This is a genomic window from Cellulosimicrobium sp. MI9406, assembly GCF_040595865.1.
In the GTDB taxonomy this organism is placed as follows: Bacteria; Actinomycetota; Actinomycetes; order Actinomycetales; family Cellulomonadaceae; genus Cellulosimicrobium; species Cellulosimicrobium funkei.
This window is the reverse complement of record NZ_JALIZI010000007.1, coordinates 1-115,077: the sequence shown is the minus strand read 5'-3', so window position 1 is coordinate 115,077 and position 115,077 is coordinate 1. Positions and strand designations below refer to the sequence as shown.

Genomic DNA, 115,077 nt, shown 5'->3' with positions numbered 1-115,077 from the left:
CCCTCAACGCGCTGCGGCCCGGGCAGCCGGACGCGCAGGCGGGTCGCATGCTCGTGGGCCCGGACCGCTCCGAGCGCCGCGCCGACGCCGCACCCGCCGTGCCCGAGCTGCCCGAGGTCGCGGTCGTCGGGTCGGGCAACCTCGGGATGGTGTGGTTCCCGCGCGAGCCGCGGCGCCTCTCGGGCGACGAGGTCCGCGCCCGGTGGCCCGCGCTGCTCCCGGGGCTCGTCGCGAACCCCGCGGTCGGCGTCGTCGTCGAGCGCGGTCCGCACGGGGAGGTCCGGGCGCACGGCCGGGGTGGCTCGCGCGACCTGCTGACGGGCGAGGTCGTGGGCGCCGACCCGCTCGCGTCGTTCGGGTCGCGCGCGGCGGCGGACCTCGTGCGCGTCGCCGGGCTGGAGGACGCCGGGGACCTCGTGCTCGTGTCCAGCGTCGACGAGGTCGGGATGGTGCACGCGTTCGAGGGCCTGGTCGGGTCGCACGGCGGCCTCGGCGGGGCGCAGAACCAGGCGGTGCTGGTGCACCCCGCGCACCTCGCGGTGCCCGACGACGAGCTCGAGGACGTCGACGGCACGCCGATGCTCGTCGGGGCGGAGGCGGTGCACCGCCGGCTCGTCGCGTGGCTCACCGACCTGGGGGTACGGCGGCCGGTGGCCGAGGACGCGCCGGGCCGGGGGAGCGGCGCGTGAGCGTCACCGTGACGTGGCTCGGCCACTCGAGCGCGGTCCTCGACCTCGCCGCGACCCCCGGCGGGCCGACGGCGCGGCTCGTGACCGACCCGCTCCTGCACCGGCACGCGGGGATGCTCCGCCGGCGCGGCGAGCAGCCGGCCCCGGTGTGGCGGGGCGGCGACGCCGTCCTGCTGTCCCACCTCCACCACGACCACGCCGAGCTGCGGTCGCTGCGGCTCCTCGGCGACGTGCCGGTCCTCACGGCACCCGCCAACGCGCGGTGGCTGCGCGGCAAGGGGCTGCGCGGCGTCGGGCTGGGCGACGAGTGGCACGCGGTGGGCCCGCCGGGGGCCGGGGTCGAGACGCGGCTCGTCACCGCGGTGCACGGGCACCGGCCGATGCCGCACCGGCCCAACGCCGCGAACGGTCACCTCGTGCGGACCACCGGTCCCGACGATCTGCGCGTGTGGGTGGCGGGCGACACCGAGCACCACCCCGGCATGGCGCACCTCCCGGCGCTCGCGGGCGGCCCGGTGGACGTGGCCCTCGTGCCGGTCGGCGGGTGGGGGCCGCGGCTCTCGGGCGGGCACCTGGGCCCGGTGCAGGCCGCGCGGGTGTGCGCCGAGGTCGGGGTGCGGGTCGCGGTCCCGGTGCACTGGGGGACGCTGCACGCGCCGGGCGGCCAGCACCTGCCGCGCGGCTGGATGGACCACGCGGGCGCGGCGTTCAAGGCGGCCGCGCAGCGCGAGGCGCCCGGGACGCGGGTCGTCGTGCTGCGGCCCGGGGAGTCGTGGTCCGCGGACGACGACGGGTGAGCCCGCGAGTCGCGGACACGCCGGGGCGGGTTCCGTGATCGAACACGTGTTCGACTAGAGTTGTGCACAGGGCGCGCTCCGGCGGGCCCGGGACGCCGGTCCGGCACGACGGTCCCCAGGTCTGGGGCTCGTCGGCACCGCGTGTCGGTGGCTGCCCGTAACGTCGGGCCACAACGAACAGATGGACGTCGAACCGAAGGTGGACTGACATGCCCGCACCCGCAGACCGCGAGAAGGCGCTCGAGGCAGCCCTCGCCCAGATCGACCGGAGCTTCGGCAAGGGCTCCGTCATGCGCCTCGGCGAGGAGGGCCGTGCCCCCGTCGAGGTCATCCCCACGGGCTCCATCGCGCTGGACATCGCGCTCGGCATCGGCGGCCTGCCCCGCGGGCGCGTCATCGAGGTGTACGGCCCGGAGTCCTCCGGAAAGACGACCGTGGCGCTGCACGCCGTGGCCAGCGCCCAGCGCGCCGGCGGCATCGCGGCGTTCATCGACGCCGAGCACGCCCTCGACCCGGAGTACGCCAAGAAGCTCGGCGTCGACACCGACGCCCTGCTCGTCTCCCAGCCGGACACGGGGGAGCAGGCGCTCGAGATCACGGACATGCTGATCCGCTCGGGCGCGCTCGACATCATCGTCATCGACTCCGTCGCGGCCCTCGTGCCGAAGGCGGAGATCGAGGGCGAGATGGGCGACAGCCACGTCGGTCTCCAGGCCCGCCTCATGTCGCAGGCGCTGCGCAAGATCACCGGTGCGCTCAGCGCGTCCGGCACGACCGCGATCTTCATCAACCAGCTCCGCGAGAAGATCGGCGTGTTCTTCGGCTCTCCCGAGACGACGACCGGTGGCAAGGCGCTGAAGTTCTACGCCTCGGTCCGTCTCGACATCCGCCGCATCGAGACCCTCAAGGAGGGCACCGACGCGGTCGGCAACCGGACCCGCGTGAAGGTCGTCAAGAACAAGATGGCGCCGCCGTTCAAGCAGGCCGAGTTCGACATCCTCTACGGGGTCGGCATCTCTCGCGAGGGTGGTCTCATCGACATGGGCGTGGAGCACGGGTTCGTGCGCAAGTCCGGGTCGTGGTTCACCTACGGCGGCGACCAGCTCGGGCAGGGCAAGGAGAACGCGCGCTCGTTCCTGCGCGACAACCCCGACCTCGCGAACGAGCTCGAGAAGAAGATCAAGGAGAAGCTCGGCGTCGGGGCCAAGGTCGACGCACCGGCCGACCCGGCCGCCGGCGTGACCGTCGCGGCCGACACCGCCGTGGCCGCTCCGGCCAAGGCGACCGCCGCGGCCGGCAAGGGGAAGAAGTCGCCGTTCTGATCGGCGAGCAGGACGGGGTCGAGGGCGCCGAGCCTGTCGACCCGTCCGCGGGGGACGACGGGCGCCGCTCCGGCCGCAAGGCCGGGCGGCGCCCGCGCCCGTCGCTGCACGAGCTCGTGGAGCGCGGCGAGATCAGCGACGCCGACCTCGCCGAGCGCGCCCGCGAGACCGTCCTGCGCATCCTCACCGCGGCACCGAAGAGTCGCGCGGAGCTCACGCAGTCGCTCGCGCGCAAGGGCTACCCGGAGCACGTCGTGCTGCCCATCCTCGACCGCTTCGAGGAGGTCGGGCTCGTCGACGACGCGCAGTACGCGGAGATGATCGTCCGCACGCGGCACGCCGAGCGGGGGCTGTCCCGCCGCGCGATCTCGACCGAGCTGCGCCGGCGGGGGATCGACGGCGAGGTCGGCGCGGCCGCGCTCGAGCAGGTCGACGACGACTCCGAGGCGGACGCCGCCCTGGCCCTCGCGCGGGCACGTCTCGCCAGGACCCGCGGTCTCGACCGCGACGTGCGCGTGCGTCGGACGGTCGGCGCGCTCGCCCGCAAGGGCTACAGCCCCGGGCTGGCGTTCGAGATCGTGCAGCGCGAGCTCGACGCGGAGGAGTGACGCTCGACCGGCCCGGACGAGCGCGGGCGGCCCCCCGCGGCAGAGCGGGCCGTCGCCCGCCCGAGCACGGGCGGGCGACGGGTGCGTCAGCGCACAGTAGAGGTGGCCGGGGCGTCCTCCGTGGGGCCGCCCGCGACCGCCGTCGGGTTGCCGATGCCCGGTCCCGCAGCCGTGGCGCCCGCGGTGCGCCCGCTGAGGAAGCGTGAGAGCCACTGGGCCAGGGCGGTCAGGGCGTAGTTGATGACGATAAAGATGACCGCGGCGACCGTGAGGGTCTGCAGGGTGTTGCCGAAGGCCGTGCCGAGGATCTGCGCGGCCCGCAGCAGCTCGGGGTACGTGATGATCTGCCCGAGCGCGGTGTCCTTGAGCACGACGACGAGCTGGGACACGAGCGCGGGCAGCATCGCGATGAGCGCCTGCGGGAGCTGGATCGACCGCAGGGTCTGCCCGCGCGTCAGGCCGATCGCCACGCCGGCCTCTCCCTGGCCCTTCGGCAGGTTGCCGACGCCGGACCGGACGAGCTCGGCGATCACCGAGCCGTTGTAGAGCACGAGGGAGATCACGACCGCGAGGAACGGGGCGTCCGGGACCTTCTGCAGCCCCAGCAGGAGCCAGAAGAAGATCATCATGAGGAGCACCGGCACGGCGCGGAAGAACTCGACGACGACACCGCACGCCCAGCGCAGCGCGCGCACGTGCGAGAGCCGGCCGGAGCCGAAGACCAGCCCGAAGATCACGGCACCGACGATCGCGAACCCGGCGGCGCGCAGCGTGTTCTGGAGGCCCGGCAGGAAGAAGTTCTCCCACGCGTTGGCGGTGAAGACGGGACCCCACTGCTCCCACGAGAGCTGGCCCTTGCGTCCGAGCTCCAGCAGCACGAGCACGGCGATCCCGATCACGATCACGGCGCCGATCACGTTGCCGACGGCGATCGCGCGCCGGGCCCGGGGCCCGGGGGCGTCGAAGAGGACGGACTGACGCGGGGCGCTCATCGGCGGACCGCCAATCGGGTCGAGAGCGAGGTGGTGAGCAGGCCGATCGGGATGACGAGGATCACGTAGCCGATCGCGAAGGTGAGGAAGATCGCGTAGATGTAGTTCGAGTTGAACTCGATCATCGTGCGCATGAGGCTCGACGTCTCCGTCGTGACGCTCGCGGCGGCCGCGACGGTGGAGTTCTTCAGCAGCGCGATGAGGGTGTTGCCGAGGGGGGCGATCGCGCCGCGGAACGCCTGCGGGAGGATGACGAGGCGCGCGGCGGGAGCGAAGGAGAGGCCGATCGCCCGCGCCGCCTCGGCCTGGCCGATCGGCACCGTGTTGACGCCCGAGCGGATCGCCTCGCACACGAAGGCGGCGTGGTAGACGGTCAGGCCGATGACCGCGAACCGGAAGAAGTTCGTCGGGAAGTCGGGGGAGAGGCTGATCTGCAGCTGGGTCCACACCGCGAGGACCATGAACGTCATGATGATCGTCAGCGGCGTGTTGCGCAGGAGGTTCACGTAGGTCGAGCCGGCCCACCGCAGGCTCGAGACGGGGGAGATCCGCATGAGCGCGAGCGCCGTGCCGAGGATCAGGGAGAAGATCGCAGCCCAGAACGTCAGCTGGATGTTCACCCAGAACGCGCCGAGCACGTCGTAGGTGCTGAGGAGCTCGGTGAACTGGGAGAGGTAGTCACCCACGGTTGGTCATCCTCCGGGAGGGTGTGGTCGTGGACCGACCGGACGAGGCCGGGGAGCGGAGCGCGGCACGCCGCGCTCCGCTCCCCGGCAGAGAGGTCAGGCGCAGGGGTCGACCGTCGGCGGGTTCTCGCTCGCGTTCGGCGTGTACCCGGTGCCCTCGGTGTTCTTGCTGACGAACTCCTCCCAGGAGCCGTCCTCGATCATCTTCTCGATCGCGGCGTTGACGTCCTCGCAGACGTCGTTGTCCTGGGGCAGGCCGACGCCGTAGCGCTCGGTCGAGAACGGCGCCCCGACCACCTTCACCTTGCCCTGGTTCTGCGGCTGCGCCGCGAGGCCCGCGAGGATGATGTCGTCGGTCGTGACGGCGTCGACCTGGCCCGCCGTGAGCGCGGTGACGCACTCGGCGTACCCGGGGCGCTCGAGGAGCTGCACGCCTGCGGCGTACTCGTCCTTGATGCGCTGCGCCGACGTCGAGCCCGTGACGGAGCAGAGGTTCTTGCCCTCGAGCGACTCCGGGCCGGTGATGTCGGTGTTGTCCTCGGCGACGAGCAGGTCCTGCCCGGCGACGAAGTACGGCCCGGCGAACGCGACGGTCTCCTTGCGCGTGTCCGTGATGGAGTACGTCGCGAAGATCATGTCGACCTGCCCGGTCTGCAGCATCGTCTCGCGCTGGGCGGACGGCGCCTCGACCCACTCGATCTGGTCCTCGGAGAAGCCGAGCTCGCCCGCCACGTAGGTGGCGACGTCGACGTCGAACCCCGTGTACGACGACCCGTCCTGGAACCCCAGGCCGGGCTGGTCGAACTTGATGCCGATCTTGACCGTCTCGCCGCCGCCGTCGCCGCTGCCTCCGGCGGACTGCTCGGGGTCCGTGGTCGTGCTGTCGTCGCCGACGTCGCCGCTGCTGCACGCTGCGAGCGTGAGCGCGGTGAGAGCGGCCAGCACGGCAGCACCTGCGTGTCGTGTGCGCATCGTTCCTACCCTTCGTGAGTGGTGGTCGTCCGACGACGGTGTGCCTCGTCGGTCGGCCGGGTGTGGGGGGCCTGGCGGCCCGGTCCGTGGTGGTCGGTGCGTGGTGAGGGCGGGGGACCTCAGTGCGTGAGGATCTTGGAGAGGAAGTCCTTGGCCCGCTCGCTCTTCGGCGCGGTGAAGAACTCCTCGGGGTGCGCCTCCTCGACGATCTGGCCGTCCGCCATGAAGACCACGCGGTTCGCGGCCTTCCGGGCGAAGCCCATCTCGTGGGTGACGACGATCATGGTCATGCCCTCCTTGGCGAGCGAGACCATGACGTCCAGGACCTCGTTGATCATCTCGGGGTCGAGCGCCGACGTGGGCTCGTCGAACAGCATGACCTTGGGCTTCATCGCGAGGGCCCGGGCGATGGCGACGCGCTGCTGCTGGCCGCCCGAGAGCTGGGCCGGCATCTTCTGCGCCTGGTTCTTCACGCCGACCCGGTCGAGGAGGGCGAGGGCGCGCTCCTTCGCGTCCTTGCTCCGCTCGCGCCGCACCTTGACGGGCCCGAGCGTCACGTTGTCGAGGATCGTCTTGTGCGCGAAGAGGTTGAAGGACTGGAAGACCATGCCGACGTCGGAGCGCAGCCGCGCGAGCGCCTTGCCCTCCTGGGGGAGCGGTTCGCCGTCGACGAGGATCTCGCCCGAGTCGATCGTCTCGAGCCGGTTGATCGCCCGGCACAGGGTCGACTTGCCCGAGCCGGAGGGCCCGATGACGACGAGCACCTCGCCGCGCCGGACCGTGAGGTTGATGTCGCGCAGCACGTGGAGCTCGCCGAAGTGCTTGTTCACGTCGCGCAGCTCGACGAGCGGCTCACCGAGGACCTGCTCGGCGGGGAGGGGCTGAGCGTCCTGAGCGCTGCGCTGCGCGTCGGACGGCGAAGGGGTTTCGTCGGCCATTCCTGGACACTATGTCCCTTCTGTTGCACGGTGCCACCTCACCCGGCAACAACCGGGCAACAGTTCAGTAACACGGCACCCGGAGCCGTACCCTGGACGGTGATGTCCACGATCGCCCCCGCCCCCGTCCCGGCCGCCCCCGCGCCGCACGCCACCGCCGCTGCGCCGGCCGACGGCGCGCACCCCCGCACCTACGTCGTGCGCACCCTCGGGTGCCAGATGAACGTCCACGACTCCGAGCACATGGCGGGGATGCTCGAGCAGGCGGGCTACACGCGTGCGAGCGCGCAGGACGAGGCCGCGAACCGCGCCGACGTCGTCGTCATCAACACGTGCGCCGTGCGCGAGAACGCCGCGACGCGCCTGTACGGCAACCTCGGCCAGCTCGCCTCGGTGAAGGCCGCGCGACCCGGCATGCAGATCGCCGTCGGCGGCTGCCTCGCGCAGAAGGACCGCGGCACCATCGTCGAGAAGGCCCCCTGGGTCGACGTCGTGTTCGGCACCCACAACCTCGACGCCCTGCCCGTCCTGCTCGAGCGTGCGCGCCACAACGAGGCGGCGCAGGTCGAGATCGCCGAGTCTCTGCAGGTGTTCCCCTCGACGCTGCCGACGAAGCGCGAGTCGGTCTACGCGGGGTGGGTGTCCATCAGCGTCGGCTGCAACAACACGTGCACGTTCTGCATCGTGCCGCACCTGCGCGGCAAGGAGCGCGACCGCCGTCCGGGCGAGGTCCTCGCCGAGGTGGGCGCGCTCGTCGAGGCCGGTGCCATCGAGGTGACGCTGCTCGGTCAGAACGTCAACAGCTACGGCGTCGAGTTCGGCGACCGGGGCGCGTTCGCCAAGCTCCTGCGCGCGTGCGGGACGATCGACGGGCTCGAGCGCGTGCGGTTCACGTCGCCGCACCCGGCCGCGTTCACCGACGACGTCATCGCGGCCATGGCCGAGACGCCGAACGTCATGCCCCAGCTCCACATGCCGCTCCAGTCGGGCTCCGACCGCGTGCTGCGTGCGATGCGCCGCTCCTACCGCTCCGAGCGGTTCCTCGGGATCCTCGACCGCGTCCGGGCCGTCATGCCCGACGCCGCGATCACCACCGACATCATCGTGGGCTTCCCGGGCGAGACCGAGGAGGACTTCGCGGAGACGATGCGGGTCGTCGAGGCGTCGCGGTTCTCCTCCGCGTTCATCTTCCAGTACTCGCCGCGCCCCGGGACGCCCGCCGCGACGATGGACGGCCAGCTCCCCAAGGAGGTCGTCCAGGAGCGCTTCGAGCGACTCCAGGCGCTCCAGGAGCGCATCGCCGGCGAGGAGTCCGCACGCCAGGTGGGCCGGACGATCGACGTCCTCGTCGGCGAGGGCGCAGGGCGCAAGGACGGCGCGACGCACCGCGTGACGGGCCGCGCCCCCGACAACCGCCTCGTGCACCTCGCGCTCCCCGCGGCCGTCGTGGCCGGGGCGCCCGACGACGCCTCCTCCGACGGGACCGGCACGCCCGGGTCCGTCGACCCGCGCCTCGCGGACGACCTCGACGTCCGCCTGCCGCGTCCCGGCGACGTCGTCACCGTCGAGGTCACCCGCTCCGCGCCGCACCACCTCATCGCGGACTCGGCGCTCGCGGGCGGCGCGTTCGCCGTCCGCCGGACCCGCTCCGGCGACGCGTGGGCGCGGCGTGAGCGCGCCCGTCTGGGCGGGGGCGACGACGACCACGGCCACGGGCGCGGCGGCGGCGCGCCGTCCGGCCCGGTCGTCCTGGGGCTCCCGACGCTCCGCGCCTGAGCGGCGGGGTCCAGGACCCCGACGGCGGGCGCGCACGACGGCGCCAGGACGTCAGTCGTCCAGGGTCCCCGGCGGGAGCTGGGCGCCGATGGCGTGGAAGAGCTGCACGGCCGTGCCGAGCCCGCACGAGACGGTCTGGGCGAGCTGGTCATCGGTCGCGCCGTGCTCGAGGTCGACGGAGACCTCGGCGTAGAGCGCGAGCCGGCCGCCCTCCTCCCGCACGTAGACCTTGGGCCAGATGCGCTCGCGGTTCCAGTCGTTGACGGTCTGGAGCGTGACGAGGCGCGACTCGACGGGGAGCGTCGTCGACCAGCGGCCGCGGACCTGGAGGATCTCCGACCGGTCGCCGAGCAGCAGGAACCAGAAGCGGTGCCCGTCCCACGTACCCGTGATGTCGCCGTCGTCGTCGACGCGGAAGTGGTAGCCGCGGCGCGTCAGGTGGTCGCCGATGCGCGCCATCGACAGCGCGCGCGGCAGTTCCTCCTCGCGGGGCAGCGAGTCCGGCGCCTTGGGCCGGCGGTTGCCGAACAGGCGCGTGAACCAGTTGGTGCGGGCCTGCGTCATGGCGCCTGCCTCGCGGGGTCCGGGTAGAACTCGTCGAGCGCGTCGAAGAACATCGACCCCGTGCTCAGACCGCACTGGAGGAGCTGGTCGAGCTGGTCGTCCGTCACGCCGTGCTCGAGGTCGACCGTGACCTCGGTGAAGACCTGGATCATCCCGTTGTCGCGGACGCGCGTGTAGGTCTTGGGCCAGATCCGGTCGGCGTTCCACTCGTTGCAGAACTCGAGGATCTCCTCGAGGCGCTCGAGCGCGAGGTCGCGGTTCCACTGGCCGCGCACCTGGAGGATCTCGTCGTCGTTGCCGAAGAGCAGGAAGTAGAACAGGCGGCCGTGCCACAGCCCGCCGACGTCGCCGTCGGAGTCGACGAAGTAGCTGTACCCGCTGTCGGTGATCCACTCGACGACCCGCGAGAGCGTGAGCGGTGTGGGAGGCCGCAGGACGTCGGTCGCGACCTGACCCAGCTCGCGTGCCAGCAGGTCCTCGACCTGCGACTGCAGGTCGTCCGCCGGCCGGGCCGCGCCGGACCGGCCCCCGTCCTGCGCTCCGCCGGGATTCCCGTCCCGCCGGTCGTCGTCGTCCCGCGCCCCGAAGAACCTCACCTCCCTACCGTACTCGCGCGCGCCCGCGGACGCCGCATCGCGGGCCGTCCGGGGAGGCGCGGCGAGGGTGGTGGAGCGGGCACCACTACGGTGGGACGGTGACCGTCCGCGCCGTCGTGCTCCCCGGAACCGCCCTGCTAGTCCCGGGGGCGGCCGGTGCCGCCTCGGTCCTCGGGCCGGTGCGCGACGCCGCGCTCGCGGCGCTCGCCGACCTCGTGGCGGGCCCACCCGATGAGGCGGGTGCGACGGCCGTCGTCGTGGTCGCCCCGGGCGTGGAAGGAACGCGTGGCCCTGCGCGGGCCTCGCTCGCCGCGGCGGGCGTCGCCGACCGGTGGATCGACCCCGCATGGGCCGCCGCCACGCGACCGTTCGACCGGCCGGTCGCCGGGACGGCCGCCTCCGTGGCGCTCCTCGCGCTCGCCGGTGCGGGCTGGACCGGTCCCGTCGACGTCGTCGAGCTCGGTGGCGCGGCGACGCGGACGGCAGCAGGAATGAGCGCGGAAACAAGCTTGGAGACGAGCTCGGGGACGAGTTCGGAGGCGGACACGGAGACGAGCACGGAGGCGGGTGCGGCGACGGAGACCGTCCTGGACGCCGCTCGAGAGCTCGGTGCGGAGCTCGCCCGGGAGGGGGCGCGGCTCGTCGTCGTGCACGACCCGCGTGCGCCCCTGCCGGAGGCCGTGCTCGACGGGTTCGTCGCCGCGGCGGGCGCCGAGGTCGCGCCGGTCGCGCCGGCCGACGAGCCGGACCCCGCCGTGGCGGTCCGGCGGTACGAGGTCCGCGCCCCCGCAGCCGCCGCCCGCCCGGCGGGGCCCGTCGTCAGCCGCTGAGGCCCGTCCCGACGGCGGCCGCCTCGTCGTCGCGCCCGAGGCGGCGCAGCGCCGCGACCATCTCGTTGCCGACCATCGCGCGCGACTCCGCGTCGTGGACGATCGCGAAGCCCTCCATGGCCGACTCGAGCAGCTCCACCGCGTCCGTGTCCTTCCCCGCCGCGCAGCGCGAGCGCCCCGCGAGCCAGAAGGCGTGCGCCGCGTCGCGGACGTCCCCCGCACGGGCGAACTCCTCGGCGACCGACTCCGCGAGCGTCGCCGCCGCGTCGAGGTCGCCCGCGGTCGCGAGGAGGCGGGCGCGCGTGTCGTCGAGGTCGCGACGCTCGCGCGCGTCGGCCGCCGCGTCGCGCTCGACGAGCTCGACGGCCCGCGGCGCCGGCGCGACGTCGCTGCCGTCACCGGCTGCGGCCAGGTCGTCGAGCGTGCGCTCGACCTGGGCCAGGGCGGCGGTCACGTCGCCCCGTCCGGCCTCGAGCCGCGCGTAGGCGCGCACGACCTGCCCGACGAACCGGGGCGCGACACCACCCGCCCGCAGGAGCGCGAGCGCGTGCAGGAACGCGGGCGCGGCGCCCTCGTCGTCGCCCTCGAGCGCGGCGAGCTGCGCCGCCTCGGCGAGCGCGAAGCCGGCGCGGTCGAGGTGGCCGGAGCTCTCCAGCTGCGACGACGCGCGACGCAGGAGGCGTGCCGCGCGGGCCGGGTCGTCACCCGCGACGTCGTCGGCGAGCGCGAGCAGGCCGTCTGCGTCGGTGGGCTCGTCGGTGCCCTCCGCCGGGGCTCCGCCGGTGACCGCGGACTCCTCCGGCGCGAGCCCGGCGGGGAGGTCCGACGGACCGCTCGGCGCGCCCTCGGCCCCGGCGACGGGCCGTGGCGACGCAGGCGGGGCGTCCAGGGAGAGCACCGCCAGGTCGACGGGGAGCGTGCGCGCGCCGCGCTCCCACGCGGCGCGCAGCCGCTCGGACGCCGCCGTCGTGCCGTTGCGCGCGTCGAAGGACTGCGCGAGCGCGGCCGCCTCGCCGCGCACCCACGCGTCGAGCTCGGCGAGCGTCGTGGCGGGTACGTCCCGCAGGGCGAGCGCGGTGTCGCCGTGATCGGCCCGCAGGACCCCCGTCGCGACGCTCACGCTCGTGAGGAAGCCGAGCCGGTCGCCCGGCGAGTCCGCCTCCGTGAGGAACGCCTGGTGCTCCACGAGGAGGCGCAGCGCGCGCGACGCGTTGCCCGTCCGGGCGAGGAACTCCACGTGACGACCCTTCGGGCCCGTCATCGTCACCCCGGTGTCGAGGTGGCGCAGCCCGCGGCGGTGCGTCCGAGCCGCCGCCTCGGCGTCGCCGACCTCCACGTACGCGAGCTGGAGGTGGGACAGCATGTCGCCGGGCTCGGTGGCGCACGACGGCGATCCCTGGAGCACGCCCTCGAGCAGCCGGATGCCCTCGTCGTGCCGGCCCGTCTCGAAGAGGTACGCCGCGCGGTCGCCCGGCTCGCACGCCTCGCACTGCGAGTAGTCGTCGCGCGGGGTCGCGACCCACGCGCGGTACGCGTCCTCGACGTCCGCGCCGCCGCGCTCGCGCGCCCACTCGAAGCGCTCCAGGGCGACCGCGTTCGTGCCGTTGCCCGCGAGCGCGTACCGGCGCGCCATGTCGTCGAGCGTGCGCTCGATCTGCGCGGCGGGGACGTCGGGGAACTCCATGAGGTGCCCGACCATCCACTTGAACGACCAGAACAGCGAGTGCGTGTCCTCGGCGTCGAACTGCTCGGGGTGCTCGTCCCACCAGCGCAGCATCTTGGTGAACGGCAGGTACGCCTTGGTCACCTCGCCGCCCCACACGTACGACTCGACGAGGACGAACTGCGCGTAGGCGCGCGCGGCGTCGGGGCCCTCGGCCTCGACGCGCTCGAGCTCGGCCGCGGCGGCCGTGGAGCGCGCGAGGCCGTAGGGCATGCGGCGGACGTCGTACAGGGCGGCGTTCACCTGGTCCACGGACCGGGTCATCGGTTCTCCTCGTCGGCAGGGGGGTCGGGTTCCGTGGCGGGGTCCTGCCCGGCCGCGAGGGCGCGGGCGAGCAGGAGCGACAGGGAGTCGTTCATGAGGGTCGCCTCGACGGGCTGGAGCGCCTTGCCGGACGCGAGCACCGCCGTGACGTAGAGGGAGCGGGCACCCGCGGCGCGCACCTGCGCGTCGGGGCTCGCGAGCAGGTCGCGCACCGTGGCGTTGGCGTCGTTGAGGACCAGGCGGCGGGGGCGGGCCGGGGCGCTGAGGCCCGCGAGGATCTCGCCCCAGAGGTCGTCCGTCTCCGCGGCGCGTGCGGCCTCGCGCGCGTGGTCGCCCTCGCGGTCGTGCAGGAGCATGGCCGGGAGGGCGTCCGGCTCGTACCGGCGCAGCACGACGTCGCAGTCCTGCTCGGCGAGCGCGGCGTCGAGCGACGCGAGCGCGTCGGCGACCTCGAGCTCGCGCAGCGGCTCGACCTCCGTGAGGACGTGCGCGACGTCCGCGGCCGAGACGGGCGACAGCCGCCACTGCGGGAACCGCGCCGCGACGCGCTCGAGCAGGTCGGCGTCGTAGACGTAGCCGCCGTTGACGACCGCGAGCCCCTGCGCCGCCGCGACGGGCGCGATGCGCCGGAACTCCTCGATGCTCGCCGTGTACAGCAGGCGCCCGTCGGGGTGGTCCGTCGCGAGGTCCGCCAGGGTCGTGGACCCGGCCGTCGTCTCGAAGGGCAGCACGCGCGCGGCGACGTCGAGCATCTCGTCGTCGGTGAGCGCGAGCGCGCGCACGGCGAGGTGGTGGGTCTCGAGGAAGCGCCGCGCGAGGACCGAGTCCGTCGCGAGCGTCTCCAGCAGCCACCGGCGCACCTGCGCCCCGAGCGCGTCGCGGGTCGCGAGCAGGACCTCGTCCTCGTACAGCCCCTCGCGCGACGCCGTCGGGCGCAGCACGGACGCGTCGAGGACGCACCGCACGAAGAACGCCCACGGGGGCAGCAGGTCGTCGACCGCGCTGCCCAGGAGCATGCGCTTGAGGTAGACCCGGTGCCGCGACGTCGTGGTCGGCGCGACCGCGGCCGGGAGCACGTACGCGACGCCTGTCAGGCCGGCGAGCGGCAGGTCGAGGTCGATCCGTGCGAGCGGGGTGAAGCCGAGCGTGCGCTCGGCGTAGCCGGCGAGCGCGGCGTCGCGGGCCGCGGGCGCCGGGTGCGCAGCGCGCCACGGCAGGTCCTCCCCGCTGAGCCGGCGCACCGCGACCGGGGCGTCGCCGCCCGCTCCGCCGTCACGGTCCTCGCCGGGGCCGCCGTCGAGACGCGTCTCGACGAGCAGCTCGACCGGCAGGAGCGAGCCGAAGTCCTGGGCGAGCGCGACCACCGACTCCGGGGCGAGCCAGTGCTCGGTGTCCCGCCGCGGGTGCAGCCGGACGACGCTCCCGGGCTCGGCGGGTGCCGCCGGGTCGTCCGGCGCGAGCTCGACGAGCTCGTACCGGCCGTCGGCACGGCCGCGCCAGCGCACGGGGACGGGCGCTCCGCCCGCCGCCGTGCGGCGAGCGGAGCGCGAGACGAGCTCGATCTCGTCGGCGACCATGAACGCGGACAGGAGCCCGATGCCGAACTGGCCGAGGAACTCCTCGCGACCGGTCCCGAGCTCGACGTCGCGCTTGGAGCTGCGCCCGATGGTCGCGAGCAGCTCCTGCGCCTCGTCCCGCGTCAGGCCGACGCCCGAGTCGTGCACCTCCAGGCCGCCGCCGGGCAGCGGGCGGAGCAGGATCCGCGCCGGGGCCTGCGGTCCCTCGAGCCCGGCGCGCGCGGTGATCGCGTCGACGCCGTTCTGCAGCAGCTCGCGCAGGTAGACGCGCGGGCTCGAGTACAGGTGCCGGGCCAGGAGGTCGACGACGCCCCGCAGGTCGACCTGGAAGGCCGTCGTCGCCTCCTCGCCCGGGGCGCCGTCCGGAGCGGTGCGGCCCGCGGTGGTCTCGTGCGTGCCGGTCACCGCGCGTCGACGTCGGCGCCGCCCTCGGCCACGGTCTGCGCGGCCGTGTCGGGGAAGCGGGCGTCGAGCGCGTCGAAGAACTGCAGGCCCGTGAACAGGCCGCACTCGATGAGCTGGCCGAGCTGGTCGTCCGCGACGCCGAACTCCAGGTCCGTCGCGACCTCGGTGTAGACCGCGAGCTGGTCGTCCTCGACGCGCGCGTAGACCTTCGGCCAGATCTTGTCGCGGTTGAACTCGTTGGCGACGAGCGCGACCTGCGCCTCGGCCGACGCCGGGAGCGTCCGGTTCCACCGGCCGCGGACCTGCAGGATCTCCTGCTTCTCACCCATGAGGAAGAAGAAGAACACCTTGCCGTCCCAGTTGCCGCCCAGGTCCCCGTCCGAGTCGACGAAGTACCGCCACTCGCGGCTCGTGAGGAACGCCTCGACGCGCTCGCGCGTCAGCGGCGCGTTCTGGCTCGTCGGTGCGGCGTCCGGCTTGGTGAAGAAACCCATGTTCTCGAGTCCTTGTCGTCTGAGAGGTCGTGCGAGGTCGTCGTGCTCAGGTGATACGCGGCGGTGCGCGCGAGGGCGGACCGACCACGGACACACTACGCATCCCCGCCCACACCCCTCGGGCCGCCGGCCGCCCGGACGGTACCGTTGCGCGGGTGAAAACCCAGCACGACCCCGCCGGCACGCCCCCGCCCGGCCCGGGCGTCGTCGTCGCCGTCGTCGGCCCGACGGCCACGGGGAAGTCCGACCTCGCCCTCGACCTCGCCGAGCGCCTGTCCGTCCCCGGGGCGCCCGCGGAGATCGTCAACGCCGACGCCTACCAGCTCTACCGCGGCATGGACGTCGGGACCGCGAAGGTCCCCGTCGCCGAGCGCCGCGGCGTGCGCCACCACCTCCTGGACGTGCTCGACCCCGCCGAGGACGCGTCCGTGGCCCGCTACCAGAGCGAGGCCCGCCGCGTGCTCGACGAGATCGCCGCCCGGGGGGCGCGCGCCGTCGTCGTGGGCGGCAGCGGGCTGTACGTCCGCGCCCTCCTCGACGACATGCGGTTCCCGGGCACGGACCCCGCCGTGCGGGCGGCGCTCGAGGCGCGCGCCGAGGAGCAGGGCCCGCGCGCGCTGCACGACGAGCTCCTCCGGCGCGACCCCGCGGCCGCCGCGAGCATCGGCCCGGCCAACACCCGCCGGCTCGTCCGGGCGCTCGAGGTCATGGAGCTCACCGGCGAGCCGTTCACGGCGAACCTCCCGCGTCAGGTCTACGTCCGCCCGACCGTGCAGATCGGCCTCGACTGCGACCGGGGCGTGCTCGACGCGCGGGTCGCCGGCCGCGTCGAGCGGATGTGGGAGCAGGGCCTCGTGGCCGAGGTGCGCCGCGTCGAGGCGCACGGCATGGGCCGCACGGCCCGGCGCGCCGTCGGCTACGCGGAGGTGCTCGCCGCGCTCCACGGCGAGACCACGCAGGACGCCGCGCGCGAGGCCGTCACCGCGAACACGCGGCGCCTCGCGCGCAAGCAGATGGGCTGGTTCGGCCGGGACCCGCGCGTCGGGTGGCTCGACGCGCAGTCGCCGGCGCGCGTCGAGGACGCTCTCGCGCTCGTCGCCGCGGCGGACGCGCGCGCTGCCGCGCAGGGCACGGACGGGCACGAGCCCGCGACCGTGCCGGGCACCGCCGTCGGGCCGGACGAGGCGGACAGCGGCGCGCCCGTGCGCCGTAGTCTGGGCTCATGACGCGCACCCGCTTCACCAAGGGCCACGGGACCCGCAACGACTTCGTGCTCCTCGCCGACACGAAGGGCGAGCTCGACCTCACGCCCGAGCTCGTGCGTGCGCTCGCCGACCGCCGCGGCGGCGTCGGGGGGGACGGCGTCATCCGCCTCGTGCCGACCGCGCTCGTCCCGGAGTCGCGCGACGTGCTCGCGGAGGACCCGCACGCCATCTGGTTCATGGACTACCGCAACGCCGACGGCTCGGTCGCCGAGATGTGCGGCAACGGGGTCCGCGTCTTCGCGGCCTTCGCCGAGCGCCTCGGGCTCGTGAGCTTCGCGGGCGGCACCGAGGTCCCGGTCGGCACGCGCGCGGGCGTCAAGCGCGTGCGCAAGGAGGACGACGGCTGGTTCGCCGTCGACATGGGCCCGTGGTTCCTCCCCGGCGGGCGCCCCGCGCTCCAGGACGGCTACGACGCGACAGTCGTCGTGCGGGGCTGGGAGGTCCCGCGCCCGGCGCTCAGCGTCGACCTCGGCAACCCTCACACCGTCCTCGCCGTCGCGCGCGAGGACGTGCTCGAGCGCGCCGACCTCACCGAGGCGCCCGTCGTCGAGCCGCACCCGTCCCACGGGACGAACGTCGAGCTCGTGGTGCCCCTCGGCGAGACGACCGCGGACGACGGCACCGTCGTCGGGCACGTGCGCATGCGCGTGCACGAGCGCGGCGTCGGGGAGACGCCGTCGTGCGGCACGGGCGCGTGCGCGGCGGCGCTCGCGGTCCGCGTGTGGGGCGGTCCCGACGCGCCGGACACCTACCTCGTCGACGTCCCGGGCGGCACGGTGCGCGTGCGGGCGCTCCCGGGCGGCCGCGTCGAGCTCGCCGGTCCCGCGGTGCTCGTCCACGCGGGGGAGATCGACCTCGCCGCGCTCGTCCCGGGGACGCCGGTCCCGCCGGAGGACGACGCGCACCAGGGCGCGGACGGCCTCGTGACCGCCCAGCCCGCCGAGCCGGTCGCGGCGGCGTCCGAGGGCGACCGCGCGCCGGTCTGACCGCCGGCTCAGCGGGGCGCGACGACCTCGAGGACGCGGAACCCCTTCGCGCTCGCGGCGCGCTCGACGACCGCGCCCGGCAGGAGCGGGGGCAGCGCCTCGGCGAGCCAGCGCTGGAGCGAGTCCGAGCCCAGGTTGCGCTGCACCACGAGGTGCGCGCTCGCGCCCGGCGCGAGCCGGGGCAGCCAGTGCAGGAGCATCCCGTGCAGGACGTCCTTGCCGACCCGGATCGGCGGGTTCGACCACAGCGCGGCGAGCGCGACGTCGTCGGGCACGTCGTCCGGGAGGACGGCCCGGACGTTGTCCAGCCCGAGACGCTGCGCGTTGCGGCGCACGAGGTCGAGCGCGCGCTCGTTGACGTCGACGGCCCACACGGTCGCCTCCGGCGCCTCCAGGGCCATCGTCAGGGCGACCGGGCCCCAGCCGCAGCCGAGGTCGAGGACGTGGGCGGGGCCGTCGTCGGGCCGGGCCGCGAGGACGTCGTCGAGCGGCGGGGTGGTGCGCAGGAGCACCTGCGTGCCGAGGTCCAGCCGGCCGGGGGAGAAGACGCCCGAGGCGACCTCGACCTCGACGTCGCGGCCCGCGAGCCGCACGGAGATCGTGCGGCGCTCGGCGGCGGACGCGGGCCGGGCGGTGAAGTAGTGGTCCGCCGCGCCGTCGGGCGCGGGGTCGACGGCGGGGTCCTGGTCCTCGGTCACGTCGGCCGATCCTACGCGGGCGCGCCCACGTCAGGAGGCGGTACGGCGCACCGGGCCGCTCGTCGGGGGCTTAACCACTGGCCTCGGGACGATTTCGCGTGCCACGCTTGTTGTCACACCCGGACGCACGAGCGCCCACCACCGACGGAAGGCGGCACATGAGCCCAACCCCTGCGAACACTCCGAACCCCACCTCGGCTCAGGACGAGCCGACCGGCGCGACGCGGGACATCGCGAGCGACGTCGTGGCGCGGGTGCTCGCTCGGGCCGGGACGGCACGCGCTGAGGGCGGCACGGTCCACACGGAGCACGACGGCGAGCAGCTCGAGCTCGAGGAGCGCAGCGCGCTGCGCCGCGTCGTCGGCCTGTCGACCGAGCTCGAGGACGTCACCGAGGTCGAGTACCGGCAGCTGCGCCTCGAGAAGGTCGTGCTCGTCGGGCTCTGGAGCCCCGGCTCCGACCCGCGCGAGGACGGCGCGCCCACGTCCGCCGAGGAGGCCGAGATCTCGCTGCGCGAGCTCGCCGCCCTCGCGGAGACCGCGGGCTCGCAGGTGCTCGACGGCGTGATCCAGCGCCGCGCGAAGCCTGACCCCGGCACGTACCTGGGCTCCGGCAAGGCCGCGCAGCTCGCCGACGTCGTCGCCGCCAGCGGCGCGGACACGGTCGTGATCGACGGCGAGCTCGCGCCCTCCCAGCGGCGCGTGCTCGAGGACATCGTCAAGGTCAAGGTCATCGACCGGACCGCGCTGATCCTCGACATCTTCGCCCAGCACGCCAAGTCGCGGGAGGGCAAGGCCCAGGTCGAGCTCGCCCAGCTCGAGTACCTCCTCCCGCGCCTGCGCGGCTGGGGCGAGTCGATGTCCCGCCAGGCCGGTGGCCAGGTCGGCGGCGCCGGCGCGGGCATGGGGTCGCGCGGTCCCGGTGAGACGAAGATCGAGCTGGACCGCCGGCGCATCCGCAACCGCATGGCCAAGCTGCGCCGCGAGATCCAGGCGATGGCCCCGGGGCGCGAGACGAAGCGCGCGTCGCGCAAGCGGCACGCCGTGCCGTCCGTCGCGATCGCGGGCTACACGAACGCGGGCAAGTCGAGCCTGCTCAACGCCATCACCGGCGCGGGCGTGCTCGTCGAGAACGCGCTGTTCGCGACGCTCGACCCCACGGTGCGCCGCACGCGCACCGAGGACGGCCGGGTCTACACGCTCGCCGACACCGTCGGGTTCGTGCGCGCGCTGCCGCACCAGCTCGTCGAGGCGTTCCGCTCGACGCTCGAGGAGGTCGGCGACGCCGACCTGCTGCTGCACGTGGTGGACGCCTCGCACCCGGACCCGGAGGGCCAGATCGCGGCGGTGCGCCACGTCCTGGCCGACATCCCGGGCGTGGAGGACGTGCCCGAGGTGATCGTGCTCAACAAGGCGGACCTCGCCGACCCGGAGACGATCGCGCGCATCCGGCTGCGCGAGCGCCACACGGTCGTCGTGTCGGCGCACACGGGCGAGGGGATCGAGCACCTGCGCGAGCTCATCGCGCACGAGCTCCCGCGCCCGGACGTCGAGATCGACGTCGTCGTGCCGTACCACCGGGGCGACCTCGTGCACCGCGTGCACACCGAGGGCGAGATCGACCACGAGGAGCACACGCCCGAGGGCACGCTCCTGCGCGGCCGTGTCGCCCAGGCCCTCGCGACGGAGCTCGTGGGCGCCTCCGCCGGGAGCTGATCCGCCCCCGAGCCTCCCGGCGGCGCGGCGGGCCAGCCCCGCGCCGGACCCGGCGTCGGCCCCACGCACGACCCCGCGCAGCCACGGCTGCGCGGGGTCGCGTGCGTCCCGGGCCGGTCCACAGGGCCCCCGCCGCGTGGGTGCCCGACCGTAGAATCGGCAGGTGCCCCCCTCCACCCGTACCGCTCCCGTGCCCGACCGTCCGGACACGGAGGCGCCCGGGCAGGCGGCCGGTGACGTGCCTGCCGTCGAGGAGCTCCTCGACCTCGCGGTCACGCGCCTGGGCGGCGCGCGGCGCGACGGCCAGCGGACCATGGCGCGTGCCGTCACGGACGCCATCGAGGGTTCCGAGCACCTCGTGGTCCAGGCCGGGACCGGGACGGGGAAGTCGCTCGGGTACCTCGTGCCGGCCGTGCGCCACGCGGTCGCGACCGACGAGCGCGTCGTCGTCTCGACGGCGACCCTCGCCCTCCAGCGCCAGGTCATCACGCGGGACCTCCCGCTCGTGGCCGACGCCGTCGCGGACCGCCTCCCGCGGCCCGCGTCGATCGCGCTCCTCAAGGGCTGGCACAACTACCTGTGCGTGCACAAGATCGCGGGCGGCTACCCCGCGGACGAGCCCACGCTCTTCGACCTCCCCGGCGAGGCGGCGGGCGCCGCCGACCACCCCGCCGCGCGCGGAGGGACGAGCATGGCGGCCCTCGGCGAGCAGGTCGTGCGCCTGCGGGAGTGGGCCGACGAGACGCCCACGGGCGACCGGGACGACCTCGTCCCCGGCGTGAGCGACAAGGCGTGGCGGCAGGTCTCCGTCACGGCGCTCGAGTGCCTGGGCCAGCGCTGCCCGCTGCTCGCCGAGTGCTTCCCCGAGCGGGCGCGCGCCGCGGCACGCGAGGCCGACGTCGTCGTGACGAACCACGCGATGCTCGGCATCGCGGCCATGGGGTCGCCCGGGGTGCTGCCCGAGCACGACGTCCTCGTCGTCGACGAGGCGCACGAGCTCGCGGACCGCGTCACGGCCGCCGCGACGGTGGACCTGTCGGTCCCGGCGATCGAGAGCGCGGCGCGCCTCGCGCGCCGCCACGGCGGGGTCACGACGGACGCGCTCGACGCCGCGTCCGCTGCGTTCGGCACGGTCGTCGGGTCGCTGCCCGCCGAGCGCTTCCCCGACGGCCTGCCCGACGCCGCGCGCTCGGCCGTCGCGGCGGTGCGGGACGCCGCGCGCGAGGTGCTCTCCACGCTCAAGCCCGAGACCGGCGTGACCAAGCCGGCCCAGCCGGACACGGGCCTGAAGATGGCGCAGTCGACGATGCTGCAGCTCTTCGAGGTCGCCGAGCGCATGGCGGCCGACCCCACGGGCCACGACGTGCTGTGGTGCTCGCGGCCCGGGGAGGGCGGCTGGTCCGGCGACCGCTTCGGCGACGGCGCGAGCCGCCTGCACGCCGCCCCGCTCGGCGTGGCGGGCCTCATCCGCACCCACCTGCTCGCGGAGCGCACGGGCGTCTTCACGTCCGCGACGCTCGCGCTCGGCGGGAGCTTCGACGCCGTCGCGCGCACCTTCGGGCTCGGCCCCGCGGCGACGGGCGGAGCCGCGGACGCGGGCGACGGCGACGCGCCGCGCTGGCTCGGGCTCGACGTCGGGAGCCCGTTCGACTACCCGCGCCAGGGCATCCTCTACGTCGCGAAGCGCCTGCCGACGCCCGGCCGCGAGGCGTCGACCGAGCACCAGCTCGACGAGATCGCGGCGCTCGTCGAGGCCGCCGGCGGTCGGACCCTCGGCCTGTTCTCCTCGCGGCGCGCCGCGGTGGCCGCGGCGGAGGCGATGCGCGAGCGGCTGGACGTGCCGGTCCTGTGTCAGGGCGACGACCAGCTGCCGACGCTCGTGCGGGAGTTCGCCGAGGACCCGGCGACGTGCCTGTTCGGCACGCTGTCGCTGTGGCAGGGCGTGGACGTGCCCGGGCCGTCGTGCCAGCTCGTGCTCATCGACCGCATCCCGTTCCCGCGCCCCGACGACCCGGTGAAGTCGGCGCGGGCTCGCGCCGTCGAGGCCGCGGGCGGCAACGGGTTCATGCAGGTCTCCGCGACGCACGCGGCCCTCCTGCTCGCCCAGGGTGCCGGGCGGCTCGTGCGGTCCACGGCCGACCGCGGGGTCGTCGCGGTCCTGGACCCGCGGCTCGTGACGGCGCGCTACGGGTCGTTCCTCACGCGGTCCATGCCGGGGTTCTGGCAGACGACCGACCGCGACGTGGCCACCGCTGCGCTCCGCCGCCTCGCCGCCCTAGGCTGAGCCCTTTCCAGCGACTTCACGGAGGCGACATGACGAGCACGTCACCGCAGGGCACCGGCGACGCGACCACGGGCGGTCCGGGAGGGGGAGCGCGGACGACGAAGCTCGCGATCGTCGGCGCCGGTGCCGTCGGCTCGACGCTGGCCTACGCCGCGCTCATGCGGGGCGCGGCGCGCACGGTGGCGCTCCTCGACGTCAACCGCGCGAAGGTCGAGGCCGAGGTCCTCGACCTCCAGCACGGCATCCAGTTCATGCCCATGGCGCGCGTCGAGGGGTCCGACGACGTCGCGGTGTGCGCGGGGGCCGACGTCGTCGTGATCACGGCCGGCGCCAAGCAGAAGCCGGGCCAGACGCGCCTCGACCTCGCCGAGGGCACGATCGGGCTCATGCGCACGATCCTGCCGGGCCTCGTGGAGGTGGCCCCGGACGCCGTCTACGTCATGGTGACCAACCCCGTCGACATCGTCACGTACGCGGCGCTCAAATTCTCGGGGCTGCCCCCGACGCAGCTCTTCGGCAGCGGCACCGTGCTCGACTCCTCGCGGCTGCGGTTCCTCGTGGCGCAGCACTGCGGCGTCGCGGTGCAGAACGTGCACGCGTACATCGCGGGGGAGCACGGCGACAGCGAGATCCCGCTCTGGAGCTCCGCGACGATCGGCGGCGCGCCGCTGCTCGAGTGGCAGGGCATCGGCGGTCGGGGACCGCTCACGGGCGACGTGCGCGACGAGATCGCGCGCGAGGTCGTGCAGTCGGCCTACCGGATCATCGAGGGCAAGGGCGCGACCAACTACGCGGTCGGGCTCGCGGGCACCCGGATCATCGAGGCGGTGCTCGCCGACGAGCACCGGGTGCTGCCCGTGTCGACGCTCCTCGACGGCATCTACGGGCTCGAGGACGTGTGCCTGTCGCTCCCGACGCTCGTCGACCGCCGGGGCGCGACGGAGCGTGTCGAGGTCCCGCTGGCGGACGACGAGCTCGCGGGCCTGCGCTCGTCCGCGGAGTCGCTGCGCGCGGTCGCGCGACGCTTCGGGCTCTGAGCCCACGGGCCCGTCGGGCCCGGCACGACGAGAGCCGGGCGGTCGAGGGACCGCCCGGCTCTCGTGCTGTCCCGAGCCTGCCCGCAGGGGCGCCCGGAGACGCTCGGGGACCGTTCAGAGGCTGCGCAGGACGGAGACGACGCGCCCCAGCACCTGGGCATCGTCGCCGGGGATCGGGTCGTACGCGGCGTTGTGCGGCATGAGCCACACGTGGCCGTCGGCGCGCCGCAGGCTCTTCACGGTGGCCTCGCCGTCGATCATGGCGGCCACGATCTCGCCGTTCTCCGCGACCGGCTGGCGCCGCACGACGACCCAGTCGCCGTCGCAGATCGCGGCGTCGATCATCGAGTCGCCCTGCACGCGCAGGAGGAAGAGCTCTCCCTCGCCGACGAGCTGGCGCGGCAGCGGGAAGACGTCCTCCACGACCTGCTCCGCGAGGATGGGGCCACCGGCGGCGATGCGGCCGACGACGGGGACGTACGACGGCGCGGGGTGGGCCTCGTCGTACGCGGGCTCGGGGGCCGTTCCTGCCGGCGCGAGCGGGGTGGCACGGCGGGCGTCGTCGGGCTGGACCACCTCGATGGCGCGCGGACGGTTCGGGTCGCGCCGCAGGAACCCCTTGCGCTCCAGCGTGGTGAGCTGGTGCTTGACGGAGGACGGGCTCGTGAGCCCGACGGCCTCGCCGATCTCGCGCATGCTCGGCGGGTAGCCGCGCTGCTCGACGCACGCGCGGATGGTCTCGAGCACGAGCCGCTGGCGCGGGGTGAGCCCGTCACCCCCTGCCGACCCGTCCGGCAGCTCGCGCACCTCGGCGAGCCCCCGTGCCCTGTCCGTGCCTCGTCCCGCCATGGTCGCTCCGCCCTCGTCCGTCGCGTGCCGCCGGCGCCAGCCGGGCCTGCGGCCTCCCCTCCCCGGGGGCGTGCGCCCCGGGACCTCGGTCGCTCCTCCGGGTCCGAGCGGACATGTCCGGCGAACCGACCTGACCCCAGGCTAGGGGAGGATGCGACACGAATCAAACACCTGTTCGAGCATGTCTCGACTCTGTGGGTCGTTCGTGATAGACCTTCGTACAGATGTTCTACGTACAGGTGTTCGACCGCAACGGGTCGGCGCGGAGATGAGACGGGCGCGCGGGTCCGATCGACCGGGGAAGGCGATCGGGCTCGCGGGCCGGGACGGAGGGGACATGGACACGGTGGCGATGGCGACGGCAGCGCCGGCCGCGCTCGGGCGGGGCGGCGCAGCGGAGCGAGGTGCGCGCCCGGAGGCGCCGCTGCGGCTCACGCGACGCGGCCGTGCGGTCCTCGTGCTCCTCGTGGCCGTCGTGCTCGTCCTCGCGGCGCGGGTCGGGCTGGCCGTCGCGAGCGGGCCCGGGGAGCCGGTCGAGGTCCGCGTCCACGTCGTGAGCGCGGGGGAGACGCTGTGGGAGCTCGCCCAGGGCGTCGCGACCCCGGGGGAGGACCTTCGTGAGGTGGTCAGCGGGCTCGTGGAGCTGAACGGCCTGTCGTCGTCCGGCGTGCAGGCCGGCCAGACCATCCTGCTCCCGGTCGCCGAACGGTGACGCCGCGCGCGAGCGCACTCCTGGTCCTGTGACGCAGCACACGGCGCCGACGCGCGACAGGTTGCGGCCGAGGGTTGCGCCGGCGCCTTAGGTCCGCCTAAGTTAGTGTCACCTCACGCGCCGGCTGGGGGGCTGGGCGGACGAGGCGAGGAGTGTGCGGACCACCGCGACTCCTGTGCACGTCGCCGCGCGCGAGGCGAGTCGCGCGCGAGATGGGGACGGGGGCGTCCCGACGGGGGCGGTCGACTTCGACCGCCCCCGTTCTGCTGCCTGGGGCCGGGCGCGTCGTCGGCGTGTTGCACCGCGCGCCCGCGACGACATACGTTCGTCGCGCCGACCTGTCGGCGCGACCCGCGGAGGAGCCCGCCATGCACTGCCCGTTCTGCCGTCACGCGGACTCCCGCGTCGTCGACTCCCGCACGTCCGACGACGGTGCCTCCATCCGCCGGCGACGCCAGTGCCCGGAGTGCAACCGCCGCTTCACCACGATCGAGACCGCCAGCCTGTCCGTGGTCAAGCGGTCCGGGGTGACCGAGCCCTTCTCGCGCGAGAAGATCGTCAACGGCGTCCGCAAGGCCTGCCAGGGGCGCCCGGTGAACGAGGACGACCTCGCCGTCCTCGCGCAGCGCGTCGAGGAGACCATCCGCGCGAGCGGGAGCGCCGAGCTCGACGCCTACGAGATCGGCCTCGCGATCCTCGGGCCGCTGCGCGAGCTCGACGAGGTCGCCTACCTGCGCTTCGCGAGCGTCTACCAGGCGTTCGACTCGCTCGAGGACTTCGAGAGCGCCATCACGTCGCTGCGCGTCGACCGGGAGGAGCGCGAGGCGGCGGCGGGCCGTGCGGCGCCCGAGGCCGCCGACGACGCCGCGACCGACCGCGAAGCGGCACCCCAGGCCTGACGCTCACGAGATTTCGCGCCTCGTGACTCCGGTCCCAGGATGCGGGGCCCCGCAGCCGGAGGCGGCTACAGGTCGCTGGACCGCGACGCCCAGATGTTGATGCCCGTGTCCACGGGGAGGTCGTCGACGGCCGCGATCTCCTCGGGGGAGAGGTCGGGGGCGTCGAGGGCCGCGAGGTTGTCGTCGAGCTGGCGCGTCGAGCTCGCGCCGAGCAGGACCGACGTGACGCGCTCGTCGCGCAGCGCCCAGCGGATCGCCGTGGACGCGAGCGTCCGCCCGTGGGCGCGCGCGAGCTCGTCGAGGTGGCGCACGCGGTCGAGGTTCTCCTCCGAGAGGAACGTCGGGCGCAGCGGCCCGCCGCGCGCCGCGCGCGACCCGTCCGGGACCCCGTGGAGGTAGCGGTCCGTGAGCATGCCCTGGGCGAGCGGGGAGAACGCGACGACGCCGAGCCCTTCGTCGCCCGCGACGTCGAGCACGGTGGCTCCCGCCGCGTCGTGCGGGTCAGGCGCCTCGATCCACCGGTTGAGCATGGAGTAGGAGACCTGCGTGACGACGAGCTCGACCCCGACGTCGGCCGCGACCCGCAGGGCCTCGCGCGTGCGCCGGGCGGAGTACGAGGAGATTCCGGCGTAGCGGGCGCGTCCCGACCGGACCGCCGTCGCCAGCGCACCGATGGTCTCCTCGAGCGGGGTGGACGGGTCGTAGCGGTGCGAGTAGAAGATGTCGACGTGGTCGAGCCCGAGCCGGCGCAGCGACGCGTCGAGGGACGAGAGCAGGTACTTCCGGGACCCGCCCTCGCCGTAGGGGCCGGGTCCCATGCGGTAGCCCGCCTTGGTGGTCACGACCAGCTCGTCACGCACGGGTCGGAGCTCGCGCGCGAGCAGCCGGCCCAGCGACTCCTCCGCAGCACCCCCGGGCGGTCCGTAGTTGTTCGCGAGGTCGAGGTGCGTCACGCCACGGTCGACGGCGTGCAGCACGATCTCGCGCTGCGTCGAGAAGGGGTCGGCGACGCCGAAGTTCTGCCAGAGCCCGAGCGCGACCTCCGGCAGGTGCAGGCCGCTCCGGCCGAGCGCACGGTGCGGGAGGTCGGCACGCGCCGGCGCGGGACCGCCTGTGGCGTGGGGAGGAGCGGGGGAGGCCTGCGGCGTGGGATCGGGCGACACGTCCCGACGCTACCCGACGGCGTTCGCCGCGCGGTCGAGGGCGCTCGCAGCGCGTTCGCCTGCGCCACCGCTCGCAGGGCCGGGACGGCCGGGCCGAGCGGACAAATCAGGTGGCGTCGGGCCGCCCGGTGGGGGAGGCTGGCGGGGTGCCCGCAGCGTCGGGCCGACCGCAGTGCCCCCACCGAGTTCCCCGTCGACGAGGAGACCGCCATGGCGTCCGACCAGCAGCGACCCGCTGCAGAGACCGCACCGACCGAGGAGGCCAAGGCGAAGTTCCGGGAGGCGCTCGACCGGAAGAACGCCGCGCGCCACCGCACGGCGGACGGCGAGTCGAACACGGGCTCCGTGCACGGCTCGGAGACCGTCGGCCCGGTCCAGCGCACCTTCCGCCGCAAGTCCGGCTGAGCAGCACCCCCGACGTCCGGTCGTCCCCTGCGGGGCGGCCGGACGTCGCGCGTCCGGGGGTCTACGGCTCCGCGCGCGCGAAGCGTCGTCCGGTGAGCTCGTGGGCCTCGACCACGACCCACTCCTCGGTCGGGACGTCGACGGTCGGGATGAGCGGGTCCGCACCCTCCCGGACGGGATCCACCTCGTGCTCGGTGCGCAGACGGTGGGCGGTGCCGCGCGCGACGACGCTCCACGCCCCGTCGTCGTCGACGTGGTCCCACTCCAGGGCGACCCGCTCGTTGATCGCGAGCGTCGCGAGCTTCGTGCCGGGGACCGTGCGGAACGCGAGCGTGCGCTCGTGCGCCCGCACAGTGACGGGGTAGATGTCCGGCTCGCCCCGCACGCTCACGGCGAGGCGTGCGACGTGGGTCCCCTCCACGAGGTCCCACGACGCGTCGGCGTCGAGGATCTGCGGCGCGTCGTGCAAGTATCCGGTCATGCCTCATCGTGGCACCGGCGCGCGAGAGGCGCTCAGCGGCGAAGGTCACGGCCGCCGAGGACCTTCGCCGCGTGCGGACGGGCCGCGCGCGGCGAAGGGTCCCGGGGTGCGGGGCTGCGTCAGTCGAGGATGCGCAGGGCGATCGTCTGCTCCATCGCGGCCAGCGCCTCGATCACGGCGGGCTCCACGCGCGAGCCGACGTCGGTGACGACGTAGCCGATCTCGCCGCGGGTGGCGAGGAGCTGGCCCTCGATGTTCGTCCCGTGCTCGGCGAGGGTCGCGTTGACGGCGGCGAGGACACCGGGAGTGTTGCGGTGCAGGTGCGTGATGCGCGTGATGCCCGTCGTCTGCTCGAGCGCGAGGTTCGGCACGTTGACGCTGAGCGTCGTAGAGCCGGTGGTGAGGTAGTCGCGCAGCTTCGCGGACACGAACTGCCCGATCGCCTCCTGCGCCTCCTCCGTCGAGCCGCCGATGTGCGGCGTGAGGATGACGTTCGGCAGGCCGCGCAGCTCGGAGTCGAACGCGTCGCCCTTGCGCTTGGGCTCGTGCGGGAAGACGTCGACCGCGGCGCCGGCCACGCGGCCCTCGACGATCGCCTCGCGCAGCGCGCCGTAGTCCACCACGAAGCCGCGCGACAGGTTGAGGAAGATCGAGCCCGGGCGCATGCGGGCGAACTGCTTGGCGCCGAAGAGCCCGGCGTTGCCCTGGCGCCCGTCGACGTGGAGCGTGACGACGTCGGCCTGCTCGAGCAGCTCGTCGAGCGTGTCCATGCGGCGCGCGTTGCCGAGCGCGAGCTTCTCCGCCGTGTCGTAGAAGACGACCGACATGCCGAGGTTCTCGGCGACGACCGAGAGCTGCGTGCCGATGTTGCCGTAGCCGACGATGCCGAGCGTGCGGCCACGGACCTCGTGCGCGCCCTCCGCCGACTTGTCCCAGCGGCCCTCGTGCAGCGCGCGGTCGCGCTCGGTGAGGCGGCGCGTGAGCGCGATGATCTCGGCGAGCGCGAGCTCGACGACGGAGCGCGTGTTCTGGAACGGCGCGTTGAACACGGCGACGCCCTGCGTCGCGGCCGAGCGCAGGTCGATCTGGTTCGTGCCGATGCAGAACGCGCCGAGCGCCACCAGGTCGGGGGCGTTCTCGAGCACGTTCGCCGTGACGTTCGTCTTGGACCGGATGCCGAGCAGGTGGACGCCGTCGAGCGCCTCGATCAGCTCGGACTCGTCGAGTGCCCCGGTGCGGACGGTGACGTCGATGCCCGCGGCCTCGAGGTTCGAGGCGGCGAGGGGGTGCAGGTTTTCGAGGAGGAGGGCGCGTAGCACGCCCCCATGGTGCGCCCGTCCCGCGGTCCGGACCAAACGGGTCTTGACCCTCGGGACGAGGTGAACCCGCGCCCGGACACCACCGCTGTCAGGCTCCGGCGCCCCGTGCGTCGTCCGACGGCGCGGGGGCGACCCCGGCGGGCAGCGGGCGCGCGTGCACGACGACGAGGCGCTGGGTCGGCCGCGTCATGGCGACGTACAGGTCGGACGGGCCCGAGGGCCCGGTCGCGACGTCGGCGGGCTCGACCAGCACGACGGCGTCGAACTCCAGCCCCTTGACCTGCACCGGGTCGAGCACGACGACCGGGTCCTCGCCGGCCGCGTCGGCGAGCCCGAGCGCGGCCCGCAGCGCAGGGACCGCGGGCGCGGCCGCGACGACGGCGACGCGGCCGGACTCCGCGGCGACGAACTCGGCGCGCGCGGCCTCGGCCTCGGCCCGGACGCGTGCCTCCAGCGCACCCGGTGCCACCTCGACCACGCGCAGGGCGTCCTCGACGTCGCGCGCGGACGTGAGCGGCGAGACCGGGAGGCCGGCCGCGACGGCCGCGCGTCGGGCCGCGTCCGCGACGGAGGCCGGGGTGCGGTAGTTGACCGTGAGCTCGGCGAGCCGCCACGCGTCGCGGAAGACCGGCTCGAGCATGCCCTTCCACGACCGGGCACCCGCGAGCGAAGACGTCTGGGCGACGTCGCCGACCACCGTGAACGACCGCGTCGGGCACCGGCGCACGAGCATGCGCCACGCCATGGCGGACAGCTCCTGCGCCTCGTCGACCACGACGTGGCCGTAGGTCCACGTGCGGTCCTGCGCGGCGCGCTCGGCGGTGGTCAGGCGCGGGCCGCTCGCGGCGAACCGCTCGGCGAGCACGTCGGCGCCGACGATCCCGCCGCCCGCACCGGACGACTCGAGCACCTGCCGCGCGTACTCGAGGTCCTGCGCGCGCTGCGCCGCGCGCGCGGCTGCCTCGGCCCGCTCCGCCTGGTCGTCCTCGCCGAGGAGCTCCGCCGCCTCGTCGAGGAGCGGCACGTCCGCGGGGGTCCACGGCGCACCCTTCGCCCGCTCGAGGAGCCGGCGGTCCTCGGGGGAGAGCTCGGGCGCGGCCTCGGCGAGCCGGTGCGGCTTGGTCCACAGGTCCTCGACGAGGCGCTCGGGCGTGAGCGGCAGCCACGCCAGGTTGAGCGCGACCCGCACGTCGCGGTGGGAGCGCAGGTCCTCCAGCGCGAGCGCGCGGTCCTCGCCGACGAGCGGCTCGCCGAGCTGACGCCCGTACTGCTCGACGAGGCGCGAGAGCATCTCGCGGACGAACGTGACCCGCGCGAGGTTGTGCGGCTTGTGGGTGCGCCGCGCCTTCGCGATGGCGTCGCGCACGTCGCGGCGGCGGATGACGAGGTCGTGGCCGTCGAGCCGGACCGGCACGTCGGCCGCGGGCACGCGCTCGCGTGCGCGCACGGCCCGGCGCACCGCACGGGCCATGACCGCCCGACCCTTGACGCGCGCGACGCGCGGGTCCTCCTCGCCGTCGGCGACGACGCCGGGCAGGAGGTCGGCGATGGTCGTGCTCACGACGCCGGTCTCGCCGAGCGACGGCAGCACCTGGTCGATGTAGCGCAGGAACGAGAGGCTGGGGCCGACGAGCAGCACGCCCGAGCGCTCCAGCAGCCGCCGGTGCGCGTACAGCAGGTAGGCCGCGCGGTGCAGCGCGACCGCCGTCTTCCCCGTGCCGGGCCCGCCCTGGACGACGAGCGCCCCCGCGAGCTCGGAGCGGATGATCGCGTCCTGCTCCGACTGGATCGTGGCGACGATGTCGCCCATGCGTCCTGTGCGGCCCGCGGCCATCGCGGCGAGCAGCGCGCCCTCGCCCGAGAGCGTCGTGCCGGTCACGGCCTCCGGGGCGTCGAGGTCGAGGAGCTCGTCCTCGAGCCCCGTCACGGCACGACCGCGCGTCACGAGGTGCCGACGGCGCACGACGCCGTCCGGGTGGGCCGCTGTCGCGCGGTAGAACGCCTGGGCGGCGGGCGCGCGCCAGTCCGTGAGGAGGCTCGAGTGCTCTTCGTCGGTGAGGCCGATGCGCCCGACGTAGCGCAGGGTGCCGTCGTCGAGGTCGAGGCGGCCGAACGCGAGGCGGTCCTCGACCGCGTCGAGCTGCGCGACACGGTCCTCGTACAGCGTCGCGAACGCGTCGCGCTCGCTGCGGTTCTGCGGCGAGCCCGACGGGCCGGACCGTCGGACCTCGTCGAGGCGTGCCCGGGCGGCCGCCCGCAGCTCGTCGAGGCGCGCGTAGAGGGTGTCCACGACCTCCTGCTCGAGCCGGAGCTCGTCGTTGCGTCCCACGCTGTCCCTTCCTCGACCGGCGCCGCGCCGCCCGCGCGGCCGTCCATTATGGCGTACGACGGCCGTCCCGGGGACCGACGACCGGCGCGTCCTGGCGCCGTGACCGGGCCGGACGCGCGCCTGAGGCTAGGATCGTGGCCCATGGCGACCAGAGGGGAGCGGGCGTCGTGACCGGGAGCGAGCGTCGGGCCCCGGGCCGACCCTCCGCGCGCGGCGACGACGCCGCCGGACCGGACCAGGCGCACCCGGGGCGCGCCGTGCTGGCCCCGACGGACGAGCTCCGGATCCTGCTCGTGGAGGACGACGACGGGGACGCGATCCTCGTCGAGGAGCTGCTGGCCGACGGCAACCTCAAGGTCGAGCTGCACCGCGCGACGACCCTGGACGCTGCCCTCGAGATGGTCGTCTCCCACGACGTCGACTGCGTGCTGCTGGACCTGGGCCTGCCCGACTCGGTGGGCCTGTCCGCCGTCGAGCGCGTGCGCGCGGGGTCGCGGCCGCCGGCGCTCGTCGTCCTGACCGGCCACTCGGGCATCGACCTCGGCGTGCAGGCGGTCGCCGCGGGTGCCGACGACTACCTCGTCAAGGGGGAGGTCGACGGCGACCTGCTCGGGCGGTCCGTGCGCTACGCGGTCCAGCGCCGCATGTCCGTCGAGCAGCAGCGCGCGCTGTACCGCAGCGAGGTCCGCGCGGCCGAGACCGCTCGCCTCGAGCGCGCGCTCCTGCCGACCCCGCTCGTGCAGGACGACCGCCTCGACGTCATGGTCGGCTACGTGCCGGGCGGCAACGGCCTGCTGGGCGGCGACTTCTTCGACGCGGTCGAGCGCCCGGACGGGACGGTCCTGTGCGTCATCGGGGACGTCGCGGGGCACGGCCCGGACGAGGCGGCGCTCGGCGCGACGCTGCGCACGGCCTGGCGCACCATCGTCCTCAGCGAGACCCAGCCGGAGGCCATCCTGCCGCTGCTCGAGCGCGTGCTCGTCCCCGAGCGCGCGCGCCCGGAGGTGTTCGTCACGCTCTGCCAGGTCGTCGTCTCCGCGGACCGCCGCAGCGCCGAGGTCTACCTCGCGGGCCACCTCGCGCCGCTGCTGCTGCGCGACACGGCGTCGGAGATCACGCCGACGTCGCGCGGCCGCGCCCTGGGCATCCCGGTCGCGGGCGGCTGGACGTCGCAGCCGGTCGAGCTCGGCGAGCGCTGGGCCCTCATGCTCTACACCGACGGCCTCGTCGAGGCGACCGTCGCGGGAGCCGGGGCGGGCGACGCGCGGACCCGCCCCGAGCGCGTCGGGGTCGACGGCCTGCGCCGCGCCGTCGACAGCGCCCTGGAGCAAGGCGTCGAGGGCGTCGTCGAGCGGGTCTTCCGTCGCGTGCGCGACCTCCACGGCGGCCCCCTCGCGGACGACGCGGCCCTCCTCGTGCTCGGGTGGGACGGCAAGGGCACCTCCCCGGGCGAGCGGTCGGCCACCCTCGCGGACTCGGACGAGTGGGCCCGGTGAGCGCCGCCGGCGACCGCAGGCGCGCGGGCGAGCGTCGTGCCCCGACGCTGCGTCGGCGGCTCGGCTGGGCGCTCGTCGTCGCCGGGGTGATCCTGCTCGGCGTGCTCGCGACCTCCGCGATCGCGCTGTCGCGCGTCCTCACCCTCCAGACCGACGTGACCGGGCCGTTCTTCGACGCCGTGAGCGAGGCGGACGGCGCGTACGTCGGCCTGCTCGACGCCGAGGTCGCGGTGCGCGCGTACGTCGCCACGGGCGACGCGACGGCGCTCGAGGCCTACACGCGCGCGGTGGGCGTCGACGCCGAGGGCGTCGTCCCCGACGCCGCGCTCGTCGACCGTCTCGGCCTCGACGACGAGCTCGCCGGGACGCTCACCCAGGCCGAGTCCTCGGTGCGCGCCTGGGTCTCCGACGCGGCCGAGCCCGCCATCGCGACCACCGAGGCGCAGGGCCCTGGGCGCGTGCGCGCCGTCGACCAGGCGCGCGGCGCCGAGCTCTTCGCGGCGGCGCGCGCCGACACCGCGCAGTACGTCGACCAGCTGCGCGACGAGCGCGTCGAACGCCTCGACGCGCTCGACCGGTGGAGCCGCGCCCTGTTCGGGAGCGTCCTCGTCCTCGTCGGCTCGGCGCTCGCGGTCGGCATCATCCTGTGGGTCTGCCTCAAGCGCTGGGTCACCGAACCCATGGCCGAGCTCGCGCACCGCGTGCGGCGCGTGAGCTCCGGGAGCCTCGACGAGCCGGTCGTCACGTCCGGGCCCGCCGAGATCGCGGACCTCGCGCAGGACGTCGAGCACATGCGCGTCGAGCTCGTCAGCCAGGTCGCGGAGATCAAGGCGTCGCACGAGGACGCGGCGCGCTCGCACGAGCTGCTCGCCGAGCAGGCGCGCGAGCTGGAGCGCTCGAACCGCGACCTGGAGCAGTTCGCGTACGTCGCCTCGCACGACCTCCAGGAGCCGCTGCGCAAGGTCGCGAGCTTCACGCAGCTCCTCAAGAAGCGCTACGGGGGCGAGCTCGACGACCGCGCCGACCAGTACATCGACTTCGCGGTCGACGGCGCGAAGCGCATGCAGCGCCTCATCCAGGACCTGCTCGGGTTCTCCCGCGTCGGCCGGACGGGCACCGAGCGTGTCGACGTCGACCTCGAGGTCGAGCTCCGGGGCGTGCTCGAGGACTTCTCCGACAAGATCGCGGAGTCCGGGGCGCGCGTCACGCACGACCCGCTCCCCGTCGTCGTGGGCGAGCAGGCGCTCCTCCACCAGCTCCTCGCGAACCTCGTCGGCAACGCGCTGAAGTTCCGCCACCCCGACCGGGCGCCCGCCGTGCACGTGGGCGTCCTCGCGCGCGACACCCACTGGGAGCTGTCGGTCGAGGACAACGGGATCGGCATCGACGCGCAGTACGCCGACCGCGTGTTCGTCATCTTTCAGCGCCTGCACGCCAAGGACGTGTACGAGGGCACGGGCATCGGCCTCGCGCTGTGCAAGCGCATCGTCGAGTACCACGGCGGGCGCATCTGGATCGAGCCGCGCGAGGGTGGGACGACCATCCGCTTCACGCTCGCCCACGCCTACGTCCAGGCCCAGGTCGGCTACGCTCGCTCCGACCCCGGCGGCGCCGGTCCGGACGCTCCGGCCCCCGCGCGCCCCGACGACGAGGAGAGCACCGCATGAGCCACGGCAGCAAGCCGATCGACGTCCTCCTGGTGGAGGACGACCCGGGCGACGTGCTCATGACCCGCGAGGCGTTCGAGGACCACAAGGTCACCAACCGCCTCTCGGTGGTGTCCGACGGCGTGAGCGCGCTGCAGTTCCTGCGCAAGGAGGGCGAGCACGCGGGCGCCCCGACGCCCGACCTCATCCTTCTCGACCTCAACCTGCCACGGATGGACGGGCGCGAAGTCCTGGCCGAGCTCAAGGCCGACGACGCGCTGCGCAAGATCCCCGTCGTCGTGCTCACGACGTCGGAGGCCGAGGAGGACGTGGTGCGCAGCTACTCGCTGCACGCCAACGCCTACGTCACCAAGCCGGTCGACTTCGACCGCTTCATCGACGTCGTGCGGCAGATCGACGACTTCTTCGTCTCCGTGGTGCGCCTCCCCGGTCGCTGACCGCCGCCACCGCCCGGCCGGGAATGATCCCCGGCCCGGGGCGCGTTACCTCGTCAGGCCCGCAGCGCGCCACCGGCGGCGCACGGGCGAAGGACGTGACGAGGAGGATGCATGCTGGACCCTCGCGGGATCTACGAGCTCGACGAGCAGGCCGTGGCGCGCCTGTGGCCCACGCCGCCCGAGGCGGGCTCCGGGCCGGTGCTGCTGCACGCGGTCGCGGGGTTCGTCGACGCGGGCAGCGCGGGAGAGGTGGCCGTCGACCACCTGCTGGAGATCGGCGAGGTCACCCGCCTGGTGACCTTCGACGCCGACCAGCTCATCGACTACCGCTCGAAGCGGGCCACGATGACCTTCAGCACGGACCGCTGGTCCGACTACGACGAGCCGTACCTCGTCGTCGACCACGTGCGCGACGCCGAGGGCACCGGCTTCCTGCTGCTGCACGGCGCCGAGCCGGACGTCCAGTGGGAGCGCGTGGTCGCCGCGGTGCGCGACGTCGTCGAGCGCCTGGGCGTCTCGCTCGTCGTGGGCTTCCACGGCATCCCGATGGGCATCCCGCACACGCGGCCGCTCTCGGTGACGGCGCACGCCACGCGCCCCGAGCTGCTCGGCGAGCACACGTCGTGGTTCGGGACCGTCAAGGTGCCGGCGAGCCTCGCCGCGCTGCTCGAGCTGCGGCTCGGGCGCGCCGGCCACGACGCCGTCGGCTACACGGTGCACGTGCCGCACTACCTCGCCCAGTCGTCGTACCCGCCCGCGGCGGTCGTCGCGCTCGAGCACGTCCAGCGCGTGACGGGGCTCGACCTCGCCACCGGCGGCCTCGCGGACGCGGTCCAGGACGCGAAGACCGAGGTCGAGCGCCAGGTGCGCGACTCCGAGGAGGTCGCGGCGGTGGTCCGGGCGCTCGAGGAGCAGTACGACGCCTTCGCCCGCTCGGTCGGACGCACGAGCCTGCTCGCCGAGTCGGCGCCGATCCCCACGGCCGACGAGCTCGGCGCGGAGTTCGAGCGCTTCCTCGCGCAGCAGTCGGGGGAGTGACGGCGCCCTCCGCCACTCCGGGGAGTATGTGCCGAAAAATCAGCACGAGAGGGCCCGTTCTCCGTGGCGGACCTGACGTGGTCCATGCCACACTGTGGCCTGTTGCAGTGACGTACTTGCGCACGACCCGGTGCACGGCCGGTACGTGGGTCCGCCCGGCGGGGCGGTCCGGCGTCGGGCCTGCCGGCCGCACACGGCCGGGGCGCCGGCGAAGGACGTGGGACATGGCATTGCGGCGCACGGGGGTGGACGAAGGGTCCGCCTGCTGATGTCCCCGGATGGACAGAAGGTCAGAGGAACAGCATGGCGCAGGGTTCTGTGAAGTGGTTCAACGCCGAGAAGGGCTTCGGCTTCATCGCGCAGGACGGCGGCGGTGCCGACGTCTTCGTGCACTACTCGGCGATCGAGACGAACGGGTACCGCACGCTCGACGAGGCGCAGCGGGTCGAGTTCGAGATCACCCAGGGGCCGAAGGGCCCGCAGGCGGAGAAGGTCCGCCCGCTCTGACGTCCACGACGTCCTGCGGTCGGGTCACCCGGTCGTAGCAGCAGCGCAGGAGCCGCGTCCCCTCCGGGGCGCGGCTCCTGGCGTGTCAGCCCTCGCCCGTCGCCCCTGCGTGCTCGTCGGGCGCCGGCCGCGCGGGCGTGGTGACCCCGGGAGCGGGCCCCTCGGAGGCGGGGTCCGCGGACCCGGGGTCCGCGGGCGTGGGGTCCGGGAGGGGCGCCGCCGGGCCGACGAAGGTCCGCAGCTCGCTCCCCACGAGGACGCGCGCGGGCACGGCCAGCGAGCGCACGGTGCGCGCGAGGCCCGGGGCGGTCAGGGCAGGCCCGGCACCGCCCGGCGCGACCGCGGCGAGCACCACGTTCCCGTACCGGCGGCCCTTGAGCTGTGCGGGCTCGGCGATCGCCGCGACGCGCCCCTCCTCCACGGCGCCGTCGCCCGTGCCGCCCCCGAACGCGGCGGCGAGCGTCGCGAGCTCGCGCCGCACCGACGCGAGGGGCGGTCGGTCCGCGCAGTTGACCAGGTAGACGCCGCCCGGTCGCAGGACGCGCCGCACCTCCTCGGCCATGCCGAGGGTCACGAGGTGGTCGGGCGTGCGGTCGCCGTGGAAGACGTCCCGGACAACGACGTCGAACGACGCGTCGGCGAGCCCCTCCACGGCGTGCCGGGCGTCGTCGGGCCGCAGCCGCAGCCGCGGGGAGCGCGGCAGGTCGAACCAGGCGCGCACGAGCTCCAGGAGGCGCGCGTCGAGGTCGACCCCGAGCTGCGTCGAGCCGGGGCGGGTGTGCTCGACCCAGCGCGGCAGGCTGCACCCGGCAGCGCCGAGGTGCAGCGCACGCACGGGCCCGGGGTGCAGCTCGTCGACCACCGCGGCCATCTGCTGCATGTACTCGAACGCGAGCATCCCGGGGTCGGCCAGGTCGAGGTACGAGCTCGGCACCCCGTTGACGTAGAGGGTGACCGCGGACGGGCGGTCGGGGTCGCGCTCGACGCGCGCGGTGCCCGTCGTGGTCGCGACGGGCTCGTCCGGGAGGTCGGACGCCGCGGGCCCGCCACGCGCGGGGCCCCGACGCCGGGGCGGTGTGGGTGGTGCGGAGGACCCTGGAGGGCGTCGGGAGGTGGGGCGAGCCATGTGCCCACCGTACGGGCTGCCGGGACCCGGCACGTTGACAGAATCGAACAGGTGTTCGATAGTGGAGCAGGAGGTGCGCGATGTCGAACGAAGCAGGCGCGAGGGCGCAGGTCGTGGTTCCCGCCGAGGTCCGGCGGCTGCTCGCCCGCGCGGACGCGGAGCTCGTCGCGGCGGCGCTCGCGCAGGACGCGGGGGAGCGGTTCGTCCACGCCCACCTCGGCGCGCTGCGGGCAGCCGCCGCGGTCGTCGCGCTCCGTGCGCGCCCCGTGCGCCGTGGGCGCGCCCGCTCGGTGTGGGAGCAGCTCGCGGACGCCGAGCCCGCGCTCGCCGCGTGGTCGGTGTACTTCGCGAGCGGCGCGCGCGTCCGTGCCGCCGTGGACGCCGGGCGGTTCGACGAGGTCGACCCGCGTCGCGCCGACGAGCTCGTCGCGTGCGCCGAGGACTTCCGCGACGAGGTCGCGATGCTCGTCGACCCGGACGCCGGCTTCGTCAGGCTGCCCGGGCTGCGCACGGTGGCGTCGTGACGACCCGGCCGGTCGGCCCGCGGGCACGGTGAGCACCCGATGAGCCGGGGTCCTCGTGCCGTCGTCCGCCGGGACTGGGGGGACGACGAGAGCGGCTGCTCGATCCTGCACGTCGACATGGACGCGTTCTTCGCCTCGGTCGAGCTCGCGCGGCGCCCCCAGCTCGTCGGGCGACCGGTCATCGTCGGCGGTGCCGAGCGGGGCGTCGTCCTGGCCGCCACCTACGAGGCGCGCGCGTTCGGCGTCCACTCGGCGATGCCCATGACGACCGCGCGCCGGCTGTGCCCGCAGGCGGTCGTCGTGCCGCCGGACCACGCGCGGTACCACGAGGTCTCGCGGTCGGTCATGGCCGCGCTCGGCGAGATCACCGCGCTCGTGGAGCAGGTGAGCGTCGACGAGGCTTTCCTGGACGTCAGCGGCGCGCGGCGCCGTCTCGGGCCGCCCACGCGGATCGCGGCCGCGCTGCGGCGTCGGGTCCAGGCGGACCACGGGATCACGTGCTCGGTCGGGATCGCGACCACGAAGTTCGTCGCGAAGCTCGCGTCCACGCACGCCAAGCCCGACGGCATGCTGCTCGTGCCCGCCGCGGCGACGGTGCCGTTCCTGCGCACTCTGCCGGTCGGGGCGCTGTGGGGCGTGGGCGAGCGCACGGAGGCGGTCCTCGCGCAGTGGGGCATCCGGACGGTCGCCGAGCTCGCCGACACCGACGTGGCGTCCCTGCAGACGGCGGTCGGCAAGGTGTCCGGGGCGCACCTGCACGACCTCGCGTGGGGTCGCGACCCGCGTCCCGTCCAGCCGGAGCGCTCGGAGCGGAGCATCGGCGCGGAGACGACGTTCGAGCACGACCTGCGCGACCTCGCCGCCGTGCAGGCGCGCGTGCTCGAGCTCGCCGACCGGTGCGCCGGGCGGCTCCGGCACCAGGGCCTCGTCGCCCGCACGGTGAGCGTGAAGGTCCGCACGAGCGACTTCCGGACCGTCACGCGCGCCCGCACGCTCGGCGCCCCGACGGACGTCGCGCGCGAGATCTACCTCGTCGCGCGCGAACTCGTCGCGGGGGTGGACCTGCGAGGGCTCGCGGTCCGGCTCGTGGGGGTGCGTGCGGAAGGTCTCGAGCCGCGCGCGGAGGCCGTCGTCCAGCCCACGCTCGAGGAGGCCGTGGTGGAGACGAACGCCGTCCGACGGCGCGCGGAGGAGGCCGTCGACGCCGTCCGCGGCCGTTTCGGGGTGAGATCCATCGCGATGGGGCCCGCCCGGGCCCGCTCGACTACCACCCCCGCGGATGTCGATCTATCCTGAGGGTGTCACACGACCACCGTGGAGAATCGGGGTGCTCATGCCTCTGTCTGAGTACGAGCAGCGGGTCTTGGAGCAGATGGAGCGCGCGCTCACCTCGGACGATCCGCGGTTGGCGAACACGCTCCAGGCCCCTCGACGTCGCTCTGCGCTGCGCTACGTCCTGGCCGGTGTCGGCGTCGTGGGAGGGCTGCTCCTGCTGGTGCTGGGCGCCGCGCTCTCGCAGACCTGGCTCGGCGTCATCGGCTTCGTCCTCATGTTCGCCGGCGTCGTGCTGGTCTTCCAGGCACCGCGCGCCTCCCGCAAGGGACCGGTCGGCACCGTCGAGGCCGACGGCACCGTCCGGCCGGCCGCAGCGAGCAGGACCTCGCGGAAGCCGTTCCTCAGCCGACTCGAAGAGCGCTGGGACCGTCGGCGCGAGCAGGACGGTCGCTGAGCGACCTCGCGATCCCCTCGACGGCAGCGTCGACGAGCGCCTGGAGACGCTCCGGGCTGACCGTCTCGCGCGGACGCGGGGCGTAGCGCTCCGCCTCGAGCGCCGACGCGAGGGCCGTGAGCGTCTCAGCCAGGTCCTCGTCCCCGGCATCCGCCCCGCGTCGCGCCTGCAGGGTCGCGACGACGACGGCGGGCACGCGGCGCGGCGTCGTGGACGACGGCCACCGCACGTCCAGCGCACCCAGCCGTGCCACGAGCTCGGCCCAGGCGTCCTCGGCATCCCGCAGGCTCTCCGCCTCGGTGCGTCGGCGCAGCACGAACCACAGCCCTGCGGCGAGCACCGCCGCGACGAGCAGCGCCACGCCCACGACGAGCGGCCACGAGGTGGAGTCCTCCTGCGTGCCGTCCGTCGTGCCGGCGGCCCCCGGGGCGGTGGGGGTCGGGGTCGCCGGCGCTGACGGCGCGGCCGTGGTGGCGCCCGGCGTCGGGACGTTCCCCGGGTCGGCCGGGCCGCCGGGCGTGACGGCGACCGGGGTGGCCCACGTCGGCGTCGGACCGGTCTGCTGGGCGGGCGTCGGCTCGAAGCGCACCCAGCCCTGGCCCGGGAAGTACAGCTCGGGCCACGCGTGGGAGTCGCGACCCGTGACCTGGTAGCTCGACTCGTCGACCCGCTCGCCCGGCAGGAACCCGACGCCCAGCCGCGCGGGGATGCCGAGCGTGCGGGCCATCATCGTCATCGACGTCGCGAACTGGACGCAGTAGCCCGTCCGGTCCTGGAGGAAGTCCCAGACGGCGTCGCCCGAGGTCCCCGGGGGCACCTCGGTGGAGTACGTGAACTGCGAGATGTCGCGGAAGTAGGTCTGCAGCGCGAGCGCCTGGTCGTAGCGCGTCGTCGCGCCGTCGACGACGGACGTCGCGAGGTCGCGGATGTCCTGCTCGTGCTCCGTCGCGGGCACGTCGAGGTAGTTGGGGTCGTCCGGGTCCGCGCCGCTGGCGCCGCGCAACGCGTCGGCGTCGAGCGGCCGCGGGAAGACCGTGACCTCGTAGGACGTGCCCGCGTCCGTCGGCTGCTCGCCGAGCACCTCGTCGCGCACGTCGTCGTACGCCCAGTCGCCGTCGATGCCGACGGCGCGCGGCTCGGTCGGGACGGGCAGCTTGGTGTCGCGCAGCGACTCGAGCGTGACGCGCAGCGACGTGGGGTCCCCGGTCGCGCCCGGGTCGTCGGGCCACAGGAGCTGCTCGCCGCCGTCGATGGGCGTGCCGTCGCGGTCGGCGCCGCGGCGCCAGTTGGTGCCGTCGAAGCCGGTGAGCGTGAAGACCCGCAGGGGGCCGACGCCCTCGCCGTCGGTCCGATAGCGCAGGACGACCTCGCCGGACCGCTCGGCGAGGTCGCGCCGCATGTCCAGGTCGTCGGAGAGCCGGACGGTCTGGCCGGTCGAGGAGAAGAGGCGCGACCACGACGCCGACGCCACCTCGGGGAGCGAGGCGCTCGCCGACCCGAGGCCGAGCGCGGTGACCGCCACGGCGACCGCCACGACGAGCGCGCCCGCGGCACGCAGGCCTCCGGCGGCGCGGTCCTCCGGGCGTCGCGCGGACGCCCCGCGGCGGACCGCGCGGTGCGGGTTGTCCACGGCGAGGAGGAGCACGAGGGCGGTGACCGTCACGACGAACGCGAGCGGCGGGACCTCGCCGACGATGACGAGCCCGGGCACCCACAGGGCGAGGAGCGGCAGCGCGACTCCCGCGCCGAGCTGTAACCCGCCGGCCATGAGGTCGGCGACGACGAACACCACGACCGCGCCGCCGACCGCCAGGAGCGCGATGGGCAGGCTGGGGTCGATCGGGGCGACCTCCGCGAGCGTGAGGTCGCGCGCGGTGCCCAGGCGGGACAGGACGCGGTCCACGTTGGACAGGCCGATGAGGAGCGAGAACCGGTCCGTCGGCCCGCCGTACAGCCCGAGCAGGGCCCACAGCCCGACGACGAGCCCCGCGAGCGACGGCAGGAGCGCCGCCGGCGGTGCGAGCACCTCGCCGCGCGCCGCGTGGCTCCGCTCGAGCGCCCAGCGGCTGAGGCCGGTGACGAGCGCGAGGACGACGACGACGCGCACGACCGTGCCCGTCCACCCGCCCGGCCCGACGACGCTCCCCAGCGCGTACGCCGACGCGACGACCGCGGTGGCGACGAGTGCGCTCGTCGCGAGCACGCGCAGGCCCGCGGAGTCCGAGGTTCCCGGTCGGGGTGCGGTCATCGTGAGCCTTCCGCGAGCAGGGTCCAGGCGTGCTCGAGCGACGCGGACGGGTCGACGAGCGCGGCGTGCCACCCTGTCGAGCGCAGCGCGGTGACGGTCTCGACGGCGTCGGCGTGCTCGGGGGCCCACGGGCGGGTGCTCACCACGAGCGCGCGGTGGACGCCGTCCCCGGCCATCGCGGCGACGGTGTGCCGCGCGACGGAGCCGAGCGGGCCGAGCACGGCGACGGTGATCTCGCCCGGGCGGCGGTCGCGTCGCAGCGCCTCGCAGGTCGTGACGACGGAGCGGTCGGCGTCCGCCACGACCTGGTGCCCGTGCAGGTCGACCGTGGCGTCGAGCAGGTCGGCCGGGCCCTCGCCGGACCGGTTGACGCGGAAGCCGGTGCCGGGGACCACCGCGGCGAGCGACGTTGGGACGAGGCGGACGGGGTGCCCCGCCTGGAGCAGCGACACCCCGATCGACGCCGCGCACTCGACGGCCCACTCGCCGTCGGCCAGCGCCCGCGGGCTCGACGCGGCGAGCTCCGGGTGGGGCAGGAGGCCGCGGTCGAGGAGCACCGTCACGGGCGGCAGGCCCGCGCTCTCGTCGGAGCGCACCATGAGCTGGCCGCGGCGCGCGGCGCTGACCCAGTGCACGCGGCGGGGGTCGTCACCGGCGACGTAGTCGCGCAGGACCGAGTCGTCGCTCGACGCGAGCCGGGCGCCGGAGGCCGAGCGCTCGTGCTCGCCGAACGCGCGGCTCCCGCGCACGGGCAGCTCGACGGTGCGCGGCCAGACGGCCACGGCCGTCGGGTCGCCGAGCTCCTGCGTCGCGCTGACGAGGCCGAACAGGTCGGTCCGCGTCGTGAGGAGCGGGCCGAGCGGCCACCGGCCGCGGCGCAGCGGTCGCAGGCGGTACCGCACGGCGATGTGGTCGCCGACCGTCGCGACCTGCGCGCGCAACGAGCCCTGGTCGGACAGCTCGTGCGCGGCCTGCTCGCTGATGCGCAGGCGCGCGAGCGTGGAGGCCGTCGACGACGTCGTGCGCGCCGCCGCGACGGTCAGGCGCGCGGTCGTGAGCTGGCCGCGCACGGCGGGGTTGGGCTGCACCCGGCGCGTCACGTGGAGCGCGCCGCGCCCCCGGTCGATGCGCCGGGCCGCCATCCAGCACCACGCGGCGCCCACGGCGAGGAGGCCCGCCGCGCCGAGCCCGACGAGGTCCGGCAGGCCGAGCGTGACGCCGAGCACCACGAGCGCGGCGCCCGCACCGAGGACCACGGTGCCGCGGCGGGTCGGGCGCGCGCTGGCGAGGCTCCTGGTCCTGCGCCGGAGCCGCGCGAGGAACGACGGGCCGCGCACGTCAGCGTCGCTCGGTCGCGTCCAGCGCGGGGATCGGCGTCTGCGCCACGAGGGACGCGACGACGGCCTCGGCGTCCTGGCCCGAGAGCCGTGCCTCGGTGGTGACGACGAGCCGGTGCGCGAGCACGGGCACCGCGAGGTACTGCACGTCGTCGGGGAGGACGTGGTCGCGCCCCGCCATCGCGGCCAGGGCCTTCGCCGCGCGCAGGAGCTGGAGCGTCGTGCGGGGGGAGGCGCCGAGGCGCAGGCCCGGGTGCTCGCGCGTCCCGGTGACGAGCGCCAGGACGTAGCGCTTGACGGCCGTGGACGCGTGGACCGAGCGCGCGACCTCGGCGAACCGCAGCACGTCCGCCCCGGTGGTCACCGGCCGCAGGTGCGCGAGGGGGTTGTCCGTCTCCTGGCGGTCGAGCATCCGCAGCTCGGCGTCGACGTCGGGGTACCCCACGGTCAGCCGCGCCATGAAGCGGTCGCGCTGGGCCTCGGGGAGCGGGTAGGTGCCCTCCATCTCGACCGGGTTCTGGGTCGCGACGACGAGGAACGGGCTCGGGAGCATGTGGGTCGTGCCGTCGACCGTCGTCTGGCCCTCCTCCATGCACTCCAGGAGCGCCGACTGCGTCTTGGGGGAGGCGCGGTTGATCTCGTCACCGATGACGATGTTGGAGAAGACGGGGCCGGGCCGGAACTCGAACTCGTGGTTCGCGGCGCGGTAGATGTTGACGCCGGTGAGGTCGCTCGGCAGGAGGTCGGGCGTGAACTGGATGCGGCCGACCTTGCAGTCGATCGTGCGCGCCAGCGCCTTGGCGAGCGTCGTCTTGCCGACGCCGGGGACGTCCTCGACGAGGAGGTGACCCTGTGCCAGGAGGACGGCGACGGTGACGGTCACGAGGTCCGGCCGCCCGGTGACCACGGACTCGATGCCGGAGCGGATCCGTCCGGTGGTCTCGACCAGCTCGTCGAGACCGGCGAGGCGACCTGACCCGGGCTCGTCGGAGGGCGCGACAGGGGCGATGTCGGGGAGCACGGGGACCTCCGTCGTCGGTGGCGCAGGGCCGCGGACCGGCGAGACCGCGGGTGGGAAGAGCCTAGTAGACGGGGGGAGGTCCGCCGACCCCGGCCCGTGGGCCGCCCCGACCGGCCCGTGCCCCTCCCTCTCCCTCCACGGGCACCGGGCGCCGCCGCCCAGGACCCGCCGAACGGCTCCCGGAAGCGGTCGCCGCCCGACGGCGGCCCTCGGGAGGCGGGCACGACGCGCCCTGGGGAGTCCTCCCCTCCACCGCGCTCCAGCCCGTCTGACCTGCGGAGATCCTGCGAAGACGGGTGAAACCTGGAACTTTCGCCGAGAGCGGTGGAGGGAAGTGGAGTACCGTGGAGCAGAAGGGAGCAGGAGGGGAGGTGCCAGGTGCATGTCCGGCTTCGTGGACGACGTGCTCGGCGGTTCCTCCGGCCTGCTCCTGGGCACCTTCACGCCGCGTCTGGACGACAAGGGGAGGCTCATCCTCCCCGCGAAGTTCCGGTCGCGGCTCGCACCGGGTCTCGTCATGACGCGGGGGCAGGAGCGCTGTCTGTTCCTGCTGCCGATGGACGAGTTCCGGCGCATGTACGACCAGATCCGGCAGGCGCCGGTGACGAGCAAGCAGGCCCGGGACTACCTGCGCGTCTTCCTCTCGGGGGCGAGCGACGAGATCCCGGACAAGCAGGGACGTGTCTCGATCCCCGCGCCCCTGCGGGCGTACGCGGGGCTCGACCGCGACGTCGCCGTGATCGGCGCCGGCACGCGCGTCGAGATCTGGGACGCGCAGGCGTGGGAGACGTACCTCGCGGAGCAGGAGTCGGCGTACTCCGACACCGCGGAGGAGGTGTTCCCGGACCTGCGCTTCTAGGGCCGAGCACCCCCGGCTCCGCACGGTGAGGCCTCCTCCCGCCCGGTCTGGCGCACTTCCCCGGCGCCAGAAAGGACGCGGAGGGAGACCTGACCGTACGGGGCCCGCAGCACAGCACGACCAGCAGCAGCACCGGAGCACGACGACCAGCACGGAGAGGAGGAGGACGTGACGAGCACCCCCGACGACGCCGCCGAGCGGCACGTCCCGGTCCTCCTCCAGCGCTGCGTCGACCTGCTCGCGCCCGCGCTCGGCGAGCCGGGCTCCGTGCTCGTCGACTGCACGCTCGGCATGGGCGGCCACACGGAGGCCGTCCTGGAGCAGGTGCCGACGGCGCGCGTGGTCGGCATCGACCGCGACCCCGAGGCGATCGACCGCGCGTCGCGCCGGCTCGCCCGGTTCGGCGACCGCTTCCGCGCCGTGCACGCCGTGTACGACGAGATCGAGGACGTCGTCGCGGACGTGGTCGGCGCACCGGTCCAGGGCGTGCTCATGGACCTCGGCGTCTCCTCGCTCCAGATCGACGAGACGGAGCGTGGGTTCTCCTACGCGCACGACGCCCCGCTCGACATGCGCATGGACCCGACCGTGGGCCTCACGGCCGCGGACGTGCTCAACACGTACGACGAGCGCGCGCTCACCCGGATCCTGCGCGACTACGGCGAGGAGCGGTTCGCCCAGCGGATCGCGCGGGCCGTGGTGCGCCGGCGCGAGCAGCAGCCGTGGGAGCGCAGCGCGGACCTCGTCGACCTCGTCCGCGCGTCGATCCCGGCGGCCACCCGCACGACGGGCGGCAACCCCGCCAAGCGCACGTTCCAGGCGCTGCGCATCGAGGTGAACGGCGAGCTCGAGGTCCTCGAGCGCGCGGTCCCCGCCGCGGTGGACGTGCTCGCCGTGGGCGGGCGCATCGTCGTCGAGTCGTACCACTCGCTCGAGGACCGCATCGTCAAGCGCGTGCTCGCCGCCGGCGCGACGATCAGCGCGCCCGCCGGCCTGCCGGTCGTGCCCGAGCAGGACGAGCCGTACCTGCGCCTGCTGACCCGGGGGGCCGAGGAGGCGCCGGCCGGGGAGCGCGAGACGAACCCGCGGTCCGCGTCCGTGCGCCTGCGTGCCGCCGAGCGCACCCGCCCGACACCGCCGCACCGCCGCCCGTCCGCCGCTCGCCGCTCGCCGGCGCCCGGCCACCGACCGACCGACCGACCGCACGACCCGGGGGAGACGACACGATGAGCGCACAGAGGTCGACCGCCGCCCGCCCGCTCCCGCGCCCGGCTCGGCCGGCGCCCGCACCGCGCCCGTCGCTGACCGCCCTGCCGGGCGGCGCGTCCGAGCGGGCGCTGCGCTCGCGTCTCGAGCTCGTCCGGGCGCCGCTGCAGGCGCGCTCCAAGGTCCCGTTCCTCGTCGTCTGCATGTCGATCCTCGGCGCCGCGCTCCTGTGTGCTCTCCTGGTGAACACGACGATGGCGCGCAACTCCTACGAGATGTCGGAGCTGCGCCGGGAGGTGAGCCGCGTGGCCCAGGACACGCAGAGCCTGCAGCTGCAGGTCGCCGAGCGGAAGACGGCGCTGCCGGAGACCGCACGCGGTCTCGGCATGGTCGAGGCGCAGGACCCGGCGATGGTCCGGCTGTCCGACGGCACGGTGCTCGGCGTGGCGCAGGAGGGGGCGGGGGAGTGACGCAGGGCACGGGCGCCGGGCGCACCGGCCGGTCACGACCGGCGGCGGGCACCCCGCGTCCCCGTCCCGCCACCGCGGCCTCCCGGGCCTCCTCGGGGGGCCGTCCTGCGTCCGCCGGGCGGGCCGCGGGTGCGCGCTCCGGTGGTCCTGCGCCCGCGCGCGCCGCCTCGACGGGCACCGCCGCGGGGCGCGGCACGTCCGGTCGTGCCTCGACGGCGCGCACCACGTCCGGTCGCACGTCGTCCACGCGCAGCACGTCGGGGCGCGCCCCGGTGTCGCGCGCTCCGCGCGGCGCCGGCCGCCCGCCGGCCCGTCCGGCCCGGGGGACCCGCGAGCCGGGCCGGCCCGAGCGTCGGCAGCGCTGGCTCATCGTCGTCGCGGGCGTGATCACCGCGGTGTTCATCGCGCAGCTCGTCAACGTCCAGGTGCTCCGCGGGCCCGCGCTCGCGGCCGAGGCCCAGAACGACCGCACGCGCAGCTCGACGACGATCGCGCACCGCGGCGACATCACGGACGCCGACGGCGTGGTGCTCGCGACCTCGGTGGACCGGTACACCGTCGCGGCCGACCTCCAGGCGATCGCGCGCTTCGAGCCCCGGACCGGCGACCTGGTCAACGGCGAGCCGCTCGAGGAGGGCGGCGCGGTGGGCGTCGCGAAGCTGCTCGCCCCGATCCTCGACCGGTCCGCGGTCGAGCTGGCGGCCGACCTCGTCGGCACGTCGCGGTACCTCGTCCTCGAGAAGGACGTCACCCCCGAGGTGCAGCGCCAGATCGCCGACCTGCGGCTGTCCGCGTTCGTCAGCACGACGATGACGAGCGAGCGCACCTACCCGGCGGGCACGGTCGCCGGCAACCTCGTGGGCTTCGTCAACGACGAGCAGACGGGCGGGGGCGGCATCGAGGCGTCGTACGACGACGTCCTGGCCGGGACGCCGGGCTCGCGCCGGTGCGAGGCAGGGCTCGGCGGACAGCTCATCCCGACGGGTCGGTGCGACGTCGTCGAGGCGGTGCCCGGCCTGAACGTGCGCCTCACGACCGTGCGCGACGTGCAGTGGAAGGCTCAGGACGCGATCGACCGGGCGGTGAGCGAGACCGGGGCGGAGTACGCGATCGCCGTCGTGCAGGACGTCCGCACGGGCGAGGTGCTCGCGCTCGCGGACTCGGGCACGGTGAACCCGAACGACCGCTCGACGGACGCCGTCGCCCGCCCGAGCCGCGCCGTCGCGAACGTGTTCGACCCCGGGTCGACGGGCAAGGTCATCACGATGGCCGCGGCCATCGAGGGCGGCCACGCGGACGCCGGGTCGCGGTTCGAGGTGCCCGACCGCTACACCACCCCGAACGGTCAGACGTTCAAGGACTCGCACGACCACCCCGTCGAGCGCCTGACGCTCGCGGGCATCCTCGCGGAGTCGTCGAACACGGGCACGGTCCAGGTCGGCGAGAAGATCCCCAAGCAGGTCCGCTACGACTACCTGCGGAAGTTCGGCTTCGGCCAGAAGTCCGGCCTCGGGCTGCCCGGCGAGTCGGCGGGCATCCTGCACCCGGCGGACTCGTGGGACGGCCGCACCGAGTACGCCGTGCTCTTCGGCCAGAGCGTGTCGGTCAACGCGATCCAGGCGACGAGCGTCTTCTCGACGATCGCGAACGGCGGGGTCCGCGCGACGCCGAGCATCGTCGCCGGGACGACGGACGAGCGCGGCGAGCTCGTGCCCGCGGAGCGTCCGGCGCCGGAGCGCGTCGTGTCCCAGGAGACGGCGGACACGGTGCTGCACATGATGGAGTCCGTCGTGGAGGAGGGCACCGGCTCGAGCGCCTCGGTGCCCGGCTACCGCGTCGCGGGCAAGACCGGCACCGCGGAGGCGGCGGGCGACGACGGGCGGCTGTCCGGGATCATGGCGTCGTTCATCGGCGTCGCGCCCGCGGACGACCCCCGGTTCACCGTGTCGGTCTTCCTCAAGAACCCGCACTCGTCGATCTTCGGCGGCGTCGTCGCGGCCCCGGTGTTCAGCGAGATCATGGGCTTCACCCTCGAGCACGAGGGCGTCCAGCCGAGCACCGAGCCCTACGTGCCGCTCCCGACGACGTGGTGAACCTCACCGCCCCTCTCCCGGTCCCCGGTGAAGGTCCCGTGAAGCGCGCTCCCGCCCGGGTGCAGCGCCCCGCGGGCTTGCGGGGCGGCCCGTCCCGGCACGGTAGGTTCTACACGTGACATCCCCGATCGACCGTCTTCGCCCGGCCACGACCACCCGTCGGTCGGTGGCGGACCTGGCAGCACGGTTCGGGCTCGACGTCCGTGCGGGTGGCGCGGCCGCCGCACCGGCCTCCGCCGAGGTGTGGTCGGTGGCGTCGGACGACCGCGCCGCCGACGCGGGCGACCTCTTCGTGGCGCTGCCCGGCGCCCGGGCGCACGGGGCGCGGTTCGCGCCCGCCGCCGTGGGCCGCGGCGCCCGTGCCGTCCTCACGGACGCCGAGGGCGCCGACCTGCTCGCGGACGCCGGCCTCGACGTGCCGGTGCTCGTCGCCCCCGACCCCCGCGCGCTCCTCGGCCCCGTCGCGGCCTGGGTGTACGGCGCCCCCGCGCAGGACCTCACGACGTTCGGCGTGACGGGCACGAACGGCAAGACCACGACGACGTACCTCGTCGACCACGCGCTGCGCGCGCTCGGCTGGACGGGCGGCCTCATCGGCACCGTGGAGATGCGCTCCGGCGACCGGGTGCTGCCGAGCCGCCTGACGACCCCGGAGGCGGCCGACCTCCAGGCGCTGCTCGCTGCGATGCGCGAGGACGGGGTGCGCACGCTCGCGATGGAGGTCTCGTCCCACGCGCTCGCGCTCCACCGCGTCGACGGGCTCGTCTACGACGTCGTGGGCTTCACGAACCTCAGCCAGGACCACCTCGACTTCCACGGCGACCTCCAGGAGTACTTCGAGGCCAAGGCGCTGCTGTTCACGCCCGAGCACGCGCGCCGCGGCGTCGTGGTGGTCGACGACGCGTGGGGCGAGCGCATGGTCTCGGCCGCGCGCGTCCCGGTCGCGACGCTGCGCGTGAGCTCGACCACGGGCGACGAGCAGCCCGCGGCGGACTGGACCGTGCACGACGTCGAGCCGTCGGAGGCGGGTGGCTCGGCGTTCACGCTGCGGCACCGCGACGGCCGGAGCGTGCGCACGACGACGTCGCTGCCCGGGCACTTCAACGTCGCCAACGCCGCCCTCGCCCTGGCCCTCGTGCTCGAGGCGGGCACGGACGCGCGCGACCTCGAGACGGCGCTCGCGGCGTCCGGCGGGCTCGACCCGGCGGTCCCGGGCCGTATGGAGGTCGTCTCGGAGCCACCCCACCGGCCGCGCGTCGTCGTCGACTTCGCCCACAACCCGGACGCCCTCGCCCTCGCGCTCGACGCGCTGCGGCCCACCACGCCGGGCAAGCTCGTGGTCGTGTTCGGCGCGACCGGCGACCGGGACCGCGGCAAGCGGCCCACGATGGGCGGCGTCGCGGTCGAGGGCGCCGACGTCGTGGTCGTGACCGACGACGACCCGCACGGCGAGGACCCGGCCGCGATCCGCGCGGAGGTGCTGCCCGGCGCCCACGCGGCGCGCGAGGCCACGGCCGCCGCACCCGAGCCGCGCGACGTCGTCGTGCTCGAGGTCGCGCCCCGCGCCCGGGCGATCCGCGAGGCGATCCTCGCCGCGGGCCCGGACGACACGGTGCTCGTCGCGGGCCGCGGCCACGAGGTGTGGCAGGAGATCGCCGGCGTCGACCACCCCCTGGACGACCGCGTCGAGGCGCGGGCCGCGCTCGAGGAGCGCCCCGCGACGACGCCGCCCCACGACACCCCCGACCTGAAGGAGCACCACGCATGATCGAGCTCACTGCGGCGCAGGTGGCCGCAGCGACCGGCGGACGCCTGTCCGCCGACCCGGAGGTCCGGGTCGGGGGGCCCGTCGTCGTCGACTCGCGCCGGGTCGCGCCGGGGTCGCTCTTCGTGGCGCTGCCGGGCGAGCACGTCGACGGTCACGACTACGCCGCCGGTGCCGTCGAGGCGGGCGCGACGCTCGTCCTCGCCGCGCGCGAGCTCGACGTGCCGTGCGTCGTCGTGGACGACGTCCAGGCCGCGCTCGGCGAGCTGGCCCGCCACGTGCTCGCGACGCTGCGCGAGCGCGGAGACCTGCGCGTGGTCGGCGTCACGGGTTCCGTGGGCAAGACCACGACGAAGGACCTGCTCGGCCAGCTCCTGCGCCCCGAGGGCCCCACCGTGGTGCCGCGCGGGTCGTTCAACAACGAGATCGGCCTGCCGCTCACGGTGCTGGAGGCCGACGAGTCCACGCGCTTCCTCGTGCTCGAGATGGGCGCGAGCGGCGTGGGCCACCTCACCTACCTCACGCGCATCGCGCCCCCGGACGTCTCGGTCGTGCTCGTCGTGGGCAGCGCCCACCTCGGCGAGTTCGGCGGGATCGAGGCCGTGGCGCGCGCCAAGTCCGAGATCGTCACGGGCCTCGCGCCCGGCGGCGTCGCCGTGCTCAACGCCGACGACCTGCGGGTCGCGGCGATGGCCGACGTCGCGCCGGGGGAGGTCGTCACGTTCGGGACGATCCCCGCGGCGGACGTGCGCGCGGAGGACCTGGGCATCGACCGCACGGGCCGGGCGTCCTTCACGCTGCGCGTGCGCCCCGGCGCGTCGGGCGACGCGACGCGCGGCGAGGGCACGAGCGCGCGCGTGACCCTCGGCCTCGTCGGCGAGCACCACGTGACGAACGCGCTCGCGGCCGCGACGGCCGCGCTGCGCCTCGGCGTCGCGCTGCCCGACGTCGTGGCCCGGCTGTCCGACGCGCGTGCCCTGAGCCCGCACCGGATGCAGGTCACCGAGCGTCCCGACGGCATCACGGTGATCGACGACTCCTACAACGCCAACCCGGACTCGATGCGCGCCGCGCTCAAGGCGCTCGCCGTCATGGCGGGGCGCGACCGGCGGTCCGTCGCGGTGCTCGGCGAGATGCTGGAGCTCGGCGAGGACTCGCGCGTCGCGCACGACGACATCGGCCGGCTCGTGGTCCGATTGAACGTCAAGCTGCTCGTCGTGGTCGGCGAGGGTGCCGGCGGGATCCACGACGGTGCGACCCAGGAGGGGTCGTGGGGCGACGAGACGCGCTTCGTCCCCGACGTCGAGGCGGCGTCCGCGCTGCTGCGCGACGAGCTGCAGGAGGGGGACGTCGTGCTCGTGAAGGCCTCGAACGGGTCCGGGCTGTGGCGGCTCGGCGACGAGCTGGCGGCCGCGGGCGCCGGTGCGGCAGGAGGTGAACGCGCGTGATCGCGATCATCGTCGCGGCGGGCGTCTCCCTGCTCGTCGCGCTCTTCGGGACGCCGCTGTTCATCCGGTTCCTCGTGCACCGCAACTACGGGCAGTTCGTCCGCCAGGACGGCCCGACGGCGCACTTCACCAAGCGCGGGACGCCCACGATGGGCGGGGTCGTCATCATCGGCGCCACGCTGCTCGGCTGGGCGATGTCGTACGTCGTCTCGGGGCGGTTCCCGAGCGTGTCCGCCCTGCTCGTCCTGTTCCTCATGACGGGGCTCGGGATCGTCGGCTTCCTCGACGACTTCACGAAGATCCGCAAGCAGCGCAGCCTCGGGCTCACGGCCCGCGCGAAGATCATCGGCCAGGGCGCGGTCGGGATCGCGTTCGCGGTGCTCGCGCTGCAGTTCCCCAACGAGCACGGCCGCACGCCGGCGTCGACGCGCATCTCCTTCCTGCGCGACACGAACCTCGACCTCGCGTTCGCGGGCGTCACGGTCGGGCTGATCCTGTTCGTGCTCTGGGCCAACTTCCTCATCACCGCGTGGTCGAACGCGGTCAACCTCACCGACGGTCTCGACGGGCTCGCGACGGGCGTCTCGCTCATCGTGTTCGGCTCGTACGTGCTCGTGGGCATCTGGCAGCTCAACCAGACCTGCCAGCGCCTCGCGTCGGCCGGGCCGAGCTGCTACGAGACGCGCGACCCGCAGGACCTCGCGATCGTGGCCGCCGCGATCGTGGGCGCGTGCTTCGGGTTCCTGTGGTGGAACGCGAGCCCCGCGAAGATCTTCATGGGCGACACGGGCTCGCTCGCGCTCGGCGGCGCGCTCGCCGGCCTGTCGATCCTCACGCGCACCGAGTTCCTCGCGCTCATCATCGGCGGCCTCTTCGTCATCATCGTGCTCTCCGACGTCATCCAGATCGGGTTCTTCAAGATGACCGGGCGGCGCGTGTTCAAGATGGCGCCGCTGCACCACCACTTCGAGCTGTCCGGGTGGGGCGAGGTCACGATCGTCATCCGCTTCTGGCTCATCGCCGGGCTGTTCGCGGCGCTGGGCATCGGGATCTTCTACGCCGAGTGGGTGGTCGGCTAGTGGCACGCGACCCCCACGACCTCGCCGTCCCGCTCGAGCGTGCGCGCGTCGTCGTCGCCGGCCTCGGGGTGTCCGGGCGCGCCGCCGCGGCGGCGCTCCGCCCGCGCGCGGCGTCGGTCGTCACGCTCGACGACGGCGCCGCCGATGCCGACCTGCACGACGCGGCGGACGTGGACCTCGGGGCGACGGACCTCGTCGTCGTCTCGCCGGGCTGGCGCCCGAGCCACCCGCTGCTCGTGGCCGCCGCGGAGCGCGGCGTGCCGGTGTGGAGCGAGGTCGAGCTCGCGTGGCGCCTGCGCGTCGCCGGACCGTCGGGGCGGCCCGCGCCCTGGCTCGCCGTCACCGGGACGAACGGCAAGACGACGACGGTCGAGATGCTCGAGACGATCCTGCGGACCGCGGGCCTGCGGACGGCGGCGGTCGGCAACGTCGGGACGCCCGTCGTCGAGGCCGCGCTCGACCCGACGCTCGAGGTGCTCGCGGTCGAGCTGTCGAGCTTCCAGCTCCACTTCACGCACACCACGTCCCCCGAGGCGGGCGCCGTCCTCAACGTCGCCCCCGACCACCTCGACTGGCACGGCGGGATCGACGCCTACGCGGCCGACAAGGGCCGCGTCTTCGAGGACGCCCGGGTCGCGTGCGTCTACAACGTCGCGGACCCCCGCACCGAGGCGCTCGTGCGCGAGGCGGACGTCGTCGAGGGGGCCCGGGCCGTCGGCTTCACGCTCGGCGCCCCGGCGCGCGGCCAGCTCGGCGTCATCGAGGACGTGCTCGTCGACCGCGCGTTCCACGCGCCCGCGGACGCGCCGGACCGGCACACGCACGCCGCCGAGCTCGCGACGCTCGGCGACCTGGCGCACCTCGCGGGCGCCGACGGCGTCGTGCCCGCCCACGTCGTGGCGAACGCGCTCGCCGCGGCCGCCCTCGCACGGGCGCACGGCGTCCCGGCCGTCGCCGTCCGCGACGGGCTGCGCGCGTTCCGCACGGGGTCGCACCGCATCGAGCAGGTCGCCTCGGTCGACGGCGTCGCCTACGTCGACGACTCCAAGGCGACCAACGCGCACGCCGCGTCCGCGTCCCTCGCCGCGTTCGCGCCCGGGACCGTCGTGTGGGTCGCGGGCGGCCTCGCGAAGGGAGCGTCGTTCGACGAGCTCGTCGCGGCGCGCGCCGACCGGCTGCGCGCCGTCGTGCTCATCGGCGTCGACGCCGAGCCGTTCGCCGGTGCGCTCGCCCGACACGCGCCCGATATCCCCGTCGTGCGCGTGGATCCTGGCGACACTGGGACCGTGATGCCCCGCGCCGTCGACTCCGCCCGCCGCCTCGCCCAGGCCGGCGACACGGTGCTGCTCGCGCCCGCCGGCGCGTCGATGGACCAGTTCCGCTCGTACGCCGCCCGCGGCGACGCGTTCGCCGAGGCGGCGCGCGCCCTGCGCCCCGACCACGGGTAGGCCGGGAAGCCCATGACCCAGACCGCGAACGGGCGAGGCGCGCCCTCGACGCGCACCGTCCCCCGGGCCGGCACGAGCCGGACGGTGCCGCGGGGCCGGGCGACGACCCGCGAGCCGCGACGCCCGCGGCCCGAGCCCGCCGAGCGCCCGTGGCTCGGCCAGTGGAACAGCACGGTGACGAGCTACTACCTGCTCGTCGGCGCGACGGCGCTGCTCGCGATCATCGGTCTCGTCATGGTGTTCTCCAGCTCGGCGGTCACGCAGATCGCCGCGGGCAAGTCGCCGTTCGGGGCGTTCCTCGACCAGGCGAAGTTCGCCCTCATGGGCCTGCCCGTCCTGCTCGTCGCCACGCGCGTGCCGGTCGACTGGTACAAGCGGCTCGCATGGCCCGCGCTCTTCGTGGCTCTCGGGCTGCAGATGCTCGTGTTCACGCCGCTCGCGAAGAACGTCAACGGCAACACGGGCTGGATCGACCTCGGGCTCTTCACGTTCCAGCCGGCCGAGGTCGCGAAGCTCGCGCTCGCGCTGTGGCTCGGTGTCGTGCTCGGGCGCAAGCAGCGGATGCTCGGGCAGTGGCGGCACGTGCTGATCCCCGCGGTCCCCGTCGCGGTCGCGGTCGTGGGCCTCGTGCTCGCGGGTCACGACCTCGGCACGGCGCTCGTCGTCATGGCGATCATCGCGGGTGCGTTCTTCGTCTCGGGGGCCGACGGGCGCCTGCTCGCCCTCGGGGCGGGCGGTGCCGCGTTCGTCGTCGGGTACGTCTTCATCCTCAACCAGTCGGGCGGCGACCGGCTCTCGCGCATCATGGCGACGTACCGCGAGTGCACCGACACCCTCGGCGAGTGCTACCAGTCGATGCACGGCCTCTACGCGCTCGGCACGGGCGGGCTCACGGGCGTCGGTCTCGGGGCGAGCCGCGAGAAGTGGTCGTACCTGCCGGAGGCGCACAACGACTTCATCTTCGCCGTGATCGGCGAGGAGCTCGGGCTGCTCGGCACGCTCCTGGTGCTGGGGCTGTTCGTCATCGTCGGCGTCGCCACGAGCCGGATCGTGCGCCGCCACCCCGACCCCTTCGTGAAGATCACGACGGCCGGGATCGCGTGCTGGATCGTCGGCCAGGCGTTCATCAACATCGGCGTCGTCATCGGGCTCCTGCCCGTGATCGGCGTCCCGCTGCCGCTCGTCTCGGCGGGCGGCTCCGCGCTCATCATGACGATGGCCGCGCTCGGCGTGCTCATCTCGTTCGCGCGCTCGGAACCGGGCGCGGCCGAGGCGCTCGCCGCGCGGGGGAGCGTCGTGCGGCGCTCGCTCGCCGTCGTCGGCCGGGCGGCGCGCCCCCGGCGCCGGACCGCGCGATGACCTTCCCGGCCGTCGCAGCCGCTCCGGGCGCGACGCCGGACCCGTGGGGCGCCCCGCGCCCCGCACGACAGACCTCCGCACGACGGACAGGACGCGGCACCTGCCGCAGGGAAGGACGACGAGGTACGTGACGACGATCGGTTCGGTGGTGCTCGCAGGCGGCGGGACGGCGGGGCACGTGAACCCGCTCCTCGCGGTGGCGGACGAGCTCCGGGCGCGTGAGCCCGGCGTGGTGGTGACCGCGCTCGGGGTCGCGGGCGGCCTCGAGGACGACCTGGTCCCCGCCCGGGGCTACCCGCTGCGGCACGTGCCGCGCGTCCCGCTCCCGCGCCGCCCCAGCGCGGAGTGGGTCAACCTCCCGGGACGCCTCAAGTCCGCCGTGGACGCGGCGGGCGCCGTCATCGACGAGACCGGCGCGCGCGTCGTCGTCGGCTTCGGGGGCTACGTCTCCACGCCCGCGTACCTCGCCGCGCGCCGTCGCGACGTCCCGGTCGTGATCCACGAGCAGAACGCGCGCCCCGGCCTGGCGAACCGCCTCGGTGCCCGGTGGGCCGCGCGCGTCGGCGTGACGTTCGAGGGCACGCCGCTCAAGGGCGGCGTCGTCACCGGGCTGCCGCTGCGCCGCGAGATCCAGGACCTCGTGGCCGCGCGGGCGTCGGACGCCGCCGGGGTGCGCGCGGACGCCGCGGCGCGCCTCGGCCTCGACCCCCGCGCGCGCACGCTCGTGGTCACGGGCGGCTCGCTGGGGGCGCAGAGCCTCAACGAGGCGGTCTCCGGTGCCGCCGGCGCGCTCCTGGGGGCGGGCACGCAGATCCTCCACCTGACCGGCAAGGGCAAGGACGGCGCGGTGCGCGAGGCGGCGGCCGGCGCCGTCGCGGGCCACCCCGGCGCGCGCTACGACGTGCGCGAGTACCTCGCCGAGATGCAGCTCGCGCTCGCGGTCGCGGACCTCGTCGTGTGCCGCGCGGGCGCGGGCACGGTGGGCGAGCTCGCGGCGCTGGGCATCCCGGCCGTCTATGTGCCGCTGCCCATCGGCAACGGGGAGCAGCGGCTCAACGCCGGCCCCGTCGTCGCCGCGGGTGGCGGCCTGCTCGTCGACGACGCGCAGCTCGACGCGGCGTGGGTCGCGCGCGAGGTCCCGGCGCTGCTCGGTGACCCGGGCCGGCTCGACGCGATGGCGGCGGCCGCCGCGGGCGCGGGCGTGCGCGACGGCGCCGCGCGGGTCGCGGACCTCGTCGCCGAGGCCGTCGCCGGTGCGTCGGGGGCACGGGCGTGACGGCGGCGTCGGGCGAGGGCCCGCTCGCGCTCGAGGCGCTCGGCACGGTCCACCTCGTCGGCGTCGGCGGCGCGGGGATGTCCGTCGTCGCCCGTCTCCTCGCCGCGCACGGCGTGCCCGTCCAGGGCTCCGACGCGCGCGAGGGCGACGCGCTCGCCGCCCTGCGCTCCGACGGCGTCCGGGTGTGGGTGGGGCACGACGCCGCGCACGTCGCCGGCGCGGACACCGTCGTGGTGTCGAGCGCGGTGCGCGAGACGAACCCCGAGCTCGCGGCGGCGCGCGCGGCGGGGCTGCGCGTGCTGCACCGTTCGCAGGCGCTGGCCTCGCTCATGGCGCGCGGCCGGTCCGTCGCCGTGGCGGGCGCGCACGGCAAGACCACGACGTCCGCGATGATCGCGACCGTCCTGCGCGGCGCGGGCCTCGACCCGTCGTTCGCGATCGGCGGCACGGTGCTCACCGAGGACGGCCCCGTCGCGGGCGGCCACCTCGGGTCGGACGTCCTCGTCGCCGAGGCCGACGAGTCGGACGGGTCGTTCCTCAACTACGCCCCCGACGTCGCCGTCGTCACCAACGTGGAGCCGGACCACCTCGACCACTACGGGTCCCGTGCCGCGTTCGAGCAGGCGTTCGTCGACTTCGCCGCGCGGATCGTCCCGGGCGGGACGCTCGTCGCGTGCGCCGACGACGCGGGGGCGCGCGCGCTCGCGTCGTCGCACGCCCGGGCCGGGGGAGCGGTGGTCACGTACGGCACGTCCGCGGACGCCGACGTGCGCGTCGCGGACGTGGCCCCCACCGACGAGGTGGGCCGACCCGGGGTGCGGGCGTCGCTCACGGGCACGGTCGGTGCGGCGCGCCTCGACGGGCTCGAGCTGCTGCTGCGCGTGCCGGGGCACCACAACGCGCTCAACGCGACCGCGGCCGTCGTGACGGCGGTCGTGCTCGGCGTCGACCCGGCGGCGGCGGTCGCGGCCGCACACGGCTTCCTCGGCACCGGCCGTCGTTTCGAGGCCCGCGGCCAGGCGGGCGGCGTGCGCGTCGTCGACGACTACGCGCACCACCCGACCGAGGTGGCCGCGCTGCTCGCCGCCGCCCGGCCCGTCGCGGCCGGCGGCCGGGTGCTCGTGCTGTTCCAGCCGCATCTGTACTCGCGCACCGCGACCTTCGCGCGCGAGTTCGCGGACGCGCTCGCCGGCGCGGACGAGGTCGTGGTCACGGGCGTCTACGCGGCGCGCGAGGAGCCGGACCCGGCCGTGAGCGCGCGCACGATCACCGACCTGGTCGACGCTCCCGGCGTGGTCGTCGCCGCGGTCGAGGACCGCGTCGAGGCGGCCCACCGCGTCGCGGACGCCGCCCGCCCGGGCGACCTCGTGCTCACCGTCGGGGCGGGGGACGTCACGGAGCTGGGCGCCGTCGTCCTCGAGCGCCTCGGCGCGCGTCGCGACGGTGCCCCGGCGCCCGGAGGAGGCGAGGCCTGATGCGTCCGCCGCCCCAGCCTCGTCCCGCCGCGCCGCGGCCGGGCCGGTCGGGCGCGGGCGAGCGGGCCGGACGGTCTGCGGCCCCGGGCCCCGCGAAGCCGGCCTCGAGCTCCGCGAAGCCGGCCCCGCCCGCCAGCGCGCGCCGTGCGCCGGTCGAGGACACGCCGACGCGACCGGTGCGCCGCGTCGCGGCGCCGGGCTCCGAGCTCGTGCGCTCGTCGGGCGACCGACCCGGCACCGGTCGTCCTGCGGCCGCGCGCGGTGGCGGCGGCCGGGCCACGGGCACGACGACGTCCGTACCGCGCGGCGCGTCGGCCGCCCCGATCGGGGTCGTCTCGCACGGCATGGCCGAGCGGCTCGCGGAGCGCGACGCGATGCGCCGCCACCGGGTCCGCACGCGCGTCCTCGGCTGGGTCGCGGCGCTCCTCGTCGTCGCCGGTCTCGCGTGGGTGGCGTTCTTCTCGCCCGTGCTCGGCCTCGACCTCGACAAGGTCACGGTCTCCGGCGAGGGCACGGTGATCGACCCGCAGCAGGTCCGCGACGTGGTCGCCGCCGCGGACGGCGTGCCGCTGCCGCGGCTCGACACGGTCGCGCTGCGCGAGCAGGTGCTCGACCTCAACGGCGTGCGCGACGTCGAGATCCGGCGTGCATGGCCCTCGGGGCTCGCCGTGCTCCTCGAGTCGCGCGAGCCCGTCGTGGCGGTGCCCGTGGACGACGGCTTCGCGCTGCTCGACGCCGACGGCGTCCACGTGCGCACGGACCCGGTCGTGCCCGAGGGGCTGCCGGAGATCGACGCGCCGCTCGACGACCAGGGGGCGCGGGCGCTCGACGCCGCGCTCGTGCTGCTCAACGCGCTCCCGGCGGACCTCCACGCGCAGGTCGCGGAGGTCTCGGCGCCGACGCGCGACGCGGTCCGCATGACGCTGCGGGACGGCGTCGTCGTCGAGTGGGGGAGCTCCGAGGAGGCGGCGCTGAAGGTGCGCGTCCTGCAGACGCTCCGGGCCGTCCCGGAGAACGCGGGGGTCACCGTGTACGACGTCTCGGCCCCCCGGCTCCCGGTGACGCGGTGAATGCGCGCGTGGCGATCCCCGACACGCGCGAGACGGTCGTTGATGATGGGCACGTCGACACCTACGGTCGACCCATGAACGACCTGACATAACTATAACCCTCTACTTGAGGGTGAAGGTTCAGGGCTGACCGATCGAGAGGCATTGACGTGGCAACTCCGCAGAACTACCTAGCAGTGATCAAGGTGGTCGGCATCGGCGGTGGGGGCGTGAACGCCGTCAACCGGATGATCGAGGTCGGCCTCAAGGGTGTCGAGTTCATCGCCATCAACACGGACGCCCAGGCGCTCCTCATGTCCGACGCGGACGTCAAGCTCGACGTCGGCCGCGAGCTCACGCGCGGTCTCGGCGCCGGCGCCGACCCGGAGGTCGGCAAGAAGGCGGCCGAGGACCACGCCGAGGAGATCGAGGACGTGCTGCGCGGCGCGGACATGGTCTTCGTCACGGCAGGCGAGGGCGGCGGCACCGGCACGGGCGGCGCACCGGTCGTCGCCCGCATCGCGCGCTCGCTCGGCGCGCTGACCGTCGGCGTCGTGACGCGGCCCTTCACGTTCGAGGGCCGCCGCCGCTCGGTCCAGGCGGACCAGGGCATCGAGAACCTGCGCAACGAGGTCGACACCCTTATCGTCATCCCGAACGACCGCCTCCTGTCGATGTCGGACCGCAACGTCAGCGCGCTGCAGGCGTTCCACCAGGCCGACCAGGTGCTGCTGTCCGGTGTCCAGGGCATCACCGACCTCATCACGACCCCCGGTCTCATCAACCTCGACTTCGCGGACGTCAAGTCCGTCATGCAGGGCGCGGGCAGCGCCCTCATGGGCATCGGCAACGCGCGGGGCGACGACCGCGCGGTCCAGGCCGCCGAGATGGCGATCTCGTCGCCGCTCCTCGAGGCGAGCATCGACGGCGCCCACGGCGTGCTGCTCTCCATCCAGGGTGGTTCCGACCTCGGCCTGTTCGAGATCAACGAGGCGGCGCGCCTGGTCCACGAGGCAGCGCACACCGAGGCGAACATCATCTTCGGCGCCGTGATCGACGACGCGCTGGGCGACGAGGTCCGTGTCACCGTCATCGCGGCCGGCTTCGACGGCGGCGCCCCGCAGGTGCGGGGCGACGCGCGGGCGCTCGGCCAGGTGGCCGGAGCGCAGCGTCCCGCGACGAGCGCGATCCCGGTCGTGCCCGCCGCGCGGGCCGTGCCGCCGGCACCGACGACGGGCGCGCACACGCTGCCGCGGCCGGTCGTGCCGATCCAGCCGGAGGCCGACGACGTCCCCGTCACGCTCGACGGCGGTCACGGCCCGGTGCCGGTGCAGCCGGTCGCCCCCGCGCCGTTCACCGTGGTCGGTTCCGGCGACGCCGGGAACCACAACGCGGAGGCCGTGCCGGGCGGTCAGAACGAGGGCGTCGACGTGCCCCCGCGGATCTTCGACGAGGAGCCCCCGCGCCGCAAGGTCGAGGAGCTCGACGTGCCCGACTTCCTCAAGTGACGGTGCGCGACCGCGTGGCGCGGTGCGGGGCCGTGTGAGCGCCGGGACCGTGCAGGACGGGAGGGGTGGTGCCGACGGCGCCGCCCCTCCCGTCGTGCTCGAGGTGGACCTCGGGCCGGGGGCGCGCGCCGGCTTCACGACGCGCGACGGCGGGCTCTCGCCGGCGCCGTGGGACACGCTCAACCTCGGCCTGAACGTGACCGACGACGCCGACCGGGTGCGCGCCAACCGTGCACGCGCGGCCGCGTGGCTCGGCGTCCCGGCGTCCTTCGCGACGCAGGTGCACGGCACCCGCGTCGCGACGGTGGAGCCGGTCGCGCGCGGTGCGGACCCCGTCGACACGGTGGGGGAGGCGGACGCCCTCGTCGCCCCGTCCCGCGGCACGGGCCTGGGCGTCCTCGTGGCCGACTGCGTGCCCGTCCTCCTCGCGGACGCCGAGGCGGGCGTCGTCGGCGTCGCGCACGCCGGGCGCCGCGGCCTCGCGCACGGGGTGGTCGACGCGGCGCTGGCCGCCCTCGTCGCCGCCGGCGCGCGGGTCGACCGGGTGCGGGCCGCCGTCGGGCCGAGCGCGTGCGGGCGGTGCTACGAGGTGCCCGCGTGGATGCGCGACGACGTCGCGCTCGCGCGTCCGGCCACGTGGTCGACGACGTCCTGGGGGACGCCGGCGCTCGACCTGCCCGCCGGGGTCGTCGCCGACCTCGTCGCGGCGGGCGTGGCGGACGTCGTGCGCGTCCCGGCGTGCACGATCGAGGACGAGCGGTTCTTCTCGCACCGTCGGGCGGCGCGCCGCGGCACGACGACCGGCCGGTTCGCCGGGCTCGTGGCGCTCACCGGCACCTGAGCGGGCTCGGTCCGACCTCCGCACGAGGTTGCGCACGCCGGGCGTGTCGTCCGGGGCTCGCCGCGCACCCTCGGTTAGCGTGAACGCACCGGTCCGACGGCCGGTGGACCGAGGATCGATCGAGGACGGAGCAAGGCCCATGGCGGGAGCGCTGCGCAAGACCATGCTGTATCTGGGCCTCGCTGATGATCGCGGCGAGGACGAGCAGGACGAGTACGTCGACGAGCTCGACGAGACGGGGGCGGACGTGGCGCACGACTACCAGGCACCGGTGACGCCGCTGCACCGCGCGCTCGGGCCGCGCGAGGTGCCGCAGACGAGCATGTCGGCGGCCGAGCTGCGGCGGATCACGACCGTGCACCCGCGGTCGTACAACGACGCGCGCGTGATCGGCGAGGCGTTCCGCGGCGGCACCCCCGTGATCATGAACCTCTCGGACATGGACGACGCGGACGCGAAGCGCCTCGTCGACTTCTCCGCGGGCCTCATCTTCGGGCTGCACGGGGCCATCGAGCGCGTCACCAACAAGGTGTTCCTGCTCTCGCCCGAGCACGTCGAGATCACCGGCGAGGAGCAGGCCGCCGCGCCGGCCCCCGGTCGCGCGGGCTTCTACAACCAGAGCTGAGCGTGCGCGCGGCGCGGTGCACCCGCCGAGCACGCGCCGCACGCACGGAGGGACGGGCGCGGTGACGCGCCCGTCCCTCCTGCGCGTCCGCCCTGGGCGTAGCGCGTGTCCCCGGCGGGGCCGGGGGCGGTGCGTCTGGCACAGTTGACCCGTGATCTGGGACCTCATCACAGGCATCGTCGGATTCCTGCTCTGGCTCTACCTGCTGCTGCTCATCGGTCGGCTCGTGTTCGACTGGGTGCAGTTCTTCGCGCGCGACTGGAGGCCCCGGGGGGTCCTGCTGGTGCTCGCCGAGGTGATCTACTCGGCGACGGACCCGCCCCTGCGCGCGCTGCGCCGACTCATCCCGCCGCTCTCGCTGGGTCAGGTGCGCCTCGACCTCGCGTTCATCATCCTGTTCTTCGCGGTGACGATCGCGGCGCAGATCGTGTCCTCGCTCTGAGACGCACGTCACCCGATCGGGGTATCCGGACGGCCCGGACCAGGCCGCTACGTCCGGTTCGCCCCGACCCCCACCGCACGCCCGCGCACGCTGCACGCCGTCGGCACGGTTCCGACGGCGCGCGACGGCGCGGCTGCACCCGCCCCTGAGGGCAATGTCCGCTACTTTGGAGTCTGGTGATCGCGAGGTCGCCCGGACCGACACGCAAACGCTATGAGGTGAACCGATGGCACTGCTCACTGCAGAGGACATCCTGAACAAGAAGTTCTCGGCGACGAAGTTCCGCGAGGGCTACGACGTCGAAGAGGTCGACGACTTCTTGGACGAGGTGGTGAGGACCCTCAACTCCGTGCAGGAGGAGAACGAGGACCTCAAGGCGAAGCTCGCTGCGGCGGAGCGTCGTCTCGCCGAGCTCAGCCGGGCCGACGCGTCCAGCGCTGCGGTGCAGCCCCCCGTCGTCGAGACGCCGAAGGCGCCCGAGCCGGAGCCGGAGCCCGTGCGCCCCGCCCCGATCTCGCAGGCCGTCGTCACGAAGAACGCGGCGGAGCCCGAGTCGGCGACGGGCATGCTCCAGCTGGCCCAGAAGCTGCACGACGACTACGTGCGCTCCGGCCAGGAGGAGGGCGACCGCCTCATCGCGGAGGCCAAGGAGGAGGGCTCGCGCATCGTGCGCGAGGCCGAGGAGACCTCGCACCGTACGCTCTCGCAGCTCGAGCAGGAGCGTTCGCTCCTCGAGCGCAAGATCGACGAGCTGCGGATCTTCGAGCGCGACTACCGCACGCGTCTCAAGAGCTACCTGCAGAACCTGCTGGGCGACCTGGACAACCGGGGCAGCGCCCTCCCGCCGCGCAGCAACGTCGGCGGGGCGAGCCGCACGAGCGACCTGGCTCCCGGCATCTAGCACCTGCGTCGACCGTCCGGCAGCGGCCGGTACGCCACGCACCTGCGCCTTCTCTCCCGCCTCGGCGGACCGGCGTGGTGTGTTGTGCGTACCGGCCGCTGCGTCTACTCTCGCGTGACTCGAACTTGGAGGGGCGACATGACCAAGCTCACCACCGCGGCCCGTTCGGCCGTGCGCGACCGTTTCCCGAACCTCGCGAAGGACGTCAAGTCCTTCCCCGTGCGCGACGGGGAGGAGCCCTGGACCCTGCGGGAGGCCGAGGAGCTCGCCGCGGAGCTGCTGGCCGAGAAGGAGCGGCTGGAGGGGGAGCTCGCCGTCGCGGACGAGGAGCTGTCGAACCTCCTGCGACACTCCGGTGACGGTGCCGGCGACGACCAGGCCGACTCCGGGTCCAGCGCCCTCGAGCGAGAGCAGGAGCTGACGCTCGTCAACAACGTGCGCGACCTCCTCGCGCAGACGTCGCACGCGCTCGACCGCATCGCGGCCGGCACGTACGCGACGTGCGAGGAGACCGGGCTGCCGATCGGCAAGGCGCGCCTGCAGGCGTTCCCGCGCGCGAACCTCTCCGTCGAGGCCAAGCAGCGCGCCGAGCGGCGCTGAGCACCGGGCCGTCGCGGGGCCGCGTCGACCGGGGCGACGACGTGGCAGACTTGCCGCCGATGTCCACCTCTGCGCGCCCCGAGCCCACCGACCCCGCCGACGCCTCCCCGCAGGCGCCCGCCGACCCCTCCGCAGGAGCCGTCCGGCGCGGTCCGCGGCGCGTCCTCGTCGTGTGGACCGTCGTCCTCGCCGTCCTCGTCCTCGTGCTCGACCAGCTCACCAAGTGGTGGGCGGAGTCGAGCCTCACGCTGGGCGACGACACGATCCCGCTCGTGGGGTCGCTGCTCGGCCTGCGGCTCATCTACAACCCGGGCGCGGCGCTCTCCATCGCGACGGGCATGACGTGGCTCCTGACCATCGTCGTGGTCGCGGTCGTGGTCGTCATCGTGCGCATGGTGAGCCGCATCGGCTCGCGCGCGTGGGCCGTCGCGCTGGGCCTCCTGCTGGGCGGCGCGCTCGGGAACCTCGTCGACCGCTTCTTCCGGGAGCCCGGCTTCGCGCGCGGGCACGTCGTCGACTTCATCGCCTACGCGAACTGGTTCGTGGGCAACGTCGCGGACATCGCGATCGTGGCCGCGGCCGTGATGATCGCCGTCCTGTCGGTGCTCGGCATCGGGCTGGACGGGACGCGCCACGGCGGCGACGAGGCGGACCCCGGGACGAGCGCCGACGACGCCGTCGAGCCGACGTCCGGGCCCGCACCCGAGCCGACCGCCACGCGGACCGACGACGAGGGGGCGCGGTGAGCCTCCGGTCGCTCCCGGTGCCCGACGGCCTCGCGGGCGAGCGGGTCGACGCCGGGCTGTCCCGGCTCCTCGGCCTCTCGCGGACGCGGGCCGCCGAGCTCGCCGCGGGCGGTGCCGTCCGCCTCGACGGGCGCGAGGTCGGCAAGTCCGACCGGCTCGTCCCGGGAGGGTGGCTCGAGGTCGACGTGCCCGACGCCGCGCCCGCCGTCGAGGTCGTCGCGGAACCCGTGCCGGGCATGGGCATCGTGCACGACGACGACGACCTGGTGGTCGTCGACAAGCCCGTCGGGGTCGCGGCCCACCCGTCGCCGGGCTGGACGGGCCCGACCGTCGTCGGCGCCCTCGCGGCCGCGGGGTACCGGATCTCGACGTCGGGCGCCGCGGAGCGGCAGGGCATCGTGCACCGCCTCGACGCCGGGACCTCGGGACTCATGGTCGTCGCGAAGAGCGAGGTCGCGTACACCGCGCTCAAGCGCGCCTTCAAGGAGCGCACGGTCGAGAAGGTCTACCACGCGCTCGTCCAGGGCCACCCCGAGCCCACGACCGGGACGATCGACGCGCCGATCGGGCGGCACCCCAGCGCGGACTGGAAGTTCGCCGTCACGGCGGAGGGCAAGCCCTCGGTCACGCACTACGAGGTCCTCGAGATGCTGCCCGCCGCGTCCCTCGTCGAGGTGCACCTCGAGACGGGACGCACGCACCAGATCCGGGTGCACTTCTCCGCGCTGCGGCACCCGTGCGTCGGCGACCTCACGTACGGTGCCGACCCGGTGCTGGCCTCGCGCGTGTCCCTGACGCGCCAGTGGCTGCACGCGATGCGCCTCGGGTTCGAGCACCCCACGACCGGGCAGTGGCTCGAGCTGACGAGCGAGTACCCGGACGACCTCGCGCACGCGCTCGAGGTGCTGCGCGGGGCGTACGCGTGACCGTCGCCGCCTCGGGGCCGGGCGACGCCCGGCTCGCCGTGGAGCGCGTGTCCGACGACGCCGGGCTGGCCGCGGCGCACGCGCTGCGGCTCGCGGTGTTCGTCGACGAGCAGGGCGTCCCGGTCGAGGAGGAGATCGACGACCTGGACACCGCGGAGACGACCACGCACGTGCTCGTGCGGGACCGCGAGCGGGGCGGGGAGGTCGTCGGCACGGGCCGGCTCCTCACGGACCCCGCGCACCCGGGCGAGGTGCACGTCGGCCGGGTCGCGGTCGCCGCGGTCGCGCGCGGCACCGGCGCGGGAGCCGCGGTGATGCGCGCGCTGGAGCGGATCGCGCTCGCCGAGCACGCGGTCCCGGGACCGGACGGACGCCGCGCCGTGCGCGTCCTCCTCTCCGCCCAGGTCCAGGCGATCGGCTTCTACGAGCGGCTCGGGTACGCCGTGTCCGGGCCCGTCTACCTCGACGCGGGCATCGACCACCGCGACGCCGCGAAGACCCTCACGACCGACGTCTGACGTGCCGTACGACGCGCCGCGGCCACGCCGGGGTGTGGGTGGGGCACGCCTAAGATCGGTGCATGCCCACCGCGACTGAGGACTTCGTCCACCTCCACGTCCACACCGAGTACTCGATGCTGGACGGCGCGGCCCGGATCGGGGACCTGTTCGACGAGGTCGAGCGCCTGGGGCAGAAGGCCATCGCGACGACGGACCACGGCTACGTGTTCGGGGCGTTCGAGTTCTGGTCGCGGGCGCAGGCGAAGGGCATCAAGCCGATCATCGGCGTGGAGGCGTACGTCACGCCGGGCACGAGCCGGTTCGACCAGACCCGCGTGCGGTTCGGGCAGCAGGGGCAGGAGTCCGACGACGTCTCGGCGCGCGGTGCGTACACGCACATGACGCTGCTCGCGAAGGACAACGAGGGTCTGCACAATCTGTTCCGGGCGTCGTCGCTCGCGTCGCTCGAAGGGCAGATGGGCAAGTGGCCGCGCATGGACCGCGACCTCCTCCAGCGCTACGGCAAGGGCCTCGTCGCGACGAGCGGGTGCCCGTCGGGCGAGATCCAGACGCGCCTGCGCCTCGGCCAGTGGGACGAGGCGGTGCGGACGGCGGGCGAGCTCCAGGACATCTTCGGCCGCGAGAACTTCTTCGTCGAGCTCATGGACCACGGGATCGACATCGAGACGCGAGTCACGAAGGACCTCCTGCGCCTCGCGGAGACCATCGGCGCGCGCCTCGTCGCGACGAACGACCTCCACTACGTGCGCGAGGAGGACGCCTCCAGCCAGGAGGCGCTGCTCGCGATCAACTCCGGCTCGACGCTCGACGACCCGGACCGGTTCAAGTTCGACGGCACCGGCTACTACGTGAAGTCGGCGGCCGAGATGCGCCGGGTCTTCGCGGAGCTCCCCGAGGCGTGCGACAACACGCTGCTCATCGCCGAGCAGTGCGAGGTGTCGTTCAACACGAAGGCGAACTACATGCCGCGGTTCCCCGTCCCCGAGGGCGAGGACGAGACGAGCTGGTTCGTCAAGGAGGTGGAGCGCGGGCTGCACCGCCGGTACCCGAACGGCATCCCGGACGCGGCGCGCAAGCAGGCGCAGTACGAGACCGAGGTCATCATCCAGATGGGCTTCCCGGGGTACTTCCTCGTGGTCGCCGACTTCATCAACTGGGCCAAGGACCAGGGCATCCGCGTCGGGCCGGGCCGTGGCTCGGCGGCGGGCTCCATGGCCTCCTACCTCATGGGCATCACCGAGCTCGACCCGCTGGAGCACGGGCTGATCTTCGAGCGGTTCCTCAACCCCGAGCGTGTGTCGATGCCCGACGTCGACGTCGACTTCGACGAGCGTCGGCGCGGGGAGGTCATCCGGTACGTCACGGAGAAGTACGGCGACGACCGCGTCGCCCAGATCGTCACCTACGGCACCATCAAGGCCAAGCAGGCGCTCAAGGACTCGGCGCGGCTCCTCGGCTTCCCCTTCGCGATGGGGGAGAAGCTCACCAAGGCGATGCCGCCGGCCGTGATGGGCAAGGACATCCCCCTGTCGGGGATCTTCGACCCCAAGCACGAGCGGTACTCCGAGGCGGCGGAGTTCCGCCAGCTCCACGACACCGACCCGGAGGCGCAGCGCGTCGTCGAGCTCGCGCGGGGTATCGAGGGGCTGAAGCGGCAGTGGGGCGTGCACGCGGCGGGCGTCATCATGTCGAGCGACCCGCTCATCGACATCATCCCGATCATGCGCCGTCCTCAGGACGGCGCGGTCATCACGCAGTTCGACTACCCGACGTCCGAGGGCCTCGGCCTCATCAAGATGGACTTCCTCGGGCTGCGGAACCTCACGATCCTCGACGACGCGCTCGAGAACATCGAGATGAACGGCAAGGAGCCGATCGAGATCGAGTCGCTCACGCTCGACGACAAGGCGTCGTACGAGCTGCTCGCGCGCGGTGACACGCTGGGCGTGTTCCAGCTCGACGGCGGCCCCATGCGTGCGCTCCTGCGCCAGATGAAGCCGGACAAGTTCGACGACCTCTCGGCCGTCATCGCGCTGTACCGCCCGGGCCCGATGGGCATGAACTCGCACACGAACTACGCGCTGCGCAAGAACGGGCTGCAGAAGATCGAGCCCATCCACCCGGAGCTCGAGCAGCCCCTCGCGGAGATCCTCGACGAGACCTACGGCCTCATCGTCTATCAGGAGCAGGTCCAGAGGGCCGCGCAGATCCTCGCCGGCTACTCGCTCGGACAGGCCGACCTGCTGCGGCGCGCGATGGGCAAGAAGAAGAAGGAGATCCTCGACAAGGAGTTCGTGCCGTTCCAGGCGGGCTGCCGGGAGCGCGGGTACTCCGACGCCGCGATCCAGGCGGTCTGGGACACGCTGGTCCCGTTCGCGGGCTACGCCTTCAACAAGGCGCACTCCGCCGGGTACGGCCTCGTGGCGTACTGGACGGCGTTCCTCAAGGCGAACTACCCGACGGAGTACATGGCGGCGCTCCTGCAGAGCGTGCGCGACGACAAGGACAAGCTGGCCCTCTACCTCAACGAGTGCCGGCGCATGCACATCACCGTGCTCCCGCCGGACGTGAACGACTCGGCGGCGAAGTTCACCGCGGTGGGCGGCGACATCCGCTTCGGTCTCACGGGCGTGCGCAACGTCGGCGCGAACGTCGTCGACGCGATCATCCGCACGCGCGAGGAGAAGGGCGCGTTCACGTCGTTCACCGACTTCCTCGACAAGGTACCGGCCGTGGTGTGCAACAAGCGCACCATCGAGTCGCTCATCAAGGCAGGCGCGTTCGACTCGCTCGGCCACGCGCGGCGCGCCCTGCTCGTCGTGCACGAGCAGGCCGTCGACTCGGTCATCAGCGTCAAGCGCAAGGAGGCCGAGGGGCAGTTCGACCTCTTCGCCGACTTCGGGGGCGCGGACGCCGAGGACGGCATGTCGTTCTCCGTCGACGTGCCGGACCTCCCGGACTGGGACAAGAAGCAGCGCCTCGCGTTCGAGCGCGAGATGCTCGGCCTGTACGTGTCCGACCACCCGCTGTCCGGTCTCGAGCACGTGCTGACGCGTGCGGCGGACACCGGGATCGCGAACCTCCTCGCCGACGAGGGCCGGCCCGACGGCTCCACCGTGACGATCGCCGGCCTCGTGACGTCGCTCCAGCGCAAGATGAGCAAGAACGGCAACCCGTGGGCCGCGGTGACCATCGAGGACCTCGAGGGCGCCGTCGAGGTCATGTTCTTCGGCGAGACGTATCTCGCGTACTCGACCGTCCTCGCCGAGGACCAGGTCGTGGTCCTGCGCGGGCGCGTGCGTCGGCGCGACGACACGATGCAGCTCCAGGCGATGGAGGTCTCGCTCCCGGACATCACCGTGGGCGCCGAGTCGCCGCTCGCCGTGAAGGTCTCGCACACGCGCTGCGTCGAGCCGATCATCCTGCGCCTGCGCGAGGTCCTCGCGACGCACCCCGGCTCGGCCGAGGTGCATGTCCAGGTCCTCGAGCCCGGCAAGACCACGGTCGTCCGCGCGGGCGACGGGTTGCGGGTCGAGAAGTCGCCGGCGCTGTTCGGCGACCTCAAGGCGCTGCTCGGGCCGTCCTGCCTGCTCTGACACGCCGACGCCGTCGGTCCGGCACTGCGCACGGTCCCGCCGTGCAGACGGTGCCACCGCCCGGGCGGTGCCGTCCTGCCCACGCTGCGACGCACCCAGGACGGCGCACCCACGGCGGCTCGTCGGCGGCGTCGTGTGACGACCGGCACGAGACGGCTCCGGCCGGTGCCGGGCGGGCCGCGCCTAGACTCGCGAGCGTGATCCGACTCAACCCCGAGCAGCGCGTCTTCGTCACCGAGCGGCACCTGGCCACGCTCACGACCCTGCGCGAGGACGGGAGCCCGCACGTCGTCCCGGTGGCGTTCACCTGGGACCCGGACGCGGGCGTCGTGCGGATCACGACGAACCGCGGGTCGGTGAAGGCGCGCAACGCCCGCCGGGCCGGCCCGGACGGGGCGCACCCGCGCGCCGCGGTGTGCCAGGTCGACGGCGGACGGTGGCTCACGCTCGAGGGGACGATCGAGGTCGTCGAGGACGCGGAGGAGGTGGCGGACGCCGTCGCGCGCTACGCCCGCCGCTACCGCCCGCTGACGCCCAAGCCGGAGCGCGTGGTGCTGCGCCTCACGCCGGACAAGGTGATGGCCTCGACGTACATGGCCTGACCTCGCCCGACGAGTCGTACCCGCCGCTCAGGCGACGGTCGCGCTCTCCCCGCCCTGCGGCCGGTCCACCGTGACGACGTCGCCCCGGTGCAGCTGGCGTCCCCGGCGCGTGTCCGCCTCGCCGTTCACGCGCACCTCGCCCTCGGTGACGAGCTCGCGCGCCTCCGCGCCGGACTCGGCGAGCCCGGCGAGCTTGAGGAACTGGCCGAGGCGGATGACGTCGTCGGAGATCTCGACCGGGCGGGCGTCGTCGGAGGCGTTCATGACGCCATTCTCCCCGGCGCCGCGTGCCGCGACGACACGACTCCCGACGAGAACGCGCCGGCGCGAGCCGCCAGGACGACCGGTGGGCGAAACGCGCTCGTCGCGGACCTCCCGGGCTCCTAGACTCGTCGCATGATCTCCCGCATCGATCTCCGAGGGCGTTCCCTGTCCGCACGCGAGCTCGCCGAGGCCCTGCCGCGCGCAGAGGTCGGCGTGGAGGACGCGGCGCATCGGGTCGCGCCGATCCTCGAGGCGGTGCGGACGCGCGGGGCCGAGGCCCTGCGCGAGTACGCCGAGCGCTTCGACGGCGTGCGGCCGGAGCACCTGCGGGTCCCGGACGACGAGATCGCCGCGGCGCTCGCGGCGCTCGACCCGCAGGTCCGGGCAGGGCTCGAGGAGTCGATCCGCCGGGTCCGGCTCGTGCACGCGGCGCAGCGCCCGCAGGACTTCACGGTCCAGGTCGCGCCGGGCGCCCAGGTCCGCCAGCGGTGGGTGCCCGTGCGCCGCGTCGGGCTCTACGCGCCCGGCGGCCTGGCCGTCTACCCGTCGTCCGTCGTGATGAACGTCGTCGCGGCGCAGGAGGCGGGCGTGCCGAGCCTCGCCGTCGCGTCGCCGCCGCAGCGGGACAGCGGCGGCCTGCCGCACCCGACGATCCTCGCCGCGTGCGCGCTGCTCGGCGTCGACGAGGTGTACGCCGTCGGCGGGGCGCAGGCGGTCGCGATGTTCGCGTACGGCGCGGCCGGCAGCGAGCCGCAGGACGGCGACGTGCTGTGCGAGCCGGTCGACGTGGTGACGGGCCCCGGCAACGTCTTCGTCGCGGCGGCCAAGCGGCTCGTGCGAGGCGTCGTGGGTATCGACGCGGAGGCGGGCCCCACCGAGATCGCAGTCCTCGCCGACGCCTCGGCGGACCCGGGGCACGTCGCGGCCGACCTCATCAGCCAGGCGGAGCACGACCCGCTGGCCGCCGCGGTGCTCGTCACCCCGTCGGTCGAGCTCGCCACCGCGGTCGAGGCGCGCCTCGCGGACCTCGTGACCGCGACGAAGCACGCGCAGCGCGTCGCCCAGTCGCTCGCGGGCCCGCAGTCCGCGATCGTGCTCGTCGACGACCTCGAGCACGGGCTGCAGGTGGTGGACGCCTACGGCGCGGAGCACCTGGAGATCCAGGCCGCGGGGGCGGCCGAGCTCGCCGAGCGCGTCACGAGCGCGGGGGCGATCTTCGTCGGGCCCTGGTCGCCGGTCTCGCTCGGCGACTACATGGCCGGCTCGAACCACGTCCTGCCGACGGGCGGCTGCGCGCACTTCTCCAGCGGGCTCGGCGTGCACAGCTACGTCAAGGCCGTCCAGGTGGTCGAGTACGACCGCGACGCCCTCGAGGACCTCGCGGACCGGATCGTCGCCGTGGCGAACGACGAGGACCTCCCGGCGCACGGCGAGGCGGTGCGGGCGCGGTTCCTGTGACCGCCGGTCGGTCCGGCGCGTCGCACGACGGCGGCCCGCACGGCGTCTCCGCGCGGGACGCCGTCGTGCGGGTGCGGCGTGCCGTCCCGCGCGACGCGGCCGACCTCGTGTCGTTGCGTGTGCACCTCATGCGCGCGATGGGCGAGCCCGGCGCGGAGGACCCGACGTGGCAGGGCCGGGCGCGCGCGTGGTTCGCCGCGGGTCTGGGGACTCCCGACGTCGTCGCGTTCGTCGTCGACGCACCGGGACGCCTCGCGGCGTGCGCGCTCGTCGAGCTGCACCGGTCCGCGCCGTCGGCGCGCAACCCGCGCGGCACGACGGCGCACCTGTCGAACGTCTGCACGCACCCGGCCGACCGCGGCCGGGGATTCGGGCGCGCGTGCGTCGGAGCAGCGCTCGACTGGGCTCGCACGGCGGGCGCGGACTCGGTGTCCCTCCACGCGACGCCGGAGGGCGAGCCGCTCTACCGGTCGCTCGGCTTCGTGGACACGACGTACACCGAGCTGCGCCTGCGCTGGTGACGCGCCCGGTCGCCGGGCCGAGCCCGCGTCAGCGCACCCCGAGCACGAACGGGTGCACCGCCGCCGCCCCGGCGCGGCGCAGCAGGCGTGCCGCGACCGTGAGGGTCCAGCCCGACTCGGTGTAGTCGTCGACGAGCAGCACGCGGCGCCCGGCGAGCCCCGCGCGCGCGGCGTCCGACAGCTCGAGCTGGAGGCGGCCCGCGACGCCCGCGAGGCGCGTCGCGGAGTTCACGTCGTGCCGGCCCGGCTCCTCGCGGCCCGGGACCGGCCCGACCGCGCCGATGAGCGGCTTGCCGAGGTAGCTCGCGAGCCCGTTCGCCAGGTGGAACGTGAGCCGCGGACGCGTCGCGGAGCGGACCGCGACGACGCCGTCCACGAGGAGCCGCCGCTCGGCCGGGGCCGTGCCGTCACGGGTGTCGTCGTCGGCCCCGGTCTCCGGGTCCGGCTGCGGGGCGGACTCGTAGAGCTCCGCCCAGTCGTCGAGGACGCGCGCGGCGGCGCGCCGGAGCGCGACGGGGGTGTCGCCGTCGGGCGTCGTGGCTGCGAAGAGCTCGCGCAGCGGCGCGGACCAGCCGAGCCCGTCGAGGCGCGCGACCGCGCGCCCGGTCTCCGCGAGCTCGTCCGCACCCAGGCGCCCGCGCAGGTCGAGCCCCAGGCGGTCCATACCGCTCGGCCACTGCCGACGGGCCACGACCTCGACGCCGGGGCGGTCCATGTCGGCGCGCGCGGCGGCGACGGCCTCCGCGTCGGGGAGCGCGGGCAGCGTCACGCCGCCGCACGTGTCGCAGCGGCCGCACCGCCACCCGTCCTCGAGCTCCGGGTCGTCGAGCGCGGCGCGCAGGAACGCCATGCGGCACCCGTCGGTGGCCTCGTAGTCGAGCATCGCCTGCTGCTCGGCCGAGCGCGTGGCGTCGACGCGCGCATAGCGCTCGGCGTCGTATGTCCAGGGCTCGCCCGTCGCCTCCCAGCCGCCCTTGACGCGCCGGACCGCGCCGTCGACGTCGAGCACCTTGAGCATGCCCTCGAGGCGTGACCGCTTGAGGTCGACCTGCGTCTCGAGCTGCGCGACGGACTGCGTGCCGCCCGCGCCGAGGGCGTCGAGGGTCGCGCGCACCTGGTCCTGCGGCGGGAACGCGGTGGACGCGAACCACTCCCAGATGCGGCGGTCCTCCTCGCCCGGCAGGAGCACCACGACGGCCGAGTCCACGCCACGGCCCGCGCGCCCGACCTGCTGGTAGTACGCGATCGGCGAGCTCGGCGCCCCGAGGTGGACGACGAAGGCCAGGTCCGGCTTGTCGAAGCCCATCCCGAGCGCGGAGGTCGCGACGAGCGCCTTGACGCGGTTCTCCTTGAGGTCCTCCTCGAGCCGCTCGCGCTCGGCGGGGTCCGTCTGGCCCGTGTACGACGCCACGGCGAGACCGGCGGCGCGGAGCTGGCTCGCGACCTGCTCAGCGGCGGAGACGGTGAGGCAGTACACGATCCCCGAGCCGTCGACGTCCTGGAGCGCCTCGACGAGCCACGCGACGCGCGTCGGCTGGTCGGGCAGGCGCAGCACGGCGAGGTGCAGCGACTCGCGGTCGAGGCCGCCGCGCAGGACGAGCACGTCCTCGTGGGCCGCCCCGCCCGCGACGTCGCCGACGGCCCGGCCCGCGGCGTGCGCCGCCGTGACGCCGAGCTGCTCCGCGACGTCGGCGGTCACGCGCTCGTTCGCCGTCGCGGTCGTCGCGAGCACCGGGATGCCGGGCGGCAGGTCGGCGAGCAGGGTGCGGATGCGCCGGTAGTCCGGCCGGAAGTCGTGGCCCCAGTCCGAGATGCAGTGCGCCTCGTCGATGACGACGAGGCCCGCGTCGGCCGCGAGCCGGGGGAGGACCTCGTCGCGGAAGCCGGGGTTGTTGAGCCGCTCCGGCGAGCACAGGAGGACGTCCACCTCGCCGTCCGCGATCGCGCGGTGGACGTCGTCCCACTCGGTGACGTTCGCAGAGTTGATCGTCACCGCCTTGATCCCGGCGCGTGCGGCGGCCGAGATCTGGTCGCGCATGAGCGCGAGGAGCGGGGACACGATCACCGTCGGGCCGGCGCCGCGGTCCCGCAGCAGCCGGGTCGCCACGAAGTACACGGCCGACTTGCCCCACCCGGTGCGCTGCACGACGAGCGCACGACGGCGGAACGCCACGAGCGCCTCGATCGCGCGCCACTGGTCCTCGCGCAGCGTCGCGTCGTCGCGCCCCACGAGGGCGCGCAGCGCGGTCTCGGCGTCCTCGCGCAGCGACTGCCCGTCGAGGAGGCCGCGCAGCATGGCGAGCTTGGCGCGCTTGGCGGCCTCGCCGCCGTCGGCCGCAGGAACGGGCGTGGGGTCGGGCGTGGGGTCGCCGCCCCGAGCGCCCGTGCCCGGGACCTCGCCGCCGGCCGTGCGCGCGGCGGGAGCCGCGCCGGCCGGTGCCTGCGGCGCCGCGCCCGCCCACGGGTCGCCGAACGGGTCGGCGGGCTCGTCGAGCGGCGGCTCGTCGGCCGGGTCGAAGGGCAGGTCGGCGTACGGGTCGGTGGGGCTCACCCGCACGATCGTAGGCGCACCCGCCGACCCTCGGGCCGTCGTGCACAGCCCCGGCCCGCGACCCGGTCGGGGTCACGGGCCGGGACGACGCGAGCGGCAGCGGCGCGACGTCAGGAGCGCATGTCCATGACGACGCGCCCGTCGATCCGGCCCTCCTCCATCTCGGCGAAGATCGCGTTGATGTCGTCGAGCGGACGCACGGTGTACGTCGGGCTGATCTTGCCGCGCGCGAAGAAGTCGAGCGCCTCCGCCATGTCCTTGCGCGTCCCGACGATCGACCCGCGCACGGTCAGGCCGAAGAGGACGGTCGTGAAGATGTCGAGCGGGAACTTCTCCGGCGGCAGGCCGACGAGCGAGACCGTGCCACCGCGGCGCAGCGCCCCCACGGCCTGCGGGAACGCGTGCGCGTTGACGGCGGTGACGAGCGCGCCGTGGACGCCGCCGCCCGTCTTCTCGCGGATCTCGGCCGCCGCGTCGGGCGACGTCGCCGCGTTCACCGTCACCTCCGCGCCGTGCTTGCGCGCGAGCGCGAGCTTCTCGTCGTCGACGTCCACCGCGGCGACGCGGCGGCCCATCGCGACCGCGTACTGCACCGCGATGTGCCCGAGGCCGCCGATCCCGGAGACCAGCACCCACTCGCCGGGCTGGGTGTCCGTGACCTTGAGCCCCTTGTAGACGGTGACGCCGGCGCACAGGATCGGCCCGACGGCGGAGAGGTCGACCCCGTCGGGGATCACCGGGCAGTACCGCGAGTCGACGAGCATGTACTGGCCGAACGAGCCGTCGACCGAGTAGCCGCCGTTCTTCTGCTGCGGGCACAGCGTCTCCCAGCCCGTCTCGCAGTACTCGCACTCGCCGCACGCGCTCCACAGCCAGGCGTTGCCGACCGTGTCGCCCACGCGCACGCGCGTGACCTGGTCGCCGACCGCGACGACCGTGCCGACGCCCTCGTGGCCCGGCACGAACGGGGGAGCGGGCTTGACCGGCCAGTCGCCGTGCGCGGCGTGCAGGTCCGTGTGGCACACGCCGGTGTAGTCGACCTTGACCAGGGCCTCGTGGGGCCCGGGCGACGGGACGTCGAGCTCCTCGACGACCAGCGGGTCGGTGAACGAGCGGACGACGGCGGCACGCATGGCGGACACGGGGATCACCTCGTTTTCTCGGGGAGAGGGCCAGGAGGACCCTGCCGACGGTCCTCCCTTCCCTCTCGACGCTACGCGCGCGACGCCGCTCCGGCGCCCCGGACGGCCGGACCGGCGACCGACGTCCGCCCAGGTCGGGACCTCCGCCTCTCGCCGGCGAGGCCGACCGTCCCGGCCGACCGCGCGCCGACCGGCCTGGGGGACCGCCGCGTGCCGGTCGTCCCGGGTGCCCGCGTGCCGGACGTCACGGGCGGCCGCGCGCCCACGCTTCGTAGACTGGGGGAGTGACCCCACCCTCCGTCGCGGGACGACCCCTGCTCCCGCTGCGCCCCGAGCTCGCCGGCGTCGAGCCGTACGGCGCGCCGCAGCTCGACGTCCCGGTCCTGCTCAACGTCAACGAGAACCCGCACGCGCCGAGCGAGGCCGTCGTCGCGACCATCACGCGCGCGGTGCACGACGCCGCCACCGGGCTGAACCGGTACCCCGACCGCGACTTCCTCGGCCTGCGCACCGACCTCGCCGCCTACCTCGGGACGGAGGCGGGCGTCGCGCTGGGGGCGGAGCAGCTCTGGGCGGCGAACGGCTCGAACGAGATCATGCTCCACGTGCTGCAGGCCTTCGGCGGCCCGGGGCGCACGGCCGTCTCCTTCGCCCCGACGTACTCGATGTACCCGGAGTACGCGCGCGACACCCACACGGACTGGGTCGTCGGGCGCCGCGCGGAGGACTTCACGCTCGACCCGGAGCACGCCCGCGAGGTGATCGCGCGCGAGCAGCCGTCCGTCGTCCTGCTCGCGAGCCCGAACAACCCGACCGGCACGGCGCTGCCCGCCGCGACCGTCGAGGCGGTGTGCGAGGCGGCGCTCGCGGTGCGCGTCCCGCTCCCCGGGGGGCAGGAGGCGCCCGCCGTCGTCGTCGTCGACGAGGCGTACGGCGAGTTCCGGCGCGCGGGGACGCCGTCGGCGCTCGAGCTGCTCGAGCGCTACCCGAACCTCGCGGTGACGCGCACGATGTCCAAGGCGTTCGCGCTCGCGGGCGCTCGCGTCGGGTACCTCGCGGCGTCGCGCGAGCTCGTCGACGCGCTGCGCGTCGTGCGCCTGCCGTACCACCTGTCGGCCGTGACGCAGGCGGTCGCGCGCGCGGCGCTCGCGCACTCGGGCGAGCTGCTCGCGCAGGTCTCCGCGCTGCGCGAGCGCCGCGACGAGACCGTCGCGTGGCTGCGCTCGCTGCGGCACCCGGACGGTCGTCCGTTCGAGGTCGCGGAGTCCGACGCCAACTTCGTCCTGTTCGGCACGTTCGCGGACCGGCACGCGGTCTGGGCGGCGTTGTTGGAGCGGGGCGTGCTCATCCGGGAGACTGGTCCCGACGGCTGGCTGCGGGTGTCGATCGGCACCGGCGACGAGATGAGGGCCTTCCGACAGGCCCTCGTGGAGGTGGCAGGACTGTGAAGCGCACCGCGCGCATCGAGCGCGCGACGTCCGAGTCGAGCGTGCTCGTCGAGCTCGACCTCGACGGGACCGGACGGACCGAGATCTCGACGACCGTCCCGTTCTACGACCACATGCTCACGGCGCTGGGCAAGCACTCGCTCATCGACCTCAAGGTCGTCGCGACGGGGGACACCCACATCGACGCGCACCACACGGTGGAGGACGTCGCGATCACGATCGGCGAGTCGCTGCGCGTCGCGCTCGGCGACAAGGTGGGCATCGGGCGCTTCGGCGACGCGACGGTCCCGCTGGACGAGGCCCTCGCGCTCGCCGTCGTCGACGTGTCCGGACGGCCGTACCTCGTGCACTCGGGCGAGCCGGAGGGGCAGGAGTACCACCTCATCGGCGGGCACTTCACGGGGTCGCTCACGCGGCACGTGCTCGAGTCGATCGCCCACCACGCGGGCATCTGCATCCACGTGCGCGTCCTCGCGGGCCGCGACCCGCACCACATCGTCGAGGCGCAGTTCAAGGCGCTCGCCCGGGCGCTGCGCGCCGCCGTCGCGCCGGACCCGCGCGTCGAGGGCGTCCCGTCCACGAAGGGAGCCCTGTGAGCACGCACGACGACGACGCCCTGGACGGCGTCGAGATCCCCGACGACCTCTCGTCGCTGACGGCCTCGGCGGTCCCCGACCTCGTGGCGCTCATCACGCAGATCGCGGGCGCGGAGCCGCTCGCGGCGGCGTGCTCGCTCGCGCAGGTCGAGGCGGACGTCGTCCCGACCGACGTCGGTGCCGTGGCGGTGCTGCGCGACCCCGCGGGCGACGCACCCGCGCACGCGGCCGCCGCCCTGACGACCCTCGTGAAGGGCGTGCCGCTCGTGCTCGTCGAGCGCAGCGGCGAGCAGCTCACGATGACGCGCTGGGCGGACGGCGTGCAGGGCGACACCCTCGCGCCGGGCCTCGTGCTCGGCGGGGCGCCCGAGTCGCTCGAGGACCTGCTCACCGGCACGACGACGCTCGCCGACCAGGACGGCGTCGTGGCGAGCTCGTCGATCTCCCGCTGGAAGGCGATGCGCCTGCTCACGTCGGCGGCGCGGCGCGCACGGAAGGACGGCGCATGACCGAGCCCGCCGCGGCGACGCCCGCCGCCCGCCGCCCGTCCGTCGTCGTGCTCGACTACGGGTTCGGCAACGTCCGCTCGGCCGTGCGCGCGCTCGAGCGCGTCGGCGCGGACGTCGAGCTGACGGCGGACCGGGCGCGCGCGCAGGACGCGGACGGGCTCGTCGTCCCGGGCGTCGGCGCGTTCGCCGCGGTCATGACCGGTCTGCGCGGCGTGCGGGGCGACGAGATCGTCGGCCGGCGGCTCGCCGGCGGGCGGCCCGTCCTCGGGATCTGCGTGGGCATGCAGGTCATGTTCGAGCAGGGCGACGAGCACGGGACGCTCACCGACGGGCTCGGGGAGTGGGCGGGCCTCGTCGACCGTCTCGAGGCCGACGTCGTGCCGCACATGGGCTGGGACACCGTCGACGTGCCCGAGGGCAGCGTGCTGTTCCGCGGGGTCGAGCACGAGCGCTTCTACTTCGTGCACTCCTACGCGGCCCGGTCGTTCACGACCGGCCAGGACCTCCCGGCGGACTCGCCCGTCCGCCGACCGCTCGTCACGTGGTCCGAGCACGGTGGCCGCTTCGTCGCGGCCGTCGAGAACGGCCCGCTGTCCGCGACGCAGTTCCACCCCGAGAAGTCGGGCGACGCCGGCGCGACCCTGCTCGAGAACTGGGTCCGCTCGCTCTGACCGTCCGCGCGCCGGGGCACACGCCCGGCGCGCACCACCCGGCGCGAGCGACGCGCCACCGCCTACACCGATGGAGACCCTCGTGACCGACCGCCTCGTGCTGCTCCCCGCCGTCGACGTCGCCGACGGCCAGGCCGTCCGCCTCGTCCAGGGCGAGGCGGGCTCCGAGACCTCGTACGGCGACCCGCTCGCCGCCGCGCTCGACTGGCAGTCCGGCGGCGCGGAGTGGATCCACCTCGTGGACCTCGACGCCGCGTTCGGCCGCGGCTCCAACGCGGAGCTGCTCGCCGACGTCGTCGCGCGCCTCGACGTGCAGGTCGAGCTGTCCGGGGGCATCCGCGACGACGCGTCGCTCGAGCGCGCGCTCGCCACCGGCGCGCGCCGCGTCAACCTCGGCACCGCGGCGCTCGAGAACCCCGAGTGGACGGCGAAGGTCATCGCGGAGCACGGCGACGCGATCGCCGTCGGGCTCGACGTGCGCGGCACCACGCTCGCCGCGCGCGGGTGGACGCAGGAGGGCGGCGACCTGTGGGAGGTCCTCGACCGCCTGGAGGCCGCCGGGTGCGCGCGGTACGTCGTCACGGACGTGACCAAGGACGGGACGCTGCGCGGCCCGAACCTCGACCTGCTGCGCGACGTCGCGGCGCGCACCGACGCGCCCGTCGTCGCGTCCGGCGGCATCTCCAGCCTCGAGGACCTCGAGGCGCTGCGCTCGCTCGTGCCGGCCGGCGTCGAGGGCGCGATCGTGGGCAAGGCCCTCTACGCGGGCGCGTTCACGCTCCCGCAGGCGCTCGACGTCGCGGGCCGGCCGTGACGACCGACCACGAGCCCGCGGGCCCGGGCAAGGCGCTCCCGCCGTCGTCCGGCTTCGCGGGCGACGACGGGTCGGCGGACCCGGCGCTCGCGGGGCTCCTCGACGCGTACGCCGTGGGCTCCGCCTTGCTGTCCGACGTCGTCGCGCGCCTCGGCGAGACGCGCGTGCTCGTGCCGATCCTCGCCGAGCTGGAGAGCGCGGGCGAGGGCGAGCACGGGCACACGGTCGACAAGGAGGCGTCGGCGGGGGTCGTCGCCATCGAGGCGCCGGACGGGCGCCGCGCGCTGCCCGTGTTCACGTCCGTCGCGGCGATGGCGGCCTGGCGCGCCAGCGCGCGGCCGGTGCCGGTGGACGCGCGCCGCGCGGCGCTGTCCGCCGTGAGCGAGGACTGGTCGCTGCTCGTGCTCGACCCGGCAGGACCGGTCACGGCGCTCGTGCCGCGCCCGGCCGTGTGGGCGCTCGCGCAGGGCAAGGAGTGGTCACCTGCGGTCGTCGACGGAGTCGTGGTGCCGGAGGTGCTCGCCGCCGTGCAGGGGTCGCTCGCGGGCGTGCCGCACGTCGCGCGCGTCTGGGCCGAGCCGGGCCGCCGGGCCGAGGTCGCGGTGGTCCTGCGCATCGACGCCGGTCTCGACCGCGCCGGTCTCGATGCCGTGCTCGGGCAGGTCAACGCCGCGCTCGCCACGGACGCCGTGGTGTCCGAGCGCGTCGACGGGCTCGAGCTCCGCGTCGGCCGGGCCGACTGAGGCGGTCGTCCGCCCGGTCCGGCCCGCGCGGACGCGTCGGCCGTACCGGTCGGCGGGCAGCGCGGTCCGGGGTCAGCGCCGGCGCAGGCGGCTGAGGCCCCACGCGAGCGCGGCCGAGAACGCCACGACCGCGCCCAGGGCCTGGCCGCCCAGGATCACGCGGTTGAGGTCGAGGGCGGGCTGCCAGCGCACGCCCGCGTCGTCGACGACGTAGACGCCCTTCGCGACGACGCGCACCCCGAACCCGCCGCCACCGCCCGAGCCCTCGCCGCCCGCCTCGCCCCCGGCGTTGCCGGAGCCCGGGTCGGACGCCGAGCCGCCGTCCGCGGTGCCGTCGTCGGGACCGGCGTCTGCCCCGCGCGCCGCCGCACCGACGCGACGCCGCCAGTCCGCTGCGCCCTTGCCGGAGAGCTCGCCGGTGCCGGACCCCCAGCCCGAACCCGTGCCGCCCCAGACCGTCGCGACGGGGATGACGAGCGTGCCGTCCCGCTCGTACGACTCCCCGAAGACGCGACGCACGGTGAGCGTGTCGCGTGCCGCGTGGGTGATGTGCGCCGGGTCGACGGGGGGCGTGTCCGAGCTCGCGTGTGTGCTCATGGCACGAAGGGTAGACCTGGGGCCCCCGGTGCGCGCGCGAACCGCGCGCACCGCCTCGCCGTCGAGGTCGTCGGTGCGCGGACGCCGGGACGGGTCAGGCGTCGCACTCCGGGAGGGCCGTGAACGCGGACTCGTCGCCGAGCATCGTCTGGAGGGTGCTCACGGGCACGAGGAGCGACTTCTCCGTCGACGTCTTCGCGTAGACCACGCCGATCACCTCGCCCGCCTCGTTGAGCGCGGCGGACCCGGAGCTGCCCGGCTCGACGGGGGCGTCGGTGACGAGCACCTCGCCGAGGTTCTCGTGCAGCGGGTCCGTCGTCGTGCCGATGACCGACCCCTGCGTCACGGTGAGCCGCCCGCCCTCGGGGTACCCGACGACCGTCACCGCGTCGCCGGGCGCCGGGTCGGCGGCGGCGAGGGTCGGGGCGGACGGGAGGTCCTCCGCGGTCCGGACGATCGCGAGGTCCGCCAGACCGGCCACGCTCGCTGTCTGGGCGGCGATGTCACGCCCGTCGTAGGTGAGGAGCTGGAGCGAGCGCGACGAGTCGACCACGTGCTTGTTGGTGATGAGGGTCCGGGAGTCGACGGCGAACCCCGACCCGGTGGACAGGCCGTCGCACCGCACGTTGCGGATGCGCACGGCCATGCGCTGGACGGCGTCGAACCCGTCGGGGGAGAGGTTCTCCGAGCCGGCCGGGTCGTCGGGCGCCACGAGCGACGGCACGACCGAGCCCGGCACCGGCTCGGGGAGCTCCGGGAGGACGCCGCACGCGCCGAGCGAGCCGCCCGCGAGCGACAGCCCGAGCAGCGCGCCGAGGCCGCGCACCGCCGCGCGCCGGGACGGGCGGCGCGTCATCCGGCGAGCTCCTGCTGGAGCTGGGCGTTCGCGTCGGTGGCCTCCTGGCAGAGCACCCCGACCTGGTCCGCGAACCGGTCGATGTCGGCGGGGTCGTAGGCGTCCCGGTTGTTGAGGTACCCGATGAGCTGCGTCTGCGCCGTCGTGCACTGCCCGAGCGCGGCCGCGACCTTGCCCGCGGCGTCCGAGACCCGGCTCTGGTAGTCGAGGTACTGCTGGGACGCCTCGTTCTCGTCGCCCAGCTGGGCCTTCTCGTTGGCGAGGTCGCTGATGCGGTCCTGGGCGGCGGTGAGCTGGGTGCGCGCGGACTCGAGCTCCGCGTTCGCGCCGTCGAGCTCGGTGCGCAGCTGCGCGACGTCCTGCCCGAGCCCGCGCGCCTGCGCCTCCCACCCGGCGCTCGTCTCCTGCCAGCGCGTCGTGGTGAGCCACAGGTACGCGCCGACGCCCAGCGCCGCGGCGAGGGCCAGCGCGAGCACGACGATCGCGACCACGGCCCCGCGACGCCGTCGAGCCCGGGCCGCCGCGGCGTCGTCGCTCGACGGCGCGCCGTGGCCCGGCACGGTCGCCGTGGCGGGCGCCGCCCCGGGTGCGGCACCCCCGGGGCCGGCCGCCGCGGGCGCGAACGACGGCGGCCCGACGGCGCCCGGTCGGGCCGTCGGCACAGCGTCGGCCGGGGTGCCCCGCGGCACGCTCTCGGGCGGGTGCCGCGGGCCCGCGGGACCGCCGTGCGGGGGCGGGACCGGGGGCGTGCTCAACTCACGGCGCCCGTGTACTTCTCGCCCGGCCCCTCGCCCGGGGCGTCCGGGTAGACCGACGCCTCGCGGAAGGCCAGCTGGAGCGAGCGCAGCCCGTCGCGGAGCGAGCGGGCGTGCTGGTTGCCGATGTCGGGGGCGCTCGCCGTGACGAGCGCGGCGAGCGCGTTGATGAGCTTGCGCGCCTCGTCCAGGTCGAGGTGGCCCTGCTCCTGCGCGTCCTCCGCGAGGCCGCACTTGACGGCGGCGGCGCTCATGAGGTGGACGGCCGCGGACGTGATGACCTCCACGGCGGCCACGTCGGCGATGTCGCGCACCGCGTCGGTGGTGGGGTCGGGCACGGCGGCGTTCTCGGTACTCATGGCGACCATCTTTCCATCCGGCGGGGGGAGCGGTGGCCCGGTGCGCGGGAAGGACGGCCGACGCGCCCCGGGCCGGGGACGACGTCGGCCGCCGCCCCGGCGAGGGGCGACGGCCGACGGGTGCGACCGCCCCGCAGGGCGACCACGACGGGTCAGACGCGGACCGGCTCCGCGGCCGTCCCGGGCTGGCCACCCTCGAGCGGGGCGTCCGCGGCGGCGAGGGCCGCGCGCAGGTCGCGACCGAGGTTCGCGTCGACGTACGTCCAGTACTGCACGGCGCGCTCGCGGATGTCCTCGCTGCGCACGGCGCCGACGTGGCCCGTGATCGTCTCGAGGAAGCGCGCGCGGGCGGCGTCGTCGAAGACCTCGCGGTAGAGCGTGCCCGCCTGGCCGAAGTCGTCGTCCTCCGGGTGCAGCGTCGCGGCGCTGCGCGTCAGCTCGCCGTCGGCCTCCCAGCCGGCGGACTCCGCCGCGCGGGTCGGGTCGGCGTGCGCGCCGCCCCGGCTGTTCGGCGCGTACACCGGCGTGGTCGCCGACGAGAACGAGTAGCGCATCGACCCGTCCTTCGCGTACGAGTGACCGGCCTCGGCCGCGGCGTGCGGCGCGTTCACCGGGAGCTGGGCGTGGTTCGTGCCCACGCGGTACCGGTGGGCGTCGGCGTAGGAGAAGATGCGCGCGAGGAGCATCTTGTCCGGGCTCGTCGCGATGCCCGGGACGAAGTTGCTCGGCGCGAACGTCGCCTGCTCGATCTGCGCGAAGTAGTTCTCCGGGTTGCGGTTCAGCTCCATGACGCCCACCTCGATCAGCGGGTAGTCGGCGTGCGGCCACACCTTCGTGAGGTCGAACGGGTTGAACCGGTAGGTCTTGGCGTCCTCGTACGGCATGACCTGGACCGAGAGCGTCCAGCGCGGGAAGTCGCCCCCCTCGATGTGCTCGTACAGGTCGCGGATGTGGTGGTCCGAGTCCGACCCGGCGAGCTGCGAGGCCTCGTCCGCGGTGAGGTTCTTGATGCCCTGCTGCGTCTTGAAGTGGTACTTGACCCAGAACCGCTCGCCCGCCGCGTTGATCCACTGGTAGGTGTGCGAGCCGAACCCGTCCATGTGGCGCCAGCTCGACGGGAGGCCGCGGTCACCCATGAGCCAGGTCACCTGGTGCGCCGACTCGGGGGAGAGGGACCAGAAGTCCCACTGCATGTCGTTGTCGCGCAGGTTCGAGCCCGGCAGGCGCTTCTGCGACCGGATGAAGTCGGGGAACTTGATGCCGTCGCGCAGGAAGAACACGGGCGTGTTGTTGCCGACGAGGTCGTAGTTGCCCTCGGTCGTGTAGAACTTCAGCGCGAAGCCGCGAGGGTCGCGCCAGGTGTCGGGCGAGCCCTGCTCGCCGGCGACGGAGGAGAAGCGCGCGAGCATCTCGGTCGTCGTGCCGGGCTGGAACAGCGCCGCGCGGGTGTACGCGCTGACGTCCTGGGTCACGGTGAACGTGCCGAACGCACCGCCGCCCTTGGCGTGCACGACGCGCTCCGGGACGCGCTCGCGGTTGAACTGGGCGAGCTTCTCGACGAGGTAGTGGTCGTGCAGGACGATCGGGCCGTCGGCGCCGACGGACTGCGAGTGGGCGTCCGAGGCGACGGGCGCGCCGGCGTTCGTCGTGGTGAAGGGGGCGGTCATGGGTCTCCTTCCGTGAGCCGCGGGTACGGCTCGTGTGGCGTTCTCAAACAGTGCATCCGTGAGGAAACGGACGCGCTCCGGGTGCACGAGGCTCCGGAGCGGGTGGTGCGGGGTCAGTCGGCGCAGTCGGGGCAGAGTCCCCAGAACGTCACCTCGGCGGTGTCGATCCGGAACCCCGCGGTGCTGCTGGGGGTGAGGCACGGGGCGTGGCCCACGGTGCAGTCCACGTCGGCGACGGCGCCGCAGCCCCGGCACACCACGTGGTGGTGGTTGTCACCGAGCCGGCGCTCGTAGCGGGCCGGGTGCCCGGCCGGCTCGATGCGGCGCACGAGCCCCTTGTCGGTGAGCGTGTGCAGGACGTCGTAGACGGCCTGGACGGAGACGGAGCCCAGCGCCGTGCGCGCGGCGCGCAGCACGTCGTCGGCGTCCGCGTGCTGCTGCACCTCGACGGCGTCGAGCACGGCGAGGCGTGCGGCGGTGACGCGCAGGCCGTGGTCGCGCAGCTCGCTCTCGTGGCGTGCGCGGCGGGGCCCGTCCTCGAGGCCGGTGCCCGCGGTCGACGTCGCTCCTGTGGTCATGGCTCCCACTCTACCCCCCTATTCTGGAAGAGTTCCATTGATGGAGCGGATCAGATTCTGCGCGTGCGGTCGGCTCGACCTGCACGGCCGCTCTGCTATCCTTGACAGCTGACCGACCCGTTCGTGTCCGCACTGCCCGGTTCCGGGTGGCGGGGAAGACGTGCGGGTGCGCAAGTGGATGACATCCCACCCGGGTCTCGACCGTCGACTCACGTCGCGACAGAGGCCGGGTCCTGGTCCGGAGCGGGCCCTTCGGGGACCCGTTCCGGCGTGGTCGTCGCGTTCGCGTGACGTCCCGACCTGATGGCCTCCGCCCTGCGCCAGGGACGGAGGCCTTCTTCGTGTCCGGGCGGTCTACCGACGACTTCCTAGGAGCATCACATCAGCGAGCCTCGCATCAACGATCGGATCCGCGTCCCCGAGGTCCGACTCATCGGTCCCGGCGGGGAGCAGGTCGGCGTCGTCCGCACCGAGGTTGCCCTGAGCCTTGCCCAGGACGCGGACCTCGACCTCGTCGAGGTCGCCCCGGACGCCCGGCCCCCCGTCGCCAAGCTCATGGACTTCGGCAAGTTCAAGTACGAGTCCGACATGAAGGCGCGTGAGGCGCGGCGCAACCAGGCGAACACGGTCCTCAAGGAGATCCGTTTCCGCCTGAAGATCGACCCGCACGACTACGGCACCAAGAAGGGCCACGTCGAGCGCTTCCTCGCGGCGGGCGACAAGGTCAAGGTCATGATCATGTTCCGCGGCCGTGAGCAGTCGCGCCCCGAGATGGGTGTCCGCCTGCTCCAGCGCCTCGCGGACGACGTCGCGGAGCTCGGCTTCGTGGAGTCCATGCCGAAGCAGGACGGGCGCAACATGACCATGGTGCTCGGCCCGGTGAAGAAGAAGGCCGACGCCAAGAGCGAGCAGCGCAAGCGCGCGCAGGAGGCCGAGCCGCGTCTCACCAAGTCCGCCCAGCGGGCGGCGGCGCGCTCGGGCGACGACGCGGACGTGACCGACGAGACCGAGGCGGTCGAGACGCAGACCGTCGAGGCCACCGACGCGGTCGAGGCTGCCGCCCCGGCCCCTGCCCCGGCCGAGGAGCCCGCCCCGGCCGAGGCGCCGGCGCAGGCCGCTCCGGCCCCGCGCTCCGCTCCGGCCCCGCGGTCGGCGCCTGCCCCGCGGTCGGCTCCGGCTCCGCGGTCGGCGCCTGCCCCGCGTCCCGCGGCTCGACCGGCGGCGGACTCGAAGCCGGCGGCGCCGCGCCCGACGCCCGCGGCCTCGCCCGCGTCGTCGGACGGCGCGAAGCCCGCAGCACCCCGGCCCGCCGCGCCGAAGCCGGGCGCCCCGCGCCCCGCGCCCAAGCCGGCACCCAAGCCGACGCCGCGCGGCAAGGCCGGCTGACACCGGCACCACGGACGGACCCTGCTCGGGGTCCGGGCCCACCGGCCCGGACCCGAACACGTCGGCCACCGCGAGGTGGCTGACCGGACACAAGGAGAGACGGCAGTCATGCCGAAGAACAAGACGCACTCGGGTGCCAAGAAGCGCTTCCGCATCACGGGTTCCGGGAAGGTCATGCGCGAGCAGACCAACGCCCGTCACTACCTCGAGCACAAGGCGACCAAGCGCAAGCGCCGCCTCGCTGCCGACCAGGTGGTCTCGCCCGCCGACGTCAAGTCCATCAAGAAGCTGCTCGGCAAGTGACCCGGCAGGTGGCGGGACCCGCCACCGACCGGCTCACCCCTGAGCCCCGAACTGCAAGGAGCATCACGTGGCACGCGTGAAGCGGGCGGTCAACGCCCAGAAGAAGCGCCGTACGACCCTCGAGCGCGCCAGCGGCTACCGCGGCCAGCGCTCGCGCCTCTACCGCAAGGCGAAGGAGCAGGTCACCCACTCCCTCGTCTACTCCTACCGTGACCGCAAGGCGCGCAAGGGCGACTTCCGCAAGCTGTGGATCCAGCGCATCAACGCTGCGTCGCGCGCCCAGGGCCTGACGTACAACCGCCTCATCCAGGGCCTCAAGGCCGCGGGTGTCGAGGTCGACCGTCGCCTGCTCGCGGAGCTCGCGGTCAACGACGTGGCGGCGTTCAACGCGCTCGTCCAGGTCGCGAAGGACGCGCTCCCCGAGGACGTCAACGCGCCCAAGGCCGCAGCCTGACCAGCGCCTCGCCCGGCCGCCCGTCGGCCACGGACGCCCGTCCGGCGCCCGGCCCGCTCGACCCCACGCTGACGAACCCTCGCAGCGACCGGGTCAAGGCGGTCCGTGCGCTGGCCGGGCGTCCGGCGCGTTCACGGCACGGACAGCTCCTCGTGGAGGGCCCGCAGGGCGTCCGCGAGGCGGTCCGGCACGCCCCCGACCAGGTCCGTGACGTCTACGTCACGCCCGCCGCGGCGGACCGGCACCCGGAGATCGTCGCCGACGCGCGCGCGGCCGGGCTGCACGTGCACGGCGCGACGCCCGAGGTGCTGGCGGCGATGAGCGCCGACGCGCAGGGCGTGCTCGCCGTCGTGCGTGCGGACGCGCCGCGGCTGGAGGACGTCGTCGCGACGCTCGCGCGGCGCGACCGCCCGGCGCTCGTCGCGGTGCTCGCGACGGTCCGGGACCCGGGCAACGCGGGGACCGTGGTCCGCGCGGCGGACGCCGCCGGGGCCGACGCCGTCGTGCTCGCCGGCGAGAGCGTCGACGTGCACAACCCGAAGGTCGTGCGCTCGACGGCCGGGTCGCTCTTCCACCTCCCGGTCGTCACGGGCGTGAGCGTGGCCGAGGCCGTCGCCGCGCTGCGCGGCGCGGGGCTCGCGGTCCTCGCCGCCGACGGCGCGGGGGACCTCGACCTCGACGACCTGCTCGACGTGGCCGGCACCGCGGGCGCCGGTACGGAGCGTCCGGTCGACCTCGCCGCACCCACCGCCTGGGTCTTCGGGAACGAGGCGTGGGGTCTGCCCGCCGAGGATCGCGCGCTGGCCGACGCCGTCGTGCGCGTGCCGATCCGCGGCCGGGCCGAGTCCCTGAACCTCGCGACGGCGGCGACGGTCTGCCTCTACGCCTCCAGCCGCGCGCACCGGCCCGCCCGAGGCCCGGGCGCCGTCCCGGAGGGCGGCGCGTGAGGCTGTTCGCCGCGCTCTACCCGAGCGCCGCGGCGCTCGACCACCTCGCGCTCGCCCTCGCGGACGCGCACGCCCAGGAGGCCCGACGGCCAGACGGCGCACCGCTCGTCCGCTGGACGTCCCCCGAGCTGTGGCACCTCACGGTGTCGTTCTTCGGCGACGTGCCCGAGGGGGCCGTCCCGGACCTCGCGGCGGCGCTCGAGCCGGTCGCGCACGAGGCCGCGCCGCTCGACCTCCGGCTCCGGGGCGCGGGCGTGTTCGACCGCCGCGTCCTGTGGGTCGGCGTCGGCGGGGACGGCGCCGACGCCCTGCGTGCGCTGAGCGCCGCGGTCGCCGAGGCGGCGGGCCACGCGGGCGTCCGGGTGGACCGCCGTCCCCGGCAGCGCGCGCACCTCACCGTCGCGCGGGCCGCGGCCGGGGCGCGCCAGGCGAACCGTCGGGCGCGCGGTCGCGGCGCGCCCCAGCCCGACCGCACCACGGGCGACCCGCTCGCCGCACCTGCCGCGGCCCTCGCCGTGTACGCCGGCCCGGGGTGGACGGCGGACGCGCTGCACCTCGTCGAGTCCGACCTCGGCGACGCGTCCGGGCACCCGGTGCACCGGACGCTGCGGACCCTGCCGCTCGGACCCGCCGGGCGGTGAGCGCCGCCGTCGTCCGGGTCCTGCCGGGTCGGCCTGTGCGAGGATGGGGCGCATGAGCCTGCGCGGTGGTCGTCGATTTCCCGGGCCCGTCACGGGCCCGCGCGACTGACGCGTGCTCCCCGCCCGCCTCGTGGCGGGACGGGTCCTGGCCCGGACGGGCGCCCTAGAATGACGGCGACGCGCGCACGCGCGCGCCCCGCACGCCCCGCCCCGAGCGGCGCGTGCCGCGGGTCGACGCCGGCCGTCGTCCGCTCCCCGCAGTCCCGCCCTCGCCAGGAAGGCACGCATGTCCAGCCCTGACGCCGACGTCGTCACCCCCCACGCGGGCGACGGCGGACCGGACACTCCCGCCGCCCCCTCCCCGCTCGACGCCGACGCGCTCCAGCGCGCGCTCGACGCCGCGCTGGCCGCCGTCGCCGCTGCGGGCGACCTCGACGCGCTCAAGCGCGTGCGCACCGAGCACGCGGGCGACCGCAGCCCGCTCGCGCTCGCGAACCGCCAGATCGGGTCTCTCGCCCCCGCGGACAAGAAGACCGCGGGCAAGGTCCTCGGCCCGCTGCGCGGCCGGCTCAACCAGGCCCTCGCCGCGCGCCAGGCCGAGCTCGAGGCCGAGCGCGACGAGCGCGTCCTCGTCGAGGAGGCCGTGGACGTCACGCTGCCCGTGGACCGCGTCCCCGCGGGCGCGCGGCACCCGCTCGAGACGCTGCAGGAGCGCGTCGCGGACTTCTTCGTCGGCATGGGCTGGGAGATCGCGGAGGGCCCCGAGGTCGAGGCGGAGTGGTTCAACTTCGACGCCCTGAACTTCGGAGTGGACCACCCCGCGCGCCAGATGCAGGACACGTTCTACGTCGCCGGCCCGGACGGCGAGGACGGCGCGGAGCCGTCGAACCTCGTGCTGCGCACCCACACGTCGCCGGTCCAGGCCCGCTCGCTGCTCGAGCGCGGCGTGCCGCTGTACGTGGCGTGCCCGGGCAAGACGTTCCGCACGGACGCGCTCGACGCGACGCACACGCCCGTCTTCCACCAGGTCGAGGGCCTGGCGATCGACAAGGGCCTGACCATGGCGCACCTGCTCGGCACGCTCGACGCGTTCGCGCGCGCGATGTTCGGACCCGACGCGCGCACGCGCCTGCGGCCCGCGTACTTCCCGTTCACCGAGCCGAGCGCCGAGATGGACCTGTGGTTCCCCCAGAAGAAGGGCGGCCCGGGCTGGATCGAGTGGGGCGGCTGCGGCATGGTCAACCCGAACGTGCTGCGCTCCGTCGGGGTCGACCCCGACGAGTACTCGGGCTTCGCGTTCGGCATGGGCATCGAGCGCACGCTCATGCTGCGCCACGGGATCGCGGACATGCACGACATGGTGGAGGGCGACGTGCGCTTCTCCGCCCAGTTCGGAACGGAGATCTGATGCCGTACGTCGCCATCGACTGGCTGGGCGACCACGTCGAGCTGCCCGCGGGGCTCACCGCCGAGCGGCTCGCCGCCGACCTCGTCCGCGTCGGCCTGGAGGAGGAGGCGATCCACGGCGCGGCCGTGACGGGTCCCCTCGTCGTCGGGCGCGTCCTGGAGATGACGCCCGAGCCGCAGAAGAACGGCAAGACGATCAACTGGTGCCTGGTCGACGTCGGGCCGGAGCACAACGCCGCCGAGATCAAGGGCGTCGAGCCGGCCGACGTGCCGGCGGGTGGAGCGCGCGGGATCGTGTGCGGCGCGCACAACTTCGCGCCGGGCGACCTCGTCGTCGTCGCGCTGCCGGGCTCCGTCCTGCCCGGTCCGTTCCCCATCGCGAGCCGCAAGACGTACGGGCACGTGTCCGACGGCATGATCTGCTCGCAGCGCGAGCTCGGCCTCGGCGAGGACCACGACGGCATCATCGTGCTGCCGCGGCTCGGGTACGCGGCCGAGGACCTCACCCCGGGGCAGGACGCGGTCGCGCTGCTCGGGCTCGGCGACGAGGTGCTCGAGATCAACGTGACGCCCGACCGCGGGTACGCGTTCTCCTACCGCGGTGTCGCGCGCGAGTTCTCGCACTCGACGGGCGCGCGCTTCACGGACCCGGGCCTGCCCGGCTCCCTGCCCACGCCCCCGCCCGCGGCGACGCCCGACGGCTTCCCCGTCGAGGTCGACGACGCGGCTCCGGTCCACGGCGTCGTCGGGTGCGACCGGTTCGTCACGCGCGTCGTGCGCGGGCTCGACCCCGCGGCGCAGACGCCCGCGTGGATGCAGCGCCGCCTCACGGCGTCGGGCATGCGGCCCATCTCGCTCGCGGTCGACGTGACGAACTACGTCATGCTCGACCTCGGGCAGCCGCTGCACGCGTACGACCTCGAGAAGGTCGCGGCCCCCGTCGTGGTGCGGCGCGCCGCCCCGGGCGAGCGGCTCACGACGCTCGACGACGTGGACCGCGCGCTCGACCCGGAGGACCTGCTCATCACCGACAGCCCCGACGGTGCACGCGGCGCGCGCGTGCTGGGTCTCGCCGGCGTCATGGGCGGTGCCTCCTCGGAGGTCGGGCCGGAGACGACGGCGGTGCTCGTCGAGGCCGCCCACTTCGACCCCGTGACGGTCGCGCGCACGTCGCGCCGCCACAAGCTGTCGAGCGAGGCCGCGAAGCGGTTCGAGCGCGGCGTGGACCCGCTGCTGCCCGCGGTCGCGGCGCAGCGCGTCGTCGACCTGCTCGTCGAGCTGGGCGGCGGGACCGCCGACCCGGCCGTCAGCGACCTCGACCGCGTGACCGCGCCCACCCCGATCCACCTGCCCGTCGGCGAGGCCGAGCGTCTCGTCGGCGTGCCGTACACGCTCGAGCAGGTCGTCGGGACGCTCGGGGCGATCGGGTGCGCGGTCGACGCGGACGACGCCGCCGCGACGGGCGTCGTCGTCGTGACCCCGCCGTCGTGGCGCCCCGACCTCACCGAGCCGGCCGAGCTGGTCGAGGAGGTCGCGCGCCTCGTCGGGTACGACGAGATCCCGTCGGTGCTCCCCTCGGCGCCCGGCGGCCGCGGGCTCACGCGCGAGCAGCGCGTGCGCCGGTCGGTCGCCCGCGCGCTCGCCGAGCACGGGTTCGTCGAGACGCTGAGCTACCCGTTCGTCGGCGAGGGCGAGCTCGACGCGCTGCGGATCCCCGCGGACGACGAGCGCCGCCGGGCGCTGCGCCTGCTCAACCCGCTGGCCGACGACCGCCCCCTGATGCGCACGGACGTGCTGAGCACGCTCCTGGAGACCACGCGCCGCAACGTGGGCCGCGGGCTCGGGGACGTCGCCGTGTTCGAGGTCGGCCTCGTGACGCACCCGCGCCCGGGCGCCCCGGCCGCGCCGTCGCTGCCCGGCGGGGTGCGTCCCTCCGACGACGACCTCGCCGCGATCGAGGCCGCGCTCCCGGCGCAGCCGCGCCACGTCGCGGGCGTCCTGGTCGGTCGTCGCGAGCGGGCGGGCTGGTGGGGCTCCGGCCGGCCGGCGGACTGGACGGACGCGCTCGACGCGGCGCGCCTGGTCGCGGACCGCGCCGGTCTGCGGGGGGACGACGCCGTGCGCGTGGTCGCCGACACCGCGCGGGCCCCGTTCCACCCGGGCCGCTGCGCGCGCCTCGAGCTCGCCGACGGGACGGTCGTCGGGCACGCGGGCGAGCTGCACCCCAAGGTGCTCGAGAACGTCGGCCTGCCCGCCCGCTCCGTGGCGTTCGAGCTCGACCTGTCGGCGCTCGTCGCGGGTGCGTCCGACGAGCCCGTCCAGGCGACCCCGGTCTCCGGGTTCCCGGCGGCGAAGGAGGACCTCGCGTTCGTCGTCGCCGCCGACGTGCCGGCCGAGGCGCTGCGCGCCGCGGTCGTCGAGGGCGCCGGCGAGCTCGCGGAGGAGGTCGTGCTGTTCGACGTCTTCACGGGCGAGCAGGTGGGCGCCGGGCGCAAGTCGCTCGCGTTCTCGCTGCGGCTGCGCGCCGCGGACCGCACCCTCACCGCCGACGACGTCGCGCGGGTCCGGGAGGGCGCCGTGGCCGCCGCGCGCGAGCGCGTCGGGGCGGAGCTGCGCGCATGAGCGGCGCACCGAGGCAGGGCGCGACGCCGGACGTGGCGCCCGCGCGCACCGCGCTCGTCACCGGGGCGTCGCGCGGCATCGGCCGCGCGGTCGCCGTCGGGCTCGCCGCGTCCGGTCTCGACGTCGCGCTCCTCGCACGCGACGCGGGCCGGCTCGCCGGGGTGGCCGACGAGATCGCCGCGCTCGACGGCGCGGGCCGGGCCGTCGTCGTCACGGCGGACGTGACCGACGCGGCGGCGGTGGCCGCGGCCGTCCGCGAGGCCGAGGCCACGCTCGGGAGCGTGGACCTGCTCGTCAACAACGCGGGCCGGGTCGACGCCGAGGTGCCGCTCTGGGAGGCGGACCCCGACGAGTGGTGGGCCGTCCTGGAGACCAACGTGCGCGGGCCGTTCCTGCTCGCGCGCGCCGTCGTCCCCGGGATGCTCGCGCGCGGCGGCGGCCGCGTCGTCGACCTCAACAGCGGCGCGGGCTCGCACGACATGGAGGGCGCGAGCGCGTACAACGCGAGCAAGACGGCGCTCCTGCGTCTCGGGGCGAACCTCCACCGCTCGGGCCACGCGCTCGGGCTGCGGACCTTCGAGGTGTCGCCGGGCGTCGTGCAGACCGACATGACGGCGTCCATGGTCATGCACGAGGGCCGCACGGAGTGGACGCCCGTCGAGCGCACGGTCGAGATGGTCGTCGCGATCGCCCGCGGCGAGCTCGACGCGTTCTCGGGGTCGTTCGTGCGCGTGACGCACGACTCGCCCGGGTCGCTCCGCGCGGCCGCCCAGGAGGCCGCCCGCGCGGGCGTCGCGCTGCCCGGTCCCGACGGCCGTCGGCTGCGCGTCACGCGCTGGGGCTCCGACGACCCGATGCCGGGGGAGCTCCCCGCCCGCTGAGCGCACGCGCCCCGCACGGCCGACGCCGCCCGACCCCCCGGTCGGGCGGCGTCCGTGCGTCCGGGCACCGGGTCACAGCGGGACGCACGCGTCCCGGTCGACCCACACGTGCCACAGGCCCCGCTCGGGGTGCTCGTACTCGAACGCCACGAGGCCGCCCGCGTCGTGCGTGACGACGCCCGTGAGCACGACCCGCCGGCCGTCGCGGTCGTACGTCGTGCAGAGGGCGGGCACCTGGACCGGGACGGGCGCGTCCGGCAGGAAGGGGCGGGTCGCGGGGGCGACGTGCTGCGTCATACCCGGAAAGACGCGCGCACGCGCGTCGTCTCACGCGTCGGGGCGGGTGAAAAGCGCACGGGTCGCCGCGTAGCATGGCCCGCGACACGGGGTGCCCCGCACCGGGGCTGAGATGAGACCCGTCGAACCTGATCTGGCTCGTACCAGCGAAGGGATGTCCGCGCGATGACGCTCGCCCTGCCTCGGCACACCTCCGACCCGGCCTCCGCTCCCGCGGACCGTGACCGCCGGCCCGACCCGGGCCGTCGGCCCGACCCGGCACCGTCCCGCCCCCGCGTCCTCTCCGTCGCGGGGACCGACCCGACCGGCGGCGCCGGGATCCAGGCCGACCTCAAGGCGTTCTGCGCGCACGGCGCCTACGGCATGGCCGTCACCACGGCGCTCGTCGCGCAGAACACCCACGGCGTACGGTCGGTGCACGTCCCCGGGCCGGCGTTCCTGCGCGCGCAGCTCGACGCCGTGTCCGACGACGTCGAGGTCGACGCCGTGAAGATCGGCATGGTCGCGGACGAGGCGAACGCCCGCGCCGTCGGGGAGTGGCTCGACGACCTCGCCGCGGCGCGCGCCGCCGCGGGTGCTCCGCGGCCCTGGGTCGTCCTGGACCCGGTGATGGTCGCGACGTCCGGCCACCGCCTGCTCGACGCGGGTGCGGAGCAGGCCGTGCGCGACCTCGCGGCGCGCGCCGACGTCGTCACGCCGAACCTGCCCGAGCTCGGCGTCCTCGGCGGGCAGGAGCCCGCGACGACGTGGGACGACGCCCTGCGCCAGGCGACGCAGTACGCGACCGCGAGCGACGCCGTCGTGCTGCTCAAGGGCGGTCACCTCAGCGGACGCACGTCGCCCGACGCGCTCGTCGTCCCCGCGCCCGGGCCGACGACGGGCCGCGCGCCGGGGGCGCCCACCGTCACGACGTTCGACGCCGAGCGCATCGACACGCCCCACACCCACGGCACGGGGTGCTCGCTCTCGGCGGCGCTCGCGGCGCTGCGACCGCAGCGCGCGAGCTGGGAGGAAGCGACCCGCGAGGCGAAGGAGTGGCTCACGGGCGCGCTGCGCGCCGGCGCCGCGCTGCGGGTGGGGACGGGCCGGGGGCCCGTGGACCACCTGCACCGCTCGGCGCCCGTGCGGCGGGGCTGAGCCCGGGTCGACCGGCCGAGCCCGGGCTGCGACGTGCCTGACCCCGGCCCGCGGGGCGCGCTCAGGCCGTGGGGCGGCTCGCTGCGTGGTCGGCCGTGGGGCCGACTCCGCGGTCGGTGTCGAGGTCGGCCAGCGCGTCGCGGAGCACGGCGAGCGTCGCGCGCGCGACGGCGAGGCGCTGCGCGGGCGGGGCGTCCGCGGGCCGCGTCGTCACCTTGGCGCCGACGAGCGGGACCGGCCCGGCCGCGGCGAGGAACTCGCGCACCTCGGCCGGGCCGAGCATCGACTCGTCCGGGCCGGGGAGCGCGGGGTCCGGGCCGTGGGGCGGCACGTGCGCGTCCGCCCACGGCGCACCCCACCGGCCGGGCCGGCCGGCGGCACCGGAGAGCATCGCGCTCGCGAGGAGGCCTGCGCCGGCGGCCGCCCGCGCGTGCTCGACGGGCGTCGCGGCGCTGCGCCCCTCGATGGCGGACCGGCCCCAGTTGAGCCCGACGTGCAGGGGGTGGCCGGTGTCCCGGGCCGCGCGCGCGACGGCCGCGATCTCGTCGTCGAGCGCGAGGAAGCCCTTCTCCGCGACGCCCCACGGGCGGGGCGCGTCGCAGTGCTCCACCACGAGCGGCAGCCCGGCGGGCGCGACGGCGGCCAGCTCGGTGAGGCTGCGCGCGAGCGCCGCGCCGGAGCCGCGGCCGGGACCGGGCGCGGACTGGAGCTCGACCGCGACGACGCGCCGTCGACCCTCCGCCTCGGCGAGCCGGGTCATGGCCGCGAGGACGCGCGCGACGCCGTCGACCGCCTCGCGCCGACCCTCCTCGTCGTCGGACGCGAGGCCGTAGGAGCGGTCGGCCGCGGCGCGGCGGGCCGTCGCGGCGACCGTCGTCGGCAGCAGCGCCCAGTGCGGCGGCAGCGCGGCCGCGGTCGTCGCGAGCGCGTCCGCGTCGTCCGGGTCGACGGGGTGCTCGAGGCCGTCGAGGCCGTCCTCGTCGAGGGCGGCGTACCAGCCGCCCGGGTCGGGGACGCCGGCGAGGGCATAGGCGCCGAGCAGGGTCAGGGGGCGGTCGTGCAGGTCGGTCATCGGTCCTCGTCGGTGGTGGTGGGGGATGCCGGGCGGGTCAGGCGCGGGCGACGTCCTGGTCGGCGGTGGCGTACTCGCACGCGTAGCCCGGCGGCACCCAGCGCCACCGTGCCTCGACGTCCTGCACCGCGACGCCCGCCGGCCGGTCGGCGACGCACGCGTCGGCCTGCTGGCGCACCGCCACGGTCACGTAGTAGACGACGAACACCGCGGTGAGCAGCACGGCGAGCACGGTCACGGTGCGGCGCAGCGCGGGGGAAGGGCCGCCGTCGGAGCCGTCCTCCTCGCCCGGGCGCGGCGGCACCCAGTCCCAGCTCACGCGGTCCCGGTCGTCGTGCCGGTCGTGGTCCCGGTCGTGGTGGCGCGAGCGTCGTCCGCCCCGGCGGGACGGAGCAGCACCTTGCCGGTGGTCGCCCGTCCCTCGAGCGCGCGGTGGGCGTCGGCGGCGTCGGCGAGCGGGAACGTCGCGCCGACGCGCACGTGCAGCGTGCCGCCCGCGACGGCGCCGAGCACCTCGGTCGCGCGCTCGACGAGCTCGGCGCGCGTCGCCGTGTGGTCGGCGAGCTTGGGCCGCGTGAGGAAGAGCGAGCCGCCCGCGTTGAGGCGCTGCGGGTCGAACGGCGGGACCTGCCCGGAGGAGCCGCCGTAGAGGACGAGCGTGCCGCGGCGGCGCAGCGACGCGAGCGACGCGTCGAACGTGTCCTTGCCGACCGAGTCGTACACCGCCGCGACGCCCTCGCCGCCCGTGAGCCCGCGCACGACCTCGGGCAGCTCGGCGGTGAGGTCGGCGAACGCCGTGTACTGGATCGCGTGCTCGGCGCCCGCGCCGCGGGACAGCTCCGCCTTCTCGGGGGTCGAGACCGTGGAGATCACGTGCGCGCCCCGCGCCACGAGCATCTGGGTCAGGAGCAGCCCGACGCCGCCCGCGCCCGCGTGCACGAGCACACGGTCGCCCGGACGCACGGGGTACGACGACGTGCACAGGTAGTGCGCCGTGAGCCCCTGGAGCGCGACGGCGGTCGCGTCCTCGAGCGAGACGGCGTCCGGCACGTGCAGCGCCTGCCTGGCGTCCACCACGACGAGCTCCGCGTACGACCCCGGCGCCTCGGTCCACACGACGCGGTCGCCGACGCCGAACCCCTCGACCCCCTCGCCCACCTCGGCGACGACCCCGGCCCCCTCGCTCCCGACGACGTGCGGGTACTCCATCGCGTACACGCCGGAGCGCTTGTACGTGTCGATGAAGTTCACGCCCGCCACCGCGGAGCGGACGAGGAGCTGCCCCGGGCCCGGCGACGGGTCGGGCAGCTCGGTGTACTCGAGGACCTCGGGACCGCCCGCCGCGCGGGCCACGATCGCGTGCATGGCCTCAGCCTAGGGTCGCGCGGCGGTCACGGTCGCCCTCGGTCGGCGACCTTCGCGTGCACGGCCGCGAGGTGCTCGCGTGCCGCCGCCGCGGCGCGGCCGGTGTCCCGGTCGTGGACGGCGTCCAGGATCGCCTCGTGCGCGTCCTGGTCGTCCCGGTGCGTCGTGCCCGTCCGGTCGAGGTCGACCATGGCGACCATCGCGCGGCGCAGGCGCGGGACGAAGGTCGCGAAGAGCTCGGCGAGCACCGCGTTGTGCGCGGCGTCGACGACCGCCCGGTGGAACGCGAGGTCCGCGTCCACGTACTCGGCGGGCGACGCCGTCGCCGCGACCTGCCCGCGGCGGGTGAGCGCCGTCGTCATGGTGCGCAGGTCGGCGGGCGTGCGGCGCGCGGCGGCGAGCCCCGCGGCCTCCGCCTCCAGCGCGGTGCGTACTTCGAGCACGTCGACGATCTCGCCGCGGCGCAGCACCTCGTCCCAGTCGTCGGTGGTGTTCGTCGAGACGACGTACACGCCCGAGCCCTGCCTGCTGTCGAGGACGCCACGGCCCGCGAGCTGGCGGATCGCCTCGCGGACGGTCGATCGGCCCACGCCGAGCTCGGCGGCGAGCGCCTGCTCCCCGGGCAGCCGGTGGTCGAGGGGCCAGGCACCGGAGCGCACGCGTTCGAGCAGGAGCTCGGCGGCCTGGTCGGCCAGGGGGCGTCGCTGCAGCGCGGTCATGGAAACCTCTCAGGTTGTCTGAGGACTTGATCGGCGCTAGCGTACCCCGCATGTCCTGGACGGCGCTCCTCCTTCGGCGCCACGGCGGGGTCTGACCGGACCGGCCCCCCGCCGTGGGGGTCCGTCGTGCGCCGGTCGTCCCGCGCCCCGCCACCTCGGGGCTCCAGCCGAAGGACCGCCATGACCGTCTCCACCACCCCCGCCCGCACGGACCGCCCCGCCGCCACGACCACGCCCTCGTGGAACCGGCAGCGCCCGTCGCCCATGCCGTCGTCCCGCTACGCCGACGTCCACGCCCGTGTCGACGTGCCCGACCTGCCCGACCGCCGCTGGCCGAACCGCCGGCTCACCCAGGCGCCGTTGTGGGTCCCCGTCGACCTGCGCGACGGCAACCAGGCGCTCGCGGAACCGATGGACCCGGCGCGCAAGCGCCGCTTCTTCGAGCTGCTCGTCGCGATGGGGTACACCGAGATCGAGGTGGGCTACCCGTCGGCGTCGCAGACCGACTTCGACTTCGTGCGCCTGCTCGCCGAGACCGACCTCGCGCCCGAGCACGTGACCGTCGTCGTGTTCACCGCCGCGCGCGCCGACCTGATCGCGCGCACGGTCGAGTCCGTGCGCGGGCTGCGCAACCCGGTCGTCGTCCACGTGTACACCGCCACGGCGCCCGTCTGGCGGGACGTCGTGCTCGGCCGCGACCGCGAGGAGCTCGCCCGGCTGATCACCGACGCCGGGGCCGACGTGCTGCGCCACGCCGGCGACGATCCGCGCGTCCGGTTCGAGTTCTCGCCCGAGGTGTTCAACCTCACCGAGCCCGACTACGTGCTCGACGTGTGCGACCGCATGACGACGCTCTGGGACGCGACGCCCGAGCGGCCCGTCGTCCTCAACCTCCCCGCCACGGTCGAGGTCGCGACGCCCAACGTCTACGCCGACCAGATCGAGTACATGGACCGGAACCTCGCGCGGCGCGAGGGCGTGATCCTCTCGGTCCACCCGCACAACGACCGGGGCACCGGCGTCGCGTGCGCCGAGCTCGCGGTCCTCGCGGGCGCGCAGCGCGTCGAGGGGTGCCTGTTCGGCAACGGCGAGCGCACCGGGAACGTCGACCTCGTGACGCTGGGCCTCAACCTGCACGCGCAGGGCGTCGACCCGATGGTCGACTTCTCCGACCTCGACGCGATCCGCGACGTCGTCGTGGCGTGCAACCGGATCGACGTCCACCCGCGCCATCCGTACGTGGGCGACCTGGTGCACACCGCCTACTCCGGCACCCATCAGGACGCGATCCGCAAGGGGATGGCGCGGCACCGGGCCGACGCCGCGGCGGCCGGCCTCGACCCCGCGGCCGCGCCGTGGCGCGTGCCGTACCTGCCGGTCGACCCCGCGGACCTCGGGAGGTCGTACGAGGCCCTCGTGCGCGTGAACAGTCAGTCCGGGAAGGGCGGCGTCGCGTACGTGCTGCAGTCCGTCCACGGCCTGGACCTGCCCCGGGGCCTCCAGGTGGACCTCGCGCGCCGCGTCCAGGAGCACGCCGACGCCGCCGGCGCCGAGGTGACGCCCGACGTCCTCCTCACGCTGTTCGACGCGGCCTACGCGCGCCCCGGCGCCGTCGCGCCCGTCGCATGGACGAGCCGGCGCGCCGACGACGGGACGGAGCACCTCGACCTCGAGGTCACGGTCGACGGCGAGCGCGTCGCCACGTCCGGGGCGGGCACCGGCGCGGTCGACGCCCTCGTCGACGCGCTGGCCCGCCTCGGCCGCCCGGTGGAGGTCCTCTCGCTCACCCAGCAGTCCGTCGGCAGCGGGAGCGACGCGACCGCGGTGACCTACCTCGAGCACCGCGGCCCCGACGGCACCCCGCGCTGGACCGTGGGTCGTGACGCGTCCGTCCTGGGAGCGGCCGTCCGCGCGGTCTGCGCGGCGACGGACTGAGGCCGGGTTCGCGGGTCTGCAGGGATCTACGGCCCGCGGGGTCGGGTTCGCGGGTCTGCAGGGATCTACGGCCCGCGGGGTCGGGTCCGCGGTGGGGTCGGACCGTGCGCTCGGACTGGCGCACCGTCGCCCTGGTCTTCGGGGCGGAGGTCGAAGGAGTGCGCCTTGACGTCCTTCGCGCACGGTCCGACCCCGCCGCTCGTCCTGTCCCGCACCGCACGACCCGGATCAGGTCGGGCGATCCGGTCCGGCCGTCCCGTCCCCTCGGTCCCGGACGTTCCGCTGAGAAGCGAGAAGTGGCCCCTCCGAGCCCTGCTCGCGGGGCCACTTCTCTCTTCTCGTCACCGCATGTCGGCGCGGACGAGTCCGGCGGACCGGCCGCAGGGCCGGAGACCGATGCCGAACCGCGGACGCGACCCGCGGGCCGGTGACCCCACCGACCCGACCCCGCGTACCGTGGGGCAGGACCTCCGGCCCGACCGTTGCATAAGTATGTATAGTGATGCATATGACGATCAGAGTCGCGGTCGCGGGTGCGTCCGGGTACGCGGGCGGGGAGACGCTCCGCCTGCTCGCCGGGCACCCCGAGGTGGAGATCGGCGCCGTAACGGCGCACAGCAACGCGGGCACGCTCCTCGGCGAGCACCAGCCGCACCTGCGATCCCTGGCCGACCGCGTCCTCCTGCCGACGGCGGTCGAGCACCTCGTGGGGCACGACGTTGTCGTCCTCGCGCTGCCGCACGGTGCCTCGGGCGAGATCGCGGCGCAGCTCCCCGACGACGTGCTCGTGCTCGACCTCGGCGCGGACCACCGGCTCGAGTCCGCGGCGGACTGGTCGGCGTTCTACGGCTCCGAGCACGCGGGCACGTGGCCGTACGGGCTGCCGGAGCTCCTGCTGACGAACGTGCCGGGTGCCGCGGCGACCGAGACCCGGCAGCGTGAGCGGCTCGCCGGTGCGCGGCGCGTGGCCGTCCCCGGGTGCAACGTCACGGCTGTCACGCTCGGCATCCAGCCGGGCGTCGCCGCCAGGCTCGTCGAGGGCACGGACCTCGTCGCGGTGCTCGCCAACGGGTACTCGGGCGCGGGGAAGTCGCTCAAGCCGCACCTGCTCGCGTCCGAGGCGATCGGGTCGGCGCAGCCGTACGCCGTCGGCGGGTCGCACCGGCACATCCCGGAGATCGCGCAGAACCTGCGGGCTGCCGGGGCCCCGGCCGTGAGCATCTCGTTCACGCCGACGCTCGTGCCCATGTCGCGCGGCATCCTCGCCACGGTGACGGCGCGCCTGTCCGACGACGCCGCGCGCCTCGACCCCGCGGCGCTCGACGCGCGCGTCCGCCAGGCCTGGGAGGACGCGTACGTCGGTGAGCCGTTCGTCCGCGTGCTGCCCGCGGGGCAGTGGCCGACGACGGCGATGACCCTCGGCGCGAACACCGCGCTCGTCCAGGTCGCGGTCGACCACGCGGCGGGCCGCGTCGTCACCGTCACGGCGATCGACAACCTCGTCAAGGGCACCGCGGGCGCCGCGGTGCAGTCCATGAACATCGCGCTAGGCCTGCCGCAGACGGCGGGCCTCACGACCGAGGGGGTCGCCCCGTGACCGTCACCACCCCGCAGGGCTTCCGGGCCGCCGGCGTCGCCGCCGGGCTCAAGTCCACGGGCGCTCGCGACGTCGCGCTCGTCGTCAACGACGGGCCGCTCGACGTCGCCGCGGCCGTCCTCACGACGAACCGGGTGTTCGCCGCGCCGGTCGCCTGGACGCGCCAGGCCGTGCGCGACGGGCGCGCGACGGCCGTCGTGCTCAACTCGGGCGGCGCGAACGCGTGCACCGGGCCGGAGGGCTTCGCCGACACGCACCGGACGGCGGAGCACGTCGCCGACGTGCTGGCCACGTCCGCGGGCGACGTGCTCGTCTGCTCGACGGGCCTCATCGGCGTGCGGCTGCCCATGGACGCGCTCCTCGCGGGCGTCGACGCCGCCGCGGCGGCGCTCGCGGACCCGGTCGCCGCGGTCGACGGCGGCGGCGACGCCGCGCTCGCGATCATGACGACGGACACCGTGCCGAAGACGGTCGCGGTGGTCCGCGAGGTCACGGACGCCACCGCGACGGACGGTGCCGCGACGTGGTCCGTGGGCGGCATGGCGAAGGGTGCGGGCATGCTCGCGCCGGGCCTCGCGACCATGCTGTGCGTGCTGACGACGGACGCTGTCGTCGACGCCGCGACGGCCGACGCCGCGCTGCGGGCCGCGACCCGCACGACGTTCGACCGCGTCGACTCCGACGGCTGCATGTCGACGAACGACACCGTGATCCTGCTCGCCTCGGGCGCGTCCGGGGTCGAGGTCGGTCTCGACGCGCTCACCGACGCCGTCACCGAGGCGTGCGGGTCGCTCGCGCGCCAGCTCGTCGCCGACGCCGAGGGTGCGAGCCACGACGTCGCCGTCACCGTGGTGAACGCGTCGAGCGAGGACGCCGCGGTCGCCGTCGCGCGCGCCGTGACGCGGTCCAACCTGTTCAAGGCCGCGATCTTCGGCAACGACCCGAACTGGGGCCGCATCGTGTCCGCCGTCGGGACCGTCTCCGAGGACGTCGCGCCGTTCGACGCACTCCTGCTCGACGTGTCGGTCAACGGCGTCCAGGTCTGCCGGGCCGGGGGAGTGGGCGAGCCCCGCGAGCTCGTCGACCTCACGGCCGAGCGCGAGGTGCGCGTCGAGATCGACCTGCACGCCGGCTCCGCGAGCGCGACCGTCTGGACCAACGACCTCACGCACGACTACGTCCACGAGAACAGCGCGTACTCCTCATGAGCGACCCCACCACGCCCACGCCCCACCCGGACGACGCCGCGTTCGACACGCGCACCGACCTGCGCCCCGAGCAGAAGGCCGAGGTGCTCGTCGAGGCCCTGCCGTGGCTCGAGGAGTTCGCCGGCGCGCTCGTCGTCGTCAAGTACGGCGGCAACGCCATGGTCGACGACACGCTCAAGGCCGCGTTCGCCGAGGACATGGTGTTCCTGCGCCGCGTCGGGCTGCGCCCGGTCGTCGTGCACGGCGGGGGCCCGCAGATCTCCGCGATGCTCGACCGGCTCGGCATCGAGTCCGAGTTCCGCGGGGGCCTGCGCGTCACGACGCCGGAGGCGATGGACGTCGTCCGCATGGTCCTCACCGGCCAGGTCTCGCGCGAGCTCGTCGGACTCATCAACGCGCACGGCCCGTACGCCGTCGGGCTCTCGGGCGAGGACGGCGGCCTGCTGCAGGCCCAGCGCCGGCACGCGACCGTCGACGGCGAGCCGGTCGACGTCGGGCTCGTCGGCGACGTCGTCGAGGTGCACCCGTCCGCGGTCCAGGACCTGCTCGACGCCGGCCGCATCCCCGTCGTGTCGACCATCGCCCCCGACCTCGAGGACCCGACCCAGGTGCTCAACGTCAACGCGGACACCGCCGCCGCGGCGCTCGCGGTCGCGCTCGGCGCGAAGAAGCTCGTCGTCCTGACCGACGTCGAGGGCCTGTACACGTCGTGGCCGGACCGCGGCTCGCTCGTCGCGCAGATCACGCGCTCGGAGCTCGCGGCGCTCCTGCCGTCGCTCTCGGCGGGCATGGTCCCCAAGATGGAGGCGTGCCTGCGCGCCGTCGAGGGCGGGGTCCCCGCGGCGACGGTCATCGACGGCCGCGTGCCGCACTCGACGCTGCTCGAGGTCTTCACCACCCAGGGCAACGGGACGATGGTCGTCCCCGACGCCGCGGGCGCGCCGGCGCCCGCGCTCACCACGACCGCCGGAGGGGCCGCGTGAACGCGCTCGACCACCCGACGGGCGCGCCCGCGCCCGCACCGACGACCACCGTGACGGCCCCGGCCGACGGCTCCGTCGCGCAGTGGACCGACCGCTACGCCCACGCGGTCATGGACACGTTCGGCCCGCCGCAGCGCGTCCTCGTGCGCGGCGAGGGCGCGTACGTGTGGGACGCCGACGGGAAGCGGTACCTCGACCTGCTCGCGGGCATCGCGGTCAACGCGCTCGGCCACGCCCACCCGACGCTCACGGCGGCGGTCTCGGCCCAGCTCGGCACGCTCGGGCACGTCTCGAACTTCTTCGGCACCCCGACGCAGATCGCGCTCGCCGAGCGCCTGCTCGCGCTCGCGGAGGCGCCCGAGGGGTCGCGCGTGTTCTTCACGAACTCGGGCACCGAGGCGAACGAGGCGGCGTTCAAGATGACGCGCCGCACGGGCCGCACGCGGGTCCTCGCGCTCCAGGGCGGCTTCCACGGGCGGACGATGGGCGCGCTCGCGCTGACGTCGAAGGACGCGTACCGCGAGCCGTTCGAGCCGCTCCCCGGCGGCGTCGAGTTCGTCGCGTTCGACGACGTCGCCGCGCTCGAGGAGGCCTTCTCGCCCGCGGCCGTGGCGGCCCGCGGCGAGGTCGCCGCGCTCGTCGTCGAGCCCGTGCAGGGCGAGGCCGGCGTGCGCGCGCTCTCGCCGGGCTACCTCGTCGCCGCGCGCGAGCTCACCGCGCGCCACGGCGCGCTCCTCGTCCTCGACGAGGTGCAGACCGGCGTCGGGCGCACCGGCTCGTGGTTCGCCTATCAGCAGCCGGAGGTGGGCGGCGGCGTCGTGCCCGACGTCGTCACGCTCGCCAAGGGCCTCGGCGGCGGGTTCCCCGTCGGCGCGGTGGTCGCGTACGGCGAGCGGGCGGCGACGCTGCTCGGCCGGGGCCAGCACGGGACGACGTTCGGCGGCAACCCTGTCGCGGCCGCGGCGGCGCTCGCGACGCTCGGGGTGATCGAGCGCGACGGGCTCCTCGAGAACGTGCGGACCGTCGGGGCGCTCCTGCGCGACGGCATCGCCGGTGCGGGGAACCCGCTCGTCGCGGGCGTGCGGGGCCGCGGGCTCCTGCTCGCCGTCCAGCTCACACGGCCCGTCGCGGCCGACGTCGCGCGCACGGCGCTCGACGCGGGCTTCGTCGTCAACGCCGTCGCGCCCGACGCGATCCGGCTCGCGCCGCCGCTCGTCCTCACGCCCGACCAGGCGCGCGACGTCGTCGCGTTCTTCGCCGCGGTCGCGGTCCCCGACGACCCGGCCGGCGTACCCACCGTCCCCGCGACGGGCACCACGTCAGCCCCCACGACCGACCCCACGACGAGGAGCTCCTGATGGCCCCCCGGCACTTCCTGCGCGACGACGACCTCACGCCCGCCGAGCAGCGTCAGGTCCTCGAGATCGGCCTCGCGTTCCGCGACGACCGCACGTTCCGCCAGCCGCTCGCCGGACCGCAGGGCGTGGCCGTCCTGTTCGACAAGCCGACGCTGCGCACGCAGCTCTCGTTCGCGACGGGCATCGCCGAGCTCGGCGGCTTCCCGGTCGTCGTGGACGGCCGGCTCGCCCAGGTCGGGGTGCGCGAGTCCGTCGCGGACGTCACGCGCGTCCTCGACCGGCAGGCGTCCGCGATCGTGTGGCGCACGTTCGGCCAGGACCGGATCGAGGAGATGGCGGCGATCAGCCGGGTGCCCGTCGTCAACGCGCTCACCGACGACTTCCACCCGTGCCAGATCCTCGCGGACCTCCTGACGATCGCCCAGCTCCGCGGCGGGACGGGGGCGCTCGCGGGCCAGACGCTCGCGTACGTCGGCGACGGTGCGAACAACATGGCGCACTCCTACCTGCTCGGCGGCGCGACCGCGGGCCTGCACGTGCGGGTCGGGACGCCGGACGGGTACCCGCCGCACCCCGTCTTCGTGGCCGACGCCGAGCGGATCGCGGCCGAGACCGGCGGCTCGGTGCTCGTCACGTCCGACCCGGTCGAGGCCGTCGCGGGGGCGGACGTCGTCGCGACCGACACGTGGGTGTCGATGGGCGACGAGGCGGAGGCCGAGGACCGCGCCCTGCCGTTCGTGCCGTACCAGGTGAACGACGAGCTCCTCGCGCACGCGCAGCCCGACGCGATCGTGCTGCACTGCCTGCCCGCCTACCGCGGCAAGGAGATCACCGCCGAGGTGATCGACGGCCCCCGCTCGGCCGTGTGGGACGAGGCGGAGAACCGGCTGCACGCGCAGAAGGCGCTGCTCACGTTCCTCCTGGAGCGGTCGTGACCGAGGCCCGCACGGCCACGACGAAGACGGCGCGCCACGCGCGCATCGCCGAGATCGTGCGCCGCACCGAGATCCACTCCCAGGCGGAGCTCGCGCGCGAGCTCGAGCGCGAGGGCCTGTCGGTGACGCAGGCGACGCTCTCGCGCGACCTCATCGAGCTGCGCGCGGAGAAGGTGCGCGGCGCCTCGGGCGCGCTCGTGTACGCGGTGCCGGGGGAGGGCGGGGACCGCAGCGTGCAGACCGCGGAGTCGCCCGAGTACCTCGCGGCCCGGCTCGCGCGCCTGTGCTCGGAGATGCTCGTGTCCGCCGAGGCGTCCGCGAACCTCGTCGTGCTGCGCACGCCTCCCGGTGCCGCGAACTACCTCGCGTCGGCGATCGACCACTCCGTGCTCCCGCACGTGCTCGGCTGCATCGCGGGCGACGACACGATCCTCGTCATCGCGCGCGACCCCGACGGCGGTGCGGACCTCGCCCGGCGCTTCCTCGAGCTCTCCGGACCCCACGGCGGGCCCGTCCCCGGCACGCCGGACTGACCGCCGTCGGCCCACGCCCGGCGCGGCCGCGGCGCCCTGCGAGACTGGACCCCGGACCCCACCCGCACGTCACAGAAAGAGACCGTCATGACTGAACGCGTCGTGCTCGCCTACTCGGGCGGCCTGGACACGTCGGTGGCCATCGGCTGGATCGCCGAGGCCACGGGCGCCGAGGTCGTCGCCGTCGCGGTCGACGTCGGCCAGGGCGGGGAGGACCTCGAGGTCATCCGGCAGCGTGCCCTGGACTGCGGCGCCGTCGAGGCGTACGTCGCCGACGCGCGCGACGAGTTCGCGGCGGAGTACTGCATGCCCGCCCTGCGCGCGAACGCGCTGTACCTCGACCGGTACCCGCTCGTCTCGGCGCTGTCGCGCCCGGTCATCGTCAAGCACCTCGTGCGCGCGGCGCGCCAGTTCGGCGCGACGACCGTCGCGCACGGCTGCACGGGCAAGGGCAACGACCAGGTGCGCTTCGAGGTCGCGACGACGTCCCTCGCGCCCGAGCTCAAGACCATCGCCCCCGTGCGCGACCTCGCGCTGACGCGCGAGAAGGCCATCGAGTACGCGGAGAAGCATGCGCTGCCCATCGCCACGACGAAGCACAACCCGTTCTCGATCGACCAGAACGTGTGGGGGCGCGCGGTCGAGACCGGCTTCCTCGAGGACATCTGGAACGCGCCGACCAAGGACGTCTACAACTACACCGACGACCCCACGTTCCCGCCGGTCGCGGACGAGGTCGTCGTGACGTTCGAGCAGGGCGTCCCGGTCGCGCTCGACGGCGTAGCGGTGACCCCGCTGCAGGCGATCCAGGAGATGAACCGCCGCGCGGGCGCCCAGGGCGTCGGGCGGATCGACATCGTCGAGGACCGGCTGGTGGGCATCAAGTCGCGCGAGGTCTACGAGGCGCCGGGCGCGATCGCCCTCATCGCCGCGCACCAGGAGCTCGAGAACGTCACGCTCGAGCGCGAGCAGGCCCGCTTCAAGCGCGGCGTCGAGCAGCGCTGGACCGAGCTCGTCTACGACGGCATGTGGTTCAGCCCGCTCAAGCGCTCGCTCGACGTGTTCGTCGACGACACCCAGCGCTACGTGTCCGGCGACGTGCGCCTCGTGCTGCACGGCGGGCGCGCGACCGTCACGGGCCGGCGCTCGGAGGCGAGCCTCTACGACTTCAACCTCGCGACGTACGACGAGGGCGACTCGTTCGACCAGTCGCAGGCCAAGGGATTCATCGAGATCTACGGTCTCACCGCGAAGCTCGCCGCCGCGCGCGACGAGAAGTTCGGCAACGGTGTGGACCTCGGGACGGGAGCGCTGTGAGCACGCACGACGACCAGGACGGCACCGCCGTCGAGCCGACCGAGACGGCGCGCGTCAGCCTGTGGGGCGGCCGGTTCGCGGGCGGCCCCGCCGACGCGCTGGCCGCGCTGAGCAAGTCCACGCACTTCGACTGGCGCCTCGCGGGCCAGGACGTCGCGGGCTCGAAGGCCCACGCGAAGGTCCTGCACGCGGCCGGCCTGCTCGACGACGACGAGCTCGACGGCATGCTCGCCGCGCTCGAGCGTCTGCGCGAGGACGTCGCGTCGGGCGCGTTCGTCGCGGCCGCCGCCGACGAGGACGTGCACACCGCGCTGGAGCGCGGGCTCATCGAGCGGGCCGGGCCCGAGCTCGGCGGCAAGCTGCGCGCGGGCCGGTCGCGCAACGACCAGATCGCGACGCTCACGCGCATGTACCTGCGCGACGAGGCACGCACGATCGCGCGACTCGTGCTCGACGTCGTCGACGCGCTCATCGAGCAGGCCGCCGCGCACCCGGGCGCGGCCATGCCCGGCCGCACGCACCTCCAGCACGCCCAGCCGGTCCTCCTCGCGCACCACCTGCTCGCCCACGCGTGGCCGCTGCTGCGCGACGTCGACCGGCTCATCGACTGGGACGTGCGCGCCGCGCGCTCGCCGTACGGGTCGGGGGCGCTCGCGGGCTCGTCGCTGGGCCTGGACCCGGCGACGGTCGCCGCCGAGCTCGGGTTCGACGGCCCGGTCGAGAACTCGATCGACGGCACCGCGTCGCGCGACGTCGTCGCGGAGTTCGCGTTCGTCGCCGCGATGCTCGGGGTCGACCTCTCGCGCCTCGCGGAGGAGGTCATCCTCTGGGCGACGAAGGAGTTCGGCTTCGTGCGCCTGCACGACTCCTACTCCACGGGGTCGAGCATCATGCCGCAGAAGAAGAACCCGGACGTCGCCGAGCTCGCGCGCGGCAAGGCGGGCCGCCTCATCGGCGACCTGACGGGCCTGCTCGCGACGCTCAAGGGCCTGCCGCTCGCGTACAACCGCGACCTCCAGGAGGACAAGGAGCCGGTGTTCGACCAGGTCGACACGCTCGAGGTGCTCCTGCCCGCGTTCTCCGGCATGGTCGCGACCCTCGAGTTCGACACCGACCGGATGGCGTCGCTCGCGCCGCAGGGGTTCTCGCTCGCGACGGACGTCGCCGAGTGGCTCGTGCGCGAGGGCGTGCCGTTCCGCGTCGCGCACGAGGTCGCGGGCGCGTGCGTGCGCGCGTGCGAGGAGCGCGGCATCGAGCTGTGGGACCTCTCGGACGACGACCTCGCGTCCATCTCCGAGCACCTCACGCCGGGCGTGCGCGACGTGCTGAGCGTCGAGGGCTCGCTCGCGTCGCGCGACGCCGTGGGCGGCACCGCCCCGGTGCGGGTCGCCGAGCAGCTCGAGGCCGCGAAGGAGCGCTCGGCCGAGTACCGCTTCTGGGCCCAGGACTGACGGTGCCCCGGCTCGCGGTGCGGCACGCGTGCCCGGCGGCGCGGGCGTGAGCGTCGGTCCGGACGTCCTCGCCGAGCTCGTCCGCCGGGTGCGCGACGCGGTCCCGCGCCTCGGTCCGCCCGGCCCGGACGCGGTCGCCGCGGGGGAGCGGACGGCGTCGGGCACGTGCCTCGTCGTGGTGGACGGGCCCGCGGGCTCGGGCAAGACGACCCTCGCCGCCCAGCTCGGGGACGCGCTGCCCGCCCAGGTGCTTCACATGGACGACCTCTACGAGGGCTGGCGCGGGCTCGAGCCCGCCTGGGCACGGCTCGACGCGTGGGTGCTGACGCCGCTCGCCGCGGGCCGGGCCGGTCGGTACCGCCGGTACGACTGGCACCTCGACCGCTTCGCCGAGCGGCACGACGTCCCGGCCGCGCCGTACCTCGTGGTCGAGGGCTGCGGGGCGGGGCGGCGCGAGGCCGACCAGGTCGCGGCGCTGCGCGTGTGGGTCGAGGCGCCGGACGACGTCCGGCTCCGGCGCGGCCTCGACCGGGACGGCGAGGACCAGCGCGACCACTGGCTCGCGTGGATGGCCGCGGAGCGCGAGCACTACCGCCGCAACGCCACGCGCGAGCGCGCGGACGTCGTCCTCGACGGGTGGGGTCGGCTCGTGCGCACCGGGCGGACGGCGCCCGGCCCGGGCCCGACCGCGCCCGACCCGGACGTGGGCGGCGAGGCGTAGATTGCCCGGGACGGGAGGTGGTGGCATGCCGGCGGAAGCCTGGACTGACACGGCGACGGACACGGCGACAGACACTGCGGGGAGTGCGGCGACGGGCACGGTGACGGGCACGGCGGCGGGCACCACGACGGGTGCCGCGACGGGGACGAGCGAGGTCGGGGGCGCGCGCGTCGTCGGGCCCTGGGACGCACCGGCGCGCGGCTGGTACGCGCGTGACGTGCACGAGGTCGCGCGCGACCTCCTGGGCGCCCTGCTCACGCGGCGCAGCGCCGAGGGCGACGTCACGCTGCGGATCACCGAGGTCGAGGCGTACGACGGCGAGCGCGACCCGGGCTCCCACGCCTTCCGCGGGCGCACCGAGCGCAACCGCGCCATGTTCGGCGAGCCGGGCCGCCTCTACGTCTACCGCCACCTGGGCCTGCACCACTTCGTCAACGTCGTGTGCGGGCCGGTGGGCCGCGCGTCCGCCGTCCTGCTGAGGGCCGGGGAGGTGACCGACGGCGTCGGGCTCGCCCGGTCCCGCCGGGTCGCCGCGGGCCGGTGCGACTCCGACCGTCAGATCGCGCGCGGTCCGGCGCGCCTCGCGGTCGCGCTCGACCTCGACCTGCGCCACTACGGCGCGGAGCTGACGGACCCGGACGGCGAGCTCGTGCTGCACCGTGCGACCGACGGGCCGCACCGGCCGCCGATCGCCACGGGACCACGCGTCGGCGTGTCGGGCGACGGCGGGGACGGCGAGCTGTTCCCCTGGCGCTACTGGCTCGCGGGGGACCCGACGGTGTCCGCCTACCGCCGCGTGAGCGCGCGGTCCCGCTGAACCGGGGCCGTCGACCCGCGGCACCACGGTCCGGCGCCGCCCGCGAGGTGGGCGGTGGCCGGGCGACGGCGTCCGGCACGGCAGACTAGGACCCGCGGCCCGGACGGGGCCGCACCCTCGTGCCCGCACGGCGGGCACTCGACGAAGGAGCAGAAGTGAGCGACGTTCTCGACGAGCTGCAATGGCGAGGCCTGGTGGCGCAGTCCACCGACGAGGCCGCGCTGCGCGCCGCGCTGGCCGAGGGCCCGATCACCTATTACTGCGGCTTCGACCCGACGGCGCCGAGCCTGCACCACGGGCACCTGGTCCAGCTCCTGCTGCTGCGCCACCTCCAGCTCGCCGGCCACCGGCCGATCGCGCTCGTGGGCGGCGCGACGGGCATGATCGGCGACCCGCGCCAGTCGGGGGAGCGGGTGCTCAACTCGAAGGAGACGGTCGCCGACTGGACCGAGCGCCTGCGCGGCCAGGTCTCGCGCTTCCTGGACTTCGAGGGGGAGAACGCGGCGCGCGTCGTCAACAACCTCGACTGGATCTCGGAGATGTCGGCGATCGACTTCCTGCGCGACGTGGGCAAGCACTACCGCCTCGGCACGATGCTCGCCAAGGACACGGTGGCGCGCCGCCTGAGCTCGGACGAGGGCATCAGCTTCACGGAGTTCAGCTACCAGATCCTCCAGGGCATCGACTTCCACGAGCTCTACCTGCGCCACGGGGTCACGCTGCAGACCGGCGGGAACGACCAGTGGGGCAACCTGCTCTCGGGCGTCGACCTCATCCGTCGGACGGAGGGCGCGTCGGTGCACGTCATGACGACGCCGCTCATCACGAAGGCCGACGGCACGAAGTTCGGCAAGACCGAGGGCGGCGCGGTCTGGCTCGACGCCGACATGATGAGCCCGTACGCGTTCTACCAGTTCTGGCTCAACGCGGCGGACGACGACGTCGTGCGGTTCCTGAAGATCTTCACCTTCCGCTCGCGCGAGGAGATCGCGGAGCTCGAGGCCGCGGTCCGGGAGCGGCCGGGGGCACGGGAGGCGCAGCGCACGCTCGCCGCGGACGTGACGACGCTCGTGCACGGGGCGGCGGCGACCGACGCGGTCATCGCGGCGAGCCAGGCGCTGTTCGGGCGTGGCGAGCTCGACGCCCTCGACGAGCGCACGCTCGAGGCGGCGGTCGCCGAGCTGCCGCGCGCGACGGCGCAGGTCGGCGACCCGGTCGTCGACCTCCTGGTGGCGTCGGGCCTCGTCGCGTCGAAGGGGGCAGCACGTCGGGCGGTCGCGGAGGGCGGCGCGTACGTCAACAACGTCAAGGTCACCGGTGAGGACGCGACGCTCGGGGCCAACGACCTGCTGCACGGACGGTTCGCGCTCCTGCGCCGGGGCAAGAAGACCCTCGGGGTCGCCGTCGCCGGCTGATCCGGAGGGCGAGGGACAGGAGGGGCCGGGCCGCGTCGAGCGGTGCCGGCCCCTCCTGCGTCGGGTCCCGCGAGGGCGGCACGGAGCGGATTTGGCACTCCCGCGGAGCGCGTGTAGTGTTCTCGACGTTCGCCCGGCAGGGAGGAACGGACACCGGGTCTCGATCATCCGAGACGGTGGCTGGTCCCCCGGGCGGTCCCCTCGAAGATCGGCAGGGTGCTTCGCGCGCCCTGAGGATGTTTCGGGGCTGCTGGCTCCACGGCCGGCCCTCCGCGCTCGGAACACCGAGTTGGAAGGGACACCGAGGATCTGGTAGATTAGAGAAGTTGCCCCAAGCGAGGTTCTGCCCGGTCGGGTGGTGCTGAGTTGGTGTGTGTCGGTTGTTTGAGAACTCAACAGTGTGCTTGTTAGTCAATGCCAAATTTTTTGTCCCTGTGGCATGGCTGGCCTGGTTGCCCGTCCGGGTGGTTGGGTTGGTTGTGTCTGGGATTCCTTTGGTTGATTTCGGAAGATGATGTCATCTTTCGTGTTGATGCCAGTTTTGTGAACCCTGTTGGGGTTCGCTTCGTATGGATTGTTCACTGCCGGGGTTTGTCCTGGTGGTGGGCGTTGTTCATTTACGGAGAGTTTGATCCTGGCTCAGGACGAACGCTGGCGGCGTGCTTAACACATGCAAGTCGAACGATGATGCCCAGCTTGCTGGGCGG

The 115,077-nt window shown here is 75.0% G+C and carries 107 protein-coding genes, 1 rRNA gene and 1 riboswitch (1 of these 109 only partly in view); of the genes, 75 read left to right on the top strand and 33 right to left on the bottom strand.

Translation table 11 applies throughout. The features are described from left to right. The 4 genes from MT994_RS14185 to MT994_RS14170 form a co-directional block, all read left to right on the top strand. Positions 1-689: the final stretch of an alkaline phosphatase family protein gene (locus MT994_RS14185; RefSeq protein WP_354806779.1), read on the top strand. 1,498 nt of this gene lie to the left of the window's left edge; only the last 689 of its 2,187 coding nucleotides appear in the window; its start codon lies beyond the left edge, outside the window; it ends in the stop codon at positions 687-689. Then, complete coding sequence (locus MT994_RS14180; protein ID WP_354806778.1) at positions 686-1,486, top strand: MBL fold metallo-hydrolase; 801 nt, start codon at positions 686-688, stop codon at positions 1,484-1,486. Before MT994_RS14185 ends, MT994_RS14180 begins: the two co-directional genes overlap by 4 nt. A 209-nt stretch (positions 1,487-1,695) precedes the next feature. Next, the gene (gene recA, locus MT994_RS14175; RefSeq protein WP_168946003.1) at positions 1,696-2,808 is read left to right on the top strand and encodes a recombinase RecA; all 1,113 of its coding nucleotides are present in this window, start codon (positions 1,696-1,698) and stop codon (positions 2,806-2,808) included. Between the two features lie 116 nt (positions 2,809-2,924). Beyond that, positions 2,925-3,416, top strand: coding sequence for a regulatory protein RecX (locus MT994_RS14170; RefSeq protein WP_228485303.1), 492 nt, complete (start codon positions 2,925-2,927; stop codon positions 3,414-3,416). An 86-nt stretch (positions 3,417-3,502) separates the two neighbouring features. Here the strand turns inward: MT994_RS14170 and MT994_RS14165 are convergent, their stop codons facing one another. The 4 genes from MT994_RS14165 to MT994_RS14150 form a co-directional block, all read right to left on the bottom strand. Beyond that, positions 3,503-4,408 carry an amino acid ABC transporter permease gene (locus MT994_RS14165; RefSeq protein ID WP_021482421.1) on the bottom strand — a complete coding sequence of 302 codons (906 nt, stop codon included), beginning with the start codon at positions 4,406-4,408 and terminating at the stop codon, positions 3,503-3,505. After that, positions 4,405-5,094, bottom strand: a complete 690-nt coding sequence (locus tag MT994_RS14160) for an amino acid ABC transporter permease (RefSeq protein ID WP_021482422.1) — start codon at positions 5,092-5,094, stop codon at positions 4,405-4,407. Before MT994_RS14160 ends, MT994_RS14165 begins: the two co-directional genes overlap by 4 nt. 96 nt (positions 5,095-5,190) lie before the next feature. Beyond that, positions 5,191-6,066, bottom strand: coding sequence for a glutamate ABC transporter substrate-binding protein (locus MT994_RS14155; protein WP_021482423.1), 876 nt, complete (start codon positions 6,064-6,066; stop codon positions 5,191-5,193). Positions 6,067-6,185: 119 nt separating this feature from the next. Then, positions 6,186-7,004 (bottom strand): amino acid ABC transporter ATP-binding protein, encoded by an 819-nt coding sequence (locus MT994_RS14150; protein ID WP_034655661.1) that lies wholly within the window; start codon positions 7,002-7,004, stop codon positions 6,186-6,188. A gap of 102 nt (positions 7,005-7,106) precedes the next feature. Here MT994_RS14150 and miaB point away from each other — a divergent pair, with 102 nt between their 5' ends. Continuing rightward, positions 7,107-8,780, top strand: a complete 1,674-nt coding sequence (miaB, locus tag MT994_RS14145; protein ID WP_354806775.1) for a tRNA (N6-isopentenyl adenosine(37)-C2)-methylthiotransferase MiaB — start codon at positions 7,107-7,109, stop codon at positions 8,778-8,780. Positions 8,781-8,831: 51 nt separating this feature from the next. Here miaB and MT994_RS14140 read toward each other — a convergent pair whose 3' ends face one another. Both MT994_RS14140 and MT994_RS14135 read right to left on the bottom strand, forming a co-directional pair. Beyond that, complete coding sequence (locus MT994_RS14140) at positions 8,832-9,344, bottom strand: YbjN domain-containing protein (protein ID WP_021483660.1); 513 nt, start codon at positions 9,342-9,344, stop codon at positions 8,832-8,834. Next, entirely contained in the window at positions 9,341-9,817 is a 477-nt protein-coding gene (locus MT994_RS14135) for a YbjN domain-containing protein (RefSeq protein WP_044144788.1), read from the bottom strand. The genes MT994_RS14140 and MT994_RS14135 overlap by 4 nt, the downstream gene beginning before the upstream one ends. A 221-nt stretch (positions 9,818-10,038) precedes the next feature. On the opposite strand from MT994_RS14135, the gene MT994_RS14130 reads away from it, so the two are divergent. Then, entirely contained in the window at positions 10,039-10,770 is a 732-nt protein-coding gene (locus tag MT994_RS14130; protein ID WP_354806774.1) for a hypothetical protein, read from the top strand. Here the strand turns inward: MT994_RS14130 and MT994_RS14125 are convergent. Genes MT994_RS14125 through MT994_RS14115 form a run of 3 tightly spaced genes read right to left on the bottom strand, consistent with a single transcriptional unit; the run spans position 10,760 to position 15,233 of the window. Then, on the bottom strand, positions 10,760-12,757 hold the full coding sequence (locus MT994_RS14125) for a hypothetical protein (RefSeq protein WP_354806773.1): 1,998 nt from the start codon (positions 12,755-12,757) through the stop codon (positions 10,760-10,762). The genes MT994_RS14130 and MT994_RS14125 overlap by 11 nt on opposite strands. Continuing rightward, positions 12,754-14,739: an HSP90 family protein gene (locus MT994_RS14120; protein WP_354806772.1), complete on the bottom strand. Its 1,986-nt coding sequence runs from the start codon at positions 14,737-14,739 to the stop codon at positions 12,754-12,756. Before MT994_RS14120 ends, MT994_RS14125 begins: the two co-directional genes overlap by 4 nt. Further along, a complete protein-coding gene (locus tag MT994_RS14115; RefSeq protein ID WP_021483506.1) occupies positions 14,736-15,233 on the bottom strand; it encodes a YbjN domain-containing protein in 498 nt (165 codons plus the stop codon). Before MT994_RS14115 ends, MT994_RS14120 begins: the two co-directional genes overlap by 4 nt. 155 nt (positions 15,234-15,388) lie before the next feature. On the opposite strand from MT994_RS14115, the gene miaA reads away from it, so the two are divergent. After that, positions 15,389-16,459: a tRNA (adenosine(37)-N6)-dimethylallyltransferase MiaA gene (gene miaA / locus MT994_RS14110; RefSeq protein WP_354806771.1), complete on the top strand. Its 1,071-nt coding sequence runs from the start codon at positions 15,389-15,391 to the stop codon at positions 16,457-16,459. Continuing rightward, positions 16,456-17,484: a diaminopimelate epimerase gene (dapF, locus tag MT994_RS14105; protein ID WP_081599983.1), complete on the top strand. Its 1,029-nt coding sequence runs from the start codon at positions 16,456-16,458 to the stop codon at positions 17,482-17,484. The genes miaA and dapF overlap by 4 nt, the downstream gene beginning before the upstream one ends. An 8-nt stretch (positions 17,485-17,492) precedes the next feature. Here dapF and MT994_RS14100 read toward each other — a convergent pair whose 3' ends face one another. Next, the gene (locus MT994_RS14100) at positions 17,493-18,182 is read right to left on the bottom strand and encodes a methyltransferase (RefSeq protein WP_354806770.1); all 690 of its coding nucleotides are present in this window, start codon (positions 18,180-18,182) and stop codon (positions 17,493-17,495) included. 158 nt (positions 18,183-18,340) lie between these two features. On the opposite strand from MT994_RS14100, the gene hflX reads away from it, so the two are divergent. The 3 genes from hflX to MT994_RS14085 all read left to right on the top strand — a co-directional run bounded on the left by hflX (position 18,341) and on the right by MT994_RS14085 (position 23,218). Then, the gene (hflX, locus tag MT994_RS14095; protein WP_354806768.1) at positions 18,341-19,897 is read left to right on the top strand and encodes a GTPase HflX; all 1,557 of its coding nucleotides are present in this window, start codon (positions 18,341-18,343) and stop codon (positions 19,895-19,897) included. A 238-nt stretch (positions 19,898-20,135) separates the two neighbouring features. Continuing rightward, a complete protein-coding gene (locus tag MT994_RS14090) occupies positions 20,136-22,181 on the top strand; it encodes an ATP-dependent DNA helicase (RefSeq protein WP_354806925.1) in 2,046 nt (681 codons plus the stop codon). A 29-nt stretch (positions 22,182-22,210) separates the two neighbouring features. Continuing rightward, positions 22,211-23,218 carry an L-lactate dehydrogenase gene (locus tag MT994_RS14085; RefSeq protein WP_354806766.1) on the top strand — a complete coding sequence of 336 codons (1,008 nt, stop codon included), beginning with the start codon at positions 22,211-22,213 and terminating at the stop codon, positions 23,216-23,218. A gap of 114 nt (positions 23,219-23,332) precedes the next feature. Here MT994_RS14085 and lexA read toward each other — a convergent pair whose 3' ends face one another. Next, positions 23,333-24,067: a transcriptional repressor LexA gene (gene lexA / locus MT994_RS14080; RefSeq protein ID WP_031315073.1), complete on the bottom strand. Its 735-nt coding sequence runs from the start codon at positions 24,065-24,067 to the stop codon at positions 23,333-23,335. A gap of 337 nt (positions 24,068-24,404) precedes the next feature. Between lexA and MT994_RS14075 the strand changes: the two genes are divergently transcribed. Beyond that, positions 24,405-24,779, top strand: coding sequence for a LysM peptidoglycan-binding domain-containing protein (locus tag MT994_RS14075; protein ID WP_228074837.1), 375 nt, complete (start codon positions 24,405-24,407; stop codon positions 24,777-24,779). Between the two features lie 368 nt (positions 24,780-25,147). After that, positions 25,148-25,678, top strand: a complete 531-nt coding sequence (gene nrdR, locus MT994_RS14070; RefSeq protein ID WP_076406527.1) for a transcriptional regulator NrdR — start codon at positions 25,148-25,150, stop codon at positions 25,676-25,678. A gap of 65 nt (positions 25,679-25,743) precedes the next feature. Here the strand turns inward: nrdR and MT994_RS14065 are convergent, their stop codons facing one another. Next, entirely contained in the window at positions 25,744-26,733 is a 990-nt protein-coding gene (locus MT994_RS14065; protein ID WP_354806923.1) for an aldo/keto reductase, read from the bottom strand. A gap of 318 nt (positions 26,734-27,051) precedes the next feature. On the opposite strand from MT994_RS14065, the gene MT994_RS14060 reads away from it, so the two are divergent. Next, positions 27,052-27,246 carry a DUF5302 domain-containing protein gene (locus MT994_RS14060; protein WP_031316400.1) on the top strand — a complete coding sequence of 65 codons (195 nt, stop codon included), beginning with the start codon at positions 27,052-27,054 and terminating at the stop codon, positions 27,244-27,246. Between the two features lie 61 nt (positions 27,247-27,307). Here MT994_RS14060 and MT994_RS14055 read toward each other — a convergent pair whose 3' ends face one another. The 3 genes from MT994_RS14055 to MT994_RS14045 form a co-directional block, all read right to left on the bottom strand. Further along, positions 27,308-27,727, bottom strand: a complete 420-nt coding sequence (locus tag MT994_RS14055; protein ID WP_354806764.1) for a pyridoxamine 5'-phosphate oxidase family protein — start codon at positions 27,725-27,727, stop codon at positions 27,308-27,310. 119 nt (positions 27,728-27,846) lie between these two features. Beyond that, positions 27,847-29,046, bottom strand: a complete 1,200-nt coding sequence (gene serA, locus MT994_RS14050; RefSeq protein ID WP_021482809.1) for a phosphoglycerate dehydrogenase — start codon at positions 29,044-29,046, stop codon at positions 27,847-27,849. An 88-nt stretch (positions 29,047-29,134) separates the two neighbouring features. After that, entirely contained in the window at positions 29,135-31,375 is a 2,241-nt protein-coding gene (locus MT994_RS14045) for an AAA family ATPase (RefSeq protein ID WP_354806761.1), read from the bottom strand. Positions 31,376-31,509: 134 nt separating this feature from the next. Between MT994_RS14045 and MT994_RS14040 the strand changes: the two genes are divergently transcribed. The 5 genes from MT994_RS14040 to MT994_RS14020 all read left to right on the top strand — a co-directional run bounded on the left by MT994_RS14040 (position 31,510) and on the right by MT994_RS14020 (position 36,520). Next, positions 31,510-32,871 (top strand): fused response regulator/phosphatase, encoded by a 1,362-nt coding sequence (locus MT994_RS14040; RefSeq protein ID WP_354806760.1) that lies wholly within the window; start codon positions 31,510-31,512, stop codon positions 32,869-32,871. Beyond that, on the top strand, positions 32,868-34,538 hold the full coding sequence (locus tag MT994_RS14035) for an ATP-binding protein (RefSeq protein ID WP_354806758.1): 1,671 nt from the start codon (positions 32,868-32,870) through the stop codon (positions 34,536-34,538). The genes MT994_RS14040 and MT994_RS14035 overlap by 4 nt, the downstream gene beginning before the upstream one ends. Next, positions 34,535-34,975, top strand: a complete 441-nt coding sequence (locus tag MT994_RS14030) for a response regulator (protein ID WP_021482350.1) — start codon at positions 34,535-34,537, stop codon at positions 34,973-34,975. The genes MT994_RS14035 and MT994_RS14030 overlap by 4 nt, the downstream gene beginning before the upstream one ends. Before the next feature lie 111 nt (positions 34,976-35,086). After that, a complete protein-coding gene (locus MT994_RS14025; RefSeq protein ID WP_021482349.1) occupies positions 35,087-36,013 on the top strand; it encodes a PAC2 family protein in 927 nt (308 codons plus the stop codon). Between the two features lie 303 nt (positions 36,014-36,316). Then, on the top strand, positions 36,317-36,520 hold the full coding sequence (locus MT994_RS14020; protein WP_021482348.1) for a cold-shock protein: 204 nt from the start codon (positions 36,317-36,319) through the stop codon (positions 36,518-36,520). 85 nt (positions 36,521-36,605) lie between these two features. Here MT994_RS14020 and MT994_RS14015 read toward each other — a convergent pair whose 3' ends face one another. Continuing rightward, positions 36,606-37,646 carry a fused MFS/spermidine synthase gene (locus MT994_RS14015; RefSeq protein ID WP_354806756.1) on the bottom strand — a complete coding sequence of 347 codons (1,041 nt, stop codon included), beginning with the start codon at positions 37,644-37,646 and terminating at the stop codon, positions 36,606-36,608. An 80-nt stretch (positions 37,647-37,726) separates the two neighbouring features. On the opposite strand from MT994_RS14015, the gene MT994_RS14010 reads away from it, so the two are divergent. Genes MT994_RS14010 through MT994_RS14000 form a run of 3 tightly spaced genes read left to right on the top strand, consistent with a single transcriptional unit; the run spans position 37,727 to position 39,899 of the window. Then, positions 37,727-38,170, top strand: a complete 444-nt coding sequence (locus MT994_RS14010) for an SAV_6107 family HEPN domain-containing protein (RefSeq protein WP_034655077.1) — start codon at positions 37,727-37,729, stop codon at positions 38,168-38,170. Positions 38,171-38,209: 39 nt separating this feature from the next. Beyond that, positions 38,210-39,466 (top strand): DNA polymerase IV, encoded by a 1,257-nt coding sequence (locus MT994_RS14005; RefSeq protein ID WP_021482845.1) that lies wholly within the window; start codon positions 38,210-38,212, stop codon positions 39,464-39,466. Positions 39,467-39,503: 37 nt separating this feature from the next. Beyond that, positions 39,504-39,899, top strand: coding sequence for a DUF3040 domain-containing protein (locus MT994_RS14000; RefSeq protein WP_031316425.1), 396 nt, complete (start codon positions 39,504-39,506; stop codon positions 39,897-39,899). Here MT994_RS14000 and MT994_RS13995 read toward each other — a convergent pair. The 3 genes from MT994_RS13995 to MT994_RS13985 are packed head-to-tail and all read right to left on the bottom strand — an operon-like array spanning position 39,847 to position 44,433. Further along, positions 39,847-42,147, bottom strand: coding sequence for a DUF3488 and transglutaminase-like domain-containing protein (locus MT994_RS13995; protein ID WP_354806755.1), 2,301 nt, complete (start codon positions 42,145-42,147; stop codon positions 39,847-39,849). The genes MT994_RS14000 and MT994_RS13995 overlap by 53 nt on opposite strands. Then, complete coding sequence (locus MT994_RS13990) at positions 42,144-43,484, bottom strand: DUF58 domain-containing protein (protein WP_086151291.1); 1,341 nt, start codon at positions 43,482-43,484, stop codon at positions 42,144-42,146. The genes MT994_RS13995 and MT994_RS13990 overlap by 4 nt, the downstream gene beginning before the upstream one ends. 1 nt (position 43,485) lies before the next feature. Next, positions 43,486-44,433, bottom strand: coding sequence for a MoxR family ATPase (locus MT994_RS13985; protein WP_228075562.1), 948 nt, complete (start codon positions 44,431-44,433; stop codon positions 43,486-43,488). A 496-nt stretch (positions 44,434-44,929) separates the two neighbouring features. Here MT994_RS13985 and mraZ point away from each other — a divergent pair, with 496 nt between their 5' ends. The 23 genes from mraZ (at position 44,930) to MT994_RS13870 (ending at position 71,340) form a co-directional block, all read left to right on the top strand. Next, entirely contained in the window at positions 44,930-45,364 is a 435-nt protein-coding gene (gene mraZ, locus MT994_RS13980) for a division/cell wall cluster transcriptional repressor MraZ (RefSeq protein WP_031316739.1), read from the top strand. Positions 45,365-45,532: 168 nt separating this feature from the next. After that, positions 45,533-46,594, top strand: coding sequence for a 16S rRNA (cytosine(1402)-N(4))-methyltransferase RsmH (gene rsmH / locus MT994_RS13975; protein WP_144682996.1), 1,062 nt, complete (start codon positions 45,533-45,535; stop codon positions 46,592-46,594). Beyond that, a complete protein-coding gene (locus MT994_RS13970; RefSeq protein ID WP_144682994.1) occupies positions 46,591-47,040 on the top strand; it encodes a hypothetical protein in 450 nt (149 codons plus the stop codon). The genes rsmH and MT994_RS13970 overlap by 4 nt, the downstream gene beginning before the upstream one ends. 272 nt (positions 47,041-47,312) lie before the next feature. Then, positions 47,313-49,133, top strand: a complete 1,821-nt coding sequence (locus tag MT994_RS13965; RefSeq protein WP_354806752.1) for a penicillin-binding protein 2 — start codon at positions 47,313-47,315, stop codon at positions 49,131-49,133. A gap of 115 nt (positions 49,134-49,248) precedes the next feature. Beyond that, positions 49,249-50,901 (top strand): UDP-N-acetylmuramoyl-L-alanyl-D-glutamate--2,6-diaminopimelate ligase, encoded by a 1,653-nt coding sequence (locus tag MT994_RS13960; protein ID WP_354806751.1) that lies wholly within the window; start codon positions 49,249-49,251, stop codon positions 50,899-50,901. Further along, on the top strand, positions 50,898-52,346 hold the full coding sequence (gene murF / locus MT994_RS13955; protein ID WP_034650729.1) for a UDP-N-acetylmuramoyl-tripeptide--D-alanyl-D-alanine ligase: 1,449 nt from the start codon (positions 50,898-50,900) through the stop codon (positions 52,344-52,346). Before MT994_RS13960 ends, murF begins: the two co-directional genes overlap by 4 nt. Continuing rightward, entirely contained in the window at positions 52,343-53,425 is a 1,083-nt protein-coding gene (gene mraY, locus MT994_RS13950) for a phospho-N-acetylmuramoyl-pentapeptide-transferase (protein ID WP_021483305.1), read from the top strand. The genes murF and mraY overlap by 4 nt, the downstream gene beginning before the upstream one ends. Continuing rightward, the gene (murD, locus tag MT994_RS13945; RefSeq protein ID WP_354806749.1) at positions 53,425-54,873 is read left to right on the top strand and encodes a UDP-N-acetylmuramoyl-L-alanine--D-glutamate ligase; all 1,449 of its coding nucleotides are present in this window, start codon (positions 53,425-53,427) and stop codon (positions 54,871-54,873) included. The genes mraY and murD overlap by 1 nt, the downstream gene beginning before the upstream one ends. 12 nt (positions 54,874-54,885) lie before the next feature. After that, positions 54,886-56,232: a putative lipid II flippase FtsW gene (ftsW, locus tag MT994_RS13940; protein WP_086151284.1), complete on the top strand. Its 1,347-nt coding sequence runs from the start codon at positions 54,886-54,888 to the stop codon at positions 56,230-56,232. A 127-nt stretch (positions 56,233-56,359) separates the two neighbouring features. Next, complete coding sequence (murG, locus tag MT994_RS13935; protein ID WP_354806748.1) at positions 56,360-57,508, top strand: undecaprenyldiphospho-muramoylpentapeptide beta-N-acetylglucosaminyltransferase; 1,149 nt, start codon at positions 56,360-56,362, stop codon at positions 57,506-57,508. Then, positions 57,505-58,983, top strand: a complete 1,479-nt coding sequence (gene murC / locus MT994_RS13930; RefSeq protein WP_354806746.1) for a UDP-N-acetylmuramate--L-alanine ligase — start codon at positions 57,505-57,507, stop codon at positions 58,981-58,983. The genes murG and murC overlap by 4 nt, the downstream gene beginning before the upstream one ends. Positions 58,984-59,159: 176 nt before the next feature. Continuing rightward, a complete protein-coding gene (locus tag MT994_RS13925; RefSeq protein ID WP_354806744.1) occupies positions 59,160-60,053 on the top strand; it encodes a cell division protein FtsQ/DivIB in 894 nt (297 codons plus the stop codon). 149 nt (positions 60,054-60,202) lie between these two features. Next, positions 60,203-61,540, top strand: a complete 1,338-nt coding sequence (ftsZ, locus tag MT994_RS13920) for a cell division protein FtsZ (protein ID WP_076406550.1) — start codon at positions 60,203-60,205, stop codon at positions 61,538-61,540. Between the two features lie 34 nt (positions 61,541-61,574). Continuing rightward, a complete protein-coding gene (locus MT994_RS13915; protein ID WP_228485308.1) occupies positions 61,575-62,381 on the top strand; it encodes a polyphenol oxidase family protein in 807 nt (268 codons plus the stop codon). 139 nt (positions 62,382-62,520) lie between these two features. Then, on the top strand, positions 62,521-63,006 hold the full coding sequence (gene sepF / locus MT994_RS13910) for a cell division protein SepF (protein WP_034652914.1): 486 nt from the start codon (positions 62,521-62,523) through the stop codon (positions 63,004-63,006). Between the two features lie 151 nt (positions 63,007-63,157). Further along, positions 63,158-63,448: a YggT family protein gene (locus MT994_RS13905; protein ID WP_021482710.1), complete on the top strand. Its 291-nt coding sequence runs from the start codon at positions 63,158-63,160 to the stop codon at positions 63,446-63,448. A gap of 226 nt (positions 63,449-63,674) precedes the next feature. After that, positions 63,675-64,349: a DivIVA domain-containing protein gene (locus MT994_RS13900; protein ID WP_021482711.1), complete on the top strand. Its 675-nt coding sequence runs from the start codon at positions 63,675-63,677 to the stop codon at positions 64,347-64,349. 138 nt (positions 64,350-64,487) lie between these two features. Then, positions 64,488-64,949 (top strand): TraR/DksA C4-type zinc finger protein, encoded by a 462-nt coding sequence (locus tag MT994_RS13895; RefSeq protein ID WP_021482712.1) that lies wholly within the window; start codon positions 64,488-64,490, stop codon positions 64,947-64,949. 59 nt (positions 64,950-65,008) lie between these two features. Further along, positions 65,009-65,695, top strand: a complete 687-nt coding sequence (locus tag MT994_RS13890) for a signal peptidase II (RefSeq protein ID WP_354806743.1) — start codon at positions 65,009-65,011, stop codon at positions 65,693-65,695. Continuing rightward, positions 65,692-66,621, top strand: a complete 930-nt coding sequence (locus tag MT994_RS13885; RefSeq protein ID WP_043655591.1) for an RluA family pseudouridine synthase — start codon at positions 65,692-65,694, stop codon at positions 66,619-66,621. Before MT994_RS13890 ends, MT994_RS13885 begins: the two co-directional genes overlap by 4 nt. Further along, on the top strand, positions 66,618-67,139 hold the full coding sequence (locus MT994_RS13880) for a GNAT family N-acetyltransferase (protein ID WP_354806742.1): 522 nt from the start codon (positions 66,618-66,620) through the stop codon (positions 67,137-67,139). Before MT994_RS13885 ends, MT994_RS13880 begins: the two co-directional genes overlap by 4 nt. A 62-nt stretch (positions 67,140-67,201) precedes the next feature. Then, positions 67,202-70,738 (top strand): DNA polymerase III subunit alpha, encoded by a 3,537-nt coding sequence (dnaE, locus tag MT994_RS13875; protein WP_021481777.1) that lies wholly within the window; start codon positions 67,202-67,204, stop codon positions 70,736-70,738. Positions 70,739-70,935: 197 nt separating this feature from the next. Further along, on the top strand, positions 70,936-71,340 hold the full coding sequence (locus MT994_RS13870; protein WP_021481778.1) for a PPOX class F420-dependent oxidoreductase: 405 nt from the start codon (positions 70,936-70,938) through the stop codon (positions 71,338-71,340). Positions 71,341-71,367: 27 nt separating this feature from the next. On the opposite strand, the gene MT994_RS13865 is transcribed toward MT994_RS13870, so the two are convergent. Further along, on the bottom strand, positions 71,368-71,604 hold the full coding sequence (locus MT994_RS13865) for an RNA-binding S4 domain-containing protein (protein ID WP_354806741.1): 237 nt from the start codon (positions 71,602-71,604) through the stop codon (positions 71,368-71,370). A 132-nt stretch (positions 71,605-71,736) separates the two neighbouring features. On the opposite strand from MT994_RS13865, the gene hisD reads away from it, so the two are divergent. Next, positions 71,737-73,062, top strand: a complete 1,326-nt coding sequence (hisD, locus tag MT994_RS13860) for a histidinol dehydrogenase (RefSeq protein ID WP_354806739.1) — start codon at positions 71,737-71,739, stop codon at positions 73,060-73,062. Further along, entirely contained in the window at positions 73,059-73,583 is a 525-nt protein-coding gene (locus MT994_RS13855; protein WP_354806738.1) for a GNAT family N-acetyltransferase, read from the top strand. Before hisD ends, MT994_RS13855 begins: the two co-directional genes overlap by 4 nt. Before the next feature lie 28 nt (positions 73,584-73,611). Here the strand turns inward: MT994_RS13855 and MT994_RS13850 are convergent, their stop codons facing one another. Both MT994_RS13850 and adhP read right to left on the bottom strand, forming a co-directional pair. Beyond that, complete coding sequence (locus MT994_RS13850) at positions 73,612-75,879, bottom strand: DEAD/DEAH box helicase (RefSeq protein WP_354806921.1); 2,268 nt, start codon at positions 75,877-75,879, stop codon at positions 73,612-73,614. A 365-nt stretch (positions 75,880-76,244) separates the two neighbouring features. Then, a complete protein-coding gene (adhP, locus tag MT994_RS13845) occupies positions 76,245-77,267 on the bottom strand; it encodes an alcohol dehydrogenase AdhP (RefSeq protein ID WP_051028484.1) in 1,023 nt (340 codons plus the stop codon). 293 nt (positions 77,268-77,560) lie between these two features. On the opposite strand from adhP, the gene MT994_RS13840 reads away from it, so the two are divergent. From MT994_RS13840 to MT994_RS13815, 6 genes are all read left to right on the top strand, one after another. Next, positions 77,561-78,724, top strand: coding sequence for a histidinol-phosphate transaminase (locus MT994_RS13840; RefSeq protein ID WP_043658521.1), 1,164 nt, complete (start codon positions 77,561-77,563; stop codon positions 78,722-78,724). Continuing rightward, positions 78,721-79,320: an imidazoleglycerol-phosphate dehydratase HisB gene (gene hisB, locus MT994_RS13835; protein ID WP_354806737.1), complete on the top strand. Its 600-nt coding sequence runs from the start codon at positions 78,721-78,723 to the stop codon at positions 79,318-79,320. The genes MT994_RS13840 and hisB overlap by 4 nt, the downstream gene beginning before the upstream one ends. Further along, positions 79,317-79,829, top strand: a complete 513-nt coding sequence (locus MT994_RS13830) for a hypothetical protein (RefSeq protein ID WP_034654090.1) — start codon at positions 79,317-79,319, stop codon at positions 79,827-79,829. Before hisB ends, MT994_RS13830 begins: the two co-directional genes overlap by 4 nt. Continuing rightward, a complete protein-coding gene (gene hisH / locus MT994_RS13825) occupies positions 79,826-80,500 on the top strand; it encodes an imidazole glycerol phosphate synthase subunit HisH (protein WP_114553562.1) in 675 nt (224 codons plus the stop codon). The genes MT994_RS13830 and hisH overlap by 4 nt, the downstream gene beginning before the upstream one ends. An 82-nt stretch (positions 80,501-80,582) precedes the next feature. Further along, positions 80,583-81,314, top strand: a complete 732-nt coding sequence (priA, locus tag MT994_RS13820; RefSeq protein ID WP_034654096.1) for a bifunctional 1-(5-phosphoribosyl)-5-((5-phosphoribosylamino)methylideneamino)imidazole-4-carboxamide isomerase/phosphoribosylanthranilate isomerase PriA — start codon at positions 80,583-80,585, stop codon at positions 81,312-81,314. Beyond that, positions 81,311-82,057, top strand: a complete 747-nt coding sequence (locus MT994_RS13815) for an SseB family protein (RefSeq protein ID WP_354806736.1) — start codon at positions 81,311-81,313, stop codon at positions 82,055-82,057. The genes priA and MT994_RS13815 overlap by 4 nt, the downstream gene beginning before the upstream one ends. A 72-nt stretch (positions 82,058-82,129) precedes the next feature. On the opposite strand, the gene MT994_RS13810 is transcribed toward MT994_RS13815, so the two are convergent. The 6 genes from MT994_RS13810 to MT994_RS13785 form a co-directional block, all read right to left on the bottom strand. Further along, positions 82,130-82,654 (bottom strand): hypothetical protein, encoded by a 525-nt coding sequence (locus MT994_RS13810; protein ID WP_194523159.1) that lies wholly within the window; start codon positions 82,652-82,654, stop codon positions 82,130-82,132. A 94-nt stretch (positions 82,655-82,748) separates the two neighbouring features. Next, a complete protein-coding gene (locus MT994_RS13805; RefSeq protein ID WP_354806734.1) occupies positions 82,749-83,510 on the bottom strand; it encodes a serine protease in 762 nt (253 codons plus the stop codon). After that, complete coding sequence (locus MT994_RS13800) at positions 83,507-84,265, bottom strand: hypothetical protein (RefSeq protein ID WP_354806733.1); 759 nt, start codon at positions 84,263-84,265, stop codon at positions 83,507-83,509. The genes MT994_RS13805 and MT994_RS13800 overlap by 4 nt, the downstream gene beginning before the upstream one ends. Continuing rightward, positions 84,262-84,624, bottom strand: a complete 363-nt coding sequence (locus MT994_RS13795; protein WP_043659864.1) for a DUF1844 domain-containing protein — start codon at positions 84,622-84,624, stop codon at positions 84,262-84,264. The genes MT994_RS13800 and MT994_RS13795 overlap by 4 nt, the downstream gene beginning before the upstream one ends. A gap of 152 nt (positions 84,625-84,776) precedes the next feature. Continuing rightward, positions 84,777-86,291 carry a catalase gene (locus MT994_RS13790; protein WP_194522524.1) on the bottom strand — a complete coding sequence of 505 codons (1,515 nt, stop codon included), beginning with the start codon at positions 86,289-86,291 and terminating at the stop codon, positions 84,777-84,779. Positions 86,292-86,404: 113 nt separating this feature from the next. After that, positions 86,405-86,869 (bottom strand): Fur family transcriptional regulator, encoded by a 465-nt coding sequence (locus MT994_RS13785; RefSeq protein ID WP_081600341.1) that lies wholly within the window; start codon positions 86,867-86,869, stop codon positions 86,405-86,407. 381 nt (positions 86,870-87,250) lie between these two features. On the opposite strand from MT994_RS13785, the gene infC reads away from it, so the two are divergent. The 8 genes from infC to MT994_RS13745 all read left to right on the top strand — a co-directional run bounded on the left by infC (position 87,251) and on the right by MT994_RS13745 (position 95,510). Then, positions 87,251-88,255: a translation initiation factor IF-3 gene (gene infC / locus MT994_RS13780; RefSeq protein WP_354806920.1), complete on the top strand. Its 1,005-nt coding sequence runs from the start codon at positions 87,251-87,253 to the stop codon at positions 88,253-88,255. Between the two features lie 108 nt (positions 88,256-88,363). Next, positions 88,364-88,558: a 50S ribosomal protein L35 gene (gene rpmI, locus MT994_RS13775; protein WP_034653792.1), complete on the top strand. Its 195-nt coding sequence runs from the start codon at positions 88,364-88,366 to the stop codon at positions 88,556-88,558. Positions 88,559-88,625: 67 nt separating this feature from the next. Continuing rightward, positions 88,626-89,012 carry a 50S ribosomal protein L20 gene (gene rplT / locus MT994_RS13770; RefSeq protein WP_024840664.1) on the top strand — a complete coding sequence of 129 codons (387 nt, stop codon included), beginning with the start codon at positions 88,626-88,628 and terminating at the stop codon, positions 89,010-89,012. Between the two features lie 68 nt (positions 89,013-89,080). After that, entirely contained in the window at positions 89,081-89,959 is an 879-nt protein-coding gene (locus MT994_RS13765; protein WP_354806919.1) for an RNA methyltransferase, read from the top strand. Beyond that, positions 89,956-90,600, top strand: a complete 645-nt coding sequence (gene thpR, locus MT994_RS13760; RefSeq protein ID WP_354806730.1) for an RNA 2',3'-cyclic phosphodiesterase — start codon at positions 89,956-89,958, stop codon at positions 90,598-90,600. The genes MT994_RS13765 and thpR overlap by 4 nt, the downstream gene beginning before the upstream one ends. Positions 90,601-90,886: 286 nt before the next feature. Beyond that, positions 90,887-92,008: a phenylalanine--tRNA ligase subunit alpha gene (gene pheS / locus MT994_RS13755; protein WP_354806728.1), complete on the top strand. Its 1,122-nt coding sequence runs from the start codon at positions 90,887-90,889 to the stop codon at positions 92,006-92,008. Further along, positions 92,008-94,629 carry a phenylalanine--tRNA ligase subunit beta gene (pheT, locus tag MT994_RS13750; protein ID WP_354806727.1) on the top strand — a complete coding sequence of 874 codons (2,622 nt, stop codon included), beginning with the start codon at positions 92,008-92,010 and terminating at the stop codon, positions 94,627-94,629. Before pheS ends, pheT begins: the two co-directional genes overlap by 1 nt. After that, entirely contained in the window at positions 94,626-95,510 is an 885-nt protein-coding gene (locus tag MT994_RS13745; protein WP_354806726.1) for an SDR family oxidoreductase, read from the top strand. Before pheT ends, MT994_RS13745 begins: the two co-directional genes overlap by 4 nt. Positions 95,511-95,582: 72 nt before the next feature. Here MT994_RS13745 and MT994_RS13740 read toward each other — a convergent pair whose 3' ends face one another. Further along, a complete protein-coding gene (locus MT994_RS13740; protein WP_194522529.1) occupies positions 95,583-95,807 on the bottom strand; it encodes a hypothetical protein in 225 nt (74 codons plus the stop codon). A 77-nt stretch (positions 95,808-95,884) separates the two neighbouring features. Continuing rightward, positions 95,885-95,979, top strand: a riboswitch (TPP riboswitch). On the opposite strand from MT994_RS13740, the gene thiD reads away from it, so the two are divergent. Further along, entirely contained in the window at positions 95,973-96,944 is a 972-nt protein-coding gene (gene thiD, locus MT994_RS13735) for a bifunctional hydroxymethylpyrimidine kinase/phosphomethylpyrimidine kinase (protein ID WP_354806724.1), read from the top strand. It overlaps the preceding riboswitch by 7 nt. Before the next feature lie 61 nt (positions 96,945-97,005). Here thiD and MT994_RS13730 read toward each other — a convergent pair whose 3' ends face one another. Genes MT994_RS13730 through MT994_RS13715 form a run of 4 tightly spaced genes read right to left on the bottom strand, consistent with a single transcriptional unit; the run spans position 97,006 to position 100,100 of the window. Then, a complete protein-coding gene (locus MT994_RS13730; protein WP_354806723.1) occupies positions 97,006-98,016 on the bottom strand; it encodes a DUF4862 family protein in 1,011 nt (336 codons plus the stop codon). A gap of 37 nt (positions 98,017-98,053) precedes the next feature. Next, entirely contained in the window at positions 98,054-98,335 is a 282-nt protein-coding gene (locus MT994_RS13725; protein WP_076406572.1) for a hypothetical protein, read from the bottom strand. Beyond that, positions 98,332-99,381 (bottom strand): quinone oxidoreductase, encoded by a 1,050-nt coding sequence (locus MT994_RS13720; RefSeq protein WP_354806721.1) that lies wholly within the window; start codon positions 99,379-99,381, stop codon positions 98,332-98,334. Before MT994_RS13720 ends, MT994_RS13725 begins: the two co-directional genes overlap by 4 nt. A gap of 26 nt (positions 99,382-99,407) precedes the next feature. Beyond that, entirely contained in the window at positions 99,408-100,100 is a 693-nt protein-coding gene (locus MT994_RS13715) for an FCD domain-containing protein (protein ID WP_354806720.1), read from the bottom strand. Between the two features lie 180 nt (positions 100,101-100,280). Here MT994_RS13715 and MT994_RS13710 point away from each other — a divergent pair, with 180 nt between their 5' ends. From MT994_RS13710 to MT994_RS13650, 13 genes are all read left to right on the top strand, one after another. Beyond that, entirely contained in the window at positions 100,281-102,035 is a 1,755-nt protein-coding gene (locus MT994_RS13710; protein WP_354806719.1) for a 2-isopropylmalate synthase, read from the top strand. 502 nt (positions 102,036-102,537) lie between these two features. Further along, on the top strand, positions 102,538-103,632 hold the full coding sequence (gene argC, locus MT994_RS13705; RefSeq protein WP_354806718.1) for an N-acetyl-gamma-glutamyl-phosphate reductase: 1,095 nt from the start codon (positions 102,538-102,540) through the stop codon (positions 103,630-103,632). Next, positions 103,629-104,840 carry a bifunctional glutamate N-acetyltransferase/amino-acid acetyltransferase ArgJ gene (gene argJ, locus MT994_RS13700; RefSeq protein WP_354806716.1) on the top strand — a complete coding sequence of 404 codons (1,212 nt, stop codon included), beginning with the start codon at positions 103,629-103,631 and terminating at the stop codon, positions 104,838-104,840. The genes argC and argJ overlap by 4 nt, the downstream gene beginning before the upstream one ends. Further along, positions 104,837-105,823 (top strand): acetylglutamate kinase, encoded by a 987-nt coding sequence (gene argB / locus MT994_RS13695; protein ID WP_021482919.1) that lies wholly within the window; start codon positions 104,837-104,839, stop codon positions 105,821-105,823. The genes argJ and argB overlap by 4 nt, the downstream gene beginning before the upstream one ends. A gap of 50 nt (positions 105,824-105,873) precedes the next feature. Next, positions 105,874-107,181, top strand: a complete 1,308-nt coding sequence (locus MT994_RS13690) for an acetylornithine transaminase (RefSeq protein WP_354806917.1) — start codon at positions 105,874-105,876, stop codon at positions 107,179-107,181. Continuing rightward, the gene (argF, locus tag MT994_RS13685) at positions 107,181-108,116 is read left to right on the top strand and encodes an ornithine carbamoyltransferase (protein ID WP_043655535.1); all 936 of its coding nucleotides are present in this window, start codon (positions 107,181-107,183) and stop codon (positions 108,114-108,116) included. The genes MT994_RS13690 and argF overlap by 1 nt, the downstream gene beginning before the upstream one ends. Further along, positions 108,113-108,649: an arginine repressor gene (locus MT994_RS13680; RefSeq protein WP_043655538.1), complete on the top strand. Its 537-nt coding sequence runs from the start codon at positions 108,113-108,115 to the stop codon at positions 108,647-108,649. The genes argF and MT994_RS13680 overlap by 4 nt, the downstream gene beginning before the upstream one ends. An 87-nt stretch (positions 108,650-108,736) precedes the next feature. After that, positions 108,737-109,966, top strand: a complete 1,230-nt coding sequence (locus MT994_RS13675) for an argininosuccinate synthase (RefSeq protein ID WP_021483324.1) — start codon at positions 108,737-108,739, stop codon at positions 109,964-109,966. Further along, positions 109,963-111,417, top strand: coding sequence for an argininosuccinate lyase (gene argH, locus MT994_RS13670; protein ID WP_354806713.1), 1,455 nt, complete (start codon positions 109,963-109,965; stop codon positions 111,415-111,417). The genes MT994_RS13675 and argH overlap by 4 nt, the downstream gene beginning before the upstream one ends. Before the next feature lie 46 nt (positions 111,418-111,463). After that, complete coding sequence (locus tag MT994_RS13665; RefSeq protein WP_354806712.1) at positions 111,464-112,138, top strand: uridine kinase; 675 nt, start codon at positions 111,464-111,466, stop codon at positions 112,136-112,138. 100 nt (positions 112,139-112,238) lie between these two features. After that, positions 112,239-112,955 carry a DNA-3-methyladenine glycosylase gene (locus MT994_RS13660; RefSeq protein ID WP_354806710.1) on the top strand — a complete coding sequence of 239 codons (717 nt, stop codon included), beginning with the start codon at positions 112,239-112,241 and terminating at the stop codon, positions 112,953-112,955. A gap of 155 nt (positions 112,956-113,110) precedes the next feature. Next, entirely contained in the window at positions 113,111-114,370 is a 1,260-nt protein-coding gene (gene tyrS, locus MT994_RS13655) for a tyrosine--tRNA ligase (RefSeq protein ID WP_354806708.1), read from the top strand. Between the two features lie 616 nt (positions 114,371-114,986). Further along, positions 114,987-115,077 (top strand): 16S ribosomal RNA (locus tag MT994_RS13650); the annotation flags it as partial.

Coding starts and splice junctions, on each gene's coding strand:
- MT994_RS13790 (WP_194522524.1), bottom strand. CDS start 86,291: ATGACCGCCCCCTTCACCACGACGAACGCCGGCGCGCCCGTCGCCTCG.
- MT994_RS13865 (WP_354806741.1), bottom strand. CDS start 71,604: ATGAACGCCTCCGACGACGCCCGCCCGGTCGAGATCTCCGACGACGTC.
- dapF (WP_081599983.1), top strand. CDS start 16,456: ATGACGCGCACCCGCTTCACCAAGGGCCACGGGACCCGCAACGACTTC.
- MT994_RS14060 (WP_031316400.1), top strand. CDS start 27,052: ATGGCGTCCGACCAGCAGCGACCCGCTGCAGAGACCGCACCGACCGAG.
- adhP (WP_051028484.1), bottom strand. CDS start 77,267: ATGCGTGCCGCCGTCGTCCGCTCGTTCACCGACCCGCTGGTCGTCGAG.
- MT994_RS14005 (WP_021482845.1), top strand. CDS start 38,210: ATGAGCCGGGGTCCTCGTGCCGTCGTCCGCCGGGACTGGGGGGACGAC.
- MT994_RS13720 (WP_354806721.1), bottom strand. CDS start 99,381: ATGCACGCGATCGTGGCCCGCGCGGCGGGCGGTCCCGAGGTCCTCGAG.
- MT994_RS13795 (WP_043659864.1), bottom strand. CDS start 84,624: ATGAGTACCGAGAACGCCGCCGTGCCCGACCCCACCACCGACGCGGTG.
- MT994_RS14025 (WP_021482349.1), top strand. CDS start 35,087: ATGCTGGACCCTCGCGGGATCTACGAGCTCGACGAGCAGGCCGTGGCG.
- pheS (WP_354806728.1), top strand. CDS start 90,887: ATGTCCAGCCCTGACGCCGACGTCGTCACCCCCCACGCGGGCGACGGC.
- MT994_RS14075 (WP_228074837.1), top strand. CDS start 24,405: ATGGACACGGTGGCGATGGCGACGGCAGCGCCGGCCGCGCTCGGGCGG.
- ftsW (WP_086151284.1), top strand. CDS start 54,886: ATGACCCAGACCGCGAACGGGCGAGGCGCGCCCTCGACGCGCACCGTC.
- thiD (WP_354806724.1), top strand. CDS start 95,973: ATGACGCTCGCCCTGCCTCGGCACACCTCCGACCCGGCCTCCGCTCCC.
- argC (WP_354806718.1), top strand. CDS start 102,538: ATGCATATGACGATCAGAGTCGCGGTCGCGGGTGCGTCCGGGTACGCG.
- MT994_RS13890 (WP_354806743.1), top strand. CDS start 65,009: ATGTCCACCTCTGCGCGCCCCGAGCCCACCGACCCCGCCGACGCCTCC.
- nrdR (WP_076406527.1), top strand. CDS start 25,148: ATGCACTGCCCGTTCTGCCGTCACGCGGACTCCCGCGTCGTCGACTCC.
- MT994_RS14165 (WP_021482421.1), bottom strand. CDS start 4,408: ATGAGCGCCCCGCGTCAGTCCGTCCTCTTCGACGCCCCCGGGCCCCGG.
- MT994_RS13805 (WP_354806734.1), bottom strand. CDS start 83,510: ATGACGCGCCGCCCGTCCCGGCGCGCGGCGGTGCGCGGCCTCGGCGCG.
- MT994_RS13730 (WP_354806723.1), bottom strand. CDS start 98,016: ATGACCGACCTGCACGACCGCCCCCTGACCCTGCTCGGCGCCTATGCC.
- argB (WP_021482919.1), top strand. CDS start 104,837: ATGAGCGACCCCACCACGCCCACGCCCCACCCGGACGACGCCGCGTTC.
- rpmI (WP_034653792.1), top strand. CDS start 88,364: ATGCCGAAGAACAAGACGCACTCGGGTGCCAAGAAGCGCTTCCGCATC.
- MT994_RS13850 (WP_354806921.1), bottom strand. CDS start 75,879: ATGCTGCGCGGCCTCCTCGACGGGCAGTCGCTGCGCGAGGACGCCGAG.
- MT994_RS13970 (WP_144682994.1), top strand. CDS start 46,591: ATGAGCGCACAGAGGTCGACCGCCGCCCGCCCGCTCCCGCGCCCGGCT.
- MT994_RS14150 (WP_034655661.1), bottom strand. CDS start 7,004: ATGGCCGACGAAACCCCTTCGCCGTCCGACGCGCAGCGCAGCGCTCAG.
- MT994_RS14085 (WP_354806766.1), top strand. CDS start 22,211: ATGACGAGCACGTCACCGCAGGGCACCGGCGACGCGACCACGGGCGGT.
- argF (WP_043655535.1), top strand. CDS start 107,181: ATGGCCCCCCGGCACTTCCTGCGCGACGACGACCTCACGCCCGCCGAG.
- MT994_RS13995 (WP_354806755.1), bottom strand. CDS start 42,147: ATGACCGCACCCCGACCGGGAACCTCGGACTCCGCGGGCCTGCGCGTG.
- MT994_RS13900 (WP_021482711.1), top strand. CDS start 63,675: ATGGCACTGCTCACTGCAGAGGACATCCTGAACAAGAAGTTCTCGGCG.
- hflX (WP_354806768.1), top strand. CDS start 18,341: ATGAGCCCAACCCCTGCGAACACTCCGAACCCCACCTCGGCTCAGGAC.
- MT994_RS13675 (WP_021483324.1), top strand. CDS start 108,737: ATGACTGAACGCGTCGTGCTCGCCTACTCGGGCGGCCTGGACACGTCG.
- MT994_RS14155 (WP_021482423.1), bottom strand. CDS start 6,066: ATGCGCACACGACACGCAGGTGCTGCCGTGCTGGCCGCTCTCACCGCG.
- MT994_RS13710 (WP_354806719.1), top strand. CDS start 100,281: ATGACCGTCTCCACCACCCCCGCCCGCACGGACCGCCCCGCCGCCACG.
- recA (WP_168946003.1), top strand. CDS start 1,696: ATGCCCGCACCCGCAGACCGCGAGAAGGCGCTCGAGGCAGCCCTCGCC.
- sepF (WP_034652914.1), top strand. CDS start 62,521: ATGGCGGGAGCGCTGCGCAAGACCATGCTGTATCTGGGCCTCGCTGAT.
- MT994_RS14000 (WP_031316425.1), top strand. CDS start 39,504: ATGCCTCTGTCTGAGTACGAGCAGCGGGTCTTGGAGCAGATGGAGCGC.
- MT994_RS14010 (WP_034655077.1), top strand. CDS start 37,727: ATGTCGAACGAAGCAGGCGCGAGGGCGCAGGTCGTGGTTCCCGCCGAG.
- MT994_RS13810 (WP_194523159.1), bottom strand. CDS start 82,654: ATGAGCACACACGCGAGCTCGGACACGCCCCCCGTCGACCCGGCGCAC.
- dnaE (WP_021481777.1), top strand. CDS start 67,202: ATGCCCACCGCGACTGAGGACTTCGTCCACCTCCACGTCCACACCGAG.
- MT994_RS14140 (WP_021483660.1), bottom strand. CDS start 9,344: ATGACGCAGGCCCGCACCAACTGGTTCACGCGCCTGTTCGGCAACCGC.
- MT994_RS13895 (WP_021482712.1), top strand. CDS start 64,488: ATGACCAAGCTCACCACCGCGGCCCGTTCGGCCGTGCGCGACCGTTTC.
- MT994_RS14055 (WP_354806764.1), bottom strand. CDS start 27,727: ATGACCGGATACTTGCACGACGCGCCGCAGATCCTCGACGCCGACGCG.
- murF (WP_034650729.1), top strand. CDS start 50,898: ATGATCGAGCTCACTGCGGCGCAGGTGGCCGCAGCGACCGGCGGACGC.
- MT994_RS14020 (WP_021482348.1), top strand. CDS start 36,317: ATGGCGCAGGGTTCTGTGAAGTGGTTCAACGCCGAGAAGGGCTTCGGC.
- MT994_RS14030 (WP_021482350.1), top strand. CDS start 34,535: ATGAGCCACGGCAGCAAGCCGATCGACGTCCTCCTGGTGGAGGACGAC.
- MT994_RS13740 (WP_194522529.1), bottom strand. CDS start 95,807: ATGACGCAGCACGTCGCCCCCGCGACCCGCCCCTTCCTGCCGGACGCG.
- hisD (WP_354806739.1), top strand. CDS start 71,737: ATGATCTCCCGCATCGATCTCCGAGGGCGTTCCCTGTCCGCACGCGAG.
- MT994_RS13715 (WP_354806720.1), bottom strand. CDS start 100,100: ATGACCGCGCTGCAGCGACGCCCCCTGGCCGACCAGGCCGCCGAGCTC.
- lexA (WP_031315073.1), bottom strand. CDS start 24,067: ATGGCGGGACGAGGCACGGACAGGGCACGGGGGCTCGCCGAGGTGCGC.
- MT994_RS13785 (WP_081600341.1), bottom strand. CDS start 86,869: ATGACCACAGGAGCGACGTCGACCGCGGGCACCGGCCTCGAGGACGGG.
- pheT (WP_354806727.1), top strand. CDS start 92,008: ATGCCGTACGTCGCCATCGACTGGCTGGGCGACCACGTCGAGCTGCCC.
- MT994_RS14125 (WP_354806773.1), bottom strand. CDS start 12,757: ATGACCCGGTCCGTGGACCAGGTGAACGCCGCCCTGTACGACGTCCGC.
- MT994_RS14115 (WP_021483506.1), bottom strand. CDS start 15,233: ATGGGTTTCTTCACCAAGCCGGACGCCGCACCGACGAGCCAGAACGCG.
- miaB (WP_354806775.1), top strand. CDS start 7,107: ATGTCCACGATCGCCCCCGCCCCCGTCCCGGCCGCCCCCGCGCCGCAC.
- MT994_RS14015 (WP_354806756.1), bottom strand. CDS start 37,646: ATGGCTCGCCCCACCTCCCGACGCCCTCCAGGGTCCTCCGCACCACCC.
- hisH (WP_114553562.1), top strand. CDS start 79,826: ATGACCGAGCCCGCCGCGGCGACGCCCGCCGCCCGCCGCCCGTCCGTC.
- MT994_RS13745 (WP_354806726.1), top strand. CDS start 94,626: ATGAGCGGCGCACCGAGGCAGGGCGCGACGCCGGACGTGGCGCCCGCG.